The sequence below is a fragment of the Streptomyces sp. NPDC014676 genome (assembly GCF_043084105.1).
Lineage (GTDB): Bacteria > Actinomycetota > Actinomycetes > Streptomycetales > Streptomycetaceae > Streptomyces.
The window spans coordinates 544,895-657,793 of sequence record NZ_JBIBZI010000001.1; the positions used below are offsets into that span (position 1 = coordinate 544,895).

At 72.0% G+C, this 112,899-nt stretch carries 101 protein-coding genes, 3 tRNA genes and 1 pseudogene (1 of these 105 running past the window's edge); 55 read left to right on the plus strand and 50 right to left on the minus strand.

From position 1 onward, the window contains the following. Positions 1–100: 100 nt before the first annotated feature. From ACF1DX_RS02465 to ACF1DX_RS02475, 3 genes are read right to left on the minus strand one after another with little or no spacing between them, the layout of a single operon-like run. Positions 101–1,411, minus strand: a complete 1,311-nt coding sequence (locus tag ACF1DX_RS02465; protein WP_391789377.1) for a GH1 family beta-glucosidase — start codon at positions 1,409–1,411, stop codon at positions 101–103. A gap of 58 nt (positions 1,412–1,469) precedes the next feature. Then, positions 1,470–1,736 (minus strand): protealysin inhibitor emfourin, encoded by a 267-nt coding sequence (locus tag ACF1DX_RS02470; RefSeq protein ID WP_391789378.1) that lies wholly within the window; start codon positions 1,734–1,736, stop codon positions 1,470–1,472. 21 nt (positions 1,737–1,757) lie between these two features. Beyond that, positions 1,758–2,828 carry a M4 family metallopeptidase gene (locus tag ACF1DX_RS02475; RefSeq protein ID WP_391789379.1) on the minus strand — a complete coding sequence of 357 codons (1,071 nt, stop codon included), beginning with the start codon at positions 2,826–2,828 and terminating at the stop codon, positions 1,758–1,760. A gap of 319 nt (positions 2,829–3,147) precedes the next feature. On the opposite strand from ACF1DX_RS02475, the gene leuA reads away from it, so the two are divergent. Further along, positions 3,148–4,869: a 2-isopropylmalate synthase gene (gene leuA, locus ACF1DX_RS02480; RefSeq protein ID WP_391789380.1), complete on the plus strand. Its 1,722-nt coding sequence runs from the start codon at positions 3,148–3,150 to the stop codon at positions 4,867–4,869. A 185-nt stretch (positions 4,870–5,054) separates the two neighbouring features. Continuing rightward, entirely contained in the window at positions 5,055–5,756 is a 702-nt protein-coding gene (locus ACF1DX_RS02485; protein WP_391789381.1) for a TerB family tellurite resistance protein, read from the plus strand. A gap of 44 nt (positions 5,757–5,800) precedes the next feature. On the opposite strand, the gene ACF1DX_RS02490 is transcribed toward ACF1DX_RS02485, so the two are convergent. Continuing rightward, positions 5,801–6,346, minus strand: a complete 546-nt coding sequence (locus ACF1DX_RS02490) for a GNAT family N-acetyltransferase (RefSeq protein ID WP_030858310.1) — start codon at positions 6,344–6,346, stop codon at positions 5,801–5,803. Between the two features lie 342 nt (positions 6,347–6,688). On the opposite strand from ACF1DX_RS02490, the gene ACF1DX_RS02495 reads away from it, so the two are divergent. The 9 genes from ACF1DX_RS02495 (at position 6,689) to ACF1DX_RS02535 (ending at position 17,622) form a co-directional block, all read left to right on the plus strand. Then, positions 6,689–7,441, plus strand: a complete 753-nt coding sequence (locus ACF1DX_RS02495; protein ID WP_391789382.1) for an SCO2525 family SAM-dependent methyltransferase — start codon at positions 6,689–6,691, stop codon at positions 7,439–7,441. Between the two features lie 55 nt (positions 7,442–7,496). Continuing rightward, the gene (locus ACF1DX_RS02500) at positions 7,497–9,338 is read left to right on the plus strand and encodes an SCO2524 family protein (protein WP_391789383.1); all 1,842 of its coding nucleotides are present in this window, start codon (positions 7,497–7,499) and stop codon (positions 9,336–9,338) included. A 3-nt stretch (positions 9,339–9,341) separates the two neighbouring features. Then, positions 9,342–10,259 carry an SCO2523 family variant P-loop protein gene (locus tag ACF1DX_RS02505; RefSeq protein ID WP_391789384.1) on the plus strand — a complete coding sequence of 306 codons (918 nt, stop codon included), beginning with the start codon at positions 9,342–9,344 and terminating at the stop codon, positions 10,257–10,259. Further along, positions 10,256–11,218, plus strand: coding sequence for an SCO2522 family protein (locus ACF1DX_RS02510; protein WP_391789385.1), 963 nt, complete (start codon positions 10,256–10,258; stop codon positions 11,216–11,218). Before ACF1DX_RS02505 ends, ACF1DX_RS02510 begins: the two co-directional genes overlap by 4 nt. Position 11,219: 1 nt before the next feature. Further along, positions 11,220–12,221 (plus strand): SCO2521 family protein, encoded by a 1,002-nt coding sequence (locus ACF1DX_RS02515; protein ID WP_391789386.1) that lies wholly within the window; start codon positions 11,220–11,222, stop codon positions 12,219–12,221. A 73-nt stretch (positions 12,222–12,294) separates the two neighbouring features. Beyond that, positions 12,295–13,407, plus strand: coding sequence for a hypothetical protein (locus ACF1DX_RS02520; RefSeq protein ID WP_391789387.1), 1,113 nt, complete (start codon positions 12,295–12,297; stop codon positions 13,405–13,407). 152 nt (positions 13,408–13,559) lie between these two features. Next, a complete protein-coding gene (locus tag ACF1DX_RS02525; RefSeq protein ID WP_391789388.1) occupies positions 13,560–15,659 on the plus strand; it encodes an MMPL family transporter in 2,100 nt (699 codons plus the stop codon). A gap of 44 nt (positions 15,660–15,703) precedes the next feature. After that, positions 15,704–16,963 (plus strand): sensor histidine kinase, encoded by a 1,260-nt coding sequence (locus ACF1DX_RS02530; protein ID WP_391789389.1) that lies wholly within the window; start codon positions 15,704–15,706, stop codon positions 16,961–16,963. After that, positions 16,960–17,622 (plus strand): response regulator, encoded by a 663-nt coding sequence (locus tag ACF1DX_RS02535; RefSeq protein WP_391789390.1) that lies wholly within the window; start codon positions 16,960–16,962, stop codon positions 17,620–17,622. The genes ACF1DX_RS02530 and ACF1DX_RS02535 overlap by 4 nt, the downstream gene beginning before the upstream one ends. Before the next feature lie 11 nt (positions 17,623–17,633). Here the strand turns inward: ACF1DX_RS02535 and ACF1DX_RS02540 are convergent, their stop codons facing one another. Next, the gene (locus tag ACF1DX_RS02540; RefSeq protein WP_344564517.1) at positions 17,634–17,870 is read right to left on the minus strand and encodes a hypothetical protein; all 237 of its coding nucleotides are present in this window, start codon (positions 17,868–17,870) and stop codon (positions 17,634–17,636) included. Positions 17,871–18,063: 193 nt separating this feature from the next. On the opposite strand from ACF1DX_RS02540, the gene ACF1DX_RS02545 reads away from it, so the two are divergent. Further along, complete coding sequence (locus ACF1DX_RS02545) at positions 18,064–18,657, plus strand: ArsR/SmtB family transcription factor (protein ID WP_391789391.1); 594 nt, start codon at positions 18,064–18,066, stop codon at positions 18,655–18,657. Positions 18,658–18,668: 11 nt separating this feature from the next. Beyond that, positions 18,669–18,857 (plus strand): hypothetical protein, encoded by a 189-nt coding sequence (locus ACF1DX_RS02550; RefSeq protein WP_391789392.1) that lies wholly within the window; start codon positions 18,669–18,671, stop codon positions 18,855–18,857. On the opposite strand, the gene ACF1DX_RS02555 is transcribed toward ACF1DX_RS02550, so the two are convergent. The 4 genes from ACF1DX_RS02555 to ACF1DX_RS02570 form a co-directional block, all read right to left on the minus strand. Further along, a complete protein-coding gene (locus ACF1DX_RS02555) occupies positions 18,854–20,338 on the minus strand; it encodes an alpha/beta hydrolase (RefSeq protein ID WP_391789393.1) in 1,485 nt (494 codons plus the stop codon). The two genes, ACF1DX_RS02550 and ACF1DX_RS02555, sit on opposite strands and share 4 nt — an antisense overlap. 1,172 nt (positions 20,339–21,510) lie before the next feature. Then, positions 21,511–22,224, minus strand: coding sequence for a DUF4328 domain-containing protein (locus tag ACF1DX_RS02560; RefSeq protein ID WP_391789394.1), 714 nt, complete (start codon positions 22,222–22,224; stop codon positions 21,511–21,513). A 118-nt stretch (positions 22,225–22,342) separates the two neighbouring features. After that, on the minus strand, positions 22,343–22,618 hold the full coding sequence (locus tag ACF1DX_RS02565; RefSeq protein WP_391789395.1) for a DUF397 domain-containing protein: 276 nt from the start codon (positions 22,616–22,618) through the stop codon (positions 22,343–22,345). Continuing rightward, positions 22,600–23,433 carry a helix-turn-helix domain-containing protein gene (locus ACF1DX_RS02570; protein WP_391789396.1) on the minus strand — a complete coding sequence of 278 codons (834 nt, stop codon included), beginning with the start codon at positions 23,431–23,433 and terminating at the stop codon, positions 22,600–22,602. The genes ACF1DX_RS02565 and ACF1DX_RS02570 overlap by 19 nt, the downstream gene beginning before the upstream one ends. 115 nt (positions 23,434–23,548) lie before the next feature. On the opposite strand from ACF1DX_RS02570, the gene ACF1DX_RS02575 reads away from it, so the two are divergent. The 5 genes from ACF1DX_RS02575 to ACF1DX_RS02595 all read left to right on the plus strand — a co-directional run bounded on the left by ACF1DX_RS02575 (position 23,549) and on the right by ACF1DX_RS02595 (position 26,510). Beyond that, positions 23,549–23,758, plus strand: coding sequence for a hypothetical protein (locus tag ACF1DX_RS02575; protein ID WP_391789397.1), 210 nt, complete (start codon positions 23,549–23,551; stop codon positions 23,756–23,758). After that, positions 23,755–23,970: a hypothetical protein gene (locus ACF1DX_RS02580; RefSeq protein WP_391789398.1), complete on the plus strand. Its 216-nt coding sequence runs from the start codon at positions 23,755–23,757 to the stop codon at positions 23,968–23,970. The genes ACF1DX_RS02575 and ACF1DX_RS02580 overlap by 4 nt, the downstream gene beginning before the upstream one ends. Positions 23,971–23,991: 21 nt before the next feature. Next, positions 23,992–24,738, plus strand: coding sequence for a DNA repair protein RecO (gene recO, locus ACF1DX_RS02585; protein ID WP_030858341.1), 747 nt, complete (start codon positions 23,992–23,994; stop codon positions 24,736–24,738). A gap of 21 nt (positions 24,739–24,759) precedes the next feature. Then, entirely contained in the window at positions 24,760–25,611 is an 852-nt protein-coding gene (locus tag ACF1DX_RS02590; protein ID WP_391789399.1) for an isoprenyl transferase, read from the plus strand. Positions 25,612–26,120: 509 nt separating this feature from the next. Next, positions 26,121–26,510 carry a hypothetical protein gene (locus tag ACF1DX_RS02595; protein ID WP_391789400.1) on the plus strand — a complete coding sequence of 130 codons (390 nt, stop codon included), beginning with the start codon at positions 26,121–26,123 and terminating at the stop codon, positions 26,508–26,510. A gap of 190 nt (positions 26,511–26,700) precedes the next feature. Here ACF1DX_RS02595 and ACF1DX_RS02600 read toward each other — a convergent pair whose 3' ends face one another. The 4 genes from ACF1DX_RS02600 to ACF1DX_RS02615 form a co-directional block, all read right to left on the minus strand. Beyond that, positions 26,701–27,120 carry a Fur family transcriptional regulator gene (locus ACF1DX_RS02600; protein ID WP_391789401.1) on the minus strand — a complete coding sequence of 140 codons (420 nt, stop codon included), beginning with the start codon at positions 27,118–27,120 and terminating at the stop codon, positions 26,701–26,703. 65 nt (positions 27,121–27,185) lie between these two features. Next, positions 27,186–28,088, minus strand: coding sequence for a metal ABC transporter permease (locus ACF1DX_RS02605; RefSeq protein WP_391789402.1), 903 nt, complete (start codon positions 28,086–28,088; stop codon positions 27,186–27,188). A 5-nt stretch (positions 28,089–28,093) separates the two neighbouring features. Then, the gene (locus ACF1DX_RS02610) at positions 28,094–28,864 is read right to left on the minus strand and encodes a metal ABC transporter ATP-binding protein (protein ID WP_391789403.1); all 771 of its coding nucleotides are present in this window, start codon (positions 28,862–28,864) and stop codon (positions 28,094–28,096) included. A gap of 23 nt (positions 28,865–28,887) precedes the next feature. Continuing rightward, positions 28,888–29,883, minus strand: coding sequence for a metal ABC transporter substrate-binding protein (locus tag ACF1DX_RS02615; RefSeq protein WP_391789404.1), 996 nt, complete (start codon positions 29,881–29,883; stop codon positions 28,888–28,890). 161 nt (positions 29,884–30,044) lie between these two features. On the opposite strand from ACF1DX_RS02615, the gene ACF1DX_RS02620 reads away from it, so the two are divergent. Together ACF1DX_RS02620 and ACF1DX_RS02625 are read left to right on the plus strand one after the other, a co-directional pair. Beyond that, complete coding sequence (locus tag ACF1DX_RS02620) at positions 30,045–31,427, plus strand: glycine--tRNA ligase (RefSeq protein ID WP_391789405.1); 1,383 nt, start codon at positions 30,045–30,047, stop codon at positions 31,425–31,427. A 118-nt stretch (positions 31,428–31,545) separates the two neighbouring features. Then, a pseudogene (locus ACF1DX_RS02625) lies at positions 31,546–32,045 on the plus strand (TetR/AcrR family transcriptional regulator). A gap of 6 nt (positions 32,046–32,051) precedes the next feature. Here the strand turns inward: ACF1DX_RS02625 and ACF1DX_RS02630 are convergent. Further along, positions 32,052–32,258, minus strand: coding sequence for a hypothetical protein (locus ACF1DX_RS02630; protein WP_391789406.1), 207 nt, complete (start codon positions 32,256–32,258; stop codon positions 32,052–32,054). A 113-nt stretch (positions 32,259–32,371) separates the two neighbouring features. Continuing rightward, positions 32,372–33,274: an SDR family NAD(P)-dependent oxidoreductase gene (locus ACF1DX_RS02635; RefSeq protein ID WP_391789407.1), complete on the minus strand. Its 903-nt coding sequence runs from the start codon at positions 33,272–33,274 to the stop codon at positions 32,372–32,374. A 160-nt stretch (positions 33,275–33,434) separates the two neighbouring features. On the opposite strand from ACF1DX_RS02635, the gene ACF1DX_RS02640 reads away from it, so the two are divergent. Further along, positions 33,435–34,301, plus strand: a complete 867-nt coding sequence (locus tag ACF1DX_RS02640) for a helix-turn-helix transcriptional regulator (RefSeq protein ID WP_391789408.1) — start codon at positions 33,435–33,437, stop codon at positions 34,299–34,301. Positions 34,302–34,329: 28 nt separating this feature from the next. On the opposite strand, the gene ACF1DX_RS02645 is transcribed toward ACF1DX_RS02640, so the two are convergent. Next, positions 34,330–35,775 (minus strand): MFS transporter, encoded by a 1,446-nt coding sequence (locus ACF1DX_RS02645; RefSeq protein ID WP_391789409.1) that lies wholly within the window; start codon positions 35,773–35,775, stop codon positions 34,330–34,332. 107 nt (positions 35,776–35,882) lie between these two features. Between ACF1DX_RS02645 and dusB the strand changes: the two genes are divergently transcribed. Further along, positions 35,883–37,037 (plus strand): tRNA dihydrouridine synthase DusB, encoded by a 1,155-nt coding sequence (dusB, locus tag ACF1DX_RS02650; RefSeq protein ID WP_391789410.1) that lies wholly within the window; start codon positions 35,883–35,885, stop codon positions 37,035–37,037. On the opposite strand, the gene ACF1DX_RS02655 is transcribed toward dusB, so the two are convergent. Continuing rightward, positions 37,038–38,741 (minus strand): CDP-alcohol phosphatidyltransferase, encoded by a 1,704-nt coding sequence (locus tag ACF1DX_RS02655; protein WP_391789411.1) that lies wholly within the window; start codon positions 38,739–38,741, stop codon positions 37,038–37,040. A gap of 482 nt (positions 38,742–39,223) precedes the next feature. Here ACF1DX_RS02655 and ppdK point away from each other — a divergent pair, with 482 nt between their 5' ends. Then, positions 39,224–41,944 (plus strand): pyruvate, phosphate dikinase, encoded by a 2,721-nt coding sequence (gene ppdK / locus ACF1DX_RS02660; RefSeq protein WP_391789412.1) that lies wholly within the window; start codon positions 39,224–39,226, stop codon positions 41,942–41,944. 315 nt (positions 41,945–42,259) lie between these two features. On the opposite strand, the gene ACF1DX_RS02665 is transcribed toward ppdK, so the two are convergent. The 6 genes from ACF1DX_RS02665 to ACF1DX_RS02690 form a co-directional block, all read right to left on the minus strand. Next, positions 42,260–42,694 (minus strand): LAETG motif-containing sortase-dependent surface protein, encoded by a 435-nt coding sequence (locus ACF1DX_RS02665; protein ID WP_391789413.1) that lies wholly within the window; start codon positions 42,692–42,694, stop codon positions 42,260–42,262. 135 nt (positions 42,695–42,829) lie between these two features. Next, positions 42,830–43,987 carry an alkaline phosphatase PhoX gene (locus ACF1DX_RS02670; RefSeq protein WP_391789414.1) on the minus strand — a complete coding sequence of 386 codons (1,158 nt, stop codon included), beginning with the start codon at positions 43,985–43,987 and terminating at the stop codon, positions 42,830–42,832. A gap of 129 nt (positions 43,988–44,116) precedes the next feature. Beyond that, positions 44,117–45,073: an SMP-30/gluconolactonase/LRE family protein gene (locus ACF1DX_RS02675; RefSeq protein ID WP_391789415.1), complete on the minus strand. Its 957-nt coding sequence runs from the start codon at positions 45,071–45,073 to the stop codon at positions 44,117–44,119. A 153-nt stretch (positions 45,074–45,226) separates the two neighbouring features. Further along, on the minus strand, positions 45,227–45,577 hold the full coding sequence (gene nirD / locus ACF1DX_RS02680; RefSeq protein WP_391789416.1) for a nitrite reductase small subunit NirD: 351 nt from the start codon (positions 45,575–45,577) through the stop codon (positions 45,227–45,229). Next, positions 45,574–48,180, minus strand: a complete 2,607-nt coding sequence (gene nirB / locus ACF1DX_RS02685; RefSeq protein ID WP_391789417.1) for a nitrite reductase large subunit NirB — start codon at positions 48,178–48,180, stop codon at positions 45,574–45,576. Before nirB ends, nirD begins: the two co-directional genes overlap by 4 nt. Then, positions 48,180–49,397 carry an NAD(P)/FAD-dependent oxidoreductase gene (locus ACF1DX_RS02690; RefSeq protein WP_391789418.1) on the minus strand — a complete coding sequence of 406 codons (1,218 nt, stop codon included), beginning with the start codon at positions 49,395–49,397 and terminating at the stop codon, positions 48,180–48,182. The genes nirB and ACF1DX_RS02690 overlap by 1 nt, the downstream gene beginning before the upstream one ends. Positions 49,398–49,592: 195 nt before the next feature. Here ACF1DX_RS02690 and ACF1DX_RS02695 point away from each other — a divergent pair, with 195 nt between their 5' ends. Further along, positions 49,593–50,375 carry a sulfite exporter TauE/SafE family protein gene (locus ACF1DX_RS02695; RefSeq protein WP_391789419.1) on the plus strand — a complete coding sequence of 261 codons (783 nt, stop codon included), beginning with the start codon at positions 49,593–49,595 and terminating at the stop codon, positions 50,373–50,375. Between the two features lie 112 nt (positions 50,376–50,487). Next, on the plus strand, positions 50,488–52,038 hold the full coding sequence (locus tag ACF1DX_RS02700; RefSeq protein ID WP_391789420.1) for a PQQ-binding-like beta-propeller repeat protein: 1,551 nt from the start codon (positions 50,488–50,490) through the stop codon (positions 52,036–52,038). A gap of 15 nt (positions 52,039–52,053) precedes the next feature. On the opposite strand, the gene ACF1DX_RS02705 is transcribed toward ACF1DX_RS02700, so the two are convergent. The 7 genes from ACF1DX_RS02705 to ACF1DX_RS02735 form a co-directional block, all read right to left on the minus strand. Next, the gene (locus tag ACF1DX_RS02705) at positions 52,054–52,704 is read right to left on the minus strand and encodes a class F sortase (RefSeq protein WP_391789421.1); all 651 of its coding nucleotides are present in this window, start codon (positions 52,702–52,704) and stop codon (positions 52,054–52,056) included. Positions 52,705–52,821: 117 nt separating this feature from the next. Next, positions 52,822–53,367, minus strand: a complete 546-nt coding sequence (locus ACF1DX_RS02710) for a hypothetical protein (protein ID WP_391789422.1) — start codon at positions 53,365–53,367, stop codon at positions 52,822–52,824. A 402-nt stretch (positions 53,368–53,769) separates the two neighbouring features. Then, positions 53,770–54,177, minus strand: coding sequence for a gamma-glutamylcyclotransferase family protein (locus ACF1DX_RS02715; RefSeq protein ID WP_391789727.1), 408 nt, complete (start codon positions 54,175–54,177; stop codon positions 53,770–53,772). 77 nt (positions 54,178–54,254) lie between these two features. After that, complete coding sequence (locus tag ACF1DX_RS02720) at positions 54,255–56,522, minus strand: molybdopterin oxidoreductase family protein (protein WP_391789423.1); 2,268 nt, start codon at positions 56,520–56,522, stop codon at positions 54,255–54,257. A 113-nt stretch (positions 56,523–56,635) separates the two neighbouring features. Continuing rightward, the gene (locus ACF1DX_RS02725) at positions 56,636–57,037 is read right to left on the minus strand and encodes a DNA-binding protein (RefSeq protein ID WP_391789424.1); all 402 of its coding nucleotides are present in this window, start codon (positions 57,035–57,037) and stop codon (positions 56,636–56,638) included. Next, a complete protein-coding gene (locus tag ACF1DX_RS02730; protein WP_391789425.1) occupies positions 57,034–57,282 on the minus strand; it encodes a hypothetical protein in 249 nt (82 codons plus the stop codon). Before ACF1DX_RS02730 ends, ACF1DX_RS02725 begins: the two co-directional genes overlap by 4 nt. A 32-nt stretch (positions 57,283–57,314) precedes the next feature. Then, complete coding sequence (locus tag ACF1DX_RS02735) at positions 57,315–58,019, minus strand: vancomycin high temperature exclusion protein (protein WP_391789426.1); 705 nt, start codon at positions 58,017–58,019, stop codon at positions 57,315–57,317. A gap of 212 nt (positions 58,020–58,231) precedes the next feature. Between ACF1DX_RS02735 and ACF1DX_RS02740 the strand changes: the two genes are divergently transcribed. The 7 genes from ACF1DX_RS02740 (at position 58,232) to ACF1DX_RS02770 (ending at position 67,063) form a co-directional block, all read left to right on the plus strand. Further along, complete coding sequence (locus ACF1DX_RS02740) at positions 58,232–59,011, plus strand: sirohydrochlorin chelatase (RefSeq protein WP_391789427.1); 780 nt, start codon at positions 58,232–58,234, stop codon at positions 59,009–59,011. A 146-nt stretch (positions 59,012–59,157) separates the two neighbouring features. Continuing rightward, positions 59,158–59,958 carry a hypothetical protein gene (locus tag ACF1DX_RS02745; protein ID WP_391789428.1) on the plus strand — a complete coding sequence of 267 codons (801 nt, stop codon included), beginning with the start codon at positions 59,158–59,160 and terminating at the stop codon, positions 59,956–59,958. Positions 59,959–60,094: 136 nt separating this feature from the next. Next, positions 60,095–61,369, plus strand: a complete 1,275-nt coding sequence (locus tag ACF1DX_RS02750) for a deoxyguanosinetriphosphate triphosphohydrolase (RefSeq protein WP_391789429.1) — start codon at positions 60,095–60,097, stop codon at positions 61,367–61,369. A 93-nt stretch (positions 61,370–61,462) separates the two neighbouring features. Further along, positions 61,463–62,728, plus strand: a complete 1,266-nt coding sequence (locus ACF1DX_RS02755) for an NAD(P)/FAD-dependent oxidoreductase (protein ID WP_391789430.1) — start codon at positions 61,463–61,465, stop codon at positions 62,726–62,728. Positions 62,729–62,875: 147 nt separating this feature from the next. Then, positions 62,876–64,804, plus strand: a complete 1,929-nt coding sequence (gene dnaG / locus ACF1DX_RS02760) for a DNA primase (protein ID WP_391789431.1) — start codon at positions 62,876–62,878, stop codon at positions 64,802–64,804. A gap of 156 nt (positions 64,805–64,960) precedes the next feature. After that, entirely contained in the window at positions 64,961–66,151 is a 1,191-nt protein-coding gene (locus ACF1DX_RS02765; RefSeq protein ID WP_391789728.1) for an RNA polymerase sigma factor, read from the plus strand. Positions 66,152–66,319: 168 nt separating this feature from the next. Further along, positions 66,320–67,063 (plus strand): hypothetical protein, encoded by a 744-nt coding sequence (locus ACF1DX_RS02770; RefSeq protein WP_391789432.1) that lies wholly within the window; start codon positions 66,320–66,322, stop codon positions 67,061–67,063. 43 nt (positions 67,064–67,106) lie between these two features. On the opposite strand, the gene ACF1DX_RS02775 is transcribed toward ACF1DX_RS02770, so the two are convergent. The 4 genes from ACF1DX_RS02775 to ACF1DX_RS02790 form a co-directional block, all read right to left on the minus strand. Next, positions 67,107–69,035, minus strand: coding sequence for an ABC transporter ATP-binding protein (locus ACF1DX_RS02775; protein WP_391789433.1), 1,929 nt, complete (start codon positions 69,033–69,035; stop codon positions 67,107–67,109). Then, the gene (locus ACF1DX_RS02780) at positions 69,035–70,768 is read right to left on the minus strand and encodes an ABC transporter ATP-binding protein (protein ID WP_391789434.1); all 1,734 of its coding nucleotides are present in this window, start codon (positions 70,766–70,768) and stop codon (positions 69,035–69,037) included. Before ACF1DX_RS02780 ends, ACF1DX_RS02775 begins: the two co-directional genes overlap by 1 nt. A gap of 104 nt (positions 70,769–70,872) precedes the next feature. Then, positions 70,873–72,327, minus strand: coding sequence for an FGGY family carbohydrate kinase (locus ACF1DX_RS02785; RefSeq protein WP_391789435.1), 1,455 nt, complete (start codon positions 72,325–72,327; stop codon positions 70,873–70,875). 173 nt (positions 72,328–72,500) lie between these two features. Beyond that, entirely contained in the window at positions 72,501–72,806 is a 306-nt protein-coding gene (locus tag ACF1DX_RS02790) for a YtxH domain-containing protein (RefSeq protein WP_391789436.1), read from the minus strand. A gap of 147 nt (positions 72,807–72,953) precedes the next feature. On the opposite strand from ACF1DX_RS02790, the gene ACF1DX_RS02795 reads away from it, so the two are divergent. The 4 genes from ACF1DX_RS02795 (at position 72,954) to ACF1DX_RS02810 (ending at position 74,016) form a co-directional block, all read left to right on the plus strand. Further along, a tRNA-Asn gene (locus ACF1DX_RS02795) sits at positions 72,954–73,026 on the plus strand. Between the two features lie 5 nt (positions 73,027–73,031). Next, a tRNA-Asn gene (locus ACF1DX_RS02800) sits at positions 73,032–73,104 on the plus strand. A 177-nt stretch (positions 73,105–73,281) separates the two neighbouring features. Continuing rightward, positions 73,282–73,355 (plus strand) — tRNA-Ile (locus ACF1DX_RS02805). Positions 73,356–73,812: 457 nt separating this feature from the next. Beyond that, positions 73,813–74,016, plus strand: coding sequence for a hypothetical protein (locus tag ACF1DX_RS02810; RefSeq protein WP_391789437.1), 204 nt, complete (start codon positions 73,813–73,815; stop codon positions 74,014–74,016). Between the two features lie 18 nt (positions 74,017–74,034). Here ACF1DX_RS02810 and ACF1DX_RS02815 read toward each other — a convergent pair whose 3' ends face one another. Next, complete coding sequence (locus ACF1DX_RS02815; RefSeq protein ID WP_391789438.1) at positions 74,035–74,199, minus strand: hypothetical protein; 165 nt, start codon at positions 74,197–74,199, stop codon at positions 74,035–74,037. Positions 74,200–74,265: 66 nt separating this feature from the next. Continuing rightward, a complete protein-coding gene (locus ACF1DX_RS02820) occupies positions 74,266–74,946 on the minus strand; it encodes an ANTAR domain-containing response regulator (RefSeq protein ID WP_391789439.1) in 681 nt (226 codons plus the stop codon). A 204-nt stretch (positions 74,947–75,150) separates the two neighbouring features. Between ACF1DX_RS02820 and ACF1DX_RS02825 the strand changes: the two genes are divergently transcribed. After that, positions 75,151–75,504 carry an STAS domain-containing protein gene (locus ACF1DX_RS02825; protein WP_391789440.1) on the plus strand — a complete coding sequence of 118 codons (354 nt, stop codon included), beginning with the start codon at positions 75,151–75,153 and terminating at the stop codon, positions 75,502–75,504. Next, positions 75,501–76,454 (plus strand): anti-sigma factor RsbA family regulatory protein, encoded by a 954-nt coding sequence (locus tag ACF1DX_RS02830; RefSeq protein WP_391789441.1) that lies wholly within the window; start codon positions 75,501–75,503, stop codon positions 76,452–76,454. The genes ACF1DX_RS02825 and ACF1DX_RS02830 overlap by 4 nt, the downstream gene beginning before the upstream one ends. A gap of 43 nt (positions 76,455–76,497) precedes the next feature. On the opposite strand, the gene ACF1DX_RS02835 is transcribed toward ACF1DX_RS02830, so the two are convergent. The 4 genes from ACF1DX_RS02835 to ACF1DX_RS02850 form a co-directional block, all read right to left on the minus strand. Beyond that, on the minus strand, positions 76,498–77,535 hold the full coding sequence (locus ACF1DX_RS02835; protein WP_391789442.1) for a rod shape-determining protein: 1,038 nt from the start codon (positions 77,533–77,535) through the stop codon (positions 76,498–76,500). Between the two features lie 188 nt (positions 77,536–77,723). Further along, positions 77,724–79,061 carry a carboxyl transferase domain-containing protein gene (locus ACF1DX_RS02840; protein WP_391789443.1) on the minus strand — a complete coding sequence of 446 codons (1,338 nt, stop codon included), beginning with the start codon at positions 79,059–79,061 and terminating at the stop codon, positions 77,724–77,726. Beyond that, on the minus strand, positions 79,054–80,505 hold the full coding sequence (locus ACF1DX_RS02845; RefSeq protein WP_391789444.1) for an acyl-CoA synthetase: 1,452 nt from the start codon (positions 80,503–80,505) through the stop codon (positions 79,054–79,056). Before ACF1DX_RS02845 ends, ACF1DX_RS02840 begins: the two co-directional genes overlap by 8 nt. A 79-nt stretch (positions 80,506–80,584) precedes the next feature. Next, the gene (locus tag ACF1DX_RS02850; RefSeq protein ID WP_391789445.1) at positions 80,585–81,937 is read right to left on the minus strand and encodes an SLC13 family permease; all 1,353 of its coding nucleotides are present in this window, start codon (positions 81,935–81,937) and stop codon (positions 80,585–80,587) included. Between the two features lie 179 nt (positions 81,938–82,116). Here ACF1DX_RS02850 and ACF1DX_RS02855 point away from each other — a divergent pair, with 179 nt between their 5' ends. Continuing rightward, a complete protein-coding gene (locus tag ACF1DX_RS02855; protein ID WP_391789446.1) occupies positions 82,117–82,824 on the plus strand; it encodes a FadR/GntR family transcriptional regulator in 708 nt (235 codons plus the stop codon). A gap of 99 nt (positions 82,825–82,923) precedes the next feature. Further along, positions 82,924–83,796: a RimK family alpha-L-glutamate ligase gene (locus ACF1DX_RS02860; protein WP_391789447.1), complete on the plus strand. Its 873-nt coding sequence runs from the start codon at positions 82,924–82,926 to the stop codon at positions 83,794–83,796. Here the strand turns inward: ACF1DX_RS02860 and ACF1DX_RS02865 are convergent. Continuing rightward, positions 83,777–84,412, minus strand: coding sequence for a hypothetical protein (locus ACF1DX_RS02865; RefSeq protein WP_391789448.1), 636 nt, complete (start codon positions 84,410–84,412; stop codon positions 83,777–83,779). The genes ACF1DX_RS02860 and ACF1DX_RS02865 overlap by 20 nt on opposite strands. 108 nt (positions 84,413–84,520) lie before the next feature. Here ACF1DX_RS02865 and ACF1DX_RS02870 point away from each other — a divergent pair, with 108 nt between their 5' ends. Then, positions 84,521–85,294, plus strand: a complete 774-nt coding sequence (locus ACF1DX_RS02870; RefSeq protein ID WP_391789449.1) for an IclR family transcriptional regulator — start codon at positions 84,521–84,523, stop codon at positions 85,292–85,294. Further along, a complete protein-coding gene (locus tag ACF1DX_RS02875) occupies positions 85,291–86,145 on the plus strand; it encodes an SMP-30/gluconolactonase/LRE family protein (RefSeq protein ID WP_391789450.1) in 855 nt (284 codons plus the stop codon). Before ACF1DX_RS02870 ends, ACF1DX_RS02875 begins: the two co-directional genes overlap by 4 nt. Positions 86,146–86,165: 20 nt before the next feature. Here the strand turns inward: ACF1DX_RS02875 and ACF1DX_RS02880 are convergent, their stop codons facing one another. Genes ACF1DX_RS02880 through ACF1DX_RS02895 form a run of 4 tightly spaced genes read right to left on the minus strand, consistent with a single transcriptional unit; the run spans position 86,166 to position 90,468 of the window. After that, positions 86,166–87,572: an FAD-dependent monooxygenase gene (locus ACF1DX_RS02880; RefSeq protein WP_391789451.1), complete on the minus strand. Its 1,407-nt coding sequence runs from the start codon at positions 87,570–87,572 to the stop codon at positions 86,166–86,168. Then, positions 87,562–88,761, minus strand: coding sequence for an MAB_1171c family putative transporter (locus ACF1DX_RS02885; RefSeq protein WP_391789452.1), 1,200 nt, complete (start codon positions 88,759–88,761; stop codon positions 87,562–87,564). Before ACF1DX_RS02885 ends, ACF1DX_RS02880 begins: the two co-directional genes overlap by 11 nt. 31 nt (positions 88,762–88,792) lie before the next feature. Continuing rightward, entirely contained in the window at positions 88,793–89,974 is a 1,182-nt protein-coding gene (locus ACF1DX_RS02890; protein WP_391789453.1) for an MAB_1171c family putative transporter, read from the minus strand. Further along, on the minus strand, positions 89,971–90,468 hold the full coding sequence (locus ACF1DX_RS02895; RefSeq protein WP_391789454.1) for a toxin: 498 nt from the start codon (positions 90,466–90,468) through the stop codon (positions 89,971–89,973). Before ACF1DX_RS02895 ends, ACF1DX_RS02890 begins: the two co-directional genes overlap by 4 nt. Positions 90,469–90,754: 286 nt before the next feature. Between ACF1DX_RS02895 and ACF1DX_RS02900 the strand changes: the two genes are divergently transcribed. From ACF1DX_RS02900 to ACF1DX_RS02915, 4 genes are read left to right on the plus strand one after another with little or no spacing between them, the layout of a single operon-like run. Then, entirely contained in the window at positions 90,755–92,113 is a 1,359-nt protein-coding gene (locus tag ACF1DX_RS02900; RefSeq protein ID WP_391789455.1) for an extracellular solute-binding protein, read from the plus strand. Continuing rightward, on the plus strand, positions 92,110–93,051 hold the full coding sequence (locus tag ACF1DX_RS02905; protein ID WP_391789456.1) for a carbohydrate ABC transporter permease: 942 nt from the start codon (positions 92,110–92,112) through the stop codon (positions 93,049–93,051). The genes ACF1DX_RS02900 and ACF1DX_RS02905 overlap by 4 nt, the downstream gene beginning before the upstream one ends. Further along, on the plus strand, positions 93,048–93,911 hold the full coding sequence (locus tag ACF1DX_RS02910) for a carbohydrate ABC transporter permease (protein WP_391789457.1): 864 nt from the start codon (positions 93,048–93,050) through the stop codon (positions 93,909–93,911). Before ACF1DX_RS02905 ends, ACF1DX_RS02910 begins: the two co-directional genes overlap by 4 nt. A gap of 50 nt (positions 93,912–93,961) precedes the next feature. Beyond that, positions 93,962–95,467: an alpha-N-arabinofuranosidase gene (locus ACF1DX_RS02915; RefSeq protein ID WP_391789458.1), complete on the plus strand. Its 1,506-nt coding sequence runs from the start codon at positions 93,962–93,964 to the stop codon at positions 95,465–95,467. Between the two features lie 17 nt (positions 95,468–95,484). On the opposite strand, the gene ACF1DX_RS02920 is transcribed toward ACF1DX_RS02915, so the two are convergent. Continuing rightward, the gene (locus ACF1DX_RS02920; protein WP_391789459.1) at positions 95,485–98,322 is read right to left on the minus strand and encodes a beta-galactosidase; all 2,838 of its coding nucleotides are present in this window, start codon (positions 98,320–98,322) and stop codon (positions 95,485–95,487) included. Positions 98,323–98,616: 294 nt separating this feature from the next. On the opposite strand from ACF1DX_RS02920, the gene ACF1DX_RS02925 reads away from it, so the two are divergent. From ACF1DX_RS02925 to ACF1DX_RS02945, 5 genes are all read left to right on the plus strand, one after another. Continuing rightward, positions 98,617–99,267 (plus strand): DUF4360 domain-containing protein, encoded by a 651-nt coding sequence (locus ACF1DX_RS02925; protein ID WP_391789460.1) that lies wholly within the window; start codon positions 98,617–98,619, stop codon positions 99,265–99,267. A 159-nt stretch (positions 99,268–99,426) separates the two neighbouring features. After that, positions 99,427–100,161 carry a PH domain-containing protein gene (locus ACF1DX_RS02930; protein WP_391789461.1) on the plus strand — a complete coding sequence of 245 codons (735 nt, stop codon included), beginning with the start codon at positions 99,427–99,429 and terminating at the stop codon, positions 100,159–100,161. 140 nt (positions 100,162–100,301) lie between these two features. Then, positions 100,302–101,570: a DUF3500 domain-containing protein gene (locus tag ACF1DX_RS02935; RefSeq protein WP_391789462.1), complete on the plus strand. Its 1,269-nt coding sequence runs from the start codon at positions 100,302–100,304 to the stop codon at positions 101,568–101,570. 173 nt (positions 101,571–101,743) lie between these two features. After that, positions 101,744–102,721, plus strand: a complete 978-nt coding sequence (locus tag ACF1DX_RS02940) for an arabinan endo-1,5-alpha-L-arabinosidase (protein WP_391789463.1) — start codon at positions 101,744–101,746, stop codon at positions 102,719–102,721. Next, complete coding sequence (locus ACF1DX_RS02945) at positions 102,703–104,136, plus strand: family 43 glycosylhydrolase (RefSeq protein WP_391789464.1); 1,434 nt, start codon at positions 102,703–102,705, stop codon at positions 104,134–104,136. Before ACF1DX_RS02940 ends, ACF1DX_RS02945 begins: the two co-directional genes overlap by 19 nt. 80 nt (positions 104,137–104,216) lie before the next feature. On the opposite strand, the gene ACF1DX_RS02950 is transcribed toward ACF1DX_RS02945, so the two are convergent. From ACF1DX_RS02950 to ACF1DX_RS02965, 4 genes are all read right to left on the minus strand, one after another. After that, positions 104,217–105,428 carry a helix-turn-helix domain-containing protein gene (locus ACF1DX_RS02950; RefSeq protein WP_391789465.1) on the minus strand — a complete coding sequence of 404 codons (1,212 nt, stop codon included), beginning with the start codon at positions 105,426–105,428 and terminating at the stop codon, positions 104,217–104,219. Between the two features lie 216 nt (positions 105,429–105,644). After that, positions 105,645–106,586, minus strand: a complete 942-nt coding sequence (locus tag ACF1DX_RS02955; protein WP_391789466.1) for a hypothetical protein — start codon at positions 106,584–106,586, stop codon at positions 105,645–105,647. 35 nt (positions 106,587–106,621) lie between these two features. Beyond that, positions 106,622–108,190, minus strand: coding sequence for a DUF6801 domain-containing protein (locus ACF1DX_RS02960; RefSeq protein WP_391789467.1), 1,569 nt, complete (start codon positions 108,188–108,190; stop codon positions 106,622–106,624). Between the two features lie 125 nt (positions 108,191–108,315). Continuing rightward, on the minus strand, positions 108,316–108,942 hold the full coding sequence (locus tag ACF1DX_RS02965; RefSeq protein WP_391789468.1) for a hypothetical protein: 627 nt from the start codon (positions 108,940–108,942) through the stop codon (positions 108,316–108,318). A gap of 720 nt (positions 108,943–109,662) precedes the next feature. On the opposite strand from ACF1DX_RS02965, the gene ACF1DX_RS02970 reads away from it, so the two are divergent. The 4 genes in view from ACF1DX_RS02970 to ACF1DX_RS02985 are tightly spaced (at most 6 nt apart) and all read left to right on the plus strand, a layout consistent with a single transcriptional unit that may run on beyond the window. Further along, positions 109,663–110,667, plus strand: coding sequence for an ABC transporter ATP-binding protein (locus ACF1DX_RS02970; RefSeq protein WP_391789469.1), 1,005 nt, complete (start codon positions 109,663–109,665; stop codon positions 110,665–110,667). After that, entirely contained in the window at positions 110,664–111,428 is a 765-nt protein-coding gene (locus tag ACF1DX_RS02975; RefSeq protein ID WP_391789470.1) for an MlaE family ABC transporter permease, read from the plus strand. The genes ACF1DX_RS02970 and ACF1DX_RS02975 overlap by 4 nt, the downstream gene beginning before the upstream one ends. Before the next feature lie 6 nt (positions 111,429–111,434). After that, positions 111,435–112,241: an MlaE family ABC transporter permease gene (locus ACF1DX_RS02980; RefSeq protein WP_391789471.1), complete on the plus strand. Its 807-nt coding sequence runs from the start codon at positions 111,435–111,437 to the stop codon at positions 112,239–112,241. Between the two features lies 1 nt (position 112,242). Further along, on the plus strand, positions 112,243–112,899 hold the 5' portion of the coding sequence (locus ACF1DX_RS02985; protein WP_391789472.1) for an MCE family protein. 600 nt of this gene lie beyond the right edge of the window; the window shows 657 of its 1,257 coding nt (coding positions 1–657); the start codon lies at positions 112,243–112,245; its stop codon lies off the right edge, out of view.

The following is a 112,899-nucleotide window of genomic DNA, read 5'->3' on the forward strand; positions in this document are numbered from 1 at the left end:
GCGGTAGCCGCATATCGGTACAGCCTGGACCTGCACGTCAAGGTCGCCAAGGACTGGCAGCGCGACCCGAAGCAGTTGCGGCGCCTCGGCTTCTGATCCCTCACCGGCGCTGCTCGCGCAGCAGCTCCCTGAACCAGGCGTACGACGCCTTCGGGGTCCGTTCCAGCGTGCCGAAGTCGACGTGGACCAGGCCGAAGCGGCGGGCGTAGCCCTCCGCCCACTCGAAGTTGTCCATCAGGGACCACACGAAGTAGCCGCGCACGTCCACGCCCGCCTCCACCGCCCGGTGCAGTGCGCGGATGTGGCCGTCGAGGTAGGCGATGCGGTCCCGGTCGTCCGGGCCGTCGTACGCGCAGCCGTTCTCGGTGACGACCACCGGCGGGAGGCGGTCGCCGTACCGGGCGCGGAAGCCGGTGAGGAGTTCCGTCAGGGCCTCGGGCACCACCGGCCAGCCGAAGTCCGTCACCGGGTACCCCTCGGTCTCCCGCACCGAGAAGGGGAGTCCGGCCGGCATCCGGACCCCGCCGAAGTCGGTCTCCGTGCCCCGCGGGGCGCCCACGCTCGTCGGCGCGTAGTAGTTGATCCCGTACCAGTCCAGCGGCTCCGCGATGACCTCCAGGTCCGCCTCGACGTCGCCCGGCATCAGCTCGCCGATGCCCTCCGGGTAGCGGCCGAGGAGCAGTGGGTCGGCGAACATCCCGTTCAGCAGGACGTCGTAGAAGCCGGCCGCCGCCACGTCCGCCTCGTCCTCGGAGGCCGGCCAGGCCGGCGCGTGGGAGTTCGCGATGCCGATGTCGCCGGGCCCCGCCGCCCGCAGTGCCCGTACCGCGAGCCCGTGTGCGAGGAGCTGGTGGTGGGCCACGGGGAGCGCGTCGAACAGCAGCTTCCGGCCGGGGGCGTGCACGCCCAGCGCGTGCCCCAGCAGGGTGTGCTCGGCGGGTTCGTTGAGGGTGATCCACTTCGTCACCCGGTCGCCGAGCCGTCCGGCGACCTCCGTCACGTACTCCGCGAACCGCTCGGCCGTCCCCCGCTCCAGCCAGTCCAGCCCGGCCGGCAGGTCCCAGTGGAACAGCGTCGGCACCGGCCGTACGCCCGCCGCGCACAACTCGTCGACCAGCCGGTCGTAGAAGTCCAGGCCGCCCCGCGCCCGCACCCTCGGCCAGGAGACCGAGAAGCGGTACGCGTCCACGCCCAGCCCGGCCAGCAGCGCCACGTCCTCGCGGTAGCGGCGCACATGGTCGCAGGCCACCGCCGCCGTCGAGCCGTCCCGCACCCGCCCCGGCCCGTCCGTGAACACGTCCCACACGGACGGCTCGCGCGCGTCCGCCGCCCCCTCGATCTGGTGCGCCGAGGTCGACACGCCCCACAGGAAACCGGCCGGGAAACGGGGGACCGGGTTCGTCGTCGCCATGGCCCGGATCATCCGCACCCGAGCCGGACCAAGTCAACGCCCTTGCACGACAAGCGAGTTACGCGCCTTCCTTCAGCACCCTCCGGATCAGCTCCCGCTGCTCGTCCGTCAGCCGGGGATCCGCGCAGTACACCGACCTCCCGTCCACCGTGATCCGGTAGCCGAAACCGTCCGGCACCCCGGCCGGGGGCGTGTCCCGGCCGGTGGCCATGACCCGCTCGGCCAGGGCGTGCCACTCGTGGGCGTCGGCCCGCCCCGAGGTGTCCACCTCGGCCCGCCGCTCGATCCCCGCGAACCCGCCCGTACGCCGTACCTGAATACGCATGGGTCCGTGTCTAGTACGGAACTACAGCGTCCGCACCCCCACCCGCTCCCAGGCCTTCGACACCGCCTGGAGTTCCTCGCCCTCCCCGTACCGGGCGCGCGCCGCCTTCACCGTCAGCGTCGCGAAGTCCGTGAACTTCGCGTCCTGCTCCAGCTCCCCGCCGGTCAGCACGTCGTACCAGACCTGCCCCGCCCGCTCCCAGGCGTGCCCGCCGAGGGTGGTGGCCGCCAGGTAGAAGGCGTGGTTCGGGATGCCCGAGTTGATGTGCACGCCGCCGTTGTCCCGGCCGGTGCGGACGTAGCCGTCCATCGTCGCGGGCTGCGGGTCCTTGCCGAGGACGTCGTCGTCGTACGCCGTGCCCGGCTCCTTCATGGAGCGCAGCGCCTTGCCCGTGACGCGCGGGGCGAGCAGCCCGGCCCCGATCAGCCAGTCGGCCTCGTCGGCGGTCTGGCCGAGCGTGTACTGCTTGACGAGCGCGCCGAAGACGTCCGACACCGACTCGTTGAGCGCGCCCGGCTGGCCGAAGTAGGTCAGGTTCGCGGTGTACTGCGTGACGCCGTGGGCGAGTTCGTGGCCGATGACGTCGACGGGGAGGGTGAAGTCGAGGAAGATCTCGCCGTCCCCGTCGCCGAACACCATCTGCTCGCCGTTCCAGAAGGCGTTGTTGTACTCCTCGTCGTAGTGCACGGTCGCGTCCATCGGCAGCCCGTTGCCGTCGATGGAGTCGCGGGCGTACGCCTTCAGCAGCAGCTCGAACGTGGCGCCGAGGCCGGCGTGGGCGCGGTTGACGGTGGCGTCCTGGCCGGGCGCGTCGCCCTCGCCGCGCACCTTCGTCCCCGGCAGGTCGGTGCCGTGCCGGGCGTCGTACACGGTGCGGTGCGGCTTGCCCGGCTCGGCGTCGGCGAGCGTGGCGACGGCGGGCGCGCCGACGACCGTGGTCAGCCGGCGCTGGGTGCGCTCGTAGGCGTCGCGCCGGAGGGTCCGGCGCGCGGGACCGTGGAGCGCGGGGTCCTCGGCCTGCGCGAGCCGGTCGAGGACGTGCGGCGGGACGATGGTGCAGAAGACGGGCTCGAAGCCCCCGTTCGTGGTCATGTCCGGAACCATCGCACCGCGTGACGCGGCTGTCACCACCCGCAACCACGATGAGGGAAATCGGCCCTCATCAGGCCTCTCGAGCTCCCTTGAAGTGGTATACGGCACTTTTTGTCCCGTTCATCCCTCCGGTCCCGCATACTGATACGGACCTTCGCACGGTGGGCGACTCGGTTAAGCTGCGGAGCATCATGAGTTCCGGGCTGCTTCTCCTTAGCTGCCGCGGTGAGGGTCTGCAGTAGAGGCCGACCCCCTCCCCGCGGAGTTCGGCGCTGCGCCGTCGGCCGTCCATCAGGACACACCGAGGAGCCCTCGCATCATGGCGAACCGCCAGCAGCCCAGCCCCATGCCGATCCACAAGTACGGCCGCTACGAGCAGGTCGACATCCCCGACCGCACCTGGCCGGACCAGCGGATCACCACCGCCCCCCGCTGGCTCTCCACCGACCTGCGCGACGGCAACCAGGCCCTGATCGACCCCATGTCGCCCGCCCGCAAGCGCGCCATGTTCGACCTGCTGGTCAAGATGGGCTACAAGGAGATCGAGGTCGGCTTCCCGGCCTCCGGCCAGACCGACTTCGACTTCGTCCGCTCGATCATCGAGGACCCGGACGCCATCCCGGACGACGTCACCATCTCCGTACTGACCCAGGCCCGCGAGGACCTGATCGAGCGCACGGTGGAGTCCCTGAAGGGCGCCAGGCGCGCCACCGTCCACCTGTACAACGCCACCGCCCCCGTCTTCCGCCGCGTGGTCTTCCGCGGCTCCAAGGACGACATCAAGCAGATCGCCGTCGACGGCACCCGCCTGGTCATGGAGTACGCCGAGAAGCTGCTGGGCCCGGAGACCGAGTTCGGCTACCAGTACAGCCCGGAGATCTTCACCGACACCGAGCTGGACTTCGCGCTGGAGGTCTGCGAGGCGGTGATGGACACCTACCAGCCCGGTCCCGGCCGCGAGATCATCCTCAACCTGCCCGCCACCGTCGAGCGCTCCACCCCGTCCACGCACGCCGACCGCTTCGAGTGGATGGGCCGCCACCTGTCCCGCCGCGAGTACGTCTGCCTGTCCGTCCACCCGCACAACGACCGCGGTACGGCGGTGGCGGCGGCCGAGCTGGCGCTGATGGCCGGCGCCGACCGCGTCGAGGGCTGCCTGTTCGGCCAGGGCGAGCGCACCGGCAACGTCGACCTGGTCACCCTGGGCATGAACCTGTTCTCCCAGGGCGTCGACCCGCGGATCGACTTCTCCGACATCGACGAGATCCGCCGTACGTGGGAGTACTGCAACCAGATGGAGGTCCACCCGCGCCACCCGTACGTGGGCGACCTGGTCTACACGTCCTTCTCCGGCTCCCACCAGGACGCCATCAAGAAGGGCTTCGACGCCATGGAGGCCGACGCGGCCGCGAAGGGCGTCACCGTCGACGACATCGAGTGGGCGGTCCCGTACCTGCCGATCGACCCCAAGGACGTCGGCCGCTCCTACGAGGCCGTCATCCGCGTCAACTCGCAGTCCGGCAAGGGCGGCATCGCGTACGTCCTGAAGAACGACCACAAGCTGGACCTGCCGCGCCGGATGCAGATCGAGTTCTCGAAGATCATCCAGGCGAAGACGGACGCCGAGGGCGGCGAGATCACGCCGGCCGCCATCTGGGACGTCTTCCAGGACGAGTACCTGCCCAACCCGGAGAACCCCTGGGGCCGCATCCAGGTCGCCAACGGCCAGTCCACCACCGACCGCGACGGCGTGGACACCCTCACCGTCGAGGCCACGGTCGACGGCACGGAGACCACCCTGGTCGGTTCCGGCAACGGTCCGATCTCGGCGTTCTTCCACGCGCTGCAGGGCATCGGCATCGACGTACGGCTGCTGGACTACCAGGAGCACACGATGAGCGAGGGCGCCTCCGCGCAGGCCGCCTCCTACATCGAGTGCGCGATCGGCGACAAGGTGCTGTGGGGCATCGGAATCGACGCGAACACCACGCGGGCCTCGCTGAAGGCGGTCGTCTCGGCCGTCAACCGCGCAGCGCGCTGACCAGCCGAATCGGCGGTTTGAGGCCCCGCCCGCCGGAGAACGGCGGGCGGGGCCCCGTCATATACCGGCCATATATCTGTGATGGTCACGGAAAGGTCTCGTCCTGGGTACTGACTCCGCCTCCTTGATGTGGCTAACATCACGCAAGCGCGGCGACGAGGCTGTGGCGGTTATGGAGGTGCGACGTGCTGCCAGGACGGGGACCCAACGGCCGTGCCGCTGCCACCAGACTGTCGCGCCTGCTGGGCACCCGCACCGCGTGGACGGCCGTCGGTGACGGGGAGTTCTTCTGCCCCGGCTGCGGCGGCGACCGCAACTACCAGCGGCTGACCGGGCACCGCCGCTTCGCCCTCCTCGGCGTGCCCGTGCTGCCGCGCGGCGGGACCGGGCCGGTCGTCGAATGCGCCGCCTGCCGCCGCCACTTCGGCACCGACGTCCTGGACCACCCCACCACCACCCGCTTCTCCGCGATGCTCCGCGACGCCGTCCACACCGTCGCCCTCGCGGTGCTGGCCGCCGGCGGCACCTGCTCGCGCGCCTCCCTGGAGACGGCCGCGGCCGGGGTACGCGCCGCCGGCTTCGAGGACTGCACGGAGGAGCAGCTCGCCGCGCTCGTCGAGGCGCTGGAGGCGGACACCGGCCGCTTCACCGGGGAGCCCTGCACGGCGGGCCTCGCCATCGAGCTCCACGAGGCCCTGGACCCCCTCGCCCCGCACCTCGCCGCCCCCGGCCGCGAGTCGATCCTCCTCCAGGGCGCCCGCATCGCCCTCGCCGACGGCCCCTACATCCCCGCCGAACGCGACGCCCTGGCCACCGTGGGGGCGGCCCTCACCATCTGTTCGGACGACGTGACCCGCCTGCTGGCGGCGGCGCGCACCCCGTCCTGATGCGGCGCCGGGACGGCACGGGGCGCGTCACGGCACAGGCCGTGTCACAGCACGAGGCACATCACCTCGCGGTCCTCACCCGGACCGAAGTAGTCCCGGCGCATCCCCCCGTCGGGCGGCTCCGGACGGAAACCCAGGGAGCGGTAGAGCAGGATCGCCGCGTCGTTGGCGGGCTCCACGGTCAGCCGGACCCGTTCGGTCCCGCAGCGGCGCAGCCGTTCCAGGACCTCCACCATCAGCTCCCGGCCCAGGCCGTGCCGGCGCCGGTCCTCGGCCACGCACAGACCGAGTATCCAGCTGTCCCGGTGGAACGCCGCGGTGGCCGCCAGGACGTAGCCGCGCAGCCGGCCGTCACCGTCGTCGAGGACGAGGAGGTGACCGGCGGGACCGGCGTACAGGTCGTGGAGCTGCCGCAGCAGGAACGCCGGATAGGCGACCTCCCGGAAGACCTCCTCGTCGAGCCGCTGGAGTTCGGGCAGATCGGACTCCCGTGCCGGCCGCAGCAGCGGGGGCGGTGGTTCCGGTAGAGGTGTCGGCCGGGTGAGGCGCTGCTCGTGGTCCAGGGCGCGCTCAAGCGGTTCGGCGGTCATGCCACCCCCAGTCGGGACGTGAGACGTCAACACGGCAGCCGGGGCCGCCGTTCACACGAAGGAGGGAATGGGGACCCCGGTGGCGGCCGGTAACTGCTTCTGGCTAGAGTGAGCGTCCAACTCGCCTCTCGCAAGGGCGAGTTCAGGTGTGACAGGACTGTGCTGGCGTGCGCCTGATGTGCGCCCGGTCACGGAGGACTGGCGTGTTCCTGGCTGTCTCCGCGTGCCGACCGGGCTTACCGTGCGAGCACCGGGGCCGCTTCTTCGTCCGCCGGCGTCCACTGGGGACTCGTGCGCTGGGCACACGGTCTTGTCCGACACTGAATGGAACTTGGCAGGGTGATGATGGATCGCAACGCCGACGCGCCATGGTCGCAGTTCGATCCGGAGGTGTACGTCGACCTCAATTACCGCACCCCGCTCGAGGTCGATCTGCTGATCGTGCGGCTCATGCGCGACTATTTCAGCCGCTGCTACGCGCAAGGCGTTCCGGCATCGGTCCGTGGAGTCGACGTGGGCGCCGGCGCGAATCTCTATCCGGCCCTTTCCATGCTGCCCTGGTGCGAGAAGATCCTCCTTCTGGAATACGCGACTCCGAATGTCGAATACCTGGAGAAACAGGCGTCCGGCGGGGGATACGACACGGCGTGGGACGCGTTCTGGGACGTACTGGCCGAGGCTCCCGCCTACCGGGACGTCGAGCCGCGGAGCCGGTTCGGCGAGATCGTCCGGGTGGAGCGCGCCAACCTGCTGGACCTCGACGGACAGCGCCGCTGGGACATCGGCACGATGTTCTTCGTCGCCGACTCGATGTCCGAGTGCGCCGACGAGTTCCAGCGGGGCGTGGAGTGCTTCATGGACGCGCTCAACGGGGGAGCCCCCTTCGCCGCCGCCTTCATGAAGGAATCCGTCGGATACCAGGTCGGCGCACACAAGTACCCCGCCTACCGGGTCAACGCGAACCGGATCCGGGAGAGCCTGGAACCCTTCGCCGCCGCACTGGAAATCCACGACATGGACCACATGGTGCGGCCGGGACACGAGGGAATGATCCTCGCCCTGGGACGGCGGAATTCGGCGATTGCCACCCCGTAGGAACGGGGACCATGTCTGAACACAGGGCAACGAGATCTGTACGAGGGGTGCGGGGATGCAGATCAAGCCGCGGCAGCACATGCTGGACATCTGGCGGGCCATGGCCCGCCATTCGTTCGACGACGGGAAGCTCGTCTGGGAGGACACCGACGGGCTGAGCAGCGTCGCCGACGCCGAGCGGCTGCTCTGCCTGCTCTACCCCGCCACCGAGGTCCCCGCGTTCCGCCTCGACCAGCCCGACACCACCGAACGGGACGTGCTGCGCGCGCTGGAGGGGGTCGGCAGCCGGCTGGAGATCCCGCCCAACCTGATCACCGCGCTCTCCCAGTTCATGCGCAGCCACACCGGCCCCGACGACAGCCCCACCTTCGCCGGCGGACACTACTTCAGGCCGGCCGAACCCCAGCAGAAACTCACCCACGAGCAGTACCAGCTCGGCGTGGTCGACTCCTACTCCATGTCCGTCACGCTCTGCCTGGCCACGCTCGGATTCCTCAAGGTCTACGAGCCCAGCACCACCCGCCCCGACGTGCGCAAGGCCCTCGCCGAGCTGAGGGAGGCCACCAACACCCGGCTGACCGCCGCGATGATCAGCCTGCTGCGCTCCTTCACCGTCAACGTCTTCGACGCCGAGTCCGAACAGGGACGGCGGCTCATCCAGGTCATCGGCCAGGACAGACAGTCCGACCGGGCCGTCCTCCAGCAGTTCTCCCGCCGCTTCCGCCCGCTGCGCGCCACGATCATCGAAAGCCTCAGCCGCGGCATCCAGGTCGACGAGTCCATCCGCGACGAGAGCCAGCTCTTCGAGTGCGGCTGGGCCTGGGGCGTGGTCAAGGACGCGCCGACCATCACCGACCTGGACGTCCAGGTCCCCGGCCAGCCCGACGGCATCGCCGACCGGCTGCCGTACGTGTACTTCACCGTCATCGCCCTGGACGGCATCCAGGACCTGTTCTCCGACCGCACCCTCACCCTGGGGCTGCTCGACGCCGACCAGCAGAAACTCGCCGAGGCGTTACGCCTGCGCTGGGAGCTCAGCCAGCAGTACTGGTCGGCCATCGCCCGGTTCGGCAGCGAGCGCTGGCCCCTGGAGGACCTGCCCTGGCAGACCACCGGACTGCGGCTGGAGTCGGAGTACTTCTCCCTGACCGTCGCGGCCATCCTCGTCCACGACCTGGTCCGCCGGAAGGCCACCGACGACGACCTCACCCGCACCGTCGCCATCATGGAGCGCCTCGCCGACCGCGGCCGCGTCACCAGCCGTATGACCAGGAACGATCCCGTCATCGAGCTGCACAGTCCGGGCGTCACCATGCCGCTCGCCGGCTCCGAGCGGTCCGGCTCCCCGCTGCAGTGGCGGATGACCGACTTCTCGGCCCAGCTCCTCAAGCGGATCATCCAGCTCGCGGAGCTCTCCCGGAACATCGACGCGCAGGACCGGCTGCTCCGCCTCGGCGAGCAGGCGTTCGAGCATCTGTGGAGCCGGCGGATCGAGGACGGCGAGGGAGCGGGCCTCTGGGACCACGCGGGGGCCGTCTTCCCGGACACGCGCGTCGGCAAGCGCCTCTCCTGGAGCATCACCGAACGCGTCACCGAGTGCCTGGTCGCCGCCCGCAACCTCTACGAACAACAGCCCATCCGCAGCCCCGAACTCGCCCAGCTCGCCCGTGACCTGCTCAGCGAGGCCACCCACCTCTTCGGCAAGGAACAGCTGGAGGCCTCCGCGAGTCCCGACGGCAGCCGGGGCCGGGCCATGCGGAGCATAGAAAACCGCCTGGACCACGCCCGCAGCCTGGTCGACGAGCGGCCCGCGACCGCGTTCGCCCTGGCCCTGCCCGTGCTCCAGGAACTCGACACCCTGGCCCAGGCGCGGGGCGCGGCCACCCAGGAGGTGTGAGCCGTGCTCGTCTTCGCCGCCTCCGACAAAGGGGGCACCGGCCGTTCGGTGACCAGCGCCAACCTGGCCTACCAGCGTGCCCTCGCCGGCGACCACGTGGCCTACGTCGACTTCGACTTCGGCTCGCCCACCGCCGCCGCCGTCTTCGACGTACCCGGCGCGATGCGCGGCACCGAGGAACGCGGCCTGCACTCCTACCTGGAGGGCTCGGTCACCGAACCGGCCAGGATCGACGTCTGGCGGCAGACCGAGCACCCCCAGCTGCGCGCCCGCCCGAACCAGGCCGGCCGCCTGGTGCTGCTCCCCGGCGACGCCGGCGGCGGCGAGTTCGCCGTCGGCGAGGACGCCCTCGAACGCTGCGTCGACCTCCTGCTGCGGCTGCACGGCGAGTTCGACCTGGTCGTCGTCGACCTCAGCGCCGGCCGCAGCTACGCCGTCGACATGGTCCTCGCCGCCACCGCCCACCCCCGGATGCGCTACGTCCCGTTCCGCTGGCTGGTCTTCCACCGCTGGACCCGGCAGCACGTGATCGCCGCCGCCGGACTCGTCCACAAGGACCACGGCATCATCAGGGGCGGCGTCGAGCGCGGCCACGACGAGGAGGCGCTGCGGGGCGCCGTCCGCTTCGTCCGGGCCGCCGTACCCGATCCGGACTCGCCGCTGTGGTCCCAGGGCTCGCCCGCCCAGGCCGCCTGGATGCAGTCCTGCGACGAGGCGCTGCGCCGGCTCGCCGCCGAACACCGCATCGGCGACAGCGTGGTGCTCGGCATCGTCCCCCTGGAACCCATCCTGCAGTGGCGCGAACAGCTCATCACCGAAGAGGACGTCCTCTCCACACAGATCGCCAACAAGGAGACACTGGAGGCGCTGGAGGAGATCGCGCGACGGCTCACCGACGACGACCACTGGGGGCGGCCATGACGGAAGCGGTGTTCCGTGAGACGGCCGCCGAACCACGCACCCAGGCAGTGCCCCTGTCCCACCTCTCCCTGGAACTCGGCCACCTCTACATGGAGGACTTCGAGGCCGGCCCCGGGCACCTGCGGCGGCACTTCGAGCGGGTACGCCCCTGGGCGGAGGCGGCCCGTGCCACCGCCGCCGCGACCGGCGGCAAACGCCCCCGGATCAGCACCTGCTTCCTGATCGACGACTACTTCACCCGCTTCTCCGCCCCCGCCGACGTCGTCCCCATGCTCCTGGAGGAGGCCGGCCGGGCCGGACTCGTCGTCGACTACCTGGCCCGCGAGTCCGGCTGCGCCGTCGCCGGCAAGGTGCCCGTCGCCGAGGCCGTGGCCGGACGGATCGTCGAGGAACCACCGCCCGGCAGCTACGGCCTGCGCCCGCCGGCCGCGCAGACCGGCTGGCTGGCCAACGGCGAGCGCGGCCCCGTCGCACGCGCCCCGCAGGCCATGAAGAAGGCCACCGCCTGGCAGCCGCCGAAGGAGACCGCCGCCCGCCGCCACTCCGTCTTCCTCGACGTCGAACTCTGGGACGACGGCCCCGACGGGCACCGCACCTGGTCCTGCCCCTTCCTCGCCGCGGTGTGGCAGCTCGCCCGCCTCGGCCTGCTGCGCGACGACGGCGAGGCCGTCCTCGTGCCCCAGCCGCACACCGCCGACGCCTTCCCCGACGACTGGGACGAACTGCCCCCGCTGCTCCGCCTCAACCCCCGCGCGGACCCGTTCGCCGCCTACCGGACCTGCTCGGTGATCCCCAGCCGCTTCTTACCCGTCGAGCACGCCGTCCGCGTGATCCTCGACCAGATCGAGGTCGACCCCGGAGCACTGGCCCAGACCGCCGAGCGCTCCGCCCGCGAGAACGCGGCCGTCCCCGACTCGGTCGCCAACCGCATCTCCTACGTCTTCTACGCGGGGCAGTGACATGACGCCGGGGGAGACGCAGCCACCCGTCGTGCTCGCCTGCGGCGAGGTCCGCACCTGCCTGCTGCCCGCCCTGCAGGCCCTCGACAGCCGCGCCGCCGCCCAGCTCCTCGGACTGCGCGCCGACGAACGCGTCCTGCTCTCCGAGCGCCCCAACCTCTACGGCCGCTCCCCGGACACCCTCACCGGCGTCGACTGCCCCCTGCCCAGCGCCGACGGCGCCAGGATCCGCGCCGTCGGCACCGTCGCCGCCCGCGCCTCCCTCACCGAGGGGCGCGTCCTGCAGAGCTCCGCCTACTTCCGCGTCCCCGCCTCCGGCCCCGACCACCGGCGCCCCTGGGGCCACTACCTGGTACGGCCCGCGACGGTCGAGCCGTTCGGGAAACTGCCGTACGAGGCGGTCGCCCAGGGCCTGCTGAACGGCGGACGGCACGGCGAGCTCGACGTCGGGCTGATCGCCGACCAGCTCCTCACCCGCCTGCTGCGCCACCCCCTGCTCGACCACCGCCCGCCCCTGAAGTCCCGCCCCACCCGGCTGCGCTGGGCCGCCCTGCCCGCCGAACCCGACGAGGGGCCGTCGATCGAGCGGTTCACCCTCGCCGAGGACGAGCTGCGCACCGTACGGCTCCGCGTCCCCGCCGGTACGCCCGCCGACGAGATCGCCGGGCTCTGCGAGGACCTCGCCCTGCACGACTGGCTGCTCACCACCGTCGTCCGCATCCTGGACGGCATCCGGCTGGGCATCGCGGAACCGCCCGCCCGGACGCGGCCCCGGACCGGCGAGGACCGCCCCGCCGTCGTCACGGCGCTGCGGCCCGCCGTCGACCACCTGCTGCACCTGTGGATGCCACGGGCCCGCGTCGCACACGGCCTCGCCCCGCTCTGGGACGCGCTGGAGGACCGCCCCGGCTTCACCCGGCAGTGGCGCACCCTGGTGCAGCGCATCCGGGACCAGCTCGCCCTGCACGCGATTCCCCACCGGGAGGCCGAGTTGATTCCCTGACCCCGCGGCTTTGGCCCCCACGCACATCCCCGCACCCCGATCCGACGCGCATCCCAACGGGGGGAGAAGCGAGATGAGCACGGCACAGTCACCCCAGCCCGAGGAAACGGCATCCCCGCCCGGCGCGGACGTACGTTCCCCGGCACAGTCACCCGACCGGACCGAGTGGACGCGCAGACTCCTGACCGGCCTCACCGTCGGCCTCGTCGTCTGGGGCGTCGCCGCACTGCTGAGCCCCGGGGCCGGAGCGCTCCGGCAGCTCTCCGCCGCCGCGCTCTGCGCCGCCGCCACGGTGGCCGTCCCCCTCCTCCTCGCCCGGGACCGGGGACCCGACGAACAGGCCCTGCGGACCCAGAGCGTCCTCGCCGAGACCGCCGCCACCGTGCGGGACGGCCTGGAGCGGCACGACGACGACCTGCGGACCGGCCTGGCCCGGCACGCCGAGGACATCCGGCAGCTCGTCGAGAGCCGCCTCCCCCAGCAGGCCCCGCCCCCCGAGTCCTACCCGCCGCTCGACCGCGTCCGCACCGACGGCGTACCGGAACTGGCCAAGCGCTTCGCCGAGGCCCTCGCACCCGGACCGTCGATCCTCTACACGTTCGTCCGCCTGGAGATGCAGCGGGTGATCGGCCACATGGCGGCGCTCACCAGCATGAGCGTGGAGTGCCACGGCGAGAACCACGACTGGATGCTCAGCCTCACCCACGCCGCGGAGCGCTCCGTCGACGCCATCAGCACCTCCGTCGACCGCGAGTTCTGGAACAGCGAGCCCGCCAGCCGCTACCTCGACGCCCAGCGGGAGGCGATCGGGGAACACGGGGTGCCGGTACGGCGGCTGTTCCTGCTGGCGAGCGCGCGCGAACTCGACGACCGGCTGCTGCGGCTGTGCGACGAACAGCAGGCGCTGCACATCGAGGTCCGGGTGGCGGTGCTGCCCGAACTGCCGCCGCACCTCCAGCGCGGCACCACCGACGACTTCATCGTCTACGACGAGGAGGTCTCCTTCGAGATCGAGCAGGACCTGCGCGACGTCAACGTCAGGACCCGGCTCATCGCGCGACGCGACCACGTCCAGGACCGGATGAAACGCTTCCGGGAACTGTGGGAGGCGGGCATGAGCATCCGCGAACTGGAGGTACGGGTCGACGACGAGGAGGACGGCACCTGGATGGTCGACCGGGCGTAGCCTCCGGGCGGTTACTCCCGGGGGAGTAACCGCGCCTCCGTGCCGCCCCACGCAGTATCCCGCAACTCGATCCCACGTCCGACGACCCGCGCCCCTTCCGCCGGGAGTCTGGGAACCGACCCAGACACCCGACCGGAGGGGAGCCCCGACTCATGGGGGACGCAAGGACACACGCACGGCGACGGCGCCTCGTGCCCTGGGCGGTGGTCGGGCTGTGGCTGGCCGCGCTCGTGCTCGTCGGACCGCTCGCCGGCAAGTTCGGCGAGGTCCAGCAGAACCGGGCCGTCGACTACCTGCCCGACAGCGCCGACTCCACCCAGGTGGCCCGCATCCAGGACCGGCTGCCCGGCGGCGAGTCCACCGACCTCGTGCTCGTCTACCACCGGGACGGCGGACTGAGCGCCGCAGACCGGCAGGCCGCCGCCGCACAGGTCACCGAGGTCGAGGTCGCGTACGAGCTGACGGACACCCCCCGGGGCGTCCCCTCCGCGGACGGCAGCACCCTCATGTACCCGGTCTCCAGCACCCAGCCGGGCCAGGACGAGGAGGCCCGGAACGCCTTCGTCGACGGGGTGCGCGAGATCGCCGACGGTACCGGCGGACTGAGCGTCGAGGTCGGCGGGCCCGGCGCCCTCGCCACCGACATGGGCAAGGTGTTCGAGACCATCGACGGCACCCTGCTCCTCGCCACCCTCGGCGTCGTCACCGTGCTGCTCGTACTGATCTACCGCAGCCCGTTCCTGTGGCTGGTCCCGCTCACCGTCGCGGGCGTCGCCGCCGCCCTCGCGATGGCCGCCGGATACGGCCTGCACGAACTCCTCGACGTCACCGTCACCGGCCAGAGCGGCGGCATCATGACCGTCCTCGTCCTCGGCGCCGGCACCGACTACGCGCTCCTGCTCGTCTCCCGCTACCGCGAGGAACTCCGCCGCCACGAGCGGCCGTACGACGCCATGAGCGCCGCCCTGCGCGGCTGCGGACCGGCGATCCTCGCCTCCTCCGGCACCGTCGCCGCCGGACTGCTCTGCCTGCTCGCCGCCGACCTCAACAGCAGCAGCGGCATGGGCCCGGTCGGCATGATCGGCGTACTCGCCGCACTCGTCGCCATGACCACCCTGCTTCCCGCGGTCCTCGTCCTGCTCGGCCGCCGCGTGTTCTGGCCACTGGTCCCCGCCTTCGGCAGCACTCCCAAGGCACGCCGGTCGCTGTTCGCCGCCATGGGCACCTCCGCCGCACGCCGCCCCGCCGCCGTCCTCGCGGGCGGCGGGCTCCTCCTCGGCGCCCTCGCCCTCGGCACCCTCAACCTCGGCGGCGACCTCAAACAGGAGGACTCCTTCACCGACCGGCCCGAGTCCATCACCGCGATGCGGACCCTGGCCGAGGAGTACCCCGAGCGCAGCAGCCGCCCCCTCACCGTGATGGCCCCCACCGACCGGGCGGACGCCGTCCTGGACAAGGCCCGCACCACCGAGGGGGTCGCCGACGCCACCGTCGGACGCAGCGGCGCCGGCTGGACCGAGATCTCCGTGTTCGCCACCGCCGCCCCCGAGACGGCCGGCGAGGCCCGCACCATCGAAACCCTGCGCGACACCCTCGACGACGGCCACGGCGCCCACGTCGGCGGCCTCAGCGCCCAGCAGCTCGACCTCGCCCACAGCGAGGCCCGCGACCGCAAGGTGATCGTGCCGCTGGTGCTCGCCGCCGTGTTCGTGATCCTCGTGGTCCTGCTCCGCAGCCTCGTCGCACCGCTGCTGCTGCTCGCCGCGGTCGTCGCCGTCTGGGGCGCAGCCCTCGGCATCGGCGGACTGGTCTTCGAGCCGCTGCTCGGCTTCACCGGCACCGACCCAGGACTCGGACTGCTCTCCTTCGTCTTCCTGGTCGCCCTCGGCGTCGACTACGGCATCTTCCTCCTGCACCGCATGCGCGAGGAGTCCCTGAACGGCGCCGAACCCGAGGCCGCCGCACTCACCGCCCTGCGCACCACGGGCGGCGTGATCGCCTCCGCCGGCGTCGTCCTCGCCGCGACCTTCGCCGTACTCACCACGCTGCCCCTGGTGGCGATGGTCGAACTCGGCTTCGTCATCGCGGTCGGCGTCCTCCTCGACACCTTCCTCGTCCGCACCTACCTCGTCACCACGGCGAGCGTGCTGCTGCACCGCCGGCTGTGGTGGCCCGGCAGGCTCTCCCGGGCCCCGGAGCCCGTTCCGCGCGAACGGCAGCCGGAACCGGTGCAACCGCCCGCGTACCGATGACAAGGGCGCCCCTCCCTCCCGGAGGGGCGCCCTCATCCCGGAGGATGGACCCCGTGCCCACGAAGACAGCGCAGGCGGCGGAACGCCCCCGCACAGGCGAGCGGATCATGGCCGCGGTCAACCGCGACCCCCTGACCGCCCCGCACGCCGTCCGCAACGACGCGATCCTCGCCGTGTGCACCGCCGCGCTCGCCACGGCCGTCGCGCTGCTCGTCGACCACGGCCACCGCCCCGACGCGCTCGGCTGGACGCTGCTGCTCGCCGCCCACGTACCGCTGGCGTGGCGGCGACGGCGCCCGCTGCCGGTGCTCCTGCTGGTCCTGGTACCGGTCGTGCCGTACCACGCCCTCGACAACAACCACGGCGCGCCCGTCGCCGCGACCATGGTCGTCCTCTACACGGTCGCCGCGACCGGCACACCGCGCCGCACCCTCCTCCTCGGCACCGTCGTCATCGGCACGACCCTCACCGTGAACGCCCTCACCAACCCCGACGGCTTCGTGGAGCTGTTCCGGATCATGGGATGGGTCGTCGCCGTGCTCTTCCTCGGCGTCGACGTCCGCTTCTACCGCCAGTACGTCGCCGCCATCGTCGAGCGCGCCGAGCGCGCCGAACGCACACGCGAGGAGGAGGCCCGCCGCCGGGTCACCGAGGAACGCCTGCGCATCGCCCGCGACCTGCACGACCTGCTCGCCCACAGCATCACCCTCATCGGTGTGCAGACCTCCGTCGCCGCGCACGTCCTGGCCGCCGATCCCGAGCGCCTCGACCGGGAGACCGTCGCCAAGGCCCTCGACGACATCGCCGAGACCTGCCGGACGGCCCGCGGGGAACTCCGTACGACCCTGGAGGTGCTGCGCGACAACGGCGGCCCCTCGGACACCCGCGGCCCGCTGGCCGGTCTCGACGGCGTCCCCGACCTGGTGGAGGCCGCGCGCCTCGCCGGCGCCCGCGTCGAACCGGCCGTCCGGGTGACGGGCCCCGTACCGCCCGCCGTCGGCGCCGCCGCCTACCGCCTCGTCCAGGAGGCGCTGACCAACGCGGTCCGGCACGCCGGACCCGAACCGGCGGTCCGCGTCGACCTGCGCGAGGAGGACGGCACCCTGCGCCTGTCCGTCACCGACGACGGCACCGGCCCCACCCCCGGCACCACCCCCGGCTTCGGTCTGGTCGGCATGCGGGAACGGGCCCGCAGCGTGGGTGGCACACTCGACGCCGGACCACGGGCGGGCGGCGGCTTCCAGGTGACGGCGGCCCTGCCGCTGACGCCCGCGACGACTCGGGAAGGAACAGGAACCGGATGACCATCCGCGTGCTGCTCGCCGACGACCAGACCCTCGTGCGGGAGGCCTTCGCGATGCTCGTCGAGTCGGCGCCCGACATGGAGGTCGTCGGCCAGGCCGCCACCGGCCGGCAGGCGGCGGAACTGGCCCGCACCGAACGCGCCGACCTCGTCGTCATGGACATCCGCATGCCCGACCTCGACGGCATCGAGGCGACCCGCCTGATCGCCGCCGACGACGACCTCGCGGGGGTCAAGGTCCTCGTCCTCACCACCTACGACACCGACGAGAACATCGTCGACGCGCTACGCGCCGGCGCCTCCGGCTTCCTGGTGAAGGACACCCGGCCCGCCGAACTCCTGGACGCCATCCGCACGGTCGCGGCCGGCGAGGCCCTGCTCTCACCGGGCCCCACGGCCCGGCTCATCGAACGCTTCCTGCGCAGCCCGTCCGCGCCGGTCACCGCCGGCCCCGAATGCCTCTCCGACCGTGAGCGCGAGGTGCTCGCCCTGGTCGCGCGCGGCCTGAACAACGCCGAGATCGCCGACTCGCTGGGCCTGAGCCCACTCACCGCGAAGACCCACGTCAGCCGGACCATGGGCAAACTCGGGGCGCGGGACCGGGCCCAACTCGTGATCGTGGCCTACGAGTCGGGGCTGGTGGCACCGGGGAGGCCGTGAGCCGGCCGGTTTCACAACGTGTGGTGCAGCCACCGCTGGATGGTGCTGTTGATGCTGCCCGACAGGGCGCTCAGGCTCTCGATGGCCTCACGGTCCTCGGGCCGGGGCGGGATACCGGCGGCGGTCAGGGCGGCGTGCAGCTCCAGCCGACGCCGGTCGCGCGGGTCGATTCCGGTGCCGAGCCGGTCGGCCGGGCGCGGCGGGGCCAGCAGGTAGTCGCCCTCCAGCGTGAACGCGGTCGCGGTCATGTCGGTCTCCTCACCGAGATGTGTCGGTACTGCAGGACAGGAGGCCGGCTGCGGGAGCCCCGGTTGCGCACGGGGTGAAACGTCACGCCAACGGCGTCATCGGCAGCTCATCGACTTGCAAAGAGAGAGATGCAAAGAGAGAGATGCAAAGAGTTTATTGCAAGGATCTCTTTGCAACGCTATCTTTGTATCCATGACCGAACCCAAGGACTCCCGGAATCCGAGGGTCCACAGCCTCGACGCCCGCTCACTGCGCGGTCTCGCGCACCCTCTGCGTATGCAGCTGTTGAACGTGCTGCGGCGCAACGGTCCGGCCACCGCGTCACAGCTGGCCGCGAAGCTGGGCGAGTCCAGCGGGGCCACCAGCTACCACCTGCGCCAGCTCGCCGCCCACGGCTTCGTGGAGGACGCCCCCGAGCACGGCAAGGGACGGGAGCGGTGGTGGAAGGCGGTCCACCAGGGCGTGCAATTCGACGAGACCCTGCTCAGTGACCGTGACCCCGACGTCCGCGGGGCCGCCGACCTGTTCCTGCACGAGATCGCGAACCAGCGCACACGGGAGCTCGCGACCTGGCTCGGAACCCGGGACGACTGGCCCGAGGAGTGGCGCCGCGCCTCGGACATGAGCGACTGGACGCTGCGCCTTACGCCGGAACTCGCCGACGAACTCATCCACAAGATGCACGACCTCGTGAAGAGCTACCGCGCGCAGGCTCCCGACGACAACGTCCCGGACACCGAGCAGGTCCGCGTCCACACCCACGTCTTCCCCACCCGCACGGAATGAGAGGCAGCCCCATGCACCCGGAGACCCATCTCGTCCTGCACCGAGCCCACGCCGCCGAACTCCGCGCGGAGACCGACGCGTACCGCCTCGCCGCCCCGGCCGAGCGTCCCCGACGCCTCCGCACCCGCCTAGGCTGGACCCTGGTGGACATCGGCCTGCGCCTGGCCGCCGCCCCCAGGACACTGGCACCCGTCCCCTAGCGGCAGTACACGTCCCGGGTGGGGCGGTCGCCGGTGGCGAGGAAGCGGGAGACCGTGCGGTCGCCGCACTCGTTGCCGTTGGCGAGGTAGGCGTCATGGCCGGTGGAGTTCACGGTGACCATGACCGCCCGCCGGCCGAGTGCCTCCCGCATCCGCATCGCGCCGGCGAGCGGGGTGTTGACGTCCCGCTCGTTCTGGACGAGCAGAATGTCGGACGGCCCCCGGTCGGTGATCCGCACCGGCGCCTCACGCGGCGGGTACGGCCAGGCCGCGCAGAGCATCGCGTTGCGGGGCATCCCGGCGGTGAGCGGGTACTTGGCGCGGCTCTCGGCGACGCCCTTCTCGTACAGGGCCTGCGACGTGGGCCACGACACGTCGTTGCAGAGCGTCCCGGCTCCCACGGCGGTGACGTTCTGCAGCAGCTCTTCGGGCGGCGCCTCGGGCGCGGGCGGCACGGTTCCCTGTGCAGCGGCCCGCATCAGCCTGGCGAGCGTCGGGTAGCGGCTGGGGGAGGCGAGGCTGTCCAGCATGGTCTGGCGCAGCACGTTGCCGTTCAGCTCCTCGGGATTGGCTCCGGGCCATGGGACGGGCTCGCGGTCGAGCCCGGCGGCGAGGCGCAGGAACAGCGGGCGTACGTCGGTGGCCCGGCGCGCCACGCGGTCGGGGTTGCCGGGCTTCGACGCCCATGCGGCGAAGTGCGGGAAGGTGTCCTCGACCCCCTGCTCGTGAGCTGCGAGCCAGGCGCGGTTGACACGGGTCGGGTCGGGGTTGTCGACGCTGTCCAGCACGATCCGATCGGTGCGGTGCGGGAACAACTGCGCGTACACGGCCCCGACGTACGTCCCGTACGACACTCCCCACGCGGAGATCTTCCGCTCGCCCAGCGCGGCCCGGAGGCGGTCGATGTCGCGGGCCTCGTTGGCGGTGCTGAGGTGTTTGATCAGCTCACCGCCGTTGCGTGCACAGGCGTCGGCCGTGCGCCGGGCGGTGGCCATGTTCCCGTCCACCGAGCCGTCGGGGGCGGGCCAGGGACGGATCCTGGAGGTGGCAAGGTCGCCGTACTCCAGCCCGCAGTCGACGGGGGTGGACGGGGCGAGCCCGCGCGGCGCGAACCCGATGAGGTCGTGGGTGTCACGGACCTCCTGGGGGAGCTTCTGCCCTTTCCCCGAGGGGTCGTTCAGACTCGACCCGCCCGGCCCGCCGGCGATGAGCAGCAGGACCCCGCGCCGGGCGTCCGGCTTCTCGGCGGGGATACGGGAGACGGCGAGGGAGATCTGCGGCCCGTCGGGGTCGGCGTGGTCCATGGGGACCTGGAGGGTGGCGCACTCCTGGCGGGGGCCGGCGCCGGCCGTGCCCGCGCAGGGGCCCCAGTCGAGGGACGACGTGGGTACGACAGCCTGGGCGGTCAGGGGTGGGAGCAGGGCGACGAGGAGAGCGGCGGGTACGGCGGTGAGGGCGAGGGTGCGTGTGGTTGACGGCATGCGTATGAGCTTCGCTGCGGCGCGGCCCTGCTCACATCCGGGCAACGCCCCTGTTTTTGTTGGGGTTTACCCCCTGGGAGTTGGGGTGGACGCGTGCTTCCATGTGGCCGTCGGGCCGCCCGCTTCTTTGGCAGTGTCGTGCTTCCGCGGACCGCGTCAAGGGCGCTGCGTTCCGCTGCGCTCCACTTCGCGTCGCCTTCGGCGATGGGCCTGCGGCCCACTCTTGACCCGGCCCGCTCCAGCACGGGGGAGAAGCGTGCGGGCGGCCGGAGAGGAACGGGTGGCCGGGCATGTCGGCGGTCTGCCGTCGGTTGCCAGGCCAACGGGGTTCGCGGACGCACTCGCGCCTCGCCTGCACGCCGGGTGGGCTTGGCGGCGAACGGTGAGCGGGTGGTGGGTCCGTGGTGAGGGGGAGGGAGGGGGCTGGGGGGGGTGGTGTCGAAAACCGTGAACACTTCGGGCCGAAGTGTTCACGGTTTTCGAAGGGGGTGTCCTGTGGAGGCCCTCATGTTGTGGTGTGGGTGGGGCGGCTGGGTGGGGTGGCGGGGTGATTGGAGCGTTTCTCCCGTGGCGGGGAGGCCGGACGGAGGTCAGGGGCCATGGGGAGGGGTGGAGGATTGGAGAATTGCTCCAATCTCCGTTGTTCCGCCACCGGTAAGGCGCACCCCCGCCAGCACTGCCACCGCCACCGCCACTGCCACCGCTCTTTCCCCTCCCTCACTCGGTGCTCACCACTGAGCCGGCCCGGCGTGCAGGCGAGGCGCGAGTGCGCGCCCCCGCCACCCACCGGCCGTTTGCCGCCAAGCCCACCCGGCGTGCAGGCAAGGAACAAGCGCGCTGCCCCGCCACCCACTCACCACTCGCCGCTGAGCCTGCCCGGCGTGCGTGCGGGGCGCTGGTGCGTTTGTGGACGCCGTTGGCCTGGTAGCGGACGGCAGGTCGCAGGCGTGCCCGGGCCCCCGCTTTCCTCCGGCCGCTCGCTCGCTTCTCCCCCGTGCTGGAGCGAGCCGAGTCAAGGGTGGGCCGTAGGCCCATCGGCGGAGCCGACGCGGAGTGCAGCGCAGCGGAACGCAGCGCCCTTTACTCGGGTCGCGGAAGCACGACACTGACAAAGAAGCGAGTGGCCCAACGGTGCGTGCGAACTCCGTGCAGGAAAACGCCCCGACCGGCGGTCACGCCCCGACCGGCGTCCAGTACGGTCCCTCGGTCACCTTCAGTCGCTGAAGGGATGTCAGCCGTACCGCGAACACCACGGTGGCCCCGGCGGTGACGGCGTACAGGAGGTCGACGGCGAGGTACAGCGTCACGGCGTCGCTGAGCCCGGCGAGCGAGTCGGTCATGTCGAGGCGTGCGGAAGCGTACCGGCCGAGCAGGACCGTCCCGACGAACAGGCTCCACCACAGGTTCACCGGCCACGTCGGCACCCTGCGCGATTCCCCCTCGGTCGGCAGCGGTGTGCAGGCACCCCACATGTCGACCGCGACGCGGTACGGCAGCCACAGGTTGGCCACGGGGATGAACCACGCGCCGATCGCCCACCCGGACCCCATGCGGAACCGGTCCGGCGCCAGGGGCCCGGTGCGGCGGCGCATCAGGAAGAACCAGGTGATGAAGAGCACCGCGCAGAGCAGGCTCGTGGCCACCTGGACCCGCCCCGCATTCTCGTACAGCGAGTACGCGGACTCCAGGCTCGACGTGGTCGTGGTGGTCACGTCGCCGTCGATCACCGTGCGGAGCCGGACGCCGGTGTACACGGCGAACAGGTCGCCGAGCGCGGTGGCGGCGAACGCCGCCACCACGGCGATGAGGAGGCCCTGTGGAGCGAGTGGCGGCATGTTGCCGGGCAGCGGTGGACGCGGGCTGAGCCCATCCTTGGATGTGAGCATGGCGACGGCCCCCCACGGGCGGTAGAACGGAGATCACCCGCGGAAGATCGCGCGCGGACGCACGATACGTCGGACGGCGAGCGGCCGTCCACGTCAATTCGCCTGTGGCCAGGGCCCGTCAGCGGTTGATGCCGCCTATGAACTCCGTCCAGGCGGCCGACCCGACGACGATCACCGGACCGCCGTCCACCTTGCTGTCCCGGACGGGTACGACGCCGGGGAGTCCGGCGGCGACTTCGACGCATTCCTCGCCGCCACTGCCGCCGCTGTAGCTGCTCTTGTGCCAGCAGGCGGCGCCGGGGAAGTCGTACGCGACCTCGACGCAACTGCCTCCGTTGCCGTCGCTGTACGTGCTTTTGCGCCAGTGGGCGTTGCTCAGGTCGTACTCGCGCATCGTCTGTGGTCCTTCGCGGCCGATTCGATCAGGGCCAGGGACGCTTCATGGGGCAGTGCGGCGGCCCTGAGCAGATCGTATGCCGAGCGCGTTCGCTTCACCACGGCAGGATCGTCGAGGAGATTCCCCGAATACACGGCTTCTGTATAGGCCGTTGGCGGTGCGTCGTCGAACTCCATGAGCACCACCATCCCGTTCATGAGCGCGTATGCTCCCGCCGAGTCGGGCAGCACCTGTACCACCACCGTCCGTGCCCGTACCAGCGCGGCCACATGGTCCAGCTGCTTGGCCATGACCGTCGGCCCGCCGACGGGGATGCGCAGCACGTTCTCGTGGAGGATCACCCAGTACACCGGGCGAGTGGCGTCTTTGAGGATCCGCGCCCGCTCGACCCGACCGGACACCTTCTCCTCGATGAACTCATCCGCGGCGAACGGGTTCATCGCCAGAGTGACGGCCCGCGCGTACTCCGGGGTTTGCAGTAGCCCCGGTACCAGCGCCGGCGCGAACTCGCAGATTTCCGTCGCCAGCGCTTCCAACTCCGCCGCCTTCGCGAAGTAATCCGCATACCGCCGGTCATCAATCAGCTTCCGGCACAGCCGCTCGAAAATACCGTCGGTTTGCAGCACCCCGTCAATCCGCTGCGCCACATCCAATTGTGGTTTCCGAATCGCCTGTTCGAACTGGCCGATGTAACCGCCGGACACAAAAACCCGCGCACCCAGCTCCACCTGCGTGAACCCGGCGTCCTCGCGTCGCCGCTTCAGTTCCGTGCCGAAGAACTCCCACGCCGCCTGGCGCGAACCGTTGGCCATAGCCAACCCCCTTGTACTGACCCACGCTTGTAGCGCACAGCCTCCTGCCGAGTGTAGATGTGACACGGCATTCTGTAGGCGCGAAGAGTGAAAACGGAAAAGCGAGGGGATCACCGTGGAGGCACGACACTCGGCGCTCTGCGTCGAAGAAGCGGAGGAAGTGGTGAAGGAATTGCGGGCGGCACTCGCGAAGGCCGGAATTTCCCTGCCGTCACTGGGGCTGGACCCGGTGAGTCTTGCGCGGGAGGCGCCCTGTCCGCTCATCGAACTGGGACGGTGTTCGGTGGAGACCGCGCGGCGGATCGCGGCGGCGGTGATGCGGTGAAGCCGCCCCTCGGCGCGTATGTCGTGGACACCAGGACCGAGCGGATCGGCGTCGTCATGGGGCATGAGGGACCCTACGTCCAGCTGAGACCGTACGGCGGCGGCCGGGAGTGGGATGCCGACCCCCGTGCCGTACGGCACGCCACGCCCGCCGAGCGGCTGCGCGCGGCGACGGCGTACGCCAATGCCCGGAGCCGGGGGGAGGTGCCGTGAACGTGGGCGACAATGGATGCCATGAGTCTGTTCCGCGACGACGGCATCGTGCTGCGCACCCAGAAGCTGGGTGAGGCGGACCGGATCATCACCCTGCTCACGCGCGGTCACGGACGGGTACGCGCGGTGGCGAGGGGCGTGCGCCGGACGAAGTCGAAGTTCGGTGCGCGCCTCGAACCGTTCTCGCACGTGGACGTGCAGTTCTTCTCGAAGGGGAGCGAGCTGGTCGGGCGCGGCCTGCCGTTGTGCACGCAGAGCGAGACGATCGCGCCGTACGGTGGCGGGATCGTCACCGACTACGCGCGGTACACGGCCGGAACGGCCATGCTGGAGACGGCGGAGCGGTTCACCGACCACGAGGGCGAGCCGGCGGTGCAGCAGTACCTGCTGCTGGTCGGGGCCCTGCGGACACTCGCCCGGGGCGAGCACGCGCCGCATCTCGTGCTCGACGCGTTCCTGCTGCGCTCCCTCGCCGTCAACGGGTACGCGCCCAGCTTCACCGACTGCGCGAAGTGCGGCATGCCCGGTCCGAACCGGTTCTTCTCGGTCGGGTCGGGCGGTGTCGTCTGCGCCGACTGCCGGGTGCCCGGCAGCGTCGTACCCTCGCCGCAGGCCCTGGGACTCCTCGGAGCGCTGCTTACGGGAGACTGGGAGACCGCGGACGCGTGCGAGGCGCGGTACGTCCGGGAGGGGAGCGGGCTGGTGTCCGCCTACCTGCACTGGCATCTGGAGCGCGGGCTGCGCTCGCTGAGGTACGTCGAGAAGTAAGCACGAGGAGACGAGAGACACATGGTGGTACGCGGGTTCCTGGGGCGTCAGCGCCAGGAGTACAGGACGCCGGAACCGCACCCGTCCGGCGCGCGGCCTCCGAAGCTCCCGGGGGAACTGATCCCGAAGCACGTGGCGATCGTCATGGACGGCAACGGGCGGTGGGCGAAGGAGCGGGGGCTGCCGCGTACCGAGGGGCACAAGGTCGGCGCCGAGCGGGTGCTGGACGTGCTCCAGGGCGGGATCGAGATGGGGGTCGGCGCGATCTCGCTGTACGCCTTCTCCACCGAGAACTGGAAGCGGTCGCCGGACGAGGTGCGCTTCCTGATGAACTTCAACCGGGACTTCATCCGCAAGACGCGCGACACGCTCGACGAGCTGGGGATCCGGGTGCGGTGGGTCGGGCGGATGCCCAAGCTGTGGAAGTCGGTGGCCAAGGAGCTCCAGGTCGCCCAGGAGCAGACGAAGGACAACGACCGGCTGACGCTGTACTTCTGCATGAACTACGGCGGGCGGGCGGAGATCGCGGACGCCGCACAGGCGCTCGCGGAGGACGTGCGGGCCGGGCGGCTCGACCCGTCGAAGGTCAACGAGAAGACGCTGCAGAGGTACATGTACTACCCGGACATGCCGGACGTGGACCTGTTCCTGCGGCCGAGCGGTGAGCAGCGCACCTCCAACTACCTCCTCTGGCAGAGCGCCTACGCCGAGATGGTCTTCCAGGACGTGCTCTGGCCCGACTTCGACCGCCGCGACCTGTGGCGGGCCTGCGTCGAGTACGCCTCCCGCGACCGCCGCTTCGGCGGCGCCGTCCCCAACGAGGAACTGGCCGCCATGGAGGCGGCGATGAGGGGCCGCACGGCGGAGTCCTGACGGCCGGCCGTCACCTCGGACGGGCACCCTGGAGAGCCGCGCCGACCGGCCCGCCGTCCCACTCCCTGTCAACCTCGTTGGCAGGGAGTCCTGGTGGGCTCGGGAGGCGTGAACAGGCTTGCCGGGGAAGGGAGCAGAGGGGCGCTCCGAGGAGTGACCGGGGTCTCCTGTGGTTGCCCCGGCTGCCGGCCCGGGACGGCCAAACGGCTCCGATCACCCGTGATTTGTGTGCTCCGGCAACCGTCCGAGGCCACGCCGGACGGAAACCCCCAGGTGTTTGACCGTTCATCGTTCAGCCTGGCCCGGAGCCATCTTTTGCACTCGGGGAAGAGCTGCGCAATGGTGGAAATCGAGGGTTCTTCGAGGCCCGGTCGAGGGTTCTTCGAGGCCCGGGGGACGGGACGGCAGGCCGAAGCCGAGTCCTCCCGGTGCGGATCCTCGTACCCCTTCATCATCCACGCTTGGAGGCTGTCATGGCCGTTCGCTTCACAAACGCGAGGAAGAGGAAGATGTCCAAGGGAGCCATGGCAAGCGTGTTCGCGCTGGCGCTGGCCTTCCCGGTGGCCGGGGCCACGGCAGCCTCGGCTGCCCCGACGAACCCGTTGGTGGTCCTCAGGGGCAGCGTCAACTGCTCCAGTTTCGGCCCCGCCTTCGTGCCGACCGCACTGTCGGTCGAGACGGCCCGGGCGTCCAACAGCACGGTGATCAACGCGGCTACGCCCCGGGGCACCTACTCGCAGCTGTCCCTCAACCCGGTGAGCCCGGACGCGGGCGACAGCGCGAGCGCCACGCTCACGTGCACGAGCACCGAGGACGGGCTGGAGGAGACCAAGGTGGTGAACTTCCAGCTGACTCGTCCGCCGGGCGCCACCGTCACGAGGACCCTGAACGTCCTCTGACCGGAGCGGACCGGGCTGATCGGGTTCCCGGACGGAGATGACCTCGGTGGAACGGCGTGCGCCGTGGCCGCACGGCTCACGCCCCGCCGACGTCCGACCGTCCGGGGCTCTGTCGGCACGCGACCGTCGGGCGCCTGACGCCTCCGGAGACGGAAGGCGGCGGGAGGCAGCGGGAGGCGGCGAAGGGGGCTCAGCCCTTCGCCGCCTCCGCGCAGTCCGCGCAGGTGCCGAAGATCTCGACGGTGTGGGCCACGTTGACGTAGCCGTGTTCCGCCGCGATGGCCTCCGCCCATCTCTCCACCGCCGGGCCCTCCACCTCCACCGCCTTGCCGCAGCTGCGGCAGACCAGGTGGTGGTGGTGGTCTCCGGTGGAGCAGCGGCGGTAGACGGACTCGCCGTCGGAGGTGCGCAGGACGTCGACCTCGCCGGCGTCGGCGAGGGACTGGAGGGTGCGGTAGACCGTGGTGAGCCCGACCGAGTCGCCCTTGTGCTTGAGCATGTCGTGGAGTTCCTGCGCGCTGCGGAACTCGTCGACCTCCTGAAGGCAGGCCGCCACAGCGGCACGCTGCCGGGTGGAGCGGCCCTTCACGGGCGGTCCTGCGGTCGTCACCGGATTGCCTCCTCACATCTGGCCCCGTCTGCCCGGGCCATTGTGCCAGCCCGGGCGGAGGGCGGTCAGGCGCCGACCGTGTCGCCGGCCTTGCGGCTGGCCGGAATCGCGCACTCCGCGGGGTCGTCGCCGGGGTGCGAGGCGGCCAGGGCCCGGGCGCGGCGACGGGCCAGCGGGGCGGCCAGCGCGGTCAGTGCGATGAACGCGGCGATGGTCAGCAGCACGATCGTCGCGCCGGGCGGCACGTCCTGGTAGTACGAGGTGACCGTGCCGCCGATGGTCACGCTCACGCCGATCGCGACGGCGATGGCGAAGGTGGCGGCGAAGCTGCGGGTGAGCTGCTGGGCCGCCGCGACGGGCACCACCATGAGCGCGCTCACCAGCAGCAGGCCGACCACGCGCATCGCCACCGAGACGGTGACCGCCGCGGTGACGGCCGTCAGCAGGTTCAGGAACCGCACCGGCAGGCCGGTCACCCGGGCGAACTCCTCGTCCTGGCTGACCGCGAACAGTTGCCGGCGCAGACCGACCGTGACGAGCACCACGAAGGCCGCCAGCACACAGATCGCGGTGACGTCGGACGCGGAGACCGTCGACAGCGAGCCGAAGAGGAACGAGGAGAGGTTCGAGGTGGAGCCGCCGGGGGCGAGGCTGGTGAACATGACGCCGCCGGCCATACCGCCGTAGAAGAGCATCGCGAGGGCGATGTCGCCGCGGGTCCTGGCGTACCAGCGGACCAGTTCCATGAAGACGGCGCCGAGGACGGAGACGAGCGTCGCCATCCACACCGGGGACCAGGAGAACAGGAAGCCGAGGCCGACGCCGGTCATGGCGACGTGGCCGATGCCGTCGCCCATGAGGGCCTGGCGGCGCTGGACGAGGTAGATGCCGACGGCGGGGGCGGTGATGCCGACCAGGACGGCGGCGAGCAGCGCCCGCTGCATGAAGGCGTAGTCGAGGATGTCCATCGGATTCAGCTCAGCAGTCCTGTGCGGATCGGTTCGGCGCCCGCGGGGGCGTGCGGGTGGACGTGGTCGTGGCCGGGCAGCGCGTGCTGGCCGACGGCCTTCGGGGGTGGGCCGTCGTGCAGGACGCAGCCGTCGCGGAGTACGACCGCCCGGTCGATCAGGGGCTCCAGGGGGCCCAGTTCGTGCAGGACGAGGAGGACCGTGGCGCCCTCGGACACCTGGTGCCTCAGGGTCTCGGCGAGGATCTCCTGGCTGGCCAGGTCGACGCCCGCCATCGGCTCGTCCATGATCAGCAGTTCGGGGGCGGCGGCGAGCGCGCGGGCGATCAGGACCCGCTGGTGCTGGCCGCCGGAGAGGGCGTCGACGGAGTCCTTCGCCCTGTCCGCCATGCCGACCAGGTTCAGGGCGTGGCGTACGGCCTCGTGGTCGGCCTTGCGGAAGAGGCCGAAGCGGGTGCGGGCCAGGCGGCCGGAGGCGACGACCTCGGTGACCGTGGCGGGCACGCCGCCGGCGGCGGTGGTGCGCTGCGGGACGTAGCCCACGCGCGCCCAGTCGCGGAACCGGTGCCGAGGGGTGCCGAACAGTTCGATCTCGCCCGCGCTGACGGGCACCTGGCCGATGACGCTGCGCACGGCCGTCGACTTGCCGGAGCCGTTGGCGCCGAGCAGGGCGACGACCTCACCGTGGTGCACGGTGAGGTCGATGCCGCGCAGGACGGGACGCGAGCCCAGCTCGGCGCGGACGCCGCGCAGGGAGATGACGGGTTCGGTCGTCATGCCGTCCTCCGGTGGTTCGCCGGTCACTTGGTTCCCAGGGCCGCCTGGAGGGCCTTGAGGTTGGCTTCCATGACCTGGAAGTAGTCGTCGCCGCGGGAGGCGTCGGTGATGCCCTCGACCGGGTCCAGGACGTCCGTCTTCAGTCCGGTGTCGCCGGCGAGGGTCTTGGCGGTCTTGTCGCTGACGAGCGTCTCGTAGAAGACGGTGGTGACGCCGTCGGCCTTCGCCATCTCCTGGAGCTCCTTCACGCGGGCCCCGCTGGGCTCGGTCTCGGGGTCCAGGCCGCTGATGGCCTCCTCGGTCAGGCCGTAGCGCTCGGCGAGGTAGCCGAAGGCGGCGTGGGTGGTGATGAAGACGCTGTTCTTCTTGTCCGCGAGGCCGGTCTCGAACTTCTCGTCGAGTTCGTTCAGCTCGCCGACCAGAGCCGCGGTGTTCTTCCTGTAGTCGGCGGCGTGGTCCGGGTCGGCCTTCTCGAAGGCCTTGCCGACGCCCTCGGCGACCTCGGCGTACTTGACCGGGTCGAGCCAGATGTGGGGGTCCTTGCCGCCCTCGTGCTCGTGGCCGTGTTCCTCCTCGGAGTGCTCCTCCTCGGAGTGTTCCTCCTCGGAGTGCTCCTCCTCGTGGCCGCCGGCCTCGGTGCCGTGCTCCTCCAGGGAGGTCAGGGTCGCCGCGTCGATCTTCGTCTCCACCGGGGACTGGCCGATGGCCTCGTCGACGGAGGGCTGGAGGCCCTTGAGGTAGAGCGCCGCGTCGGACTCCTCGAGCTGCGCGGTCTGCTTGGCGCTGATCTCCAGGTCGTGCGGCTCCTGGCCGGGCTCGGTGAGGCTGGTGACGCTGACGTGCTCGCCGCCGATCCGCTCGGCGAGGAAGGCCATCGGGTAGAACGACGCGACGACGTCGAACTTGTCGCTGTCGCCCGCGGCGGCACTGTCGGAGGAACAGGCGGTCAGGGTGCCGAGACCGAGGGCGGTGACCGCGGCCAGAGCGGCCGCGGATATGTGAGGTCGTCGTACGTTCATGACAGTCATTTTCAACAAATATGGAAACCGTTGTCAACAAAGCACGTGAGGGCGCTGTAGGGGACACCGAATTGGTCGCGGGGCAGGCCGCGCCGGTAGCCTGAGGGCTTCGCTGGAAGCAATCTCGCTTCGTCGCCCGTCGTCGTAATGAAGAGAGCACCGTGGCCGCCGACAAGATCGACACCATCGTCAGCCTGAGCAAGCGCCGTGGCTTCGTATTCCCCTGCAGTGAGATCTACGGCGGCCAGCGTGCCGCCTGGGACTATGGACCGCTGGGTGTCGAGCTCAAGGAGAACCTGAAGCGCCAGTGGTGGCGCTACATGGTCACCTCGCGCGAGGACGTGGTCGGTCTCGACTCGTCCGTGATCCTCGCCCCGGACGTGTGGGTCGCCTCCGGTCACGTCGCGACCTTCACGGACCCGCTGACCGAGTGCACCTCCTGCCACAAGCGGTTCCGCGCGGACCACCTGGAGGAGGCGTACGAGGAGAAGAAGGGCCGCGCCCCGGAGAACGGCCTCGCCGACCTCAGCTGCCCCAACTGCGGCAACAAGGGCACCTTCACCGAGCCCAAGCAGTTCTCGGGCCTGCTCTCCACCCACCTCGGCCCGACGCAGGACTCCGGCTCCATCGCCTACCTGCGTCCCGAGACCGCCCAGGGCATCTTCACCAACTTCGCCCAGGTGCAGACCGCTTCGCGCAAGAAGCCGCCGTTCGGCATCGCCCAGATGGGCAAGTCCTTCCGCAACGAGATCACGCCCGGCAACTTCATCTTCCGCACCCGCGAGTTCGAGCAGATGGAGATGGAGTTCTTCGTCAAGCCGGGCGAGGACGAGAAGTGGCAGGAGTACTGGATGGAGCAGCGCTGGAACTGGTACACCGGTCTCGGCCTGCGCGAGGAGAACATGCGGTGGTACGAGCACCCGCAGGAGAAGCTCTCCCACTACTCCAAGCGCACCGCTGACATCGAGTACCGCTTCCAGTTCGGCGGCAGCGAGTGGGGCGAGCTGGAGGGTGTCGCCAACCGCACCGACTACGACCTCTCCTCCCACTCCAAGGCCTCCGGCCAGGACCTCGCCTACTACGACCAGGAGGCCGGGGAGCGCTGGACGCCGTACGTCATCGAGCCGGCGGCCGGTGTCGGCCGGGCGATGCTCGCCTTCCTGCTCGACGCGTACGTCGAGGACGAGGCGCCCAACGCCAAGGGCAAGCTGGAGAAGCGGACCGTGCTGCGGCTCGACCACCGCCTCGCGCCGGTGAAGGTGGCGGTGCTCCCGCTGTCCCGCAACGCGGAGCTGTCGCCGAAGGCGAAGGGTCTCGCGCAGGCGCTGCGCCAGCACTGGAACATCGAGTTCGACGACGCCGGTGCGATCGGGCGCCGTTACCGCCGCCAGGACGAGATCGGTACGCCGTTCTGTGTCACCGTCGACTTCGACACGCTGGACGACAACGCGGTGACCGTGCGCGAGCGCGACACGATGAAGCAGGAGCGCGTCTCGCTCGACCAGATCGAGGGGTACCTCGCGTCGCGGCTGATCGGCTGCTGACGGTCGTCCCACACGCCGCACCAGGGGCTCCGCCCCTGGATCCCGGCCTTCGCCCACCCTCCATCCGACTCGGTCGGCCGGGGGGTGGGCGTTTTCGTGTGCCGGCGCGCAGGAGGAGGTGCCGCGCCGCCACGGCCCGGCGAAGGCCACCGTGGTGGACGTGGCCCGCGCGCTCGGCGCCGGCCATGGCAGCGCCTGCCGCACTTCCGTACGGAGGCGGCGCTGCGGGAGGCGGTCACCGAGCGCCAGCTGGACCGTACGTCCGAGGCGCTGTGCGGGATCGCGGCCGACGAGGACCGGGACCCGGGGTCCCGGCTGTGCGACTGGCTCGCCGCCCTGTTCGCCGCCGAGCGCCGCAAGGCGGGCGACGATCCGGCACCGTTCGCCACCTACCGTGTGCCGGCCGCCGAGCTGACGGGCCGGTCGGCCCGCATCGTCGCCGCGGGCGTGGCCTCGGGCGCCTTCGTCGGCGCCGAGCCCGCGGCCACCGCCCGCGCCCTGTTCCGGACCACGGGCCGCTTCCACGACCCGGCGTACGTCCAGGAGTGGGAGATCCCCGGGGCGGACGCCGACTTCGAGGCGGCCGTGGACCTGCTGGTGCGGGGGCTGCGGCCCTGAAGCCGCTCAGGCGGCGGTCGGGTCCACCGTCGCCTGGTGCGCCTGTGCCAGGTGCTCCTGCGCCTTGAGCCGCGGCAGGAACTGGGCGCCTCTGCGCCAGCCGCACGTGTCACATCTGATCGTGCGCTGCACGCCGGCGCGCTGGACACGCACGGTGTGTTCGCGGCCGTGCAGGTCCCAGCGGCTGACCTTGCTGGTGTCGAGCTGCGGCATGGTGCCTCCGGCGGTCGGCAGGACGGTGTCGCCGTTCTTGTGCCCCCGTTCGGGGACGACAAGGAGTGTGCGGCAAAAACGACATCGACAGGGGCCGTCGGCCGTCGGCCGTCTCACGCGCGGCGTGTCCGCGTGGTGCGGCCGGTCCGGTCCGGGTAGTGCTTGCGCAGATCGGAGGCCGCCATCCGGTCCAGCACGCGGTCGGGCAGGAAGCGGGAGGCGCGGACGAGGAACGCGGCCGTCGCGCCGACGGTGTAGCGCGTGCGGGGCCTGCGGGCGGTCGCCGCCCTGGCGATCGTCCGCGCCGCGGCGCCGGACGTCACGCCGGCCTCGGTGAACGCGGCCACGTGGGAGGGCAGCGCCTGGGTCAGGTCGCCGTAGCGCGCGTGCTGCTCCGGGGTCATCCGGGCGGTGAGGCGGTCCAGGCCCGCCAGTCCGGTGGCGGCCATCCCGGTCCTGACGCCGCCGGGCTCGACCACCACCACCTGCACGCCGTGGGGGGCCAGTTCACCCCGCAGGGCGTCGCTCACCGCCTCCAGGGCGAACTTGCTGCCGGCGTACGCGCCGTAGCCGGCCATGGAGACCTTGCCGTTCAGCGAGCTGATGTTGACGATGCGGCCCTTGCTGCGCAGCAGCGCCGGAAGCAGGGCCTGCGCCATCGCGACCTGGCCGAGGACGTTCACCTCGAACAGGTGCCGCCACGTGTCGAGCGGCACCACTTCGACCGGACCGGCGCAGGGGACACCGGCGTTGTTGACCAGCACCCGCAGGGGGCGCCCGTGCGGGTCGCCGTCGACGCGTGCGACCAGCGCGGCGATGTGGTCCCGGTCGGTGATGTCGAGGATCACCGGCTCCACCCCGGCGTCGAGGAGGGCCTGGCCGTCGCCGGCGCGCCGCACGCCGGCGAGGACGTGGTATCCGCGGCGTGCCATCTCCCGCGCGGTGGCCGCGCCCATCCCGGTCGACGCCCCGGTCACGATGACGAGTTCCTGCGCTGGTGACGTCGTCTCGGACACGATGTGCTCCCGGAAGGCCTGGTGCGAACGGTGGACAGGTCGGGTGAAGCCGCCTGCTGAGACCACCGTCGACCGGGGTGCGGGCCGGAACCAGTGCAGCGTGTGACGGTAGGAACCGCAGTACCACCCTCACCGCGCGCCGGGCGGCGATACTGAGACGGTGACCGAGGAACGGAACCAGCTGGGCACGGCACTGCGCCGCTGGCGCGACCGGCTCGCACCGGCCGACGTGGGGCTGCCGGCCACGGGCAGGCGCCGTGCCAGAGGTCTGCGGCGCGAGGAACTCGCCGCGCTCGCCGGGCTCTCCGTCGACTACCTCGTCCGCCTGGAGCAGGGACGCGCCACCCGGCCGTCCGAGCAGGTCGCCGCGGCGCTGGGCCGCGCACTGCAGCTGGAGGCGTCCGAACGGGACCACCTCCACCGCCTCGCACACCTTCCCCTGCCGGGACCCGGGCGCATCTCCGACCACATCCCGCCCAGCGTGCAACGGCTGCTCGCCGCCCTCACCGGCCAGGCGCTGGCCGTCTTCGCGGCGGACTGGACCCTCATCACCTGCACTCCTCTGTGGGCCACGCTGTTCGGGGAGCCCGGACACATCCCCGCGGACCGGCGCAACCTGGTGCTCGACACGTTCCTGCCCGAAAGCGGCTCCCCCGGACGCCGGCCCCGCTCCGAACGCGGCCGGGAGGCGATGGAAGCAGCGCTCGTCGCCGATCTGCGCACCGCGCAGGGCACCTTCCCGGACGACCCCCGCCTGCGCGCACTCATCCAGGAGTGCACCGCACGCAGTCCCCGCTTCGCGCGGCTCTGGGCGCGGGGCGCCGCGGGCGCGCTCGGCCATGACCGCAAGACCGTCACCCACCCGGTCGTCGGGGACGTCACCCTCGACTGCGACATCCTCACCGTGCCCGGGTCGGACCTCAGGATCGTCGCCTACACCGCGGCCGCCGGAACCCCCTCCGCGGAGCAGCTCGACTTCCTCAAAGTCACCGCCGCCCGGGCCCCCCTCGGCCACGGACCCGTCTGAACGGCCCCGGCGGCACCGCGACCGCCGGTCAGGCGACGGCCCCGGTGCTCTGCCGGACCTCCGGCGACTCCAGCCGCCGCGCCGTCCGCTCGGCGGTCCTCCGCGCCCAGCGGCCCGACGTCAGCGCGCCGACCACCAGCACCGCGAGCCCGCACCCCGCGAGGATCCACCACCCCGGCCGTGCCGCCGTCACGAACGCCTCCGCGTACGGCGACGAGCCCACCCCCGCCGCCAGCACCGCGCCGATCACCGCGACGCCCAGTGCCTGGCCGAGCTGACGGCTGGTGGACGCGACCGCCGAGGCCACCCCCGCCTGCGCGGTCGGCATGCCGGAGACGGCGGTGTTGGTGATGGGGGCGTTGACGAAGCCGAAGCCGACGCCGAAGAGGACGTACCCGAGGAAGAGGGTGGCGTCGGAGGTCTCGGCCTCGAAGAGGGCGAAGAGGAGCCCACTGGCCGTCATCGCGCCGCCGGCGATCAGCAGCGGCAGGCGCGGGCCCCGGCCGCCGACCAGCCGGCCGGAGAGCGGGGCGCACAGGAAGGTAGGGACGGCCATCGGGAGCATCCACAGGCCCGCGTCCAGGGCGCTCAGGCCCCGTACGTTCTGCAGGTACAGCGTGGACAGGAACAGGAAGCCGCCGAGCGAGGCGAACGCGCTCACGGCTGTCACCGTGGCCCCGCTGAACGGAGCGGAGCGGAAGAAGCGCAGGTCGATGAGGGGTTCGCGGCGGCGGGGCTCGTAGTACAGGAGGGCGACGAGGGCGGCCAGGGCCAGGACGGCGTACGGAGCGGTCGCCGGGAGGGAGGCGTGCGGGGCCTCGATGATCGCGTACGTCAGGGAGCCGAACAGGACGATCACCAGGAACTGGCCGACCGGGTCCGGGCGGCGGGCCTTCGGCGCGCGGGACTCCGGGACGAAGCGCCAGGTGAGCAGCAGCGCGGCCAGGCCCACCGGCAGGTTGACCCAGAAGATGGAGCGCCAGCCGACCGACTCCACCAGCAGCCCGCCGACCAGCGGTCCCGCGGCCATCGAGATGCCGACGACCGCGCCCCACGCGCCGATCGCGCGGGCCCGTTCGCGGGGATCGGTGAAGGTGTTGGTGATGATCGACATGGCGACCGGGTTGAGCATCGAGCCGCCGATCGCCTGCACCATCCGGAACACGACCAGCCACGACAGGTCCGGTGCCAGGGAGCACAGCACCGAGCCGAGGGTGAAGACCACCAGGCCCGCCATGAACACCCGTCTGCGGCCGGTCCGGTCGGCGGTGGAGCCGGCCAGCATGAGCAGGGACGCCAGGACGAGCGTGTACGCGTCGATGGTCCACTGCAGCCCCGAGGTGCTCGCGTGGAACTCCCGTTGCATGGCGGGCAGGGCGACGTTGAGGACCGTGTTGTCCAGGCTCACGATCAGCAGGCTCATGCAGCAGATCGCGAGCACCAGCATGCGTCGGCCATGGCTGAGCTCGGGCATGGGTGCCATCGTACGCGCGTTTCGATAGTGCGGTTAACTAATGACCGCTACATGATGATCGGGTGCCGGCGTGCCGGGTACCCCTCGGCATGCGGGACAATGGGGGAATGCCCACTTCGTCGCCGACCACGGACACGACCCTGCGCATCGGCCCGCACGCGGTTCAGCCGCCCGTCGTGCTCGCCCCCATGGCCGGGATCACCAACGCGCCCTTCCGTACCCTGTGCAGGGAGTTCAGCGGCGGCAAGGGCCTGTTCGTCAGCGAGATGATCACCACCCGGGCGCTGGTCGAGCGCAACGACAAGACCATGCAGCTCATCCGCTTCGACGAGACCGAGAAGCCGCGCTCCATCCAGCTCTACGGCGTCGACCCGGCGACCGTCGGCAAGGCCGTCCGCATGATCGCGGAGGAGGACCTCGCCGACCACATCGACCTCAACTTCGGCTGCCCGGTCCCCAAGGTGACCCGCAAGGGCGGCGGCTCGGCCCTCCCGTACAAGCGGAACCTGCTGCGGTCGATCCTGCGCGAGGCGGTCAGCGGGGCCGGGGACCTGCCGGTGACGATGAAGATGCGCAAGGGCATCGACGACGACCACCTGACCTACCTGGACGCCGGCCGGATCGCCGTCGAGGAGGGCGTCACCGCCATCGCGCTGCACGGCCGTACCGCCGCCCAGCACTACGGCGGCACCGCCGACTGGGACGCCATCGCCCGGCTGAAGGAGCACGTCCCGGAGATCCCGGTGCTCGGCAACGGCGACATCTGGTCGGCCGGGGACGCGCTGCGGATGGTGCGCGAGACCGGCTGCGACGGGGTGGTCGTGGGGCGTGGCTGCCTCGGCCGGCCGTGGCTGTTCGCGGACCTGGTGGCCGCCTTCGAGGGACGCGCCGACGCTGTCGTACGGCCCACCCTGCGTGAGGTCGCCGACGTCATGGTCCGGCACGCCACGCTGCTGGGGGAGTGGATCGGCGACGAGTCGCGCGGCGTGATCGACTTCCGCAAGCACGTCGCCTGGTACCTGAAGGGCTTCGCGGTCGGCTCCGAGATGCGTAAGCGGCTCGCGGTCACCTCCTCGCTGGAGGAGCTGCGGTCCGGGCTGGACGAGCTGGACCTCGACCAGCCCTGGCCGGCCGGCGCCGACGGCCCCCGCGGCCGTACGTCCGGCAACAACCGGGTGGTGCTGCCGGACGGCTGGCTGAAGGACCCGTACGACTGCGCGGGCGTCGGCGAGGACGCGGAACTGGACACCTCCGGCGGCTGATCACTCCCCGGTGGGGTGCGGGACGGAGCCGTAGGCCGTCAGGAAGCGGTCGCGGAACGCGCTCATCCGCCACACCGGCGCGTCCTTCGCCGGGCGGAGCCCTTCCGTCCAGTTCCAGGCGTCGATCTTCTCCAGCACCTTCGGGTCCTTGGCGACGACCGACACCGGCACGTCCCGGCTCGCGTGGTCGCCGCTGACCCGGGCGATGGGCTGGTGGTCGCCGAGGAAGACGAGGACGGTGTCGTCGGTGCCGTAGCGCTCCAGCCACTGGGTGAGGCTGGTGACCGAGTACGCGACCGACCTGCCGTACTCCCGCCGGGACGCGGTGGAGTCGGCGATGACGTCGGAGGACTTCTTCCCCGCCTTCCGGATGGCGTCGAAGACCGAACCGTCGCCGAGGTCGTCCCAGTCGACCAGCTCCGGGACCGGCGCCCAGGGCTGGTGGCTGGAGGTGAGGATGATCTCCGACATCAGCGGCCGGTCGCGTTCGCGGCCGTGTTCCAGGCGCTGGAAGGCCTCCAGGGCGTACTGGTCCGGCATGGTCGACCAGCTGAACTTCGGTCCCCGGTAGCCGAGGCCGAAGGCGTCGTAGACCTTGTCGAGGCCGTACCATTCGGCCTCCGGCCAGGCCTTCCGCACACCCGGCATGACGCCGACGGTGTCCCAGGCGCCGGTCTTGCGGAACGCCTTGGTGAGGGTGAGGTGGTCGCCGGAGGTGACGGTGCGGTAGCGCTGCTGGTTGTCGATCCACAGGCCGGACAGGGCGGTGGAGTGGCCGAGCCAGCTGCTGCCGCCGTAGGTCGCCGAGGTGAGCCAGCCGCTGCGGGCGTGGTAGCCGGCCTTCGCGAGCGCGGCGGTGCGGGTGTCGAGGACGCGGGTGACGCCGGGGGCGATCAGGGGGTCCTCGACGGCGGTGCGGCCGTAGCTCTCGATGAAGGCGAAGACGACGTCCTTGCCGCGCAGGTCCGGGACGAGCTCGCCGGGGGGAGTGGCGCCGAAGGCGTCCGCCCGCGCCTCCTTCGCGAACGCCGCCTCGTCGCGCAGGGTGTCCACCACGCGCCGCGTCTGCCCCTTCAGGGCGCCCGCGGCGCGGTCGGAGGCGACCGGCACACCGGAGACCTGCACCCCGAGCGCGGCGCAGGCGACCCACGCCGTCCCCGCGATCAGCACGCCCCGGCCGGCGCGGACGCGGTGCCGGGCCAGCAGGTCGCCGAGCCGGACGGTGGCCAGCGCCATGACGGTCACCAGGAGCAGGGCGAGGACGACCGCGCCGACGGCGGCGGCGGTCGCGGCCGCGGAGCCCATCGAGTCCGCGACATAGGCCTGGGCGTCGTCGAGCAGCCCCCAGTCGAGTACGACGTTGAAGCCGCGGCCCAGGTACTCGGTGAACCCGATGTCCAGCAGGTTCAGCACGGTCAGAACGCCGATGCCCACCCCGTACAGCGCCGCCACGACGATCCGCGGCCGGCGGGGCAGGGCGAGCAGCAGGACGGCCCCGACGATCGCCTCCGCCGGTATCCGGGTGAACCGGTCGGGCCGGAGGGCCGGAGCGGTGTTCGGCATCAGGAGGGCGCCGACGACGAGGGCGGTGGCGAGGACGTGGACCGTCCGGCGGAGGGTGCGGGCGGCGACGGGGTGCGCGTCCCGCGCGCCGCGCAGGCGGGTGCGGACGCGCGGGACGCGCAGGCGTGTGAAGACAGGCAACCCGGAGGTTCCTTCCGTACCGAGCCCGGTGGGAGGCGGACCCGGCGTGGGGGTCCGGGTCCGCCGTCCTTCCGTACGGGCGGCGGGGACGGTGTGTTCACCTGGTCCGCATGGTGGAACCCGATGCGCTGTGGCAGCGTGATTCTCGCCACCCTTGATAAGGGCTGCGCTCAGATGAGCGGATCATGGGCGACTGCACTTCTCAAAGGGTGGCACTCGGTGCCATCCCTTGATCGTTCATCGAGCGAAATCAGACGTGGCGATTGCCGCTCATGTGAGCGCTTGGAGGGTGACGGGAAGGGTGATGCGTTCAAGAGGTGAAAACATTCGGCCGTCGCGGCTTGCCAAGCTTTGACTTTCGATCCGCTGGCGGACGACCGGTTACAGGCGCATGACGCACAAGTGGACGTACCCAGAAGCCTTTGATCTGGGTACATTCTCGCCGTCAGGGCAGCCACCGCGTCCTCGAGGAGTCGAGACCCGTGTCGGAAAACAAAGATCCCCACGTAGCGAAGTTCGTTTACGACTTCACCGAGGGCAACAAGGACCTGAAGGACCTCCTGGGCGGCAAGGGTGCCAACCTCGCCGAGATGACCAACCTGGGCCTTCCCGTCCCGCCCGGCTTCACCATCACCACCGAGGCGTGCAAGACCTACCTCGACAGTGGCGAGGAGCCGGCGGCACTGCGTGACGAGGTGAGTGCGCACCTCGACGCCCTCGAAGCGACGATGGGCAAGAAGCTCGGCCAGGCCGACAACCCCCTCCTCGTGTCGGTCCGCTCCGGGGCGAAGTTCTCCATGCCGGGCATGATGGACACCGTCCTCAACATCGGCCTCTCCGACAAGTCCGTGCAGGGCCTGGCCCAGCAGGCCGGCGACGAGCGGTTCGCGTGGGACTCCTACCGGCGCCTCATCCAGATGTTCGGCAAGACCGTCCTCGGCGTCGACGGCGAGCTGTTCGAGGACGCGCTGGAGGCGGCGAAGGAGGCCAAGAAGGTCACCGTCGACACCGAACTGGAGGCCGCCGACCTCAAGAAACTCGTCACCAAGTTCAAGAAGATCGTCAAGACCGAGGCAGGCCGGGACTTCCCGCAGGACCCGCGCGAGCAGATGGACCTCGCCATCAAGGCGGTCTTCGACTCCTGGAACGGCGACCGCGCCAAGCTCTACCGCCGTCAGGAGCGCATCCCGCACGACCTCGGCACGGCCGTCAACGTCTGCTCCATGGTCTTCGGCAACCTCGGCCCCGACTCCGGCACCGGCGTCGCCTTCACCCGCGACCCGGCCTCGGGACACCAGGGCGTCTACGGCGACTACCTGCAGAACGCGCAGGGCGAGGACGTGGTCGCGGGCATCCGCAACACCGTGCCGCTCGCGGAGCTGGAGTCGATCGACAAGAAGTCGTACGACCAGCTCATGCGGATCATGGAGACGCTGGAGAACCACTACAAGGACCTCTGCGACATCGAGTTCACCATCGAGCGCGGCCAGCTCTGGATGCTCCAGACCCGCGTCGGCAAGCGCACGGCGGGCGCGGCCTTCCGCATCGCCACCCAGCTCGTCGACCAGGGGCTGATCGACGAGGCCGAGGCGCTCACCCGCGTCAACGGCGCCCAGCTCGCCCAGCTCATGTTCCCCCGCTTCGACGAGGACGCCAAGGTCGAGCAGGTCGGCCGCGGCATCGCCGCCTCCCCGGGCGCGGCGGTCGGCAAGGCGGTCTTCGACTCGTACACCGCCGTGAAGTGGTCGCGCTCCGGCGAGAAGGTCATCCTGATCCGCCGCGAGACCAACCCCGACGACCTGGACGGCATGATCGCCGCCGAGGGCATCCTCACCTCGCGCGGCGGCAAGACCTCCCACGCGGCCGTCGTCGCGCGCGGCATGGGCAAGACCTGTGTCTGCGGCGCGGAGGAGCTGGAGGTCGACACCAAGCGCCGCCGGATGACCGTCCCCGGCGGACAGGTGGTCGAGGAGGGCGACGTCGTCTCCATCGACGGCTCCTCCGGCAAGGTCTACCTGGGCGAGGTCCCGGTCGTCCCGTCCCCGGTCGTGGAGTACTTCGAGGGCCGGATGCACCCGGGTGCCGACGACGCCGACGAACTCGTCGAGGCCGTGCACCGGATGATGGCCTTCGCCGACCGCAAGCGCCGGCTGCGGGTGCGGGCCAACGCCGACAACGCCGAGGACGCGCTGCGGGCGCGGCGCTTCGGCGCCCAGGGCATCGGCCTGTGCCGCACCGAGCACATGTTCCTCGGCGACCGCCGCGAACTGGTCGAACGCCTGATCCTCGCCGACACCGAGGCCGAGCGCGAGGAGTCCCTCAAGGCCCTGCTCCCGTTGCAGAAGCGGGACTTCGTGGAACTCTTCGAGGCGATGGACGGCCTCCCGGTCACCATCCGCCTCCTCGACCCGCCGCTGCACGAGTTCCTGCCCGACATCACCGAGCTGTCGGTCCGCGTCGCCCTCGCCGAGTCCCGGCAGGAGCCGCACGAGAACGAACTGCGCCTGCTCCAGGCCGTGCACCGCCTCCACGAGCAGAACCCGATGCTGGGCCTGCGCGGTGTCCGCCTCGGCCTGGTCATCCCCGGTCTGTTCACCATGCAGGTGCGGGCCATCGCGGAGGCCGCCGCCGAGCGCAAGGCGGCCAAGGGTGACCCGCGCGCGGAGATCATGATCCCGCTCGTCGGCACGGTCCAGGAGCTGGAGATCGTCCGCGAGGAGGCCGACCAGGTCATCGCCGAGGTCGAACAGGCCACCGGCACCAAGCTGAAGCTCGCCATCGGCACGATGATCGAGCTGCCGCGTGCCGCGCTGACCGCCGGCCAGATCGCGGAGGCGGCGGAGTTCTTCTCCTTCGGCACGAACGACCTCACCCAGACGGTGTGGGGCTTCTCCCGGGACGACGTGGAGGCCTCGTTCTTCACGGCGTACCTGGAGAAGGGCATCTTCGGGGTGTCGCCGTTCGAGACGATCGACAAGGACGGCGTGGGCTCGCTGGTCGCCGCCGCCGCGCAGGCCGGCCGCGCCACCCGCCCCGACCTGAAGCTCGGCGTCTGCGGCGAGCACGGCGGCGACCCGGAGTCGGTCCACTTCTTCCACGAGGTCGGCCTGGACTACGTCTCCTGCTCCCCGTTCCGCATCCCGGTCGCCCGTCTGGAGGCCGGCCGCGCGGCCGTCACGTCGACGGGCAGCGACCACCGTTAGCCCTCACCGGGCGAGTCGAACCCCGGAGCCGTCGTCTGTCACCCGACCACCCTCACCGATCGGCGACGGCTCCGGACCACGAAAGAGGGGCGGGCACCCGTGCGGGGGTGCCCGCCCTCTTTCGTCACACAGCAGGGGGCGCTTGCAGGTCGTCGACCCGCGGCTTCCGGCTTTTCAGCTCGTCGGCGTGGTGCGAGCGACTCGGTGGGGCAATGAGCTTTCACCGGGGGTGCCGTCCTGCCGGGCGGCGCGGGAAGACCGACTCCCTGCTGCTGTCCTTGTAGGGCGGAGAGCCGGTCTTCGCGCGGGACGACGTCAGTCGGAGTCGCCGCGGCGCCTGCGGGCCGCGATCATCACGCCGCCGCCCAGCAGGACGACGGCCGCACCGCCGGCCGCGATGTACGGCGTGGCGTTGCTGCCGCCGGTCTCGGCGAGGTCGGTGCCGCCGCCCTGCTCCGTGCTGTCGGAGCCGGTGTTCTCCGTGTTCTCCGTGTTCCCGGTGTCGCTCTCGGTCTCCTCGTGGGGCGTGAAGTCCGCCGGCGGCTTGTCGCAGCCGATGCCGTCACCGTCGCGGTCCAGGTGCTCGCCGTAGTGGTCGCTGGTCTCGGGGATGTCGGCGTGCCCGTTCTCGTACGCCTCGGCGCAGTTCTCGAACGGGGTGTTGCCGCCGTGTGCCTCGGCGGTGGCCGGTACGGCGGCCAGGGCGAGCGCGGCGAGGACCGCGGCGGCGGAGGTACGGAACGGGTGCATGGCGAAGAGTCCCCCAGATCGGGCGATTGCGTGTGCTTGGTACGAGGGTGACGAAGTTACTGGGGGACTCGTGCCGGGTGGGGCGTATGGAGAGCTTGTGATGCGAACGTGACGTGACCGGAGGGTAGCTCTCCGCTACGACCGGAAGGGGCCCCGCACCTCGTACGTGATCCCGCCCGACGAACTCCCGCTCGTGCCGCGCTGACTGGAGAAGTACAGGCGGGTGCCGTCGGGGGAGAAGGCCGGGCCGGTGATCTCGGAGCCCGACTGGCCGCCGATGCGGAGGAACGGGGCCACCACGTCGTCGGGCGTGATGACGCAGATCTCCATGGTGCCGCCGTCCTCGGCCACGAACAGGTCGCCGGAGGCGGCGCCGGTGACGTTGTCGACGCCCGTCAGGGGAGCGCCGCCGCCCGTCACCAGCGAGTCGTCGTAGGCGAGTTCGATGGTCTGGGCGGACGCGTCGTACTGCCAGACGCGGTTGTCGCCCTTCGTGGTGAACCAGCAGGTGTCGTCGGCGTAGTAGCAGCCCTCGCCGCCGTTGAAGCGCTTGGCGCCGGAGACCTGGTTGCGGGTGGCGGTGGCGCCGGACGGGTCCGGGACCCGCGCCCAGCTCACCGGGCCGCTGGTGCCGCTGCCGCCGGTCAGTACCTCCAGGGTGCCCGAGGACAGGTCGCCCCAGGTGGTGGGCCGGAAGCGGTAGAAGCAGCCGTCCGTGACGTCCTCCGTCAGGTACACGACCTTGCGCACCGGGTCGGCCGCCGCCGCCTCGTGCTTGAAGCGGCCCATCGCGTCACGACGGACGGCCGCCTTCACGCCCCAGGGGTCGGTCTCGTAGACGTACCCGCGGTCCACCTCCTCGCAGGACAGCCAGGTGTTCCACGGGGTCTTCCCGCCCGCGCAGTTCTGCCGGGTGCCGGACAGGACGCGGTACGCGCCCGTGATGGCGCCGGTGGCCGAGAACTTCAGCGCGCTCGCCCCGCCGGAGGGGTTGATCTCCGAGTTGGAGACGTAGATCCAGCCCGACCCGTCCGCGTAACAGGCACCGCCGTCGGGGGCGTTGTGCCAGGTGTACGAGGTGCCGGTGACCGTCCGGCCGGAACGGGCGACGACCCGGCTGGTGAAACCGGCGGGCAGGCTGATGCCGTTGGCGTCCGCCGCCCCGAGCGGGCCGTACGGGCCGCTGCCGGGCTGGGCGGGCGCGGCGTACGCCGCGCCGCGCCACAGGGTTCCGCCGAGGACGGAGGAGGTGCCGCCGACGGCGGTCGCACGAAGGAAGGTACGACGTTCCACTGCCACTCCAAGGGTGCCGTGACCGCCCCGCCGCCGGTCGGCGGCGGGGGCGTGCGGTCAGGGAACCTAGGGGCGCGGAATGGACGCTTCATGACCGGGGGCGTACCGGCGGATGGCCATCCCGGGGGCCTACAGGGGCACGGCCACCGCCGTGAACGTCGTCTCCGGGGTCTGCGGGCTGGTGAAGCGGGCGTTGACCAGGTAGAGGCGGTCGCGGAAGCGGGCGGCGGTGGCGGGGACGTCGAAGCGGGGGTCGGTGATCGAGCGGCGCAGGGTCGCCGTGGTGGCGCGGGCGTCCAGGTCGAAGACCGTGACGACGTTCGAGCGGTTCTGTACGACGTACAGGGTGCGGCCGACGCGGACCAGACCGTCGCCGTTGACCACGTTCTCCGCTCCGGAGAGGGTGATGCGGGTGGCGTGGCCGGTGCGCAGGCTCACGCGGTAGAGCTCGCCGGGCGTGCTCTTGACCACGATCACGTCGCGTCCGTCGGGCGTGCTGACGACGCCGTTGGCGTTGTTGACGTCCGGCAGTTGCTCCCAGTCGCCGGTGAGCGGGAGGGCGCGGACGCCGCCGCCCCGGCCGCGCGGGACGCCGTACAGGACCGCGTCGCGGGAGTCGGTGAACCAGGCGCGGTCGTGGAAGAGGACGACGTCGTTGATGAAGTGACCTGTGGATGCGGTGAGGTCGTACGTTCTCCGCAGCTCGCCGGTGCGGGCGTCGACGACGCGCGCGGTGCCGCCACCGCCGCCGGAGACGTACAGCAGGCCGTCGTCGCCCAGCTTGAGGCCGATGGCCGCGAGGCCGGGGGCGCCCTCGTGGAGGACTCCGCCCCTGCCGGTGCGCAGGTCGGTGCGGAGAATCGCGCCGTCGGCGCGGGAACCCAGGTAGGCGTACGGCGCGCTGCCGATGGTGATGCCCTCGGGCAGCCAGCCGTCCGGCAGCGGGAACTCGGTCGGCCAGGCGGGCCGGTGGCCGGCGGCCCGCGCCGTACCGGGGCCGGTCGCCACCGCGAACGCGGCGACGGCGGCACCGCCGAGCACGGCACGCCGGGAGGGCTGGATGTGCTGCGGGTGGTTCCGGGTCATGGTCCGGGCCTCCGTGACGGATGAGGGGATGAACCACCCCCGATGAAACTCCATGAACCGGCCCCGCCGAACGCGGGACACGAACCCGACAGGAAGTCGACAGGCCCGGGGCCCGGCGCGGTGCCGGGCCCGTCGGGGGCTCGTCGCGGCCGGTTACGCGGCCTTCACCTCGTACGCCGTCACCCGTACCGTCTCGTCGTCCAGGCACTGGCCCGACTCCAGGTCGAAGCGCTGCTTCAGGAGGGGGGAGGCGACGAAGGGGCGGCCCTGGTGGGTGCCGGTCAGGCCGCGGGAGAGGACCGCCGCGCCGGTGAAGGGGTCGCGGTTGTCGATGGCGTACAGGCGGCCGTTGCGGTCGGCGAAGACGGCGGCCTGGCGGCCGTCGGGGAGGAGGGCGGCCACCCCGCGGCCGGGGAGCAGCGCGCTCAGGTCGCAGACCGTGAACCAGTCGTCGGCGAGGCGGAGCCGAACCTTCAGGTCGGTGGTCTCGAGGGTCAGGGTCATCGCGTCGCGGTTCCTTCCAGGATCTCGTCGGCGGGGCGCAGGCCGATGTTCAGCAGCGGCAGGTCGGGCTTCATCTGGTCGCGTTCGGGGACGAAGGCGACCACCGGGTCGGGGGTGTCGGGGGCGTTCACGAAGGACACGAAGCGGGCGAGCTTCTCCGGGTCGTTGATGGTCTCGGCCCACTCGTCGCGGTAGTGCGCGACGTGGGCGGCCATCAGGGACTCCAGCTCGTCGCAGATGCCGAGCGAGTCGTGGACGACGACGTCCCGTACGTGGTCCAGGCCGCCGGGGATGCGGTCCAGCCAGACGCTGGTGCGCTCCAGGCGGTCGGCGGTGCGGATGTAGAACATCAGGAACCGGTCGATCAGGCGGATCAGTTCGGCGTCCGACAGGTCCTGCGCGAGCAGGTCGGCGTGGCGCGGGGTGGCGCCGCCGTTGCCGCCGACGTAGAGGTTCCAGCCGCTCGCGGTGGCGATGACGCCGAAGTCCTTGGACTGGGCCTCGGCGCACTCGCGCTGGCAGCCGGAGACCGCCGACTTGAGCTTGTGCGGGGAGCGCAGGCCCCGGTAACGCAGCTCCAGGTCGATCGCCATGCGGACGGAGTCCTGGACGCCGTAGCGGCACCAGGTCTGTCCGACGCAGGACTTCACCGTGCGCAGCGACTTGCCGTAGGCGTGGCCCGACTCGAAGCCGGCGTCGACCAACCGGGCCCAGATCGAGGGGAGTTGTTCGACCCGCGCGCCGAACATGTCGATGCGCTGGCCGCCGGTGATCTTCGTGTAGAGGCCGAAGTCGCGGGCGATCTCGCCGATCACGATCAGCTTCTCCGGGGCGATCTCACCGCCGGGGATGCGGGGCACGACCGAGTACGAGCCGTTCTTCTGCAGGTTGGCCAGGAAGTGGTCGTTGGTGTCCTGCAGCGCCGCCTGCTCGCCGTCCAGGACGTGGGTGCTCGCGCCGATCGTCGGGGCGAGGGAGGCGATGATCGAGCCGACCGTCGGCTTGCAGACCTCGCAGCCGTCGCCGCCGCGCGCCGCCTCCCGGCCGTGGCGGTCGAGCAGGTCCCGGAAGGAGGTGACGCGCAGGGCGAGGACGATCTCGTACAGCTCCTCGCGGGTCTGGGAGAAGCAGGCGCACAGGCCCTTGTCGACCTCGACGCCGCTCGCCTCCAGCTCGGCGTTGACGAGCTGGCCGAGGACCTTGACGCAACTGCCGCACGTCGTCCCGGCCTTGGTGCACTTCTTCACCTCGGGCACGGTGGTGCACCGGTGCTCGGTGACGGCCTCGCGGATCGTGCCCTTGCGGACGTTGTTGCAGGAGCAGATGATCGCGTCGTCCGGCAGCGCGGACGGGCCGAGCTGGACGGGGGCCCCGGCGCCGGCCGGCAGCACCAGCGACTCCGGCGAGACCGGCGGGACGGAGCCGGTGAAGGCCTTCAGCGTGCCGTACGCCTCCGCGTCGCCGACCAGGATGCCGCCGAGCAGCGTGCCGTCCCGGCCGATGACCAGCTTCTTGTACAGGCCGGAGCGGGAGTCGGAGTAGACGACGTCCAGGCAGTCCTCGGCGGTGCCGTGGGCGTCGCCGAAGGACGCCACGTCCACGCCGAGCAGCTTCAGCTTGGTGGACAGGTCCGCGCCGGTGAAGGACGCCTCGTCGGCGGCGATCGTCGCGGCGGCCGTCTCGGCCTGCTCGTAACCGGGCGCCACCAGGCCGTACACCCGGCCGTCGGCGGCCAGCGCGCACTCGCCGATCGCGAACACGTGCGGGTCGGCGACCGTGCGGCACTGTTCGTCGACCGCGATGCCGCCGCGCTCGCCGACCGTCAGTCCGCAGTCGCGGGCCAGCTGGTCGCGGGGGCGGACACCGGCGGAGAACACCACCAGGTCGGTGGAGAGTTCGGAACCGTCGGAGAGCTTCATGCCGGTGACGGCGCCGTCCTCGCCGACCACGATCTCCTGCGTGCCGACGCCCGTGTGGACGGTCAGGCCCATCTCCTCGATGGTGCGCAGCAGCGCCGCGCCGCCGCCCTCGTCGACCTGGACGGGCATCAGGCGGGGCGCGAACTCCACGATGTGGGAGGTGAGTCCGAGGCCCTTGAGCGCGCCCGCCGCCTCCAGGCCGAGCAGACCGCCGCCGACCACGGCACCGGTCGTCGACTTCCTCGCGTACTCCTCGATCGCGAGCAGGTCCTCGATCGTGCGGTAGACGAAGCAGCCCTCGGCGTCCTTGTTCGGCACCGGCGGCACGAACGGGTAGGAGCCGGTGGCCAGCACCAGGACGTCGTAGCCGACGACCAGCCCGGAGCGGGCCGTCACCGTGCGCGCCTCGCGGTCGACGCTCTCCGCCGGGTCACCGACGTGCAGCTCGATGCCGTGTTCCTCGAGGAACGCCAGGTCCGTCACCGACAGGTCCTCGGGCGTCCTCCCCGAGAAGTACGAGGTGAGCTGGACACGGTCGTACGCCGGGCGCGGCTCCTCGCACAGCACGACCACGCGGTGCGTGGCGGTCAGGCCGCGCTCGGCGAGCGCCTCCAGGAAACGCTGGCCGACCATGCCGTGGCCGATGAGCACGATCGTGGGGGATGCCCCGGGAGTGGCGGTCATCAGGAGCCTCCATCGTTGGTGAGCAGGTGGAGCAGGGGCCCGCCGTCGGAGGGGAGCGGCTCTGCTCCCTCCCAGGCGCGCGCGAGGGCGCCGACGGTGCCGAGTTCGCCGACGAGGACCCCGCCGACCAGGCGGTCGTCGCGGACGACGACCTTGCGGTAGGTGCCCCGGGTGTGGTCGGTGAGCTGGACGACGTCGTCGCCCGGCAGTGCCTCGGTCTCGCCGAAGGCGGCCAGGTCGAAGGGGCTGTCCGGCCCGGTGAGGGTGAGCCGGGTCAGCGAACGGGTGCCGGTGTAGCGGGCTTCGGTGTCCCCGGCGAGCAGCGCGGCGAGCGCGTCGGCCTGTTCGAGGGCCGGGGTGGCCAGCCCGTACACCGTGCCGGCGTGCTGGACGCAGTCGCCGATCGCGTGGATGTACGGGTCGGAGGTGCGCAGCTCGTCGTCGACGACGACGCCCTTGCGGACGTCGAGCCCGGCGGCCTGCGCGAGGCCGGCGCGCGGGTGCACCCCGCAGGCCAGGACCACGAGGTCGGCGTCGAGGGCGTAGCCGTCGGCCAGCTCCACCGAGCGGACGGCGCCGCCGACGCAGCGCACGTCCCGCACCCGGCACTCGGTGTGCACCTCCACGCCGAGGTCGGTCAGGTGCCGCTCGACCAGCCTGGACGCGGCCGGGTCCAGCTGGCGTTCCATGAGCCGCTCGGACTGCTGGGCGAGGACGACCTGCGCGCCGCGCACGGCGAGCGCGCGGGCCGCGGAGACCCCGAGCAGCCCGCCGCCGATCACCACCGCCCGCACCCCGGGCCGTACCGCCTTGGCCAGGCCCAGGCAGTCGTCCAGGGTGCGGAACGCGTGCACGCCCTCGGGCAGCTCGTGGTCCTCGGTGAACAGGCCGCGCAGCGGCGGCAGTACGGGGTTGGAGCCGGTGGCCAGGACCAGCCTGTCGTATGCGATCACCGAACCGTCCGCGCAGACGACGGTCCGTGCCGCGCGGTCGATGCCGGTGACCCGGGCGCGGGTGAGCGCCGCGGGAGCCGGCAGGGCGATCACCTCGGGGCTGTAGCGTCCGGCCAGCACCTCGGCGAGCAGCACCCGGTTGTACGGGCGGTGCTCCTCCTCGCCGATCAGCGTCACGGGTGCGCCGAGCTCGCCGAGCCGCCGGGCGAGCCGTACGCCCGCGAGGCCGGAGCCGATCACCACCACACGCTCGTTCGAGGTCATGTCCTTGAGCGTGCGGTGCGGGTGTTACCCGGTGGCATCCCCTCTGTTTCCCCCGCGGAACGCTGCCCTCAGCGGGGGCGGGGGGTGGATGTGAGGGTTCCGGGGACGCGGCCGGGCGGGGCTGTGAGGAGGCCAACCTCAACAAACGCTCATCTTGATGGACGCAGCATCTATCCCGTCCCTAGGCTCACGGCCATGCCCGACATCTCCCTGACCACGGTCGTCCTGCTCTGTCTGGCCGCCCTCGCCGCCGGCTGGATCGACGCCGTGGTCGGCGGCGGCGGGCTGCTGCTCCTGCCCGCCCTGCTGCTCGGCCTGCCCTCCGGCACCCCCGCCGCGCACGCGCTCGGCACCAACAAGGCGGTCGCGATCGTCGGCACCACGGGTGCGGCGGTCACCTACGCCCGCAAGGCGCCGGTCGACGTGAGGACCGCCGTGCGCATCGGCCTCGCGGCCCTCGCCGGATCGTCGGGCGGGGCCTTCTTCGCGGCCGGGATGAGCACCGAGGTCCTCAAACCGGTGATCATGGTGGTGCTGCTCGCCGTGGCCGCCTTCGTGATCCTGCGCCCCGCCTTCGGCACGGCCCCCGCCACCGGCCCGGCCACGCGCCGCCAGATCCTCGCCGCGATCGGCCTGGGCGGCCTCGGCATCGGCTTCTACGACGGTCTCGTCGGCCCCGGCACCGGCACGTTCCTCGTCCTGGCGCTCACCGCCCTGCTCCACCTCGACCTGGTCACCGCCTCCGCCACCGCCAAGATCGTCAACTGCTGCACCAACGCCGGCGCCCTCGCGACGTTCGCCTGGCAGGGCGCGGTGCTGTGGCAGCTCGCGGCGCTGATGGCGGTGTTCAACCTGGCGGGCGGCATGTTCGGCGCGCACACGGCCCTGAAGAAGGGCAGCGGCTTCGTCCGCGTCGTCCTGCTGACGGTGGTCTTCGCGCTGGTGGCGAACCTGGCGTACGAGCAGTGGCTGGCCTGAGCGACACGCCGGGTGATCAAGATGACTGACGCACACCCGTACGGGTTAGGCTCCAGCGCCGCCCCGTGACGCGGGCGGCCGGTGCTGGGGAGCGCCGCAGAACGGAACACGGGTGGGGGAGACGATGGTCGAGGACGGCAGACCGTCCGGGACGCGGTCGCTGGGGAAGGCCGGTCTGGTGGTGGGGGCGGGCGCGCTGGTCGGGCTCGCGGTGGAGTTCCATTGGCTGGGATGGACGTCCTTTCCCGGCAACAGCTGTGGCGGCAAGTACCGGCCCTGCCCGGAGGGCACGACACCGACCCTCATCCTGGCGTTCGTCCTCACCTTCGCGGGCTTCATCGGACTCACCGCCGCCCTCGCCGCGTTCACGCGGGCCCGCCCCGGCAGGGCCGTCCCGGGCGCACTCGTGGCGGCGGGCGTACTGATCGCGCTGTGGCCCGGCTGGCAGGCCTACCTCTGGATGCGCGGGCCGGTGCTCGACCGCGCCTGGCAGGCCGGCCCGGACCGGCCCGCGAGCGTGCGCGGCGTCGGGGTCTGGGCGGTGGGCGAGGACGCGGAGACGGTCGTACGCGCCCGGACCGACGCGCTGGTCGCGTACGACTCCGGCAGCGGGGACCGCGGGTGGGTGCTGCGGGCGCCCGTGCGGGAGTCGGTGTGCGCGATGAGCGAGCGGATCGTCGACGGCATCGGCCTGGTCGCCTTCGCAAGGGACGAGAAGCCCTGCGGCACCGTGTGGGGCGTCGACGTGAGCAGCGGACGCAAGGTGTGGGAGCGGAACTTCACCGGGAGGACACTGCTGGACGGCGGCGGAGGGGTGCTCAGCGCCGACGCGGGCGTGGCCGTGGCGCTGGGGGACCGCTCCCTCCACGGGTACGGGCTCACCGACGGCGCGGCGCGCTGGACCGTGAAGCCCACCGCCGCCGGGGACGAGGACGACGCCGAGTGCGAGCCGGTGACGGCCTCCTCGGCGGGCGGCATCACCCGGGTGGCCGTGACCTGTGGCTACTACACCGACTTCCACTCGGCGTGGATCCTCACCCTCGACACCGCCACGGGCAAGGAGCTGAGCCGGCGTGCGCTGCCGGTCGAGAGCTACCTGAGCTCGGCCGCGGTGCTCTCCGCCGAGCCGTTCACCCTGCTGGTGGAGGAGAAGGACGAACGCGGCCTCGCTGCCGTGCTGTCCTACGGAGACCCGGACGACCCGAAGCGGGAACCGGTGACGATCCCGCTCACCGCCGACGAGGAGGACCTGGCCGTCACCGGGTTCGACCCCAAGTTCACCGCCCGGCCGGTGTTCCGGACCGTGGTCGCCGACGGGAACCTGATCGTGGCCGCCGCGAAGCCGGGTGCGGACCACCCCGAGCGGGTCGCGGCCTACTCTCTGGACGACGGGCGACGCCGCTGGCACGCGGACCTGGGCGCCACGGTCGTCGCCCTCGCCCCGGCGGGCCGGGACCGGGTGGCCGTCCTCGGCGATTCCCAGCGCCTGTGGACGCTCACCGCCGGTGACGGGACCCGGGTGGGCGAGGAGGACGGCACCACGGTGCGCGACATCGCGTTCAAGCTCGACAGCGGCCCGCAGCTGGTCCGGGCGGGCGACGGCTGGGTGATCGTCAACGCCGACGGCGCCGACCGTCCCCCGGCGCTCGCGCTCCGTCCCTAGCCGGCGTCCCCCGGCTCAGCGGCGGCCGGTCAGGTGGGCGTACACGACGACGTTGCCCTGATAGCCGGTGGTCCGGGAGTAGCCCCCGCCGCAGGTGATGACCCGCAGCTCGGGGCGGGGGGCCGCGCCGTACACCTTCCCGTCGGGGAAGTCCCGGGTGTCGTACACCTCGACGGCGTCCACCGTGAACACGGCGACGCCGCCGTCGCGGCGGTCCACCTCGATGGTGCCGCCCTTGCGCAGGGCGCCGAGGGAGTAGAAGACGGCGGGGCCCTCGGCGTTGTCGACGTGGCCCGCGACGATCGCGGTACCCGTCTCCCCGGGGGTGGTGCCGGCCTCGTACCAGCCGGCCAGGTTCTTCCGGTCGGGAGGCGGGGCGTCGAGACTGCCGGCCTTCGTCAGGCCGAGGCCCGTCAGGGGCGCGTCCACCCCGATCGCGGGGATGCGGATGCGGTCGGGCGGGGAGGGCGGCAGGGCGGGCGCCGAGGTCCGGTCCGCGCCGCGGTCGTCGTTCCCCGTGTGCGCCTGGGCGGCGGACGGCTGCGGCGGCGCCTGCGTCCTGATCCCGCCGTGCAGCAGCCACATCCCCGCACACAGGGCGCACACCGTGACGGCGGCTATCGCTGCGTTGCCCGGACCCCCGGTCCGGCGGAACCTGCGGCGCATGACGGACTGACCTCGTCTCGAATCGGTCCCCGTGCCCCCTCCGGGCCGCGAGGGGCGTCGGACCCGGAGGGGAGGGGACGTGCGGTACCGGCGGGGACGGGCGGCGGAGGATGCCCGTCAGATGTCATCGCCTCTCGCCCGGCGATGCAGGAGCCAGGTACCGCCCGCGGCGGCGACGGCGAGAGCCGTCACACCGGCCGCGGTCTGCACGGGGTCGGGGCCCAGCGCGCCCCCGACCCCCGTCTTCACACTCCCCCGGGGAACCACCTGCCGCGCGTCGGGCGTCAGCGTGACCACCAGGTCACCGGCCACCCGCCGGTCGCTCCCGTCGCACGTCGCGACGATCTCGTACGTCCCCGGCTGCGCGCTCGGCGGCACCTGGAACTGTCCGATCACGTCCTGTTCGTGCGCGCTCGGCGCCAGCGTGAACCGGCCGGCGCCCACGGCGGTGGAGTCGCCCGCCGCCGTCCCGCCGTCACCGCACGCCGCGGTGTTCACCGTGACGTGCGACCCCGGCGCGACCGAGGACGGGTACACCTCCAGGCTCCCCGTCGACGTGCCGGAGGTCTCCCCGGCGTACGCGGGCGCGGCGAGCAGCCCCGCGGCGGCCACGGCGAGCACGGTGCCGGTCATGCCGGTCAGCGGCCGGGCGGTACGTCGCATCGATGCTCCCTCGGACTCACGGAGGGGCCACGGCCCGCGACACCCCACATGTGCCGCCGTCGCACGCGTCCCTGCCCCTCCGAGGTAAGTGCCACCGGGGCGGTACCGCTTCTTGAGGGGGCGTCAGAAGGCGGGCTGAACGGGTGTCGGGCACACCCGGACGGCCGCCGCCCTTTGTCGCGTTTCAGCAGGTCAGCGGTGTTGCGTGGATCCGGTCGCGGGGAAGCGTCCGAAGGGTGCGGCACACGGGGGTGAACGGGTGACCGGCGCGTCCGCGAGGACCGCCCGCGGGGAGGCGGGCGCGGCGGGAGCGCGCACCGGCGTGACGTGGGCCCTCGTCATCCGGGGTTGTTCCAGGTGGGCCGGGGGCGTGCCCGGATCCGGCGGGGGAGTGCCCGGCCGTCATCCCCGCCACTCCCCGCTCTCGACGATCTTCCCCCGCTCCCGCAGCCGGGCGGCGACGGCGGGCGCGGCGACGTACACCCAGGCCCGCACCGCCGTGCCGTCACCGGTCCGGACGACGTCCCGCGCCACCCGCTCGTAGAGACTGCGCGGATCGCCCGGTACGTACTCCTCCAGCCGGTCCAGCTCGGTGAGCAGCCCCGCGTAGGCCTCCGGCGGCACGGTCACCAGCTCCCCGCTCACCACGGAGCCCGGCTCCTCGACGGCGTACGGGTAGCCGGGCCCCTCGTACAGCACCGCGCCCCGGAGCCGGCCGGGTTCCTCGCGCAGGGTGCGGCCGCGCAGGAAGAGGTCGTGGTTGGTCCCGCCGGGACGGAGGGTGCCGTAGACGAAGAAGGGGAGGATCACGTTCACCTGCGCGGACGGTCGGCGGAACCTTGCGCGACGATTCTCACCCCGCGCGCCCGCGACCTCCACGACCGGTCTCACCCCGCGCGCCCGCGACCTCCACGACCGGCCTCCACCGTCTCCAGCCGTACCGCGCACGCCTTGAACTCGGGCATCCGGGAGGTCGGGTCGAGCGCGGGGTTGGTGAGGGTGTTGGCGCGGCCCTCACCGGCCCAGTGGAACGGCATGAACACCGTGTCCGGCCGGATCGCGGCCGTGATCCTGGCCGGCGCCACCGCCCGCCCCCGCCGGGACACCACGGCCACCGGGTCGCCCTCGGCCGCGCCGAGCCGCTCCGCGAGCCGGGGGTGCAGCTCCACGAACGGGCCGGGCGCGGCGGCGTTCAGCTCGTCGACGCGCCGGGTCTGGGCACCGGACTGGTACTGCGCCACGACCCGCCCGGTGGTCAGCAGCACGGGGTACTCGTCGTCGGGCTCCTCGGCGACCGCCCGGTGTGACACCGGCGCGAACCGCGCCCGCCCGTCCTCGGTGGCGAACCGGTCGAGGAAGAGGCGCGGGGTGCCGGGGTGGACGCCGGGGGCGGGAGCACCGCCGGCGGTGTCGAGCGGGCCGTCGGGCTCGGCGGCGCCCCGCGGAGCGTGTCCGGTAGTACCGCTACGGCGAGAATCGGTGCCGGTGCCGGTGCCGGTCTCGGTCCCGCCCGCGTCCAGCGGGCCGTCCGCCGACGCCGGGCACGGCCAGAACACGCCGTTCTCCTCCGCCAGCCTCCGGTAGGTGATCCCGGAGTAGTCCGCGGGTCCGCCCGCGCTCGCCCGGCGCAGCTCCTCGAAGACCTCCTCGGGATCGGTCGGGAACTTCTTCTCCGGGTTCCCTTCCCCGCCCAGCCGCGCCGCCAGCTCGTGCATGACCTCCAGGTCGCTGCGGACACCCTCCGGCGGGGTGATCGCCTGCCGCCGCAGCAGCACCCTGCCCTCCAGGTTCGTCGTCGTCCCCGTCTCCTCCGCCCACTGCGTCACCGGCAGGACGACATCGGCGAGCGCGGCCGTCTCCGACAGCACCACGTCGCACACCGCCAGGAAGTCCAGCGAGCGGATCCGCTCCTCGATGTGCGCGGCGCGCGGTGCCGACACCACCGGGTTGGAACCCATCAGCAGCAGCGAGCGGATGTCCGTACCGAGCGCGTCGAGCAGTTCGTACGCGCTGCGTCCCGGCCCCGGCAGCGAGTCGGGGTCCACGCCCCACACCTCGGCGACGTGCGCCCGCGCCGCCGGATCCGTCAGCTTGCGGTAGCCGGGCAACTGGTCGGCCTTCTGGCCGTGTTCGCGCCCGCCCTGCCCGTTGCCCTGCCCGGTCAGGCACCCGTACCCGGACAGCGGCCGGCCCGCCCGCCCCGTCGCCAGGCACAGGTTGATCCACGCGCCCACCGTGTCCGTGCCCTTGGACTGCTGCTCGGGCCCGCGCGCGGTGAGCACCATCGCGGCCTCCGGCTCGCAGAACAGCCGTACGGCCTCCCGCAGTTCGGGGACGGACACGCCGGTGATGCGCTCCACGTACTCCGGCCAGTGCGCCATCGCGGCGGCCCGGGTCTCCTCCCAGCCGGCGGTGCGCTCCCGGATGTACGCCTCGTCGGTGCGCCCCTCGGCGACGATCAGGTGCAGCAGGCCCAGCGCCAGGGCGAGATCGGTGCCGGGACGCGGTGCCAGGTGCAGGTCGGCCTGCTCGGCGGTCTTCGTGCGGCGCGGGTCGACGACGATCAGCGTGCCGCCGTTCTCCCTCAGCTCGGTGAAGTACCGCAGCGACGGCGGCATGGTCTCCGCCGGGTTCGACCCGACCAGGATCACGCAGCCGGTCCGCGGGATGTCCTCCAGCGGGAACGGCAGTCCGCGGTCGAGGCCGAACGCCCTGCCGCCCGCCGCCGCGGCCGACGACATGCAGAACCGCCCGTTGTAGTCGATCTGGGAGGTCCCCAGCACCACCCGCGCGAACTTCCCCAGGCTGTAAGCCTTCTCGTTGGTCAGCCCGCCCCCGCCGAACACCCCGACCGCGTCCGCCCCGTACTCCGCGCGCGTCCGCCCGAGCCCCTCGGCGACCCGGGCCAGCGCCTCCTCCCAGGAGGCCGGCACCAGCGCGCCCCCCTCGGACCGCACCAGCGGCGAGGTCAGCCGCACGCTCGACGACAGCACGGCGGGCGCCGTACGTCCTTTGCCGCACAGCGCCCCCCGGTTCACCGGGAAGTCCGCGCGCTCGCTCACCTCGACGGCTCCCCCGTCGGGGGCCGGCGTCAGATTCATCCCGCACTGCAGGGCGCAGTAGGGGCAGTGCGTGGGCGTCACGGTGTCTCGCATACGACCAGGCTGCGTCCCCGGTGTTACGCACCGCGCCGGCCGTTGTTACACCCCGGGTACGGCGGCCTCCCCGCCGGCCGGGGGGCGCGGTGAGGCGCCGACGGGATCCCCGCTCAGACGCCGACGAGCCGGATGCGGTCACCGCACAGCCGGGACATGTCGTCGATGTCGGACGTCAGTATGACCACCGGGCCCGGCTGGCGCAGTGCCATCTCGGCCACCGTCGCGTCGATCGCGTACTTGTGCCCGTGCAGGCCGGCGGCCTTGAGCAGCTCTGCCGCCGCCTTCGCCGCCCGCTCGGTCACCGGTTCGACCCTGACACGGGACAGTGCCCACCGCAGCCGGGCCGTGTTCACCCGCGCGTGACTCACTTCCACGATGGTGTTGGCCCCGACGACGAAATCGGCACCCGCCGCATGGAACACCTGGAACATCGCGGCGACCTTGCGATCCTGGGCGATCCAGGCGGAAAGACCCCCGGAGTCCAGGACGACGGTCTCGACGTGCCCGCTCACGCCGCGCTCGCCGACCCATCGGCATCGGTGTTTCCGAAGATCCGGGAGCGGGCCTCCGCCAGTTCCTTCTCGGTGAAGGCTCCGTGCTCCTCCTGGTGGTGCAGCAGATCGGCCCCGAGCAACTGGTGCCGCAGCTGACGCGCCACCGCTTCGGCGACGTAGCCGGAGACGTTGTCGGTGAGCTTCTTCAGTTCGGCGACCTGCTCCGTCGGGAGCGTCACCGTGATCCGGGTCGTGTCCGCCATGAACGGGAGCATACTGGAGTATGCACGGTCCGTCAGTCCGGCGTTCCCGGGCCGCGGACGCCGGCCAGCGCCCGCTCCACCCCCGGCTCCCTCGGCCCGAGGAAGTGCGGGTCCGGGCGGAAGATGACGTCCAGGGCCGCCTTCCCCGCCGCGAGGATCTCCCGGACGCCCCCGTAGTACCAGGTGACGTCGTGGCGGTCGTCCACGCCGACGCCGTACGAGGTGATGCCGGCCGTCTCGCACAGGGCCACCGCGCGGCGGATGTGGAAGCCCTGGCTGATCAGCACCGCGCGGTCCACGCCGAAGATCTTCCTCGCGCGGACGCAGGAGTCCCAGGTGTCGAAGCCCGCGTAGTCGCTGACGATCCGGGCGTCGGGCACACCGTGCCGCGTCAGGTAGGCGCGCATCGCGTCCGGCTCGTCGTACTCCTCGCGGCTGTTGTCGCCGGTGACCAGGACCACCTCGATCCGCCCCGCGCGGTACAGCTCCGCCGCCGCGTCCAGCCGGTGCGCGAGATACGGCGAGGGCTCCCCGTCCCACAGACCCGCGCCGAAGACCACGGCGACATCGGTGCGCGGCACGTCGGCGGTGGTCCGCAGCCGGTCGTCCGTCGTCACGCGCAGCCAGGCCGCCGGCAGCAGCGCCAGCACGCACACCGCCACCACCCCTTGCACCAGCCGCCGCCACCCCGTACGGGTACGCGGCAGACGCGGGCGGCGGACGCTGAAACGGCGCATCGGACGGGTCCTCCCCGGTCGGTCCTCGACCGGGAGAGACGCTCCGCCGAGCTTTCCGGTTCACATCACACTCTGTGACCGGCTTCACGCCTCGGGATGAAGCGGCAGGTCGAACCGCCTCACGCCCACGGCCGTCCGCATGGTGAACCGCTGGAAAACGCCCGTCACACCCGCGCAACGGGAAGGCAACGTGCCGCGTCCACGATCGGTGCATGACGGCGTACCCCATGAACGACCACGACACCCGGCCCGCCCTCGTCGTCGTGGCCCACGGCAGCCGCGACCCGCGTGCGCTGAGCACCGTACGGCGGCTCCTGGACCGTGTCCGCGCACTGCGGCCGGGCCTGCCCGTGCGCCTGGGGCACATCGAGCTGAACGCGCCCCTGCTCCCCGACACCCTCGCCGAGCTGGACGCGCACGGCACCGGGGCCGCCGTCCTCGTACCGCTGCTGCTCAGCCGGGGCTACCACGTCAAGCGGGACATCCCCGAGATGGCCGCCGGGGCACGGCTGCACGCGCGCGTGGCCGCGCCGCTCGGCCCGCACCCCCTGCTCGTGGACGCCCTGCACGCCCGCCTCACCGAGGCCGGCTGGCGCACCCCGGCCGACGAGGCGACCCGCCGCGCGAGCGGGGTCGTACTCGCCGCCGCCGGCTCCCGCGACCCCGAGTCGAGGACCGACACGAACCGCACCGCGCGCCTGCTCGCCGACCGCCTCGGTGTCCCCGTGATCCCCGCCTACGCCTCCGCCGCAGCCCCCACCGTCCCCGACGCCGTCCGCGCCCTGGCCGCCCGGGGCCGCCACCGCGTGGCCGTGGCCTCCTGCTTCACGGCCCCCGGCCGCTTCGCCACGGAGTGCGCGGCAGCGGCGCCGGGCATCGTCTCCGCCCCCCTCGGCACCCACCCCGCGATGGCCCACCTCCTCCTCCACCGCTACGACCAGGCTCTGCGGACTCCGTCCACCCCGCCCCTGGAACTCGCGTCGGCCTTCTGAGGGGATCGGCCGCACGGCCCAACGGGTGTCCTCCGTGCGGGGGTGACCGAACGTTTCTCCTCTTCCCGCCTCCTCATGCGCCGAGCCATGATCGGCACCCCGTCGGAGCGGAAGAGGTTCCTGGCCGTGCCGGAGGTGTCTTCCCTGTGGTGGTCGTCGTCATCGTCGTCGCCGTCCTGGCTCTGCTGGCGGGCCTCGCCGCGAACCGGTTTCTGCGGCCGAAACTGTTCAACGAGGACGAAGACACCGGCATGGCCGTCAAGGACCTCGTCGGGCCCCTGCTGACGCTGACCGTTCTGCTCCTCGCGTTCGTCCTGGTCACCGCCAGCGGTTCCTACGGCAAGGCCGAGGTCGCCGCCCGCGGCGAAGCCCGCGCGGTGGACCAGCTCGTCGAGATCGCCGAGTACGCTCCGCAAGCCCAGCAGGCGCGCATCCAGGCCGACGCCGTCTGCTACGCCCGTGCCGTGCGTACCCAGGAGTGGCCGGCCATGGCCGACGGCAACAAGTCGGCGGCTCCCAGCGTGTGGTCGACGGACTTGCGCCAGACCTTCCGCGCTCTGGAGGGCGAGCCGGCCTTCGGCATGCTGGTCGCCGCCGACAACAAACGCTCCGACGAGCGTGAAGAGCGGCTGACCCAGGCCACCCCCAGCATCCCGGACGCCATCTTCTGGTTCCTGCTCGCCACGTTGGTCATCACGGTGATCGGCCTCGCCATGTGCCTGCCCCGCAGGAACAACCGCGGCCAGGTGATCGCGCTGGTGGTGGTCACCGCGCTGCTGACCACGGCCTTGTGCATCATCCAGAATGTCGACAGCCCCTTCTACGGCATCGTCAAGGTGGAGCCGACCGCGATCGCCGATGTCGAGAAGCAGGCCACCCGCGACTTCCTCGTCCACAGCGAGGCCGACGAACTGCCCTGCGACGACCAGGGCAACCGCACCGCCTGAGCCGGCTGTGCCGACATGCGGAGCCCACGCTGCTTCGCCCAGTCGGTGACCGCTCTACGGCGCGAGGGTGCGGACGCGGCCCCCGGAGGGCGAGAACCCCCCCCGGCTGTCGCACCCTCCCCTTACTGTTCGGAACATGGAAGGCACCGCACCACCCCCCGCATACGACCCGACGTCCGTCGCCCGCTGGGCCCCCGAGCCCGACAAACGCCCCGGCCGAACCGCCTTCCAACGCGACCGCGCCCGCGTCCTGCACTCCGCCGCCCTCCGCCGCCTCGCCGGAAAGACGCAGGTCGTCACCCCCGGCGAGCACAGCCAGGTCTGGGACGCCAGCCCCCGCACCCGCCTCACCCACTCCCTCGAATGCGCCCAGGTCGGCCGTGAACTCGGTGCCGCCCTCGGCTGCGACCCCGACCTCGTCGAGGCCGCCTGCCTCTCCCACGACCTCGGGCACCCGCCCTTCGGCCACAACGGCGAACAGGCGCTGAACGAGTTCGCCGAGGACTGCGGCGGCTTCGAGGGCAACGCCCAGTCGCTCCGCCTCCTCACCCGCATCGAGCCCAAACGCTTCACCCCCGAAGGCTCCGTCGGCCTCAACCTCACCCGCGCCGCCCTCGACGCCGCCACCAAGTACCCGTGGCCCCGCGGCGCCCACCCCACCGACCCGGCCTCCCCGAAGTTCGGGGTCTACGAGGACGACCGCCCCGTCTTCGACTGGGTCCGCGAGGGCGCCCCCGGCACCCGCGTCTGCTTCGAGGCCCAGGTCATGGACTGGGCCGACGACGTCGCCTACTCGGTGCACGACGTGGAGGACGGCCTGCACGCCGGCCACATCGACCCGAACTGCCTCCACTCCGACCTGGAACGGGAAGCCGTCTTCGCCGTCGCCGCCGGCCGGTACGTCCCCGCCGGCACCGACCCGGCCGAACTCGCGGAGGCCCTCGACCGCCTCCTCGACCAGGAGTGGTGGCCGCACGGCTACGACGGCACCGCGGTCGCCCAGGCCCGCCTCAAGGACGCCACCAGCCAGCTCATCGGCCGCTTCTGCCTCGCCGCCGAGGGCGCCACCCGGCAGGCCTTCGGCACCGGGCACCTCACCAGATACGGCGCCGAACTCGTCGTACCGCGCAGCACCCGCATGGAGTGCGCGGTCCTCAAGGCGGTCGCCGACCGGTACGTCATGCAGCGTGCCGAACAGGAACTGCTCCGCGCCGACCAGCGGATCGTCGTCCTCGAACTGGCCGGGGCACTCACCTCCCGCGCCCCCGACGGCCTGGACCCCCAGTTCCGCACCCTGTTCGAGCGGGCCCCGGACGACCGCGCCCGCAAGCGCGTGATCGTCGACCAGATCGCGTCGCTCACCGACGCCTCGGCCCGCTCGCTTCACGCCCGTCTCACAGGGCAGAGATGAGCGGTATGGCCTGATCGGGTCACTCCCCCTTCCGGCAACACCCTGCGTGCGGGACGCTCGCAGGTGGCGACACCCTTACGAGGAGGCAACGACGTGGTCGACGCGGATCAGACATTCGTCATCGTCGGAGGCGGCCTGGCCGGCGCGAAGGCGGCCGAGACGCTGAGATCAGAGGGCTTCACCGGCCGCGTGATACTGATCTGCGACGAACGCGACCACCCCTACGAGCGTCCGCCCCTGTCCAAGGGCTACCTCCTCGGCAAGGACGAACGCGACAGCGTCTTCGTCCACGAGCCCGCCTGGTACGCGCGCCACGACGTCGAGCTGCACCTCGGCCAGACCGTCGACGCCGTCGACCGGACCGCGCGGACCGTCCGCTTCGGCGAGGACGGCACCGTCGTCCGCTACGACAAACTGCTGCTCGCCACCGGCGCCGAACCCCGCCGCCTGGACATCCCCGGCACCGGCCTCGTCGGCGTCCACCATCTGCGCCGTCTCGCCCACGCCGAACGTCTCAAGGGTGTCCTGGCCTCCCTCGGCCGCGACAACGGCCATCTGGTGATCGCCGGCGCCGGCTGGATCGGTCTGGAGATCGCGGCGGCGGCCCGCGAGTACGGCGCGGAGGTCACCGTCGTCCACCGCGGCGAGACCCCGCTGCACTCGGTCCTCGGGCCCGAGCTCGGCCAGCTCTTCGCCGAGCTGCACCGCGAGCACGGCGTCCGCTTCCACTTCGGTGCCACGCTCACCGGGATCACCGGCCAGGACGGCATGGTCCTCGCGGCCCGCACCGACGACGGCGAGGAGCACCCCGCGCACGCCGTCCTCGCGGCGATCGGCGCGGCCCCCCGCACGTCCCTCGCGGAGGCGGCGGGACTGGAACTCGCCGACCGCGCGGACGGTGGCGGCGTCCTCGTCGACGAACGGCTGCGTACCTCCGACCCGGACATCTACGCCGCCGGTGACGTCGCGTCCTTCCCGCACGGCCTCTTCGGTACGCGGCTGCGGGTGGAGCACTGGGCCAACGCGCTGAACGGCGGGCCGGCGGCCGCACGCTCCATGCTGGGCCGGGAGGAGATCTACGATCGCGTTCCCTACTTCTTCACCGACCAGTACGACCTGGGGATGGAGTACTCCGGGTGGGCGCCGCCGGGGTCGTACGACCAGGTGGTGATCCGTGGGGACGCGGGGAAGCGGGAGTTCATCGCGTTCTGGGTCCGGGAGGGGCGCGTGCTGGCGGGGATGAATGTGAATGTGTGGGATGTCACGGAGCCGATCCAGGGGCTGATCCGGTCCGGCGCGCGGGTGGACACGGAGGCGCTGGCGGATCCGCATGTGCCGCTGGAGAGCCTTCTCGCCTAGGCGTCCGCCGGATTCCGCCGCATCGCGCGTGCGGCGCCGTCGGGCCGGTCGTGCCCGCGCGGCGGTGCCGCACATGTCACAGCCCCGCGCCCCCGAGGGGTGCGTTCGCGTCCCCGTGCTGTCAGGCCCGCCCCGTAGAATTCACGCGTGGCAGGACGGATCAATGACGAGGACGTGAAGGCGGTTCGGGACGCGGTCCCGATCGACGCCGTCGTCTCCGAGTACCTCCAGCTGCGCAACGCGGGCGGCGGGAACCTCAAGGGACTCTGCCCGTTCCACGACGAGAAGTCGCCGTCCTTCCAGGTCAGCCCGAGCAAGGGACTCTTCCACTGCTTCGGCTGCCAGGAGGGCGGCGACACCATCACGTTCGTGATGAAGGTCGACCACCTCTCCTTCTCGGAGGCGGTCGAGCGCCTCGCCGGGCAGGCCGGCATCACCCTGCGCTACGAGGAGGGCGGGTACAACCCCAGCCACCAGCGCGGTGAGCGCATCCGCCTGGTCGAGGCCCACAAGATCGCCGCCGAGTGGTACGCGGAACAGCTCGCGACCTCCCCCGAGGCGGACACCGGCCGCGCCTTCCTCGCCGACCGCGGCTTCGACCAGGCCGCCGCCGTCCACTTCGGCGTCGGCTACAGCCCGCAGGGCTGGGACCACCTCACCCGCTTCCTGCGCGGCAAGGGCTTCAGCGACAAGGAACTCATCCTCTCCGGCCTCTCCCAGGAGGGCCGCCGCGGCCCCATCGACCGCTTCCGCGGCCGGCTGATGTGGCCCATCCGCGACATCGGCGGGGAGGTCGTCGGCTTCGGCGCCCGCAAGCTCTACGAGGCGGACACCGGCCCGAAGTACCTCAACACGCCCGACACGGCGATCTACAAGAAGTCCCAGGTCCTCTACGGCATCGACCTGGCGAAGAAGGACATCGCGAAGTCCTCCCGCGCGGTCGTCGTCGAGGGCTACACCGACGTCATGGCCTGCCACCTCGCCGGGGTGACGACCGCCATCGCCACCTGCGGCACCGCCTTCGGCGGCGACCACATCAAGATCCTGCGCCGCCTCCTCATGGACAACGGCAGCGCACGCGTGATCTTCACCTTCGACGGTGACGCGGCCGGCCAGAAGGCGGCCCTGCGCGCCTTCGAGGACGACCAGAAGTTCGCCGCCGAGACCTACATCGCCATCGCCCCCGACGGCATGGACCCCTGCGACCTGCGCCTCGCCAAGGGCGACGAGGCCGTCGCCGACCTGGCCGAACCCCGCACCCCGCTCTTCGAGTTCGCCCTCCGCCAGATCGTGGTCCGCTACGACCTGGACACCCCGGCCGGCCGCGCCGCCGCCCTCGACGAGGCCGCGCCGATCGTCGCCCGGATCAAGAACAGCGGCGCCCAGCACGAGGTCGCCGTCCAGCTCGCCGGGATGCTCGGCATCCTCGACACCCAGTTCGTCGTCAAGCGGGTCGCCCAGCTCGCCCGCTGGGCCCGCGACCGCGGCGGCAAGGGCCCCGCCCCCGACCGGCAGCAGCGCGGGGGCGGCGCCGGCTCCCAGCAGTACGCCCCCGCCCAGGCCGCCCCGCGCGGCCCCGCCCTCAACCTCCGCAACCCGGTCTTCGCCACCGAACGCGAACTGCTCAAGCTCGCCCTCCAGCGCCCGGAGCTGGTCTCCCCGGCCTTCGACGCGTACGGCGTCGACGAGTTCACCGCCCCGCCCTACGCGGCCGTACGCCAGGCGATCATGGAGGCGGGCGGCGCGGAGCACGGCGTCCAGGACCCGCAGGAGTACCTGATCCGGGTCCGCGAGGCCGCCCCCGACGACACCGTCCGCGCCATGGTCACCGAACTCGCCGTCGAGGCGATCATGCTGCACCGGGGCGTCAAGGGGGTCGACGAGACCTACGCGGGCGCCCAGCTCGTCACCGTCCGCCGCCGCGCGGTCGAGCGCCGCATCCGCGACATCACCAGTCGCCTCACCCGCCTCAGCAACCACGGCGACCCGGGTGAACTGGCCGCCGTGCAGAACGAGTTGTGGGTCCTCCAGCAGTACGACCAGGCCCTGCGGGAGCACGGCGCGGCCGCGCTGTGAGGACGGCCGGGGGCCGGGCCGGATAAGCGGCCGGTCACCGGCCGGACGCAAAAAGTCACCGCACGCCCCTCGTGGGGACGATGTGTCGTACCCCACACTGGTCCCGGTGCCTGAGTCCTCGGAGCGCGGCCGATCCGTCACCGACGGGTCCCGGACATCCGCGGGTCCGCTCATCGCGTACGGGACGGACAGCGGCGAGGCCGCCGACTCCGTCCCCGAAGTACCGCTGCCCCACCCCCGGCAGCGATCATCCTGGAGGTCGCCCCCGTGCAGACCCAGACCCTCACCCAGCCCGGCGCCGGCGTTCTCGCCGCCATGCCCGCGCAGAGCCGCGCCGCGCACCACCCCGAGACCCCGCCCGAGCCGGCCCCGTCCGTCGAGGAGCCGGCCCCGTCCTTCGAGGAGCCGGTCGCGCCCGTCCGTGCCGAGACCGGCAGCCCCTCCTCGGACCTGTTCCGCCAGTATCTGCGCGAGATCGGCCGCATCCCGTTGCTGACCGCCGCCGAGGAGGTCGAACTCGCCCGCCGTGTCGAGGCGGGGCTGTTCGCCGAGGAGAAACTGCGGCTGGCCCCCGATCTGGACAGCCGGCTCGCCGTCGACCTGGACCGGCTCGTCGTCATGGGCCGGATGGCCAAGCGGCGGCTGATCGAGGCGAACCTGCGGCTCGTCGTGTCCGTCGCCAAGCGGTACGTGGGCCGGGGGCTGACCATGCTCGACCTGGTCCAGGAGGGGAACCTCGGGCTGATCCGGGCGGTGGAGAAGTTCGACTACGCGCGGGGGTACAAGTTCTCCACGTACGCCACGTGGTGGATCCGCCAGGCCATGTCACGTGCGCTGGCCGACCAGGCCCGGACCATTCGCGTCCCCGTGCACGTGGTGGAGCTCATCAACCGGGTGGTGCGGGTGCAGCGGCGGATGCTGCAGGAGCGCGGGTACGAGCCGACGCCGGGCGAGGTCGCCGCGCACCTGGACCTGCCGGCCGAGCGGGTGGGGGAGGTGTTGCGGCTCGCGCAGGAGCCGGTCTCCCTGCACGCGCCGGTGGGCGAGGAGGAGGACGTGGCGCTCGGTGACCTCATCGAGGACGGCGATGCGGCGAGCCCGGTGGAGTCGGCGGCGTTCCTGCTGTTGCGGGAGCATCTGGAGGCGGTGCTGTCGACGTTGGGGGAGCGGGAGCGGAAGGTCGTGCAGCTCCGGTACGGCCTGGTCGACGGGCGGCCCCGCACGCTGGAGGAGATCGGCCGTATCTTCGGCGTGACGCGCGAGCGCATACGTCAGATCGAGTCCAAGACGCTGAACAAGCTCCGCGACCACGCCTTCGCCGACCAGCTGCGCGGCTACCTGGACTGACGGCACCCCGCGCCGCGCGGCTGCCGCGACGGAACGGCTCGGCCCTGCGACGCACCGTGTGCGCAGGGGTTCTACGTATTTTTACTGACGCCGCATCCGCTGTGTTCTGTCACCGTCTTCCCAGATGCGACCTCGGTACCGACGTACCGGGGCGCAGGTGTCTGAGGAGTGAGCACGAGAGCGGACGGACTGCGGCGGGTTCCGGCGGCCGTGGTGATGCTGGCGGCGGTGGCCCTGCTGGCCGGTTGCGGGGGCGGCGACGAGGGGTCCCGGGACGGCGGGAGCGGTGCCGCGGCCGAGGACTCCGGGAAGGGGACCGCGGCGGGGAAGGCGGGCGGCGGCCCGCTGGACGCGGCCGGTCTGGAGAGCGCGGCGGTCGCCGAGGCGGACCTGCCCGACTACACCTTCACCGTCTTCAAGCAGGGCACCGTCCTCGGCAGCAAGGGGAAACCGGCCGACCCGGCGGCCTGCCAGCCCATCGAGGACATCCGCCTGCGCTCCCCCGAACCGGCGCCGGCCGCGGCGGCGGCCCGCTCCGTCCACCCGAAGACGGACATCCAGGCCACCGAGATCACGCTGTACGCCTACGACAAGGCGGCCGACGCCGAGGAACTCCTCACCCGTGTCCGCGAGGCGGCGAAGAACTGCCCCGCCGGCTACGAGGACGACACCGGCCTGAACCCGACCGTCACCGCCCTCGCCGACCCCGACCCCGGCCCGGGCGACGAGGCACTCGCCTACAAGCGGGAGTTGTCCGGCACGGCGCACTGGTACCGGGTGGTGCGCAGCGGCCCCCACGTCGCCGTCTTCGGCTGGAAGAGCCTGGTCGCGCACAAGAACGCGGGCGAGGCTCCGGACGAGGTGATCACCGCCCAGCTGAAGAAGCTGACGGAGACGGCGGGCACGGACTGATCCGGGGACGCGCGCGTCCCCGGACCGGCCCGGGACGCGCGCGTCAGTCGACCTCCGCCACCGCCTGGGCGAACTGCGCCTTGTACAGGCGGGCGTACGCCCCGTCCGCCGCCAGCAGCTTCTCGTGCGCGCCCTGTTCGACGATCGAGCCGTTCTCCATCACCAGGATCGTGTCCGCGTCCCGGATCGTGGACAGCCGGTGCGCGATCACGAACGACGTACGCCCGTGCGCCAGTCGCGCCATTGCCTTCTGGATCAGCACCTCCGTGCGGGTGTCCACGGAACTCGTCGCCTCGTCCAGGACGAGGATCACCGGGTCCGACAGGAACGCCCGGGCGATCGTGATGAGCTGCTTCTCACCCGCGCTCACCCCGCTGCCCTCGTCGTCGATCACCGTGTCGTACCCGTCGGGCAGCGTCCGGACGAACCGGTCCGCGTGCGCGGCCCGCGCCGCCTCCTCGATCTCCTCCCGGGTGACCTCGCGCGCGGAACCGTAGGCGATGTTCTCCGCGATGGTGCCGCCGAACAGCCAGGTGTCCTGGAGCACCATGCCGATCCCGGCGCGCAGTTCGTCCCGGGACATCCTCGCGATGTCCACCCCGTCGAGGGTGATCCGCCCGCCGGAGACCTCGTAGAACCGCATCAGCAGGTTCACCAGGGTCGTCTTGCCGGCGCCCGTCGGGCCGACGATGGCCACCGTGTGGCCCGGCTCGACCGTCAGCGACAGATCCTCGATCAGCGGCCTCTCCGGGTCGTACCGGAACGACACGTGCTCCAGCGCCACCCGCCCGCGCAGCTCGGCCGGCTTCTCGGCCGGCGAGGGGTCGGCCTCCTGCTCCTCGGCGTCCAGCAGTTCGAAGACCCGCTCCGCCGAGGCGACACCCGACTGCACCAGGTTCGCCATCGAGGCGACCTGCGTCAGCGGCATCGAGAACTGCCGCGAGTACTGGATGAACGCCTGCACGTCACCGATGGACAGCGTGCCCGACGCGACCCGCAGCCCGCCGACGACCGCCACCAGCACGTAGTTGATGTTCGAGACGAAGAACATCAGCGGCTGCATGACGCCGCTGTTGAACTGCGCCTTGAACCCGGCCTCGTACAGCGCGTCGTTCTCCTCGGCGAACTTCCTCGCCGACTCCTCCTGACGCCCGAACACCTTCACCAGGGTGTGCCCGGTGTACATCTCCTCGATGTGCGCGTTGAGGGTGCCGGTCGACTTCCACTGCTGCACGAAGTGCGGCTGCGACCGCTTGCCGACGCGGGTGGCGACGACGAACGACAGCGGCACCGTCACCAGCGCGACCAGCGCCAGGATCCACGAGACGTAGAACATCATCGCGAGCACGCCGATGATGGTGAGCAGCGAGTTGATCAGCTGGCCCATCGACTGCTGGAGCGTCTGCCCGATGTTGTCGATGTCGTTGGTGGCGCGGCTGAGCACCTCACCGCGCTGCCGCTTGTCGAAGTACGACAGCGGCAGCCGCGACAGCTTCGTCTGCACGTCCTCGCGCATCCGGAACATGGTGCGGTTGACCGCCCGGTTCACCAACCGGGTCGCCACCGCCATCAGCAGTCCGGCGACGCCGAACACCGCCAGCGCGAACAGCAGGACGTTGCCCACCGCCGTGAAGTCGATGCCCTCGCCGGGCGTGAAGTCGGTGCCGCGGAGCATGTCGGCGACGTCGCCCTCGCCCCGCTCCCGCATCGAGTCGAGCACCTGCTCCTTGGTGGCGCCCTCCGGCATGTCGCGGCCGACGATGCCCGCGAAGACCAGGTCGGTCGCCCTGCCGAGGATCTTCGGCCCGATCACGCTGAGTCCGACGCTCAGGACGACGCAGGCCAGCAGCCCGTAGATCGTCACACGTTCCGGCCGGAACCGCGCGAGCAGCCGTTTGCTCGACCCCTTGAAGTCGATCGTCCGCTGGTCGGGGCCGCCCCCGGCCATCATCCGTCCCCCGGGCCCCGCCATCAGGCAGCCTCCGCTTCCGTGAGCTGGGAGAGCACGATCTCCCGGTAGGTCTCGTTGTCCGCCATCAGTTCGTGGTGCCGGCCGGTGCCGACGACCCGGCCCTCGTCCAGGACCACGATCCGGTCGGCGTCCCGGATGGTCGCCACCCGCTGGGCGACGATCACCACGGTCGCCTCGGCCGTCTCCCGTCCGAGGGCCGCCCGCAGGGCCGCGTCGGTGGCGTAGTCGAGCGCGGAGAAGGAGTCGTCGAAGAGGTAGATCTCCGGGCGCTGCACCAGCGTCCGGGCGATCGCGAGGCGCTGGCGCTGACCGCCGGAGACGTTCGTCCCGCCCTGCGCGATCGGCGCGTCGAGTCCGCCCTCCAGGCGCTCCACGAAGTCCTTGCCCTGCGCCACCTCCAGCGCGTGCCACAGCTCCTCGTCCGTGGCGTCCGGATTGCCGTAGCGCAGGTTCGTCGCCACCGTGCCCGCGAAGAGGTACGGCTTCTGCGGTACGAGGCCGACGGTCTTCGCGAGCAGCGCCGGCTCGACGTCCGCCACGGGCACGCCGTCCACCAGCACCTCCCCGTCGGTCGCGTCGAACAGCCGGGGGACAAGACCGAGGAGGGTGGACTTGCCGCTGCCGGTGGAACCGATCACGGCCGTGACCTCACCGGGCCGCGCCACCAGATCGACGGCCTTCAGCACCGGCTCCTCGGCACCCGGGTAGCGGAAGCCCGCGCCCCGGATCTCCAGGTGTCCGTGCCGGCGCAGCTCGGTGACGGGCGCGACGGGCGGCACCACGCTCGACGACGTGTCCAGCACCTCGTGGATGCGCTCGGCGCAGACCTCGGCGCGCGGCACCATCATGAACATGAAGGTGGCCATCATCACGGACATGACGATCTGCATCAGATAGGCGAGGAACGCGGTCAGGTCACCGATCTGCATCCCGCCGCTGTCGATGCGGTGCGCGCCGAACCACACCACCGCGATCGACGACAGGTTCACCACCGTCATGACCACCGGGAACATCAGCGCCAGCAGATTGCCCGTGCGCAGCGACATGTCGGTCAGCTCGGTGTTGGACTTCCGGAACCGCCCCTGCTCGTACGTGTCCCGCACGAAGGCGCGGATCACCCGGTTGCCGGTGATCTGCTCGCGCAGCACCCGGTTCACCGTGTCGAGCCGCTCCTGCATGGTCCGGAACAGCGGACGCAGCTTCCGTACGATCAGCGTCACGCAGACGCCCAGCACCGGCACCACCGCGACCAGCACCCCGGACAGCGGGACGTCCAGGCCGAGCGCCATCACGATGCCGCCCACACACATGATGGGCGCCGACACCATCAGGGTGAACGTCATCAGGACCAGCATCTGCACCTGCTGGACGTCGTTCGTCGTACGGGTGATCAGCGAGGGCGCGCCGAAGTGACCCACCTCACGCGCGGAGAACGACTGCACCCGGTCGAACACGGCGGCGCGTACGTCCCGTCCCAGGGCCGACGCGGTCCGGGCGCCGTAGTACACGGCACCGATGTTGCACACGACCTGGACCAGCGAGATGCCGATCATCAGGGCGCCGTAGCCCAGGATGTAACCGCTGTCGCCCTCGACGACGCCCTGGTCGATGATGTCCGCGTTGAGCGTGGGCAGGTAGAGCGAGGCGCAGGTCTGCAGGAACTGCAGCAGCACCAGCAGGGTGATGGGTCTCTTGTAGGGCCTCAGATGGGTCCGCAGGAGTCGTATGAGCACGCTGAATCTCTCGGAGTGGTCGGCGGGGGCGTTGGTTGCCCGTGGCCCCCATCGTCGAACACTCCACCCGCGTTACCTCAACCGAATTAATCCCCCGGCCCGTGCTATGCGCGGAACGCCCCCGGATGGGTCTGCTCCCGCACCGCCACGTACTGCTGGCGCACCGCCTGCCCCACCGCCAGGTCCTCCCCGGGATCCAGCACCTGCGCCACCGGGCCCTGCCAGACCGGCGGCGTACGCGGATCGAGGGTGCCCTGCGACGCACCCAGCGCCCAGGCCGCCTGCCGGGCCGCGCCGATCGCCGCGTAGTCCGCGGGCTGCGGCACCACCACCTGCGCCCCGAACAGCGCGGGCGCCGCCGACTGCACGGCCGGCAGCTCCGCGGCCGGACCCAGCAGGAAGACCCGCCGCACCTCCACGCCCCGGCCGCGCAGCACGTCCAGCGCGTCCGCGAGCCCGCACAGCATGCCCTCGAACGCGGCCCGCGCCAGATGCTCCGGCTTCATCGACTCGCGCCGCAGCCCGGACAGCGTCCCGGCGGTGTGCGGCAGGTTCGGGGTGCGCTCACCCTCCAGGTACGGCAGCAGCACCAGCCCGTGCGACCCCGGCGTCGACTTCATCGCCAGGTCGGACAGGCTCTCCAGGTCGGGCAGGCCGAGCAGTTCGGCGGTCCCGCGCAGGGCGCGCACGGCGTTCAGGGTGGTGACCACGGGCAGGTGCATGCCGGTCGCGTCCGCCAGCGAGGTGATCATTCCGTGCTGGTCGACGAGCGCCTCCGGGTGCACGGCCATCACGGACCCGGACGCGCCCAGCGACACCACCGCGTCGCCCAGCCCGATCCCCAGCCCGAACGCCGCCGCCATCGTCTCGCCCGTGCCGGCGGAGATCAGCAGCCCTTCCGGGGTCGTACCGGCCGCCTCCGCCGGGCCGATCACCTCGGGCAGCATCGCCTGGTGCCCGAGCGCCAGCTCCACCAGATCGGGCCGGTAGCCGCCGGTGGCCGCCGCCCAGTACCCGGTGCCGGACGCCCCGCCCCGGTCGGTGGTGCGCCGCACCGGCCGGCCGAGAAGCTGCCACACCAGCCAGTCGTGCGCCTGCAGCAGTACGGCGGTGCGCGCCGCGTTCTCCGGTTCGCTGCGGGCCATCCAGCGCAGCTTGGTCACCGGCTGCGCGGCCCCCGGCACACAGCCCACGGCCCGCGCCCACGCCTCACGCCCGCCGAACGCGTCGATCAGATCGGCCGCCGCGACCTGCGCCCGCTTGTCGCCGCCGGTCATCGCCGGCCGCACGGTGTTGCCCTGCGCGTCCAGCGGCACCAGCGCGTTCGCCTGTGCGGAGACGCCGATGGCCTGCACGCCCTCCAGCAGGCCGCCGCCCGCGGCCTCGCCGAGGGACAGCAGCCAGGCCTGCGGGTCGACGTCGGAGGGACGGCCGCCGCCGTCGGTGCCCTGTACCGGATGAGGGGCGTATCCCTGCTTGAGTACGGATCCGGTGTCCGTGTCACAGACGACGATGCGAGTGAAGTCTGGCGCGCTGTCCAGTCCGGCGACTATCCCCATACGGCGATTTTGCCGTACCGCCGCGCTTGCGTGGGCGGTGGGCGCCGTCGGGGTTTTTTATCGCGGGCGCGGGCCGTGTGCGGTCGCGCGCGCCCACGCGGCGGAGCCGCATGTCGAATACGGCCCCACGCCCCTCGGGCGGGAGGGGTCGCCCGGCGCCCACCGGGTGGCTCTCACGTGTTGCTCGTGCCCCAGTCGTCCTCCGCCGGGCCGTGGGCCGTGCGTTCGCGCAGGGTGCGCACCCGCTGGGCGACCGAGTCGGGCATGCGGTCGCCGACCTTGTCGCTGACCACGTGGTACGCCTTGTCCGCGAACTCGCGGCCCTGCTGCGCCGCGCTCTCCGCGGTGTTGCGCACGGCGGGGTTCTGTGTGAACTGCTGCGCGGACTTCTTGATCTGCTCGTAGCGCTCGCGTCCGGCTTTCGTGCCCAGCACGTAACCCAGGACGACTCCGGCGACGAACGTGAGCCGGTAACGCATGGCGGCCACCCTTCCCGTTGTTCCGGCGACGGCGCCGGGGAGTACCGATTGGCGGAGCACCCCCCTGCTTGCGCTAATGTATGTGTCGCAGCGAGCGAGTGCCCCCTGGCGGATACCCAGGCGGGTACGTTCGATGCAACGAGACATTCCTCCGTAGCTCAATTGGCAGAGCAGCCGGCTGTTAACCGGCAGGTTACTGGTTCGAGTCCAGTCGGGGGAGCTCGGTCCTCCGTAGCTCAATTGGCAGAGCAGCCGGCTGTTAACCGGCAGGTTACTGGTTCGAGTCCAGTCGGGGGAGCATGGTGAACGAGGGCCCCGTAGGGGTCCTTTTTCATGTCCGGGGGAACCGTGCGGGGCTCGGCGAAGTCTCCATGGTCACGAAGACCGCACGCGGCCGACCATCCGGAGCAGGAGATCGTATGAGCGGCTATGCTGCGGCAGACGGCGCGCACACATGTACGCGACACGCCGTTATGGGGCGGTAGCTCAGCCGGTTAGAGCAGCGGACTCATAATCCGTCGGCCGTGGGTTCGAGTCCCACCCGCCCCACTCACCGCACCACGGGAAACGGACGCTCCGTCATCGAGGGGCGAGTGGCAGCCCCTCGGGGTTCTCCGGATCCACCCCCACCTCCGCCTCCCGCCGCGAAGAGGTGTCCGGCCGCTCCCCGTCGGCCGTGAACGAGCCCCTGCCCGGAGTGGTGACGATCGGCTTCTCTCCACGGAGTGCCCGCGGTCGCCCCGCGGACCGTGACCCGTACGGCCCCGAACTCCGTTTCGGGCCGCCCCTGCGAGAAGACTTCCGTGAAGTGCCGGTTCCCTGCCGGTGGTTGTCGCGTCGCGAGAGGTCACGGCACCCCGCCGCACCACGCCGAATCGGTCCCCCTCGCCCGGCTCGGTCCCTTCCGGCCGGGGGAAGCCGGGCCCTGACCGCCGGTTTCGGGGCAAGGGGGAGCGCGGCGGGCGGCTCCGGCATCCGCCGGCGATCCACCCCGGCCCCTTTGCCGGTGCCGAAGAACGCGTGGCGCCGGGTGGACACCGCCCCGTACAAGCCCACCCGGCGTGGGCGGCACCGCTCCGCAGGGGCCATCGGTCTCCTGGTGTACGCCACCGCGGTCCACCACGGCCCTACCGTGCTCCCTGCGGACAACGGCTTCGGCACTGCCGCGGCCGTCCTGGAGGACGTGGAGCAGCGGGACGCGAGGGCCTGAGGCGGCGGGGCCCCGGGCTCACCCGCCCTCGGCGGCGCCGTCGGACGAGGCCGGCGCGTCCGACGGGTCGCGTTCGCCCTCCGCCTGGGACGGGGTGGAGTGCGGGATCTCGGGGGTGGTCCACTCGTCGTCGTCCCGGTCGCCCTCGGCCTGGGACGGAGTGTGCTCGCTCAGCTCGCTCATGGTGCTGCCTCCCGCTCGCGGGGCCGGTGGTCGGTCCGTCGCCGGGTACCCCGCGCGGGGCCGGTGTCACCGTGCCGAGCGGCGGGCCAGGGCCCTGGACAGGGCGGCGCGGACCTCCTCGGGCGGTGTGGCGCCCTCCGCCCCCGCACCGGCGGTGAGCGCCTCCGCGACCGCGCGGAGCTTGGTGTTGGAGAGCTGGGACACCTCCCGCAGAAGGTGCCACGCCTCGTCCGAGGTGCAGCCGTACGTCGCCATCAGGATGCCGCGGGCCTGGTCGATCACCGGGCGGGAGGCGATCGCCTGCCGCAGCTGCTCGACCTCCTCCCGGAGCAGGTGCAGCCGCTCCTCCCGCTCCAGCGCCACCGCCGAGACGGTCCGCGACGGCGTGCCCTCCGGTGCCGGGGAGCGCAGCGGATCCGCGGTGTCGAAGCCGGCGAGTTCCAGGATGCGACGCGGCTGACCGTTCCAGCGGGTGGCCGTGACCGGCACCGACCATCGCCGGCCGTGGTCGCGCAGCACCTCCAGGAAATCCAGCCCCGCCGTGTCCATGAAGTACACGCCGCTCATGTCCACGTCGACCCGGACCGTGCCGGCGGGCAGCCCGGCCAGCTTCTCGGCCAGGGCCTGGGCGCATCCGCGGACCAGCTCGCCGCGCGGGGTGAGCAGCGCCCGGTCCGCGTCCACGTGACCGCCGATGACCAAGGTGTTCAGCCTTCCCGGGGGAGGGAGTGATGCCGCGGAGGACATGTCACCGCCTTGTCGGTGCTCGTGGGTGGTCGGGGCGTTTCGGGTGAGTCCGGCCGCCGCCGGCACCGGAGCGGTAGGCTGCGCACGGTCCCGGCTGCGCTGCGGGTGCGCCTGCCCCGCCCGCGGCGTGCTACACACCGTGCCGGGGGGAATGGCCGGGAACCGGCGGGGTACGTACAGGCCGGGAGCGTGGGGAGACGGGTGTTGGGTGATGACCACCGGACGTCGTACGGGCCCGGGATCCCGGCGCCCTGTCTGACGGTGCGCCCGCTGGCGGGCGGCCGCGGTGTCCGCGCGGCCGGGGAGATCGGCCTGGCCACGCATACGATCTGGGAGCGCGTGCTGGAGCAGGCGGTGCGCGAAGGTGAGGCCGTGTACTACCTGGAACTGTCCGAGGTGACGTTCGTCGACGTCGCGGGTGCCGGAGCGCTCGCGGCGGCCGCCGGGCGCCTCGGGGACGGCCGCAGGTTCGTGGTGCGGCGCCCGCCGCCCGCGCTGAGCCGGGTGCTGGACCTGTTCTGGCCCGACCTGCCGACGATCGAGGTGTCGATGTCATGAGCGCCGCGGCCGGACCCCTGGAAGCCCCCACCGGTTCCTTCGTCCACCCCGCCCTCTTCTACCGGGACGACCGGGAGTACCTGGAGGGCACCGTCCCCTTCGTGCGCGAGGGGCTCGCGGCCGGCGAGCCCGTGGCGGTCGCCGTCCCCGGTGACCGGCTGCGCCTGATCCGGGACGCGCTCGGGGACGACGCGGACACCGTCCGCCTCCTCGACATGCGCGAGGCCGGACGCAACCCCGGCCGGATCATCCCCGGCGTGCTGCGCGCCTTCGCCGACGCCCAGCCGGCCGGGAAGCGGGTGCGGATCATCGGCGAGCCCGTCTGGGCCGGCCGCTCCGCGGCCGAGTACCCCGCCTGCGTCCAGCACGAGGCGCTGATCAACGCCGCCTTCCGGGGCCGTACGGCGACGATCCTGTGCCCCTACGACGCCGTACGCCTGCCCGCGCACGTCCTCGCCGACGCCCACGCCACCCACCCCACCGTCGTCCCCGCCGGCGCCCGCCCGGCGCGGGACAGCGAGGCGTACGATCCCGACGCGGTCGTCGCCCGCTACAACGAGCCACTGCCGCTCGTGGCGGACGCGATGACCTTCCCGTTCGTCGCCGATTCGCTGCCCTCGGCCCGGCACGCCGCGTCCGACGAGGGACGGCGGCTCGGCCTCACCGGCGTCACCCTGAACGACCTGGCCCTCGCCACGGCCGAGCTGACCACGAACAGCGTGCTGCACGGCGGCGGTTCGGGAGTGCTGCGGGTCTGGGCCGAGGACGGCCACGTCCTGTGCGAGGTGCGCGACGGAGGCCGGATGACCGACCCCCTCGCCGGGCGTCACCCCGCCTCCCGCGACCAGCGCGGCGGACGCGGCCTGCTGATGGTCAACCTGATCGCCGACCTGGTGCGCGTGCACACCGGGGACGAGGGCACCACGATCAGATGCTGGTTCCCCCGCTGACGGCCCGCCCGGCCGTCCGCGCCCCCGCCGGTGCCCGCCCGGTTCAGGCGCGCAGCGGGTCCAGCACGATCGGGGCGATCCTGCCCTCCAGCATCTCGCCCAGCCCCTGTACGGCGCAGAGCTCCGGCCGTTCGGCGATGTGCACCGGCATGCCCGTCGACTGACGCAGCATCTGGTCGAAGCCCGGCAGCAGGGCGCTCCCGCCGACCATCATGATCCCCCGGTCGACCAGGTCGGCGACCAGATCCGGCGGGCACTCCCGCAGCACCTTGCCGATGCCGTCGAGGACGGCGGTGAGCGGTGTCTGGATGGCCCGCCGCACGGCGGCCGTGTCGACCCGCACGGAACGGGCCAGACCGGTGGCCACGTCCCGCCCGTGGATCTCCGTCGACTCCGGGCCCTGCGGGGTGAGCCCGTTGCCGTGCAGGGCGAGCTGCAGGGGCCGTACGGACTGGCTCGGCAGCATCAGCTCGTGCTGGTGGCGCAGGTGCTGCACGATCGCGTTGTCCACGGCCTCCCCGCCGACGGGGACGCGCTCCGCCGTCACGATCGCCCCGAGGGAGAGCACGGCCACCTGTGTGGCCGCCGCCCCGCACACCATGATCATGGTGGCCTCGGGCCGCTCCACCGGCAGGCCGCAGCCGACGGCGGCGGCGATGAGCGTGTCGACCAGCTCCACCCGGCGGGCGCCGAGACCGACCAGCGTCTCGATCGTGGCGCGCTGGGCGAGCGGATCGGCGTCGTGCGGGACGCAGGCCGCGGCCCGCAGCCGGGGCCTGCGGCGCAGCGTGCGGCGCATCCTGTCCCCGATGAGCTGCCGCAGCATGCGCTGCGCCATCTCGATGTCGACGACCGTGCCGCCGGAGACGGGGCGTACGACGCGGATGTAGTCCGGCGTACGGCCCGTCATCTTCTCCGCGAACTCACCGACCGCCATCAGCGCTCCGGTACGGGTGTTCACGGCGGCGGTGGACGGCTGGTCGACGACGAGTCCGGCGCCCTTGACATACACCCGGGTGCGGGCCGCCCCCAGGTCGACGGCGATGTGGCAGCGGCGCAGCTGCTCCAGACTGGCGGTCACGGCGGATCCTCCCGAGTGCGCACCCAGCGGCCCGCCGGACGGCGGACCTCTCAGGCATCGTGCGCGGCGGACGGGGCGGGCGCCTTTCCTGGGGGGCCGGGCGGGGGGCCGCCGAACGGGGCCTCTCAGCCGCGAGGGGTGCGGGCCGCCGGTCCGACGGCCGGTCCGACGGCCGGTCCGACGGCCGGTCAGGCCACCGGTCCCACGACCCCCCGGACCACCCCCAGCTCCACCAGGTCCTGCGGGCGGACGCGGAGCCGGTCCGCTGTGCTCTCCACCTCCTCCGGGGGCCGTTTGAGGATGGCCGCCGCGAGTTCCGGGGCGATCACCGAGAAGTAGCTGTCGGGGGTGGCCCAGGTGTTGCCGGGGGCCGCGAGCGCCAGCGCGCCGCCGGAGCCGCCCTCGCCGACGACCAGCGTGGTGACCGGCGTACGGGCGGCGGCCACGGCGCCGAACAGGTCGGCGATGGCGGCCCCCGCGCCCTGCCGCTCCGCCTCCGCGTCGTTCGCCGCGCCCGGCGTGTCCACCAGCGTCAGCACCGGGATGCCGAGCCGGTCCGCGAGCCGGACCAGCCGGGCGGCGGTGCGGTACCCGGCGGGCCGGGTCGCCGCCCCGGTCTGCGCCGCGTAGGCGACCGTACGGCCCTGGTGCTCGCCGAAGCCGCACAGCATGCCGTCCGGGTCCGTGCCGCCGCAGCGGTCGCCGCTGATGGTGACGCGGGAGGTGAGGAAGGCGTCCAGGTAGGCGGTGGCGCGCGGGCGTTCGGGTGAGCGGGCGCGGCGGACGGCGTCCCAGCCGGTGGCCGGGAGGTCCGCCCTGCCCAGCGCGGGCGGCGGCGGGACCGGCGCGGCGGAGGGCCGGGTCAGCAGCCGCAGCCAGTGGCCCAGCGTCCCGCGCAGCTCCTCCGGCCGGACCAGGGCGTCCGCCGCGCCCGCCGCCACCTGCGCCTCGGCCGTGTACGCCGCCGGGTCCGCGTCCGCCGGCCGCACCCGTGAGCCGGCGAAGCCGACCTGCGCGCCGGGCAGGGCGAGGACCACGTCGGCGCCCGCGCCCAGGGTGGCCCAGCCGCCGCCGGTCGTCGGGTCCCGCACCACCGCGATCTGCGGCAGCCCGGCCTCCCGTGTGAGCGCCGACTCCCGCGCCACCCGCTGGAGCTGGGTGAGCGCGAGCATGCCCTCCTGCATCCTGCTCCCCCCGGTGGCGACCAGCGGCACCACCGGCAGCCGGTGGGCGCGGGCATGGGCGTACGCCGCCACCAGCCGGTCGCCGGTGCGCTCGCCTAGCGAGCCGCCGAGGAAGCCGAACTCGAAGGCGACGACGACCGCCCGGGTGCCCCCGACGCTCGCGGTGCCGCAGATCACGGACTCCCGCTCGCCGGTGCGTTCGGCGGCACGGTCGCGGGCGGCGCCGTAACCGGGCCAGCCGAGCGGGCCGTCGGGGGACGGCTTCCTCGTGGGGTGGCCGAGTTCGGTGAAGTCGTCCGCGAGGAGGGCGACGGCCTCCCGCGCGGACAGCCGGTCAGCCACGGGACAGCGCCCGCTTCATGATCTTCCCCATGTCGTTGCGGGGGAGGGCGTCGAGGTGGTGGACCACGCGCGGCCGCTTGTGCGGGGCGAGGCGCCCGGCGACATGGCCGGCCAGCTCCTCCAGGCCGGGCGGGGACTGCGGATCGGCCGGCACCACCCACGCCACGATCCGCTCGCCCAGATCGGCGTCCGGCTCCCCGGTGACCGCGGCCTCCCGCACCCCCGGATGCTCCAGCAGCGCGTTCTCGATCTCACCCGCGCCGATCTTGTACCCCCCGCTCTTGATCAGGTCGGTGGCCTTGCGGCCGACGATCCGGACGTACCCGTCGGCGTCGCGCACCGCCATGTCGCCGGTGCGGAACCAGCCGTCGGCCGTGAACGCGGCGGCCGTCGCGTCCGGCCGGTTCAGGTACTCCGTGAACAGGTTCGGCCCGCGCACCTGGATCTCGCCGACCGTCTCACCGTCGTACGACGTGATCGGCGACCCGTCCTCCTCCACCAGCCGCAGCTCCACGCCCGGCAGCGGCACGCCCACCGTGCCGGGGCGGGCCTCGCCGTCCGCCCGTACGGCGGTGTTCATGAGCGTCTCCGTCATGCCGTACCGCTCGATGACCCGGCGCCCGGTCGCCGCCGCGATCCGCTCGTGGTCGTGCACGGGCAGCGCGGCCGACCCCGACACCAGCAGCCGCGCCCCGGCCAGCGCCTTCACCAGTTCCGGCCCGTCGGGCAGCGCCTCCGCGAGGCGGTGGTACATCGTCGGCACCCCGAACAGCATGGTCGCGCCGCCGTTCAGCTCACGCGCCACGCCCTCGGGGGTGAACCTGCCCAGATGGCGCACGGAGCCGCCGCGGCGCAGCGGGCCGAGGGTGCCGAGGACGAGGCCGTGCACATGGAACAGCGGCAGCCCGTGCACCAGCACGTCCTCGCCGGTCCACCGCCAGGCGTCGGCGAGGGCGTCCAGGGTGGCGGCGATCGCACGGCGGGGGATGACGGCGCCCTTGGGCGGTCCGGTGGTGCCGGAGGTGTAGACGATCAGGGCGGGGTCCTCCGGGTCCCGCTCGCGGTCGGCGGGGAGCGCGCCGCGCGCCGCCGGGTCCACATCGACGCGGGGCAGGTCGCCCAGCGGGGCGGGCAGTTCCTCGCCGGGCGCGGTGAGCACCAGGTCCGGGGCGCTGTCGGTCAGGATGTGGCCGAGTTCCTTCCCGCCCGACTTCGGGTTGAGCGGGACGACGGTCACCCCGGCGGCCAGCGCCGCGGTGACCGCGACCGCCGTCTCCAGTGCCGGCGTGGCCCAGACGGCGACCCGGCGCGCCCCCGTCAGCTCCCCGGCCACCGCGCCGGCCGCCGAGGCGAGTTCCCCGTACGTCAGTGAGCGCTCGCCGAAGCGCAGGGCGGGCCGGTCGGCGGCCGGGCCGTCGGTCAGGGCCGGGAAGAGAGAGGACACGCGTCGTACTCCTTAACTAGCTGTCGTGCTTGACCGGCTGTCGTTGCGAAGGCTGCCAGGTGCCCGTCCCACCCGGGACCTACCCCCACCCGGGCACGACCATCACCAGCCACACCACCGCCGGGACCGCCGCGACCACGATCCCGCCGTACGCCATCAACTGCCGGAAGAACCGCTCACGGTCGACGTCCGGCGCGGCGGCCAGCACCAACGCGCCGTTCGTGGAGAACGGGCTGACGTCGACGACCGTCGCGGACACCGCGAGGGCGGCCACCATGCCGACGGCCCCGATCTCGCCCTGCGCCAGGAACGGTACGGCCAGCGGGATCAGCGCGCCCATGATGCCGACGGAGGAGGCGAACGCCGACACGATCGCGCCGATGTAGCAGAGCAGCACCGCGGCGAGCAGCGGGACGCCGATGCCGCCGACGCCCTCACCGGCCCAGGTGATGGTGCCCATCTCGTCCAGCACCCCGACGTAGGTGAGCACACCGCAGATCAGCAGCACCGTGGGCCAGGCGATCTCGGAGACCGCCCTGCGGCTGTCGTCCGGCCAGGCGGTGCTCAGGACGACGGCGAGGGTGATCGCGGTGAGACCGGCGTCCAGGTCGAAGCCGAGGACGGCGACGACGAGGGCGGCCAGGGAGACGAGGGTGGCGAGGACGGGAGCGGTGAGTGCTACGGCGGCGGGGGCGTCGGGGCGGGTGGCCACGGCGGTGGGGGCGGGGGCGGTACGGGTGCCGCCGCCGCTGCCCTTGCGCGAGCCGCCCGTGATGCCGGATGCGTCCGTGCTCCCGCTGTCCCCGCCCTCGGTCACGGCCCCCTGCCGCCACAGCCTCGGCCCGCCGCAGACGACGAACACGACCGCCGCGATGGCGAGGTTCACCAGCAGCGAGGCGAGGAACAGGGTGATCTCGCTGCCGGGCAGCTTCTCCCGCTCGACGATGCCGTTGACGATGGAGCCGTAGATGCTGATCGGGGAGAAGCCGCCGGCCTGGGCGCCGTGCACCACCATCGCGCCCATCAGCAGCGGGCTGATCCGGTACCGGGCGGCGAAGCTCAGCGCGATCGGCGCGACGATCGCGACGGCGGCCGGGCTGACCGCGCCGATCGCGGTGAGCGCGCCGGTGAGGGCGAACATCACCCAGGGGATCAGCGCGACCCGTCCCCGCACCAGCCGGACGGCCGCGTGCACCAGCCAGTCGGTGGTGCCGTTGGCGCGGGCGATGGCGAACAGGTACGTGACGCCGACCAGGACGACGAACAGATCGCCGGGGAAACCGGCGAAGACGCCGTCCGCGTCGAGGTCGGCGACGAGCGTGCCCACCCCGAAGGCGGCGGCGAAGGCCAGCGCGCCCATGTTGACGGAGCGGGTGGTGGCGATGACGAACACCACCGCCAGGACGAGGATCGAGACGAGTTCGGGGGACATGCGGGGCTCCCGACTGGCTGAGTGGCTGAACCACTTGACCGCTGGAGTGGCGTGGTCCGTTTGGTCGGACAGCGTGGGCCCCGGTGCGGGAGCCGTCAAGGGGTCGCGCAGGAATTGGCTCAGCCACTCGACCACCGTGCGGGCCCCGGTGCTAGTCTCCCGACGAGAGGGGGACTTTCGTGACCGACGCCCTGCGCCCCATGACGAGACAGCGCCTGTACGAGCAGGTGCTGGACCGGTTGCGCCAGTACGTCACGGAGGGCGGCCTGCGGGCCGGCGACCGCCTCCCGCCCGAACGGGACCTGGCCCAGCGGCTCGGTGTCAGCCGTGCCTCGGTGAAGCAGGCGATCGTGGTGCTGGAGGTCCAGGGCCTGGTGGAGGCCCGCCACGGCGGCGGCACCTATCTCGTACGGGACAGCCTCGACGTCGAGCCGGTCGAGCGGATGGTGGAACGCCGCCGGCGCCTGCCCGACGTGCTGGAGGCCCGGGAGGCGCTGGAGACGAAGCTCGCCGAACTGGCCGCCGAACGCCGCACGGACGACGACCTCGCCGCGATGCGGTCGGCGCTCGCCCACATGGCCGAGGAGATCGAGGCGGGCGGCGGGGGAGTGGAGGGCGACCGCCTCTTCCACGCGGCGGTGACGGCGGCCGCCCACAGCGGTCTGCTCGCGGAGTTCATGCGCTCCATCGCCGAGCAGATCGCCGAGAGCCGCACGGAGTCGCTGCGCCAGCCGGGGCGACCCAACCGGTCCCTGGCCCAACATCAGGCGATCCTCGACGCCATCGCCGCCGGGCAGCCCCGGCAGGCGGCCACCGCCATGCGCCGCCACGTCCGCACGGTCGCCAAGGTCCGCCTCCTGGACTGGGAGCCGGAGGAGGACCGCTGACCGGCTCCTGACCGTCGAGCGGTCTGTCGCGGTTCCCGGTGCGGTTGCTAGCCTGCCCGTCGATCAGCTGTTCGTATGCCGTGTGAGGAGTGAGTCGTCGTGCCCCGTATCGCGCTCGTGACCTGCCGGCCCGGCCCCGAGGTGGCCGAGGACCAGGATCTGCCGGGGCTGGTGCGGGCGTTGGAGGAGGCCGGGGCCGAGGCGTCCGCCGAGGTGTGGGACGACGACGCCGTCGACTGGGCCGGCTTCGACCTCGTCGTGATCCGCTCCACCTGGGACTACAGCTGGCGGTCGGCGGAGTTCACCGCGTGGGCCGAGCGGTGCGGCACGCTCACCCGGCTGGCCAATCCGGCGGACGTGGTGCGCTGGAACAGCGACAAGCGGTACCTGGGGGAGCTCGCCGCCGCCGGGGTGCCGGTGGTGGACACCCGGTACATCGCGGCGGGCGACCCGCTCGACCTCCCCGACGACCACGAGTACGTCGTCAAGCCCACCTCCGGCGCCGGCGCCCGGTTCGCCGCCCGCTACACCCCCGACGAGCACGACACGGCCGTACGGCACCTGCGGCGCATGCACGCCGAGGGGTTCACCGCGATGGTGCAGCCGTACCTGCGGGGCATCGAGACGTCCGGTGAGCGGGCGCTGCAGTACGTCGGGGGCAACCTGCTGCACGCAAGCCGCAAGGGGCCCGTCCTCGCCCCCGGCACCCCCTACGACCAGCGCAAGGTGGCCCACCCCGGGCTGACCGACTGGACCCCGGCCCTGGAGGAAGCGGCCGTCGCCAGAAAGGCGATGGCCTCCGTACCGGGCCGGCCCGAGCTGCTGTACGCGCGCGTCGACCTCGTGGACGGGGACGACGGCCGGCCCCGCGTGATGGAGCTGGAGCTGGTCGAGCCGAACCTGTTCCTGTGGCTGCACCCGGAGTCGGTGCCGCGCGTCGTGGAGGAGATCCTCAAGGCCGCGGTCCGCTGACCTCCGTACGCTGCAACAGCCCCCACGTGAACTCCGCGACCACCTCGCGCCGTACGCCGCTCGCGTCCGGGGCCGTGAAGGCGAGCCCCCAGCGGGTGGGGGCCGAGCCCTCCAGGGGGCGGGCGGGGGCGAAGGCGCGGGCGGCCTCGTCGACCGTGCAGGACCAGGGGGTGAGGTCCTCCACCGTGCGCAGGGCGGGCGGTTCGGCGCCCGGTGCGCGGACCAGCCACTCGTTCCACACCGCCCCGCCGGCCGCCGCCGTCAGCACCTCGAAGCGCAGGCCGGGCCAGAGCGGGACCGGCCACCGCCACGCCTCGCAGTCCAGGTCGCCGATCCGGCGCGGGGTGCGGGACTCCGGCTCGCCGAGGACGGAACGGTAGCGGGAGAGGGCCGGGCGGGAGCGCGGCGAGCGGACCATGGCCTGCCAGCGCTTGTTGGCCTCCCGCATGTCCGCGAGGGAGACGCCCAGCCGGTGCCGGGCGTCCTCCACCGGGCCGGGGTTGTGGTCGGCCATGCGGCGCAGCAGCACGAGCTGGAAGTCGAGCGCGGTGAAGGGGGACTGCTCTCCGGTGGGCACGGGCCCATCTTCGTACGGCGGTGGAAACGGCCGTCCCATTGCCCGGGGTCGCCCGGTATCGCTAGCCTGTGTGTTCGCCATTCCGATCGCCTGTTGAAATCTCGAACGACCGCAGGCGCCTGAGACACATTAGGGAGGGGGCCGGTCGTGGGACGCCTCGTACCAGCCGTGACCCGGGCTCTCGACATTCTCGAGCTCTTCCTCGACGGGGACGGCACGCTCTCCGCCCCCGACATCGTGCGCAGGCTGCAACTGCCGCGCACCACCGTCCATGAGCTGGTGACCACGCTCGCCGCCCGGAAGTACATCGTCCCGGTGGCGGGCCAGCCCGGCCGTTACCGGCTCGGCGTACGCCCGTACCAGCTCGGCGCCCGCTACGCCGAGCACCTCGACCTCGCCGCCGAGGGCCAGCAGGTCGCCCGCTCGGTCGCCGAGACCTGTGACGAGACGGTGCACGTGGCGATCCTGGAGGACACCGACGTCATCTACATCGCCAAGGTGGACTCCACCCACGCGGTGCGGATGGTGTCGGCGGCCGGCCGCCGGCTGCCCGCCCACTGCACCTCCGTCGGCAAGATGCTGCTGGCCTCCCTTCCCGAGCACGAACTCACCGCGCGCGTCCCCGACGACGCCGAGCTGCCCGCGATGACCCCCAACAGCATCACCGACGTGGCCGCCCTGCGCGAGACCCTTGCGGAGATCCGTGCCCGGGGCGTCGCCGTGGAGAGCCGCGAGTCCAACCCGGACGTCTCCTGCGTCGCCGCCCCGGTGCGCGACCGGACGGGGCAGGTGGTCGCCGCGCTGTCCATCTCCGTACCGATGATCCGCTGGAGCGACGAGCGGCTCGGCGAGCTGGAGCAGCTCGCCGTGAAGGGTGCCGCCGAACTGTCCGAGCGGCTGGGCTACAGGAGCGTGGCATGACACACACCTACGACGTCGCCGTCCGCGCGGAGGCGGCCCTGGGGGAGGGGCCCACCTGGGACCCGGCGACCGGCCGCCTGCTGTGGATCGACATCCTCGGCTCCCGCGTCCACACCTACGACCCCGCCACCGGCCGGCGCACCGTGCGCCGCACCGACCAGCACGTGGGCGCCGTCAAGCCCCGCGCGGGCGGCGGCCTCGTCCTCAACCTGCGGGACGGCATCGGCCTGCTCGACCCCGACGGCACCTTCCGCTGGCTGCACCGCGAGGTCGTTCCCGGCCGCCGCGCCAACGACGCCGCCGTCGCCCCCGACGGCAGCCTGTGGGCGGGCACCATGCGCTACGACGAGGCGCCCTGCGGCGGCACGCTCTCCCGCGTCACCGGCGACGGCACGGTCAAGGTCCTCCTCGACGACGTGGCGGTGAGCAACGGCACCGGCTGGAGCCCCGACGGCCGGCTGATGTACTACATCGACTCGCCGACCCGCCGCATCGACGTCTTCGACGTCGGCGAGGCGGACGGCAGGATCACGAACCGCCGTTCGTTCGCCGCGATCGAGGACGGCGCCGGCTTCCCCGACGGTCTGTGCGTGGACGCCGACGGCTGTGTGTGGGTGGCCCTGTGGGGCGGTGGCGCGGTACGCCGCTACACCCCCTCCGGCGATCTGGACCGGGTGATCCCGCTCCCCGTCCCCCTCGTCACGGCCTGCGCCTTCGGCGGCCCCGACCTGACGGACCTCTACATCACCACGGCCCGCGTGGGCCTGACGGCCCCGCACCCCCTGGCGGGCTCCCTGCTGGTGGTGCCGGGGGCGGGCAAGGGGGTACCCCAGCCGCCGTTCGCGGGCTGACTTCGGATCACCCCCTCGGTTCACGCCCCCGTGCGGTCCAGCCCGCGCAGGACCTCGCGTTCGCCCGCGGTCAGCGGAGGCTCCACCGACGGGGGCAGCGGGGATCCGGCCAGGGCCGCCAGCATCGCCGAGGGGTGGAACATGCGGCCCGGCGGCGTACGCAGGCTGCTGACGTCCCACATCACCGAGGCCGCCGCGTAGGAGCCCGTCGCCGCCTTCGTCAGCCGCCGCGTGTACGCCGTCATCACCCGCTCGCCGACACCCGGCGGCGTCCCGCCCCGTACGTCCGGGTACAGCACGTCCTGCCCCACCGCCATCGCCCACGCCGGATCCGCCGCCCGCGCGGCCCCCCGCACCACCCGCCGCCCCAGTCCGGGCGCGCCGATCCCCCCGCCCCGCCCCAGCTCCCGCCCGAGGACCCGCGCCCCGAACGCCGCCACCGACATCCCGTGTCCGTACGCCGGGTTGAACGTGGCCAGCGCGTCTCCGAGGACCGCGAGACCCTCCGGCCACCGGGGCATCCGCTCCAGGTACCGCCGTACATTGCTGGTCGACCGGCTCAGGTGCACGTCGGAGAGCGGCTCCGCGCCGGAGATCAGGCGGCCCACGATGGGGTCGGGCAGGTCGAGGGTGTACCGCAGGAACCCCGCCGGGTCCGCCGGGGGTTCACCGCCGCGCGAGCCGCCGCAGCTCACCAGCCAGCGGCCCCCCTCGATGGGCATCACCATCGCGCTCCGGGCCGGCCGGGACACGTACGGGTTGGCCTGTACGACCGTCAGCGGGAACCGTTCCGCCCCGTCCGGCACCCGGTACACGCGGGACGCGTTGACCAGCCCGGAGTCCACCGCCCGTTCCTCCACGCCGGTCAGCCCGAGCCCGTCCAGCCAGCCGGTGATCCGCGTCCCGCGGCCGCTCGCGTCGACGACCAGGTCCGCCTCCAGGTCCGTGTCCCCGCCGGGCGCCGCGATCCGCACCCCGCGCACCCGCCCCGCGGAGCCCGTGAGGCCCACCACCGCCGCCCTGCGGACCTCCACCGGCACCTGTTCCCGTACCGTCGCCCGCACCACCCAGTCCACCAGCGCCCGGCTGCACGTCACCATCGCCGGGCCCTCGCGCCGCCACCGTCGCAGCCAGCCCTCGGGGGTGAGCGCCAGCATGCCCGAGCTGAGCGGGATCTCGTGCGCCCCGGCGGCGAGCAGCCGCCCGCGCAGCCCCGCGCCCGGCAGCAGCTCCTCCATGGCGGCCATGCCGCCCGCCATCAGCAGATGCGCGTGCCGGCCCTGCGGCAGCCCCTTGCGGTGCTCCGGGCCGTCCGGCAGCGCGTCGCGGTCCAGGACGATCACCTCGTCCGCTCCCGCGCGGGACAGCACCGCCGCGGCCAGCATGCCGGCCAGGCCGGCACCGATGACGACAGCTCTACGCGACATGGGGCTCCTCGGGTTCGGTCACGGTTCCGGTCGGGGAGGACGGCGCCGCGTGCGCGGCGGGTGGGCGGTGCAGCGCCTGAGCCAGTTCCACCAGCCCGCCGGTGCCGGAGACCTCGGTGGCGTGCAGCCGGTACGTTCCGGCGGTCTCGTGGGGTTCCTCGCGGGCGGCGGCCCGGCGTGCCGCGTCGGCGAGCATGGCCGCCTCCGCCGCCAGCCGGGCCTCGTGGGGGGAGCGGCCCGCGCGCAGGGCGGTGTCCCGGACCCGCTCGCGGACCCGGTGGTCGAAGTACGGCGCCAGCGCGAGCAGCGCGTCGTGGATCGACACCTCACGCCACTGCAGCCGCGCCCGCGGCAACTGCCACCAGGCGGCCCGCGGTTTGGGCGCGGTCGGCACCGGCCCCACCAGCGACCACAGCGGGCCCAGCCGCCGGTAGTCGCCGAGCCCCCGCCACTGCGCGAGGACGGACGGCAGCAGTCTCGGCAGCACGAACCCGGCCGAGCACAGCAGCGCGGCCAGCGAGGCCATCGGCGGGGCGACCGTGGTGGACAGGAAGTCCAGCTCATGGCCCGTCCAACGGGCCACCAGCGCCGTGTACTTGGTGAGCTGGAAGCCCACCACGTCCAGCAGCGTCCCCACGAGGATCAGCCGTAGCCCGGTCCGCAGCAGCCCGCCGACCTCGCGCCCCCACTTGACGCAGACGGCGCACATCACCAGCATCGCCGCGCTGTGCCCGACCAGGTAGAGCAGGATCATCTCCCGCATGAACGGGGTGTTCGCGTAGTACGTGTCGAGGTCGGTCAGCCGTTCGGTGTCCGCCTCGGCGAGCGCGAACAGGACGACGATGGCGGCGATCAGCAGCCCGTAGGCGGCCACGCTGCGCAGCACCATGCGCCGCACCCGTTCCCGCGACCCGCCCCGCCAGTTGATCAGCAGCACCAGCACCGCGCAGCTGTACGCGGAGAGCATGCCGTAGGTCAGCGGGGCCCCGAAGTTGGGGATACCGGTCAGGGAGTTGACGCAGGCCAGGGTGGGCGGGGCGGCGCACACGAAGACCAGGGCGCCCAGGACGATCGCCGCGCAGGTGGACAGCGTCAGCGGGTTGCGCGGGGCCGCCGTGCGGGGGCGGCGGAACAGCAGCACGGACGTCATCCCGAACACGAGGGCCGCCAGGTAGACGACGAGACTCATACCGTCCGGCTCCTTGCGTCCGGGGCCCGGTTCACGGGGTCCCCGCCGTGGTCGCACCGCTCGGCACCGCGCCGGCCGCCGGCGCCGGGGCCGCACCGGCCAGCGCGTCGGCGATCCGGACCAGGGCGGCCGGGTCCGGCACCCGGTCCAGGAACCGGCTGCCGTCGTACGGCGGGACCCGGTGCGCCGGGTCCGCCTCGTCGCGCACCGCCGCGGTGATCACCGCCGCCCACGCGGCGGCCTCCGCGCGCTCCGCCTCCCCCGTCGCCGCCAGCACACCGGCGCGGGTCCGGTCGTACAGCTCCCGGTCGAAGTAGGGGTCCAGGTGGCTCAGCGCGTTGTGGACGCTGGTCTGCCGCCACATCAGCCGGGTGGCGGGGGAGGCGAGCCGGGGCCGGGGCAGCCGCAGCGTCCGGCGGGTGAGGAGGCCGTCCAGCGTCCGCTCCAGCGGTTCCAGCCGGACGTACGTCCGCCGTGCCCGCCGCCACTCGGTGAGCCGGGGCGCCGCCAGGGGCACCAGCACCCCGACGACCGTCAGCAGGGCGCCGAGCCCGGCGGCGGCCGGGGAGACGGTGGTGCCGAGCCCCGACCAGTCCCGCCCGGACCAGCGGGCGCCCACCGCGACCAGCTTGGCCACGCTGTACCCGGCCCCGCACAGCGAACCGGTGCCGAGCAGCGTCAGCCCCGCCCGCAGTCCGCCCCGTACCCGGCGCGCCCAGCGCAGCGCCGACACGGTGGTGACGGTCACCGCGGTGAGGTGCGCGACCAGGTAGAGCACGATCATCTGGGCGATGAACGGTGTCGTCGCGTAGTAGGTGTCCAGGTCGGTACGGCGTTCCACGGGCGCCTCGCCGAGGGCGAACGTCACCGTGATGCCGAGGACGACGACGGCGTAGGCGAGCAGCCAGCGGCGGGCGGTGCGGCGCACCCGGGGTCCGCCGCGCCAGTGCACGACGAGGAGCTGGGACGCGGCGCAGTACCCGGTGATCGCCACATAGGTGACCGGCGCCGCGAGGTTCGGCACGTCGCCGACGCGGTTGACGGCGCCGACCGTCGGCGGTGCCCCCAGGAAGAAGCACAGCCCCGCCAGGCCCAGCACCGCGCAGATCGCCCGCAGGTACGGGTCGTGCCGGTGCCGCAGCAGGTCGGGGGCCCGCACCAGCAGGCCGAGCCACAGCGCCCCGCAGCTCACGTAGTTGATCAGGCCGCTCATCTCCTGGTCCCGCGGTAGTTGAGCGCGGCCCCGATGCGGCCGGCGAGGTCCCGCGGGTTCCCGGGGTCGCCGCCCTCCGCGGCGTACACCGAGTCGGTGGACGCCTCCAGCCAGGTGCGCAGCCGGCGGCCCATCAGCATGCCGAAGCGGTCGGCCTCCTGCTCCTCGGCCAGGCTGAAGTCGGTGCGCGCGGCGACGGGTCCGGGCCGCTCACCGGCCTCCTCCCGGCGGCGGTTCATGTGCCACACCTCGTGGCAGAGGATCACGATCTGGTGCCAGACGGCGGCCCGTTCGTCGACCACCACGTCGTCGTGGCCCTCGCGCTCCAGCCACAGCCCGCTCGCCGTGTGCGGGGGGAAGGCCGCCCGGTGGACGACCACGTCACGTCCCCGCCAGGCGCTGACGGAGGCGACCAGTGCCTCGAACAGGACCTCGGGGTCCGCCGGGACCGGCACCCGGATGGGGCCGATGAGGGCGTCAGCGAGACGACGCATCTCCTTCCTGGTACGCACCGCTGTCTCCCTGTTCCCCTGGGTGTTGCCCGGTCACCTGTGCAATATGCCAAGTCGGGTGCCGTCCCGGCCAGTTCCGTGTGTGACGCGGTCACTCGGTGACCGCCGTGGTGTCCCCGGGTGCCACGGCCAGGGTAGGGGCGCGGGAAGTCCCGCTGTGAGTTCTTGCCCGAACCATTGACGCGTCGGTTCATCACCTCTACGGTCCGTTCGAAGTTACGGGCGTCATCCGATATATCGAACACTCCGTGAGCAGATGGGGCAGGGCATGGGACGACCTGGCCTGAATCGCAGGCAACTCCTCACCGGACTGGGCGGGCTGACCGTCGCCGGAAGCTTCGGCTTCGCGGCGCTCGGGACCGGGGCCGACGCGCTCGCCTCCGGCGCGGACACCCGCGTGCGCTACTGGAACCTCTTCAGCGGCGGCGACGGATACAACATGATCGCGATGCTGGACTCCTTCCGCGAGGACAACCCTGGCATCGAGGTGAAGGACTCCACCCTCCAGTGGGGCAGCCCCTTCTACACCAAGCTCGCCATGGCCGCGGCGGGCAACCGCGCACCCGATCTCGGCGTCATGCACCTGGGCCGCGTCACCGGCTTCTCACCCGGCCGCCTCCTCGACCCCTGGGACGTGGAGCTGCTCGCCAAGTACGGCGTCAAGGAAGCCGACTTCAACCCCGAGCTGTGGAAACGCGCCGTCGTCGACGGCAGGCTCTACGCCCTCCCCCTCGACATCCACGTCCAGCTCTGCTTCTACCGCAAGGACGTGCTGAGGAAGGCCGGCCTGCTCGACGCCGACGGCAGAATGGTCCGGGTGACGTCGGCCGACCAGTGGTTCGACGTCCTGAAGGAGGCCAGGAAGGCCACCAGGAAGGGCCTGCAGACCATCGGCCTGTGGCTCAACGACCAGAACTTCCAGTGGTGGTTCTTCGTCGCCTTCTACACCCAGCTCGGCGGCACCTGGTTCGACGACACCAACACCGGGGTCACCTTCGACACCGGCAAGGCCACCCAGGTCCTGGAGTTCCTCCGCCGCCACATCACCGACGGGTACGCCGACCCGAACTTCGGCGGCGGCGCGGGCGCCGAACAGTTCGTCAACGGCGCCCCCTTCGCCTGGGAGGGCAACTGGTCGGTGCCGGTCTTCGACGCCGCGAAGGTCGAGTACGGGGCGACGCCCCTGCCGCCCGTCTTCGGCAAGCAGGCCACCCACGCCGAGTCGCACGCCTTCGTGCTCCCGCACCAGTCCGGCCGCGGCGGCGCCACCGATGAGGCCGCCCACCGGCTCGCCGCCTACATCGTCCGGCACGCCCGGCAGTGGGCCGCCGGCGGACACATCCCCGCCTACACACCCACCCTCACCACGGACGCCTACCGCAGGCTCCAGCCGCAGAGCGAGTACGTCTCCGCGATGGACCACCAGGCCACCGAGCCCAAGGTGTGGTTCGCCGGCTCCACCGGCATCCTCGCCCAGCGCGTCGGCCCCCTCGTCGTCTCCTCCACGATGGGCTCCGCCGAGCCCGACACCGTCGCCCGCCGGATGAAGAGCGAACTCACCACGCTCCTCGCCTCGAAGAACCCCATGGACGGCCGCACCGCCGCACAGGGAGGTGCCGTCGCATGACGACGACCAGCGCCGGGACCGTCATCCGCCCGGCACGCGCCACGACCGCCGCCGACAGCGCCACCGTCCGCCGCAAGCAGGGCTTCCAGCACGGCGGCTGGTTCATCGCCCCGTTCCTCGCGCTGTTCGCGCTCTTCGTGATCTGGCCGCTGCTGCGCGGCCTCTACCTCAGTTTCACCGACGCCAACATCTCCGGCGACGGCGCGAGCTTCGTCGGCCTCGACAACTACCGCGAGGCCCTCGACGACCCCCTGGTGTGGGAATCACTCGGCCACAGCGCCTACTTCACGCTCCTGGTCGTCCCCTGCATCACCGTCCTCGCCTTCCTCCTCGCCATGCTCGCCCACCACATCGAGCGCGGGAAGTGGCTGTGGCGGCTCTGCTTCTTCCTGCCGTTCCTGCTGCCGTCCACCGTCGCCGCCAACCTCTGGCAGTGGCTGTTCAACCCCGGCACCGGCATGATCAACCATGTCTTCGGCATCGAGACACCCTGGCTGACCGACAAGTCGTACGCCATGCTCGCCATCGTCATCACCACCCTGTGGTGGACCGTCGGCTTCAGCTTCCTGCTCTACCTCGCCGCCCTCCAGGGCATCCCCGCCCACCTCTACGAGGCCGCCGAACTCGACGGCGCGAACGCCTGGCACCGCATGGTCCGCATCACCCTGCCGATGCTGCGCAACATCACCGGCCTGGTCGTCGCCCTGCAGATCCTCGCCTCGCTCCAGGTCTTCGACCAGGCCGTGGTGATGATGGACTTCCTGCCCGGCCCGGAGGGCTCGACCCGCACCTTCGTGCAGTACACCCTCGAAGAGGGCTTCACCAGCTACCGCGTGGGCTACGCCTCCGCCATCTCCATCATCTTCTTCGTGATCATCGCGGCCGTCGCCCTCGCCCGGATGTGGCTGCTGCGCAACCGTGAGGAGGGCGGCCGATGACCACCGCCGCACAGCGGACACGGGTCAAGCCCCGCAGCACCTGGACACCCGGTCAGATCGTCCTCACCCTCCTCGGCACCGCCGTCTCCGCCGTCTTCCTCGCCCCGCTCGCCTGGGCCCTGTTCACCTCCCTCAAGTCGGAGACCGAGGCCGTCGAGGTACCGACGCACTGGCTGCCCGAGGAGTGGACCGGCCAGGCGTGGACGGCGATCTTCGAGACCGGCAACATCACCAACTGGTTCGTGAACTCGCTGGTGGTGTCCGTGTGCGTGACGGCGATCGTGCTGGTGACCAGCGCCCTCGCCGGATACGGCTTCGCCCGCACCGAGTTCCGCGGCAAGCACGTCCTGCTGGGTGTGGTGATGGCCGGCCTCATGGTCTCCCCGGCCGTGCTCGGCGTCCCCCTGTTCACCACCGTCCAGCAGATGGGCATGGTCGACACCTACTGGGGCATGATCCTGCCGCAGTGCGCGCCCGCCGCGATGGTCTACATCCTCTACAAGTTCTTCCAGGGCGTCCCGCGCGAACTGGAGGAGGCCGCCTTCATCGACGGCGCCGGCCGCTGGCGCGTCTTCCTCACCATCATCGTGCCGCTCTCCCGCCCCTCCCTCGCGGCCGTCGGCATCTTCACCTTCATCAGCTCCTGGAACAACTTCCTGTGGCCCTACATGGTCACCAACAACCCCGACCTGATGACCATGCCGAACGGCATCGCGACCGTCATGAACTCCTACGGCATCCAGTGGGCCCAGCTCATGGCCGGCGGCCTCATGGCGGGCCTGCCCCTGATCGTCGTCTTCGTCTTCTTCCAGCGCCAGATCGTGGCGGGCGTCGCCCACACCGGCCTGGCCGGCCAGTGACGAAGCCGGCCACCACGCACCCGCACCCGAGAACGCAGCGAAAGGAACCCATGCGCACCGCCCGTTTCACCCTGGATCCCGCCTTCACCGTAGGTGAGGTGAACCCCCGTCTCTTCGGATCGTTCGTAGAACACCTGGGCCGCTGCGTGTACACCGGCATCTTCGAACCGGACCACCCCACCGCGGACGCGGAGGGCCTCCGCACGGACGTCCTGGACCTCGTCAGGGAACTCGGCGTCACCGCAGTCCGCTACCCCGGCGGCAACTTCGTCTCCGGCTACAAGTGGGAGGACTCGGTGGGCCCCGTCGAGGACCGCCCCCGCCGCCTCGACCTTGCCTGGCGCTCCACCGAGACCAACCGCTTCGGCCTCTCCGAGTACATCGCGTTCCTGAGGAAGATCGGCCCCCGGGCCGAGCCCATGATGGCCGTCAACCTCGGCACCCGGGGCGTCGCCGAGGCCCTGGAGCTCCAGGAGTACGCCAACCACCCCTCCGGCACCGCCCTGTCGGACCTGCGCGTCGAACACGGCGACAAGGACCCGTTCGGCATCCGCCTGTGGTGCCTGGGCAACGAGATGGACGGCCCCTGGCAGACCGGCCACAAGACCGCCGAGGAGTACGGCCGGATCGCCGCCGAGACCGCCCGCGCCATGCGCCAGATCGACCCCGGTGTCGAGCTCGTCGCCTGCGGCTCCTCCGGCCAGTCCATGGAGACCTTCGCCGAGTGGGAGGCGACGGTCCTCAAGGAGACGTACGACCTGGTCGACCACATCTCCCTGCACGCCTACTACGAGCCGCTCGACGGCGACGTCGACTCCTTCCTCGCCTCCGCCGTCGACATGGAGTCCTTCATCGAGAACGTGGTCGCCACCTGCGACCACGTCGGCGCCCGCCTGAAGTCCAAGAAGAGGATCAACCTCTCCTTCGACGAGTGGAACGTCTGGTACATGACCAGGACCCAGGCCGAGGTGAGCGCCCTGGACTGGCCCGAGGCGCCCCGCCTCCTGGAGGACAACTACAGCGTCATGGACGCGGTCGTCTTCGGCTCGCTCCTGATCGCCCTGCTCCGGCACGCCGACCGCGTCACCGTCGCCTGCCTCGCCCAGCTCGTCAACGTGATCGCCCCGATCATGACCGAGCCCGGCGGCCCGGCCTGGCGGCAGACGACGTTCTTCCCGTTCGCCCAGGCCTCGAAGTACGGCCGCGGCGAGGTGCTCGACGTCCGCGTGGACTCACCGACGTACGAGACGAAGAGGTACGGCGAGGCCGACCTGCTGCACGCCACCGCCGTGCGCGCCGGGGACGGCACGGTCACCGTGTTCGCCGTCAACCGCAGCCGCACCGAGCCGCTGCCGCTGGACGTCGCCCTGAGCGGCCTCGGCCTCACCTCGGTCGTCGAGCACAGCGCCCTCGCGGACGCCGACCCCGACGCCCGCAACACCCTCGCCGAGCCCGAGCGGGTCGTCCCGCACCCGGTCGACGGCACGGCCCTGGACGGCGGCCGGCTCTCCGCCGTACTGGAGCCGCTGTCCTGGAACGTGATCCGGCTGGCGTGAGCCGCCCGGCGGTGGGCTCACCCGCCGGGCCGTCTCCCGGGTGAGTCCACCGCCTCCACCGGCACCCCGCCCCGCACCGCGCCCAGCAGCGTCAGCCGCACATCACGCGGGCCCGAGGGGGTGGTCCCGTCGGACAGCACCGCCAGGGCCAGTGTGTTGGTCCCCCGTGTGCGCAGGATCCCGTTCGGCAGGACGAAGGTGTGCTGGGGGCCCACATCGTTGATGTACTGGCCCATGTTCCAGCCGTTGAGGAAGATCTGGACCCGGTAGGCGCGCTCCGGGTCGTCGTCGATCGTGAGCCCGACCGAGGCGTCCACGTCGGCGGGCACGTTCAGCCGGAAGCCCGTCCGGCACCAGGTCACCCCCTGCCGCCGCACCTCCCGCGGGAAATCCGCGGTCCGCCACTCCCGGTCGTCGAACCCGGGCAGGTGCCAGCCCTCCCGCTCCCCGTACAGTCCGCCGTTGTTCAGCGGCCCGCGCACCCGGTCCGGTGCCGCGGCGCCCTGGATCCGCCACTCCACGTCCCGGGAGCGGCCCCCGAAGCCGACGGCCACCAGCCCGCGCGCGGCCTTGTGCGTGCCCTGCGCCCGCTCGTCCCCGTCGTGCTGCATCGGCCGTACGAGCACCGACAGCACGTGCGGGCCCCGCTCGCGCCGCTTCTCGGGCACGTCGAAGGAGGCCGTCGCCGTCCACGTGCCCCGCCGGGCCGTGTCCGCGTCCGGCACCGGCATGCGGTGCGTGCCCAGGGGGCGGCCGTCCAGCCAGGCCATCAGCAGTCCCTGCGTACCGGTGCTGTAGGACAGCGACACGGACGCGACACCGCGCGTGTCCTCGAACCGGCCCCGGTACCAGACGTCGCCGTGGTGGAATCCGTAGTCGTCCGCGAAGAGGACGGGACCGCCCCCGGGCACGGGCGTGCTGCTGTGCGACGACGTGAGGCCGGCGACCGGCCACGCCGAGTCGTCGAAACCGGCCTCGGCCTCCGGGTTCTCCACCTGCCTCCGCCAGCCCCTCAGCGCGGGCAGCCGCACCTCGGGCACGTCCGGCATCAGCTCCTCCATCACCAGGCTCCCGGCCCGGCTGACACGGGTGCGCACCGGCCGCCCGTTCCAGGTCACGGCGGTGATCCCGCGCGGTGCCCACACCTCCAGGCCCATCCCGCCGACGTGGTCGCCGACGAGGTGGGCGGTGGAGCCGCGCAGGGTGACCGAGCGGAGCAGCGCCGGGCCGTAGGCCAGCAGCGGGCCGGACGGGGTCTCGTACGGCCACAGGTGCAGCGCCGTCGCGTCGTCGGCGAACAGCAGCATCAGGGGCGTCTCGGAGTCCCCGCCCTCGATCAGCACCCTGCTCAGCCCGCCCACTCCGAGCGGCACCACGATGTTCAGCCTGCCCCGGTCGTAGGACCATCCGGGCTCGTCGTCCAGCCGGCTGGTGACCGGCTCGGTGTCGCAGTCCAGCGCGACCTGCGCCGTCTCACCGGCGCGGCCCGTGAACAGGGCGATGTCCTGCCGCCCGACGGTCATGTTCAGCATGGGCTGCGCGGTGGTGTACGCCAGTTTCCGCCGGCCCAGTTCCAGGCCTGTGGTGAGCAGCTTGGCGTCGTGGGCGCCGACGGTGACCGGCACGTCGATGCCGGTGCCCGGCAGCATCGAGCCGACCGGCTCCGCGGAGTCGTTGTGCAGGACGTACACCTGGGCGCCGGTGTCGGGGTTGGCCAGGTGGCGCACCTTCAGCCGGTCGTCCTCGGCCCGTACCTCCTTCGCCGGGTCCAGCCGGGCGAGGTCCGGCACGGTCCGCAGCAGATGGCCGAGCTGCTGGAGCGCGGCCAGCTTCGGCGTCGGCCGGCGGCCCTCGTCGATCGCCGCCCCGTGGTCGTACGAGGTGTAGACGCCCGGCGCGGGCAGCCAGCCCCACGAGGTCCCGCCGAACGCCACGCGGACGTTGTGCACCGTGACGCCGTCGGCGAGGCTCGCGAGGCGCTCGCGCCGCTCGCGGGCCGCGTCGTGCGTCCGCCGCACCTGCGCGTACCCCTTGCCGCCGGAGGTGGCCCCGCCCCACGGATCGGCCGCCCCGCCGGCCGCCCCGGCGAGCATTCCGGGTGCCTGCCGGCCGAGGCGCCCGTCCGCGTGGAAGAGCGGTACGTCGATGCGGTCGGCGCGCGCCCTGTCGTACAGGCGGGTCAGGTAGGCCCGTCCGGCCGGCTCGTCGGCGAAGACCTCGAACCCGTCCTCGAACCGGTACAGCAGCACGGTGCCGCCGCCCGCGGTGAACAGATGCCGGACGGCGATGCGGTCGACGGCGCTCAGCCACTCGTCGACGTGGCGCAGGTACTCCGGGTCGGCGATGCGGGAGCGGCCCCCGGTGGCCGTCAGCCACCCGGGGAGGCCGCCGGCGTCGAGATCGGCGGAGCCGAGGTACGGGCCGGGACGCAGGATGACGTACAGCCGCTCCTCGGCGGCCATGGTCAGGAAGAGGTCCAGGTCCCGCACGCCGGTGAAGTCGTACGTCCCGGGCGCGGGGGAGTGGTAGTTCCACGGCACGGGGACGCCGACCGCGTTGCACCCGGCCGCGCGCAGCTTCTGCAGCACGTCCCGCCACAGGGACGGGCTGGGCAGCCGGAAGGGGTGCAGCTCGCCGGACCACAGCACCAGGCGCCGGCCGTCGACCAGCAGCGAGTACCGGTCGTGGCCGATCCGGTGCCGCCTGCCGTCCGCGCTCGGGGGAGGGGGCGGCGGACCCGTCGGCACGCCGCGCGGTCCGTGCGCGCCGGTCGCCGCCCCGCCGCTGCCGGCCAGCGCGAGACCGAGCGCCGCCGTACCGGCCAGGGCGGTGAAGGTACGCCTGCTGAGCTCCAAGGGAGCGCCTCCTGCTTGTACTGCCACACGGGGTGCCGGTGGGCCATTGTCCATGAACCGGCGCCTCCACGTTCACGTGAGGGTTCCGGTACGCCTGTTTCCTCCCGTTTTCGTGTGACGGAAGTGAATGGCCGGAGTTCGCCCTGTCCGCCGGTCGCGGGGCTTCGTACGATGCGAGCGCTCCCGGCCTTCACCGCACCTTCATGCCTCCTTCACGAGACCGGGAGCACATGTGCGCGCCTTATTGGCATGTACATGACGCTTCAATCACCCCCCACCGAAGGATGGAGAACCATGGCAGGTGGAATGCTTCTCGGTGCGGCGGCGGCCGCGCTCCTCGCCGCCGCGTTACCCGCGCACGACCCGCCGACCGGTTTCGAGGACCCGCCGCCGGACAAGATCGTCATCAAGGTCGCCACAGTGAACGGTTCCGGCTGCCCCCAGGGCACCGCCGCGGTCGCCGTCTCCGCGGACAACACCGCCTTCACCGTGACGTACAGCGACTACCTCGCCCAGGCCGGCGGGGACTCCGACCCCACGGCCTTCCGCAAGAACTGCCAGCTCAGCCTGCTGGTGCACGTCCCCCAGGGCTTCACCTACGCCATCGCCAGCGCCGACTACCGGGGCTTCGCCTCGCTCCAGCCCGGCGCGAGGGGGACGCAGCGGGCGTCGTACTACTTCCAGGGCTCCCCGAACACGGAGTACCGCAGCCACCCCTTCGCGGGCCCCTACGACGACAACTGGCAGGCCACGGACGAGACCGACTGGGCCCAGCTGGTCTACGCGCCCTGCGGGGTCCAGCGCAACTTCAACATCAACACGGAGCTGCGGGTGAGCGCGGGCAGCTCGTCCTCCGACGAGGTCAGCTTCATGACCATGGACTCCACGGACGGGGACATCAGCACCGTGTACCACCTCGCGTGGAAGGAGTGCCCGCAGGGCTGACCGGCCGCCGGTGCGCGGGCGGGCCGGCGCGGACGCGCGGGCCCGCCCGCTTCGACTGCATGACTCAACAACCCTTGCTGTGGCGCGAGTTGAAGCTCCACACTTTCTTCGCACGTGTGTGCGCGGCGGTCTGCGCCGCAGGAGCCGGGGGTGGATGGGATGAGTGCTCGGTCATTGCCGCGTGAGTACCGGATCAGCCGGGGACGGGCCACCGGCGTCGTGGCCGCCGTGGGGGTGACGAGCGTGCTCGGCATGCTTCCCCTCCGGACCGCGGAGGACCTCTCCGCCCCGGTGAAGTGGTCGATCGCCCTTCCCCTCTTCGCGCTCTTCGCCTGGCTCGTCACCGCTTCCCTCCGCGCCTCCACCACCGCGGACCTCAAGGGCATCCGGGTCAGGGGCTTCGTGGGCACGCGGCGACTGGCCTGGGGGGAGATCCAGGACATCCGGGTCGAGGTCAACCCCGGTGCGGGCGCCCAGCAGGGCCCGGCGCGGACCGACTTCGTCTCGTACGCCTACCGGGCCGACGGCAGACGGGTGCCGCTGATGTACCTGGACGACGCGACCGTGGACCTGGAGCGCGAGGTCGGCGTGCTGCGCGCCGCGTGGGAGGAACTGCGCGGTGAGGACTGGACGCGGTCGCCCGACGTCGCCCGCCGCATCGAACGCGGCGAGGCGCGCAGGCTGGCGCTGATGTCCGGTTTCGCGTGGGCGATGCTGTCGTTCGTCCCGCTGATGGTGCTGATGTTCGTCCCGCTGTTCGCGGACGTCCCCGGGCCGCTGGAGACGGTCCTGTCCCCCCTCGTCGTCCTGGGCGTGGGCCTCCCCGCCGTCTTCGCCGTCGGGGCGGTCCTGTCCTACCGCAAGCGCGTCCGCCTCCTGTCCGGCGGGGAGTGACCGCCGGGACGTCCGACCGGTGCCCAGGGCCCGCTGACAGCGACGTCTCAGCTCGCTCCCGGGTTCGTGCGGCACGCTCACGCCCATGCACGGACACAGAGCACGCACCCCCCCGGGCCGAGCGCACCCGCCGCTGGTTCATGAACAGGTCGCTGCTGCTCGGCGGGGCCGCCGCCGTGGCGACCATGACCGGCTGTTCCTCGGGTTCGTCCGGTACGGCCGGTTCCGCCTCGGCCGCACCGAGCGGTGCCCCCAGCGGCATGCCCGGCGGCGGTCCCGGCGGTATGGGCCCCGGCGCGACCGAGGTGAAGTACGACGACTTCGTGGGCGTCACCACGGACGGCGAGGTCGTCGAGGACCTGTACGCGATCCACTCCACCGGCGTCTCCACCGACGCGGTGGTGAAGGCGGCGCAGGCGTTCCTCGACGGCCTGTCGGCCAAGGAGCGGCGGTCCGCCGTGTTCGACGTCGACGACGACGAATGGCTCGCCTGGAGCAACGTCGACGGCTACGAGCGCGAAGGCGTGCGGATGGGCGACCTGACGAGCAAGCGGCGCGACCTCGGCTACGCGCTGCTCGGCGCGGCACTGTCCGCCGGCGGCCTCACCCAGTCGCGCGACATCATGAAGCTCAACGCCTTCCTGGGCGACTACAGCGGCGGCGGCAAGGAGACGCTGACCGAGGGGCACTACTACTTCACGTTCATGGGCACCCCTTCGACCACGAAGCCGTGGGGCTTCCAGTACGAGGGCCATCACCTGGCCATCAACTACTTCGTGCTCGGCGACCAGGTGGTGATGACCCCGACCTTCATGGGTTCGGAGCCGACCTCGGCCACCTACCAGGGCGAGAAGATCACCACCTTCGAGAAGGAGACCACGGCAGGCCTGGCGCTGCTGCGGTCGCTGACCACCGCCCAGCGGAAGAAGGCCGTCTCCGGCCAGGAGAAGGGCGGCATGGACATGAAGGCGGGAGCGGGTCAGGACAACCTGGAACTGGCGTACGAAGGGCTGGTCGCCTCCGGATTCACCGCCGCCCAGCGGCGGAAGCTGCTCGACCTCGTCGGCGTGTACGTCGGCTACATGGACGAGGGACACGCCGAGGTGAAGATGAAGGAGGTGGAGGAACACCTCGACGACACCTGGTTCCTGTGGATGGGGGACAGCGAGGACTCCTCCGCGTTCTACTACCGCGTGCACAGCCCCGTCGTGCTCATCGAGTACGACGCCCAGTCCCCGCTGGCGTACGGCGACGAGTCCCAGGACGGGGACGACGGGAACGGCGGGGGCGGCCCCGGCGGCATGGGCGGGACGCCCACGCAGCGGCACATCCACACGATCGTCCGCACCCCCAACGGGGGCGACTACGGCGTCGACCTGCTCAGGCTGCACCTGGAGAACGACCACTGAGACAAGGAGGGGCGAAAGGGGTGGGCGAGGGGGGCGATTTCCCGGCCGCCGGATGTCGGTGCCGCGCGGGTCATTGACGCGGAAGTGGTTCGATTCTACGGTCCGTTCGAACTTGCGATCGCCGTTCGGAATCCCGAACGGCCCTCTCACCCCCACCGCAAGGAGAACCCCGTATGAGCCGCACCCTCCGCAAACGCACCGTGCTCCTCGCGCTCCCCACCGCCGCCCTCCTGGCGCTGATGCCGACCACCGCATCGGCGTACCCCGACCCCGGCCGCGTCACCGGGTCCGTCGTCACGCACGACCCGTCGATGATCCGGACCTCCTCCGGGCAGTACCTCCTCTACGCCACCGGCGGAGGCATCAGCAACAAGACCTCCACCGACCGCACCGCCTTCTCGGCCGGAGCCGACGCGTTCTCGTCCCGGCCGGGCTGGTGGCGGAACTACTCCTCCGTACCGGAGGCCTGGGCGCCGGACATCTCGTACCACGGCGGCAAGTACCTGATGTACTACTCCGTCTCGAAGTTCGGCTCGAACACCTCCGCCATCGGACTGGCCGGCTCGACCACCGGACAGCCGGGCAGCTGGACCGACTACGGCACCGTCCACACCTCGAACTCCTCCAGCGACTACAACGCCATCGACCCCAACCTCTTCGTCGACGACGACGGCAAGTGGTGGCTGTCCTTCGGCAGTTGGTGGACCGGGATCAAGATGATCCGGATCGACCCCTCCACCGGGAAGCAGCTCTCCTCCCACACCACCCGCTACTCGCTCGCCTCCCGCCCCTCCGGGACGAAGGCCGTCGAGGCGCCGTTCATCGTCAAGCGGAACGGCTACTACTACCTCTTCGCCTCGTACGACACCTGCTGCGCCGGCACCAGCTCCACCTACAAGGTCAAGGTCGGCCGCGCCACCAGCGTCACCGGGCCGTACCGCGACAGGAACGGCGTCTCGATGATGGACAACGGCGGCACGCCCGTACTCGAGTCGCACGGCAGCGTCATCGGCCCCGGCGGCCAGTCGATCATGAACGACGTCGACGGGGACCTGATCGTCTACCACTACTACGACGGCAACGACAACGGCACCCCCAAGCTCGGCATCAACCTCCTGAACTGGAGCAGCGGATGGCCCGTCGCCTACTGACCCTGCTGGCCGCGCTGCTGCTCGCCCTCTCGCTCGGGCAGTCGTCCGCGCAGGCGGCCTCCTTCGCCAACCCCGTCAAGGCACAGAAGGGCGCCGACCCCTGGATCGTCCGCCACGACGGGAACTACTACCTGATCAGCACGTCCTGGACCGACGTCATCACCCTCCGCAAGTCACCCACCCTCGGCGGCCTCGCCACCGCCCCCAGCGTGCAGGTGTGGCAGGGCGACGCGGCCTCCCGGTGCTGCAACATCTGGGCGCCGGAACTGCACTACCTCAACGGCCGCTGGTACCTGTACTACGTCGCCGGGCAGAACATCACCGACTACAACCCCACCCAGCGCAGCCACGTCCTGGAGAGCGCCGGGTCCGACCCCATGGGGCCGTACAGCTACAAGGGACAGCTGAACTCCGGCTGGATGCTGGACCCCACCGTCGCCACCGTCAACGGGCAGCTGTATCTCTTCGGCAGCACGCACAACGGCACGCAGAACATCGTCGCCGCGCGCATGTCGAACCCGTACACGGTGAGTTCGTCCTTCTCGACCGTCTCCACGCCCACGTACGACTGGGAACGGCAGGGCGGCACCGTCAACGAGGGCCCGGAGATCCTCCAGCGGGGCGGCCGCACCTTCCTCGTCTACTCCGCGAGCGGCTGCTGGACCCCCGACTACAAGCTCGGGCAGCTCACCCTCACCGGCTCCGACCCGGCCTCCGCCTCCTCCTGGACCAAGAAGTCCACGCCCGTCTTCCAGCGCAGTGACGGCAACGGCGTCTACGGTCCCGGCCACAACGGCTTCTTCACCTCGCCGGACGGCACGGAGAGCTGGATCGTCTACCACGCCAACGACTCCGCGTCCGAGGGGTGCGACAACGGGCGTACGGCACGGGCACAGAAGTTCACCTGGAACTCGGACGGGTCGCCGGACTTCGGTACCCCCGTGCGGCTCGGGGCGGGCCTCGCCGGGCCCTCCGGCGAGCCGTCGACCGTCTCCACCACCTACACCATCACCAACCGCAACAGCGGCAAGTGTCTGGATCTGGCGGGGAGTTCGTCCGCCGACGGCGCCCATGTGCAGCAGTACGCCTGCAACGGCGGCGCCAACCAGCGGTGGCGCCTGGAGGACCTCGGCGACGACACCCACCGGCTGGTGAACGTCGCCAGTGGCAAGGTGCTCGACACCGAGAACTGCTCCTCCGCCGACGGCGCCGACCTGCGGCAGTGGACCTGGCTGGACAACACCTGCCAGCGGTTCCGGTTCGTGGCGACGGACGGCGGTCACGTCCGTATCGTCAACCAGGCCACCGGCAAGGTCGCCGACGTCGCCGACTGCTCCACCGCGGACGGCGCCGACGTACGGCAGTGGACCTGGCTGGACAACGGCTGTCAGCAGTGGCGGCTGAACCCGGCGTAAGGCCCGTATGAGGCCGGCATGCGGTCGGCGTGAGGCCCGTACGGGGTCTCACGCCGGCCTCGTGGTCACTGCCTCGGGGGTCACTCCGCGCTGTCGTGGCCCCGCAGGTGGAGCGAGCGGAGTGCCACCTCGATGGCGAAGCGGTGGTCGGGGTCGGCGAGCCGGTCGCCCAGGTGGGTGTCCAGGTTCCGCAGGCGGTAGCGGACGGTCTGGGCGTGGACGCCCAGCATCTCGCCGACCTGCTCGGCGGGTGCCCGGGTGGAGACGTGGACCCGGAGCGTCTCGACGAGCCGATCGCGCCGGCTCGGGGGCAGCCCGCTGAGCGGAGCCAGTTCACGGGCCGCGAGGTGGTCGACGAGGGCGGGGTCGGACAGCAGCCACAGTGTGATCAGGTGGTCCTCGCAGCGGACCAGCGGGGCGTCGGGCACCACACCCTCGTCGACGAACTGGAGCACGCGACGTGCCCAGCGGAAGGAGTCGGCGGCCTGTGCGAGCGGTACGGTGAGGCCCGCCGCGGCACGGGTGCCGGACAGGGCCGTGCCGAGCATCGCGAGGCGTTGCGGGGTGAGGTCCCCGGGGACGAGCAGGTGCGGCTGCGGGATGTCGAGGTCGGCGAGGACGTCGCCGTCGAGAGCCGCCTGGATGTGGCCCGGCACCGGGGGGCGGAGGGTGACGAGGGTGCACGTACGGGGGAGTTCCCAGGCGGCGGCCTCGCACAGTCCGGAGACGGTCGTCTGGGGCAGCGGCGACGAGGCCAGGATCAGGTGCAGTAACTGTCTTCGTGCCGCGAAGACTTCGGACGCGGCCCGCTCCCGCACCTCCGCATACCCCTCGCGGGTGACCGCCTCCAGTTCCTCGACGTACGCGAAGAGGGCGTCCGCGAAGGCCAGGATGAGGGCGGGGGAGAGGTTGTACTGCCTCCCCACCGACTTGGCCCGGCGCAGTGCGATGCGGGCGCCGAGCCGGTAGGCGCCCTGCAGGGTCTCCAGGTCGCGGCCCTCGTAGGCCTCCACCCGGCCGAACCTGCGCAGTAGTTCGTCCCGCAGTTCCGAGCTCCTGCCGGGATCGGCCACCCGGTCCACGAAGGCGACCAGGGCCTGTTCCACGCCCTGGCGGATCGCGTCCCCGTCCGGGCCGTTGAGCAGTCGGCCGTACACCGGGTAGGCGCGGGTGACCTCGCTGCGTATCTCGTTCAGCAGCCCCGGCAGTTCCGGTCGTATGAAGGCGGCGAACTTCCTGGGTAAGGGCTCGAGCGGTTCACCGGCCTCCGGGGACCGTGTGATCGAGGGCATGAGCCACCCCTTGCTCTGTGACGTGTCCGGCGGGGTGACCGGGCGGGCGTCGTCCGGGCGGGCGGCGGACGGCGCCCGGACCGGTCCACCAGGTCATCCGGTCTGAAAAGCTGAAGCTAAATCAACTTCCTTTCTGTGTACACGGTTTGAGCAGAATTGCTTCACCGCCGCACGGGCCGGCCGCCGTAACGGCCGGGAACCGCTGCCGCGTGGCCGTTACCTGACGGCGGAGTGCCAGTTCTCCGCGAGCACCTTGCCGGCCTCGGGGGCGGCGGTGCCGGGCGCGTTGAGGCCGGTGAGGTGGGTCCGGGTGTCGCTGAGGGTCAGGCTGTTGTTCCCGGAGGCGGAGGGCAGCCCGGTCTTCGCGTTGACCGCGGCGTTGATCAGGCCGATGTTCAGGCCGCAACCGGTGGCGCCGGGAACCGCGAAGGTGCTGTCGTTCTGGGTGGCGCCGGTGAGGTTGATCCGGCTCATCTCGCCGGCCTCGTCGAGGGTGCCGTCACCCTGGAAGAAACTCATCCCGAAGTCCGGGTAGTTGCGGTTCTCCGGGCGCAGGAGGATGGGATTGGAGGCCGTTCCGATGTAGCACTTGCCGCCCAGGAGCGGGTTCTCCAGGTGGATGCGGACCGGCAGGGCGACGATGGGCATGTCCGTGAGGACGCCCGCGGTCTGGTCGAAGGCGTAGGGGGCGCCGACGGACTCCATGGTGGCGGTGATCTTGTTGAGGGCGGAGTTCTCGAGCGACTCGCAGATGCCCGTGATCACCGGGATGTCGCTCGGGCACATCAGGCCGAGCAGGCCGCCGGGCACGGTGGCGGGGTCGGCGACGAGCGCGCCGGAGGGCGGGGCGACGACGCGGCTGGTGCCGTCCGCGTTCTGGACGACGCCGATCTGGAGGTTGGTCTTCCCCGTGACCACGGTGGTCTTGCCCAGCTTGATGGAACCGCCGGCGGAGGTGGAGACCACGCACTGCGGTGTCTGTGCGAGGCCGTCGGCGGCCAGCATCGCCGGGGCGTCCACGGGACAGCGGGTGAAGGGGGCCCACTCGCCGTTCAGCGCGGGGTCGGCGGCGGTCGCGGTGCCGAGGGAGGCGAGGGCGCCGAGCGCGGTCAGGGCGGAGACGGTGGCGACTCTGGTGCGGGTGGAGAGCGTGGGCATGGCGATGCCTTTCGTGGAGGTGGAGGAAGTGCGGCTCAGCGCTCGGGGACGGGGATCACGTAGGGCTGCAGGTCGCGGGTGCACTGGGCGGCGGCGTTCTCGTCTCCGAACACCGGAGCGCTCGGCGTGCACGTCTGTCCCTGTATCTGCTTGATGTGGTTGCCGGGACCGGAGACGGAGGCGGTGAGGAGGCGGTCGAGGTTCTCGCCGCTGCTGCCGCAGCCGGTGAAGGCGGGGATGGTCGCCTCGCCGGTCAGCGGGCCGCCCGAGAGGAGCATGTAGCCGGTGGCGTCCTCGGCGTACTTCTGCTCGCCCTTCCCGTACAGGAGCAAGTGGTCGCCGGGGTGGTTCGCGGGGTCCGGTTCGGCGGAGCGGAGCGGCTTCTCCGTCCGGCAGCCGGCCCCGACGTCCAAGGCGGTGCCGTTGACCTCGAGATCGAGTATCCGGAGCTTCAGCGGGACCCGGATGAAGGTCTCCGCCTCGATGTCCGTCCCTATGTAGACGGTGTCGAAGCGGATGGTCATCGGACCGGTCTGTTCCAGCACCATGGTGGCCGTCGTCGGAACGAATCCGAAGGTGAGGAAGGTGGCCCGGAAGGGGGGCGTCCTCATGCGCCCCTCGTGGTGCAGCTCGCCCTCGGCCTTGATCGTCACGATGAAATTGCCGTTCTCGTCCGGTTCGGCGAGCATCTCCTTCGTCTCGAGCAGCACGCAGGACACCGGCAGGAGCGAAGCGCCCTTCTGTTTCCTCACGTTGCTGTAGCCGGTGATGTACGCGTTCATCGACAGGGGCTCGAACGGGTTCTCCTCGGTGTAGGCGCAGGGCGGCGCCTCGCGGCCCGCCGCGGAGCCGGCCGGGTTCTCCGCCACCTCCGGCGCCCGGTCCCCCTGCCGGTCCCGCGGTGTTCCGGAGGACGGTTCCGGTGTCCCGGAGGAGGCGTCGGGCGCGGACGGCGAGCCGCTCGGCTCCGCCGCGTCCCTCCCGACCGGCACGGTGGCCAGCAGCCCGTCCTCGGGCGTGTTCCCGGCGGGGGAGCACGCGACGGTCAGCGCCCCGGGATCGGCGGCGGTCCCGTCAGCCGTGCCGAGCGCCAGGTCGACGGCGAGGTTCCCGGCGGAGAACCTCAGATCGCCGTCGCCCCGCCCGGTCACCGACGGGACGTTCCCCGTCGCGGTCAGCGTCAGCGGTCCGGATGCGGGAAGGTCGACCGGCTGCGCGGTGCCGCGCCAGACGGCCTCGGCCGTGGCCTCCTCCTGGGTGACGCCGACGGTGAGCCGGGTGGCGGCCCGTACGGTGGTCGCCTTGAGCGCGACGAGGTCCGTGACCGCCTCGGCCGGGAGTTCCACGGTGGTGGTGACACCGGTGGGCGAGATCGGCTCACCCGGCTCCGCCCGGTCCGGGAACTCCGCCGAGATCCGCACCGTCGCCGCCCGCTCTCCCGAGGGGAGGTCGCAGACGTAGGGCAACTCGGCGTCGATCTCCTGGGGGCCCGCGGCGGAGGCCGCGGCCGGGACCATGGCGGCCAGCACGACGAACGCGGCGATCGCCGTGCTCCTGGCGCGGGCACGGGACGGTCGCGATGCGGCGGTACGGTTGCCTCTCAATGCTGCTCCGCTCGAGTGCGTTCGGGATCGGGGACCGGCGGCCGGCACCGGGCGGGGTCCGGCGCGGGCGGCCCGCGAACGCCCGGCCGGGTGTGCCGGCCGGGCGTCCGCGGGCGGGTGGCGCCTTACGGGTTGGTGCCGACGATCGCCGGGATGGCGCCGTTCGACGCCTTGATGGAGTAGTTGCCCTTGAAGAGGGGCTTGGTGGCGGTCGTGATGATCGTGCCGCAGTTGACCGGGTTGGTGACGGTCAGTTCGCCGGCGACGCTGTTGACGGCCAGGACGCCGGTGGAGTTGGTGTAGGTGGCCGAGACCTTGCCCGTCACCGTGAACTTGCAGACGCCGGCGGTCACGTTGGCCGTGACGTTGCCGACGTAGCCCTTGGTGACGCCGGTCGAGGCGGTGTAGTCCTGCGCGACGACGGACCAGGGGGTGACCGCCACGGTGCTGACATTGCCCAGAACACTGGTGCACGGCGTGGAGGCGGTGCCGAAGTTGATGGCGTTGATGGCGGCGACCTGGGCCGGGTTGCCGGTGTTGCTCGCCATGCTGCCCGAGGCGCCCGAGGTCGTGCACGTCATCGGGATGGTGGCGGTCAGCACGATGTTGCCGGCGTTCGTGGCCGTGTAGCTGCCCGCGGGGGTGACGGTCCACGTCGTGGACGGCACCGCCGAGGCGGGGGAGAGGGTGAGGCCGAAGGCGGCCGTGGCCGCACCCGCCACGACAGCGGTCCTTCTGAGGGTTTTCTTCATGGCTCGGGGAGTCTCCTTGTGGATCGACCGGCAGAGATGGGCCGTGGCCGAAGGGAACGAGGGGCGGCCGTGCGGCCCGCGGCTCGGTGTTCCCTGTCCGCGGGCCATGACGTTACTTGCGGGAAACTTAGCCGAACAATGCCACCGTTCATGATTCTTTTAAAAGGGCAACCATCTGTTCCTGGAGTGAGTGGATCGCGAGCCGACTTAGTCACCGGATGTCAATGTGGAGGTTTCCGTCCGAGGGCGGGGAAGCTCCCCGGTCGTCGCCCGGCGTCGGGCCGGAATACTCACCCGGTGACAAACTCACGACCGTATTTTGTCTGCTCCCTGACAGGTTCCGGATGGCTGAACAGGATCTCCTGGAAAACTCGGAATCCGGTATTGCCCGCTGAGGTTACTCGACCGTAACGTGCCGGTGTGGTGCTCGGTTCCAGGTCGGTGGCCCCCGTCGGCCGGAACCATGACGGATGCTTTCCGGCCGCGCCCTTCCACCGGGGCCGGACGTCCGTCGGCAGGGTCTCGCGGATCCACACCCCCCGGAGCCGCGAGGCCCTGCCTGTCTCCCCGGAGACAAGTACGGGTTCGGCGTGTTGTCTGCGCGGTGACAAAGTCCGCGAGGGCGACGGGAAACCGGTGCCGCACCCGTTGTCAGTGCGCTCCGCGCCGACTTAACGTGCGCCCGCAGCGCGCATCCGACCCACGTCCGCTGGAGGTGATATGGGAATCGAAGTAGTGGTCGAGGGCCTGACCAAGTCCTTCGGTGAGCAGAGCATCTGGCGGGACGTGACACTCACCCTTCCTGCCGGAGAGGTGAGCGTGATGCTGGGCCCGTCCGGCACCGGGAAGACCGTTTTCCTGAAGTCGCTCATAGGGCTGCTCAAACCCGAGAAGGGCCGTGTGCTCATCGACGGTGTGGACATGGTGAACAGTCCCGAAAAAGATATCTACGAGACCCGTAAATTGTTCGGTCTCATGTTCCAGGACGGAGCCCTCTTCGGGTCCATGTCCCTTTTCGACAACATCGCCTTCCCGCTGCGCGAGCACACCCGCAAGAAGGAGTCCGAGATCCGCCGCATCGTCATGGAGCGGATCGAGGTCGTCGGGCTGCTGGGCGCGGAGGGCAAGCTTCCGGGAGAGATCAGCGGAGGCATGCGCAAGCGGGCCGGCCTGGCCCGCGCGCTCGTCCTCGACCCGCAGATCATCCTGTGCGACGAACCGGACTCCGGACTCGACCCGGTCCGCACCGCCTACCTCTCCCAGCTGCTGATCGACCTGAACGCGCAGATCGACGCGACGATGCTGATCGTCACCCACAACCTCGACATCGCCGCCACCGTGCCCGACAACATGGGGATGCTCTTCCGGCGTGAACTCGTCACCTTCGGCCCGCGCGAGGTGCTGCTCACCAGCGACGAGCCGGTCGTGGCCCAGTTCCTCGGCGGCCGGCGCGAGGGCCCCATCGGGATGTCCGAGGAGAAGGACGCGGCCACCCTCGCCGCCGAGGCGGGTGCCGCCTCCTCCGCCGCGCCCCGGGTGATCGTCCCGCAACTGGAGCCGTCGCCCGGGCTCCCGCCGCGCCGGGCCGTCGACCGACGACGTAACCGTGTCATGGGCATGATCGATACGCTGCCGCCCGCCGCGCGGTCCGCGATCCGGGACACCTACGCGAGGAACGCCGGGGCGGCCACCCTGCCGATGCCCACCGCCGGGAGCGGCACGTGATCACCGGCGCGCTGCGGCAGACCGGCCGGCTCTTCGCGCTCGCCGCCGAAGTCGGCCGGGCCGTCTTCCGAAGGCCCTTCCAGTTCCGCGAGTTCGTGGAGCAGTTCTGGTTCGTCGCGAGCGTGACCATCCTGCCCGCCGCCCTCGTCTCGATCCCCTTCGGCGCCGTCATCGCCCTCCAGGTCGGCTCCCTGACCGAGCAGTTGGGCGCCCAGTCGTTCACCGGGGGCGCCAGCGTCCTCGCCGTCGTCCAGCAGGCCAGCCCGCTCATCGTTGCCCTGCTGATCGCCGGCGCCGGCGGCTCGGCCATCTGCGCCGACCTCGGCTCCCGCAAGATCCGCGAGGAACTCGACGCGATGGAGGTCATGGGCGTGTCCCCGGTGCAGCGCCTGGTCGTGCCCCGGGTCCTGGCCGCCATGGGCGTCGCCGTCCTGCTCAACGGCCTGGTCTCCGTCGTCGGCATCCTCGGCGGCTACTTCTTCAACGTCGTCATGCAGGGCGGCACCCCCGGCGCCTACCTCTCCAGCTTCTCCGCCCTCGCCCAGCTCCCCGACCTGTACATCAGCGAACTCAAGGCGCTGGTCTTCGGGTTCATCGCCGGCATCGTCGCCGCCTACCGGGGCCTCAACCCGCGCGGCGGCCCCAAGGGCGTCGGCGACGCCGTCAACCAGTCCGTCGTCATCACGTTCCTGCTGCTCTTCTTCGTCAACATGGTGATGACGGCCGTCTACCTCCGGATCGTCCCGCCGAAGGGAGGCTGAGGACCGATGGCCTCCCCGCTCGTATGGCTCGACCGCTCCGGCGACCAACTGCTCTTCTACGTCCGGGCCCTGCTGTGGATCCCGCGGACCCTGCGCCGCTACCTCAAGGAGGTGCAACGCCTCCTCGCCGAGGTGGCCTTCGGCTCCGGCGGCCTCGGGATCATCGGCGGCACCATCGGCGTGATGATCGCGATGACGCTCTTCACCGGGACCGTCGTCGGACTCCAGGGCTACGCGGCCCTCGACCAGATCGGCACGGCCGCGTTCACCGGATTCGTCTCCGCCTACTTCAACACCCGCGAGATCGCCCCCCTCGTCGCCGGACTCGCCCTCTCCGCGACCGTCGGCGCCGGCTTCACCGCCCAGCTAGGCGCCATGCGCATCAACGAGGAGGTCGACGCCCTGGAGGGCATGGGCATCCGCTCCATGCCCTACCTGGTCACCACCCGCATCATCGCCGGGGTCGTCGCCATCGTCCCGCTCTACGCGATCGGGCTGCTCTCCTCCTACGTCGCCTCCCGCTATGTGACCGTCCTGTTCAACGGGCAGTCCCGGGGCACGTACGACCACTACTTCAACCTCTTCCTCTCCCCGACGGACGTGCTGCTCTCCGTACTGAAGGTGCTGATCTTCAGCGTGATGGTGATCCTCGCCCACTGCTACCACGGCTTCCGCGCCTCGGGCGGCCCCGCCGGCGTCGGCGTCGCCGTCGGCCGGTCCGTGCGCAACGCCATCGTGCTGATCAGCGTCACCGACTTCTTCCTGTCGCTCGCCCTGTGGGGTGCGACCACGACCGTGAAGGTGGCGGGGTGAGATGAGCAGCCCACGAGGAGAGACGCTGCGCCACCGGCTGGCCGGGGTGGTGTTCGTGCTGGTGCCCGCCCTGCTGATCTGGCTGGCCGTCGCCGTCTACGACAAGAGGTTCACCGACTCCGACCCGGTGGTCGTCGAGACCGGCAGCGCCGGCAACCAGATGCACCCGGGCGCCGAGGTGAAACTGCGCGGCGTCGTCGTCGGCGAGGTCCGCGCCATCGACGCCACCGGCGACGGGGCCCGGCTCACCCTCGCCATGAAGCCCGGCGCGCTGGACGACGTACCGTCCGACGTCCGCGCGCAGATGCTGCCGACCACCCTGTTCGGCGAACGGTTCGTGGCCCTCGTACCGCCCGAGAACCCCTCGGCCCGGCCCCTGGCCGCCGGAGCCGTCGTCCCCCAGGACCGCTCCGAGAACGCCATCGAGCTCCAGCAGGTGCTCGACGACGTCCTGCCGATGCTCACCGCCGTCCAGCCGCAGAAGCTCTCCGCCACCCTGTCCGCCGTCTCACAGGCCCTGGAGGGCCGCGGGGACCGGCTCGGCGACACGCTGAGCCTGCTGGACGAGCACCTGGAGGAGTTCAACCCCCACCTGCCCGCCCTCAACCGCGACCTCAGGGAACTCGTGAAGGTCAGCCATGTCTACGCGGACGCCGCG

What these genes read in the sequence shown, in the direction of transcription:
- ACF1DX_RS02465 (WP_391789377.1), bottom strand. Translation starts at nt 1,411, where the DNA reads ATGGCGACGACGAACCCGGTCCCCCGTTTCCCGGCCGGTTTCCTGTGG.
- ACF1DX_RS02470 (WP_391789378.1), bottom strand. Translation starts at nt 1,736, where the DNA reads ATGCGTATTCAGGTACGGCGTACGGGCGGGTTCGCGGGGATCGAGCGG.
- ACF1DX_RS02475 (WP_391789379.1), bottom strand. Translation starts at nt 2,828, where the DNA reads ATGACCACGAACGGGGGCTTCGAGCCCGTCTTCTGCACCATCGTCCCG.
- leuA (WP_391789380.1), top strand. Translation starts at nt 3,148, where the DNA reads ATGGCGAACCGCCAGCAGCCCAGCCCCATGCCGATCCACAAGTACGGC.
- ACF1DX_RS02490 (WP_030858310.1), bottom strand. Translation starts at nt 6,346, where the DNA reads ATGACCGCCGAACCGCTTGAGCGCGCCCTGGACCACGAGCAGCGCCTC.
- ACF1DX_RS02495 (WP_391789382.1), top strand. Translation starts at nt 6,689, where the DNA reads ATGATGGATCGCAACGCCGACGCGCCATGGTCGCAGTTCGATCCGGAG.
- ACF1DX_RS02500 (WP_391789383.1), top strand. Translation starts at nt 7,497, where the DNA reads ATGCAGATCAAGCCGCGGCAGCACATGCTGGACATCTGGCGGGCCATG.
- ACF1DX_RS02510 (WP_391789385.1), top strand. Translation starts at nt 10,256, where the DNA reads ATGACGGAAGCGGTGTTCCGTGAGACGGCCGCCGAACCACGCACCCAG.
- ACF1DX_RS02515 (WP_391789386.1), top strand. Translation starts at nt 11,220, where the DNA reads ATGACGCCGGGGGAGACGCAGCCACCCGTCGTGCTCGCCTGCGGCGAG.
- ACF1DX_RS02520 (WP_391789387.1), top strand. Translation starts at nt 12,295, where the DNA reads ATGAGCACGGCACAGTCACCCCAGCCCGAGGAAACGGCATCCCCGCCC.
- ACF1DX_RS02525 (WP_391789388.1), top strand. Translation starts at nt 13,560, where the DNA reads ATGGGGGACGCAAGGACACACGCACGGCGACGGCGCCTCGTGCCCTGG.
- ACF1DX_RS02530 (WP_391789389.1), top strand. Translation starts at nt 15,704, where the DNA reads ATGGACCCCGTGCCCACGAAGACAGCGCAGGCGGCGGAACGCCCCCGC.
- ACF1DX_RS02535 (WP_391789390.1), top strand. Translation starts at nt 16,960, where the DNA reads ATGACCATCCGCGTGCTGCTCGCCGACGACCAGACCCTCGTGCGGGAG.
- ACF1DX_RS02540 (WP_344564517.1), bottom strand. Translation starts at nt 17,870, where the DNA reads ATGACCGCGACCGCGTTCACGCTGGAGGGCGACTACCTGCTGGCCCCG.
- ACF1DX_RS02545 (WP_391789391.1), top strand. Translation starts at nt 18,064, where the DNA reads ATGACCGAACCCAAGGACTCCCGGAATCCGAGGGTCCACAGCCTCGAC.
- ACF1DX_RS02550 (WP_391789392.1), top strand. Translation starts at nt 18,669, where the DNA reads ATGCACCCGGAGACCCATCTCGTCCTGCACCGAGCCCACGCCGCCGAA.
- ACF1DX_RS02555 (WP_391789393.1), bottom strand. Translation starts at nt 20,338, where the DNA reads ATGCCGTCAACCACACGCACCCTCGCCCTCACCGCCGTACCCGCCGCT.
- ACF1DX_RS02560 (WP_391789394.1), bottom strand. Translation starts at nt 22,224, where the DNA reads ATGCTCACATCCAAGGATGGGCTCAGCCCGCGTCCACCGCTGCCCGGC.
- ACF1DX_RS02565 (WP_391789395.1), bottom strand. Translation starts at nt 22,618, where the DNA reads ATGCGCGAGTACGACCTGAGCAACGCCCACTGGCGCAAAAGCACGTAC.
- ACF1DX_RS02570 (WP_391789396.1), bottom strand. Translation starts at nt 23,433, where the DNA reads ATGGCCAACGGTTCGCGCCAGGCGGCGTGGGAGTTCTTCGGCACGGAA.
- recO (WP_030858341.1), top strand. Translation starts at nt 23,992, where the DNA reads ATGAGTCTGTTCCGCGACGACGGCATCGTGCTGCGCACCCAGAAGCTG.
- ACF1DX_RS02590 (WP_391789399.1), top strand. Translation starts at nt 24,760, where the DNA reads ATGGTGGTACGCGGGTTCCTGGGGCGTCAGCGCCAGGAGTACAGGACG.
- ACF1DX_RS02595 (WP_391789400.1), top strand. Translation starts at nt 26,121, where the DNA reads ATGTCCAAGGGAGCCATGGCAAGCGTGTTCGCGCTGGCGCTGGCCTTC.
- ACF1DX_RS02605 (WP_391789402.1), bottom strand. Translation starts at nt 28,088, where the DNA reads ATGGACATCCTCGACTACGCCTTCATGCAGCGGGCGCTGCTCGCCGCC.
- ACF1DX_RS02610 (WP_391789403.1), bottom strand. Translation starts at nt 28,864, where the DNA reads ATGACGACCGAACCCGTCATCTCCCTGCGCGGCGTCCGCGCCGAGCTG.
- ACF1DX_RS02615 (WP_391789404.1), bottom strand. Translation starts at nt 29,883, where the DNA reads ATGAACGTACGACGACCTCACATATCCGCGGCCGCTCTGGCCGCGGTC.
- ACF1DX_RS02630 (WP_391789406.1), bottom strand. Translation starts at nt 32,258, where the DNA reads ATGCCGCAGCTCGACACCAGCAAGGTCAGCCGCTGGGACCTGCACGGC.
- ACF1DX_RS02645 (WP_391789409.1), bottom strand. Translation starts at nt 35,775, where the DNA reads ATGCCCGAGCTCAGCCATGGCCGACGCATGCTGGTGCTCGCGATCTGC.
- dusB (WP_391789410.1), top strand. Translation starts at nt 35,883, where the DNA reads ATGCCCACTTCGTCGCCGACCACGGACACGACCCTGCGCATCGGCCCG.
- ACF1DX_RS02665 (WP_391789413.1), bottom strand. Translation starts at nt 42,694, where the DNA reads ATGCACCCGTTCCGTACCTCCGCCGCCGCGGTCCTCGCCGCGCTCGCC.
- ACF1DX_RS02675 (WP_391789415.1), bottom strand. Translation starts at nt 45,073, where the DNA reads ATGACCCGGAACCACCCGCAGCACATCCAGCCCTCCCGGCGTGCCGTG.
- nirD (WP_391789416.1), bottom strand. Translation starts at nt 45,577, where the DNA reads ATGACCCTGACCCTCGAGACCACCGACCTGAAGGTTCGGCTCCGCCTC.
- nirB (WP_391789417.1), bottom strand. Translation starts at nt 48,180, where the DNA reads ATGACCGCCACTCCCGGGGCATCCCCCACGATCGTGCTCATCGGCCAC.
- ACF1DX_RS02690 (WP_391789418.1), bottom strand. Translation starts at nt 49,397, where the DNA reads ATGACCTCGAACGAGCGTGTGGTGGTGATCGGCTCCGGCCTCGCGGGC.
- ACF1DX_RS02695 (WP_391789419.1), top strand. Translation starts at nt 49,593, where the DNA reads ATGCCCGACATCTCCCTGACCACGGTCGTCCTGCTCTGTCTGGCCGCC.
- ACF1DX_RS02705 (WP_391789421.1), bottom strand. Translation starts at nt 52,704, where the DNA reads ATGCGCCGCAGGTTCCGCCGGACCGGGGGTCCGGGCAACGCAGCGATA.
- ACF1DX_RS02710 (WP_391789422.1), bottom strand. Translation starts at nt 53,367, where the DNA reads ATGCGACGTACCGCCCGGCCGCTGACCGGCATGACCGGCACCGTGCTC.
- ACF1DX_RS02720 (WP_391789423.1), bottom strand. Translation starts at nt 56,522, where the DNA reads ATGCGAGACACCGTGACGCCCACGCACTGCCCCTACTGCGCCCTGCAG.
- ACF1DX_RS02730 (WP_391789425.1), bottom strand. Translation starts at nt 57,282, where the DNA reads ATGGCGGACACGACCCGGATCACGGTGACGCTCCCGACGGAGCAGGTC.
- ACF1DX_RS02735 (WP_391789426.1), bottom strand. Translation starts at nt 58,019, where the DNA reads ATGCGCCGTTTCAGCGTCCGCCGCCCGCGTCTGCCGCGTACCCGTACG.
- ACF1DX_RS02740 (WP_391789427.1), top strand. Translation starts at nt 58,232, where the DNA reads ATGACGGCGTACCCCATGAACGACCACGACACCCGGCCCGCCCTCGTC.
- ACF1DX_RS02750 (WP_391789429.1), top strand. Translation starts at nt 60,095, where the DNA reads ATGGAAGGCACCGCACCACCCCCCGCATACGACCCGACGTCCGTCGCC.
- ACF1DX_RS02775 (WP_391789433.1), bottom strand. Translation starts at nt 69,035, where the DNA reads ATGGCGGGGCCCGGGGGACGGATGATGGCCGGGGGCGGCCCCGACCAG.
- ACF1DX_RS02785 (WP_391789435.1), bottom strand. Translation starts at nt 72,327, where the DNA reads ATGGGGATAGTCGCCGGACTGGACAGCGCGCCAGACTTCACTCGCATC.
- ACF1DX_RS02790 (WP_391789436.1), bottom strand. Translation starts at nt 72,806, where the DNA reads ATGCGTTACCGGCTCACGTTCGTCGCCGGAGTCGTCCTGGGTTACGTG.
- ACF1DX_RS02815 (WP_391789438.1), bottom strand. Translation starts at nt 74,199, where the DNA reads ATGAGCGAGCTGAGCGAGCACACTCCGTCCCAGGCCGAGGGCGACCGG.
- ACF1DX_RS02820 (WP_391789439.1), bottom strand. Translation starts at nt 74,946, where the DNA reads ATGTCCTCCGCGGCATCACTCCCTCCCCCGGGAAGGCTGAACACCTTG.
- ACF1DX_RS02830 (WP_391789441.1), top strand. Translation starts at nt 75,501, where the DNA reads ATGAGCGCCGCGGCCGGACCCCTGGAAGCCCCCACCGGTTCCTTCGTC.
- ACF1DX_RS02850 (WP_391789445.1), bottom strand. Translation starts at nt 81,937, where the DNA reads ATGTCCCCCGAACTCGTCTCGATCCTCGTCCTGGCGGTGGTGTTCGTC.
- ACF1DX_RS02865 (WP_391789448.1), bottom strand. Translation starts at nt 84,412, where the DNA reads ATGGGACGGCCGTTTCCACCGCCGTACGAAGATGGGCCCGTGCCCACC.
- ACF1DX_RS02875 (WP_391789450.1), top strand. Translation starts at nt 85,291, where the DNA reads ATGACACACACCTACGACGTCGCCGTCCGCGCGGAGGCGGCCCTGGGG.
- ACF1DX_RS02880 (WP_391789451.1), bottom strand. Translation starts at nt 87,572, where the DNA reads ATGTCGCGTAGAGCTGTCGTCATCGGTGCCGGCCTGGCCGGCATGCTG.
- ACF1DX_RS02885 (WP_391789452.1), bottom strand. Translation starts at nt 88,761, where the DNA reads ATGAGTCTCGTCGTCTACCTGGCGGCCCTCGTGTTCGGGATGACGTCC.
- ACF1DX_RS02890 (WP_391789453.1), bottom strand. Translation starts at nt 89,974, where the DNA reads ATGAGCGGCCTGATCAACTACGTGAGCTGCGGGGCGCTGTGGCTCGGC.
- ACF1DX_RS02895 (WP_391789454.1), bottom strand. Translation starts at nt 90,468, where the DNA reads ATGCGTCGTCTCGCTGACGCCCTCATCGGCCCCATCCGGGTGCCGGTC.
- ACF1DX_RS02900 (WP_391789455.1), top strand. Translation starts at nt 90,755, where the DNA reads ATGGGACGACCTGGCCTGAATCGCAGGCAACTCCTCACCGGACTGGGC.
- ACF1DX_RS02905 (WP_391789456.1), top strand. Translation starts at nt 92,110, where the DNA reads ATGACGACGACCAGCGCCGGGACCGTCATCCGCCCGGCACGCGCCACG.
- ACF1DX_RS02910 (WP_391789457.1), top strand. Translation starts at nt 93,048, where the DNA reads ATGACCACCGCCGCACAGCGGACACGGGTCAAGCCCCGCAGCACCTGG.
- ACF1DX_RS02915 (WP_391789458.1), top strand. Translation starts at nt 93,962, where the DNA reads ATGCGCACCGCCCGTTTCACCCTGGATCCCGCCTTCACCGTAGGTGAG.
- ACF1DX_RS02925 (WP_391789460.1), top strand. Translation starts at nt 98,617, where the DNA reads ATGGCAGGTGGAATGCTTCTCGGTGCGGCGGCGGCCGCGCTCCTCGCC.
- ACF1DX_RS02930 (WP_391789461.1), top strand. Translation starts at nt 99,427, where the DNA reads ATGAGTGCTCGGTCATTGCCGCGTGAGTACCGGATCAGCCGGGGACGG.
- ACF1DX_RS02935 (WP_391789462.1), top strand. Translation starts at nt 100,302, where the DNA reads ATGAACAGGTCGCTGCTGCTCGGCGGGGCCGCCGCCGTGGCGACCATG.
- ACF1DX_RS02940 (WP_391789463.1), top strand. Translation starts at nt 101,744, where the DNA reads ATGAGCCGCACCCTCCGCAAACGCACCGTGCTCCTCGCGCTCCCCACC.
- ACF1DX_RS02945 (WP_391789464.1), top strand. Translation starts at nt 102,703, where the DNA reads ATGGCCCGTCGCCTACTGACCCTGCTGGCCGCGCTGCTGCTCGCCCTC.
- ACF1DX_RS02950 (WP_391789465.1), bottom strand. Translation starts at nt 105,428, where the DNA reads ATGCCCTCGATCACACGGTCCCCGGAGGCCGGTGAACCGCTCGAGCCC.
- ACF1DX_RS02955 (WP_391789466.1), bottom strand. Translation starts at nt 106,586, where the DNA reads ATGCCCACGCTCTCCACCCGCACCAGAGTCGCCACCGTCTCCGCCCTG.
- ACF1DX_RS02965 (WP_391789468.1), bottom strand. Translation starts at nt 108,942, where the DNA reads ATGAAGAAAACCCTCAGAAGGACCGCTGTCGTGGCGGGTGCGGCCACG.
- ACF1DX_RS02970 (WP_391789469.1), top strand. Translation starts at nt 109,663, where the DNA reads ATGGGAATCGAAGTAGTGGTCGAGGGCCTGACCAAGTCCTTCGGTGAG.
- ACF1DX_RS02980 (WP_391789471.1), top strand. Translation starts at nt 111,435, where the DNA reads ATGGCCTCCCCGCTCGTATGGCTCGACCGCTCCGGCGACCAACTGCTC.